The sequence below is a fragment of the Paenibacillus sp. 01T47 genome (assembly GCF_056398245.1).
The window spans coordinates 57,672-173,014 of record NZ_JBFTPA010000006.1 but is presented as its reverse complement, the minus strand read 5'-3'; the positions used below and the strand labels follow the sequence as shown (position 1 = coordinate 173,014).

The window sequence follows — 115,343 nt, the reverse complement described above, 5'->3', positions numbered from 1 at the left end:
TTGCCTCAAACTTCTCGAACAAAGTAATGGCATCTGCAACTGATCCTGCAAAACCTGCGACGACTTGACCGCGATAAAGCCTTCTTACTTTTTTAGCAGAGTTTTTCATGACCATGCTATTCCCAAAAGTGACCTGACCATCCCCGGCAATTGCACCTTTTCCCTCATGACGAACTGCGCAAATCGTTGTAGCGTGAAATTGCATTTCCATTGCTTTGCCTCCTCAAGGTTCCAAATAATTAAATTGCCATGCCTTCATTACGCAATATTATTGCAAATGTTCCTTTTTAAATTGCTCAATACCTTCCAAAGCGCGATTCGCAATCATTTCGTTCTTTTCTTTTTTGCTGCGGATCTTCTTCTCAAGCGGTGGAAATAAACCGAAATTAGCATTCATCGGTTGGAAATGCTTGAAATCGGCTGTTGTAATATAATGAGCCATACTGCCAAGCGTAGTTTGCTCCGGCAATACGAGTGGTTCAAGATCTCGAGCTAATCTTGCAGCGTTGATTCCAGCAATCAAGCCGGAAGCAGCAGATTCCACATAACCTTCAACACCGGTCATCTGGCCTGCAAAAAATAAGGTCTCGCGGTTGTTAAGCTGATAGGTAGGCTTAAGCAAACGAGGTGAATTGATAAACGTATTACGATGCATAACGCCGAAACGAACAAACTCAGCATTTTCCAGACCTGGTATTAATGAGAAGACGCGTTTTTGCTCTCCCCATTTGAGATGAGTCTGGAATCCAACTAGGTTGTATAATGTTCCAGCAGCGTTATCCTGACGAAGCTGAATTACAGCATGTGGCAGCTCACCCGTGTGCGGATTTACAAGTCCAACTGGCTTCATAGGTCCAAACAATACGGTTTGTTTGCCTCTGCTTGCCATAATCTCGATCGGCATACAGCCTTCAAAGTAGACTTCCTTCTCAAAATCTTTTACTTCTGCTTTCTCAGCTGTTGTCAGTGCTTCGTGGAAAATTTCAAATTCTTCTTCTGTCATTGGACAGTTCAAATAAGCAGCCTCACCTTTATCGTAACGGGAAGCTAAATAAACCTTGCTCATATCGATCGAATCTTTTTCAACGATTGGCGCTGCAGCATCATAGAAATAAAAATACTCTTCGCCCAGCAGCTCTTGAATTTGTGAAGACAAGCCCGGTGCTGTCAGTGGGCCTGTAGCAATAACAACAATTCCATCCTTCGGAATTTCTGTTACCTCTTCATTCCGTACTTCAACAAGTGGATGCTCATGCAGTCTGCGAGTAACTTCACCAGAGAAACCGTCGCGGTCAACCGCCAGCGCTCCTCCCGCAGGTACAGCGTGCTGATCAGCACAGCTCAAAATAAGCGAGTCTAGTCGGCGCATCTCTTCCTTTAAAACTCCAACAGCATTTGCAAGACCATTAGAACGTAAGCTATTGCTGCATACAAGCTCTGCAAATTGATTCGTATGATGAGCAGGTGTTTTTGTGACTGGACGCATTTCATACAAAACGACAGGTACTCCTTGTGATGCAATTTGCCATGCTGCCTCGCTGCCTGCTAGTCCTGCTCCGATGACGGTTACTTTTTGTGGTTGTGACAAAATATATTCAATCCTTTCAGATATAGTTCACGTAGGTTGACCTTTGGCGCTACTACCTTGCCTTCAAAGGTTTTTTTATTGTAAATTAATAATTTCGAACCTTCCAATAATTTCAAACATTTTGAATGTTGTGAAGTTTTTCAACTTTAAAACTTTATAAGCTTTTTGAAGGATGAAAGAGCTTTTAGAGCCTTTCATGCTTTACAAAACTTTTAAAACACTTTTTGTATTTTAAAACATTTTTACAACAATTTTATAACAGTTTTACAAGCATTTTAAAACATTCAATTCCTTTTTAAACATCAAACCTTTTAAAACTTCAAATCCTTTTAAAACTTAAAACTCCCACAAGCTTTTCGAACCCACCCAAACCCTCCCTTCCAAGGGAGGGCCCCAAGGACTGCGTCCTCTGGACACCTGCAATTGGACTAACCTCTGTGTTAAACAGTCGGTTATCCATCCCAATGCCGTAAGATCGCTTCCGTCACTTCGTGACACGCTTCCAGCTTGCGCTAACATAGATCTCATCCATCAGTTCGTGATACGAGTTCAGCTTGCGCAAACTTTTTTATCACATGACTAAAAAATAGTAGAAGCTTAGGCGCGATTTGAGCGATTTAAGCCATTTGAATCATCAGAATGATTGAAACCATTATAAATCGATTACAGCAGCTTAATAGCCCGTTTAACAACGGTGTCCCCCCTTTGTGAAGGGAGGACGGGTATGGCGGTTGTCATTCGATTCTGTAGTATGGTTGCTAATGCTAGCTCATGCTTAATTAATCCGTATCAGTACCTTGCTCGTCTTCATCCAATACCTCTTCGGAATAATCACATGTTGGGCAAAGCAGCTTTGCTCCGCTGCGATTGCGCTTTTCAACAAGCTTGGACTCGCCGCATTGCGGGCAAGGTTTGTTCGTCGGTTTATCCCATGACACATAATCACAGCCGGGATATTGATCACAGCCATAAAATATACGTCCCTTTTTGCTCCGACGCTCAATGATTTTGCCTTCTGCGCATTTCGGACATGTCACACCGATATCCTTGACGATCGGTTTCGTGTTACGGCAATCCGGGAAGCCCGAGCACGCAAGAAACTTGCCAAATCGGCCCATCTTATAGACAAGGTGGCGTCCGCACTTCTCACAAAGCTCATCAGACACTTCGTCTTGAATTTCAATTTCCTTCATTTCATCTTCGGCAACTTCTAATCTTTTCTCAAAGGATTCGTAAAATGTAGCGAGCACCTTTACCCAATCCTCTGTACCTTCTTCCACATGGTCGAGGTTGCCTTCCATGTTCGCTGTAAACTCCGCATCCAAAATTTCAGGGAAAAACTCTTCCATGAGCTGAATGACAAGATCTCCAAGCTCAGTTGGCATGAATTTTTTCTCTTCCATTGCAATGTATCCGCGCTTCTGAATCGTTTCCAGTGTCGGCGCATACGTACTTGGACGACCTATACCGAGCTCCTCAAGCGTCTTTACTAGTCGTGCCTCCGAAAAACGTGGCGGCGGCTGCGTAAAATGCTGTTTTGGATCTATCGATTCTGATTGAATGACATCTCCAGCGGCTAGCGGCGGCAAGAACTTATGCTCTTCAACCGTGCCGTCATCGTTGCCTTCCACATATACCTTCATAAAGCCGGCAAATTTCACTTTAGAACCAGTAGCTCTAAACGTTGTATCGCCTGCCTGCAAATCCACAGTCATCGTGTCGAGCACTGCCGACTGCATCTGACTCGATACGAAACGTTCCCATACGAGCTTATACAGTCGCAGCTGATCACGACTCAAGAACGGTTTCATTGATTCGGGATCTCTTAATATGGACGTTGGCCGAATCGCTTCATGCGCGTCTTGAGCGTTGCTGTTTTTCTTTGTGTAAATGCGTGGTTGTTCAGGCACAAAAGCTTCGCCATACTTCTCAGATATGAATTCTTTCGCTTCTTCTTGAGCGATAGGCGAGATGCGCGTAGAATCGGTTCTCATATAAGTAATTAAACCGACTGTTCCTTCTTTACCCAGCTCAACGCCTTCATACAGCTGCTGTGCTACTGACATCGTCTTAGAAGCCCGGAAGCCAAGTTTCCTTGCCGCTTCCTGTTGAAGGGAGCTCGTTATAAATGGAGGCGCTGGATTGCGTAGACGCTCCTTCTCTCTCACGTCAGAGACTGTGAGCTTGCTGCCCTTCATCGCTTGGAGAACTTCCTCAACGTCAGCTTCCTTGCCTAACTCACGTTTTTCTCCAAGAATGGAATGATATTTCGCATCAAAAGGAATTCCTGCATGAGTCAGCTTCGCAGTGATGGACCAGTATTCCTCAGGGATGAATGCATCGATTTCGTTCTCACGATCGATGATGAGCTTAACGGCAACCGATTGAACCCTGCCGGCAGACAAGCCCTTCTTCACTTTTTTCCAAAGGAGCGGACTAATCTTGTAACCAACCAATCGGTCCAAAATCCGTCTCGCCTGCTGCGCGTTAACTAAATCCATATTAATCTTTCGCGGTGTCTTAAAAGCATCCTTCACGGCCTGTTTCGTAATTTCATTAAATACAACGCGGCAAGTATCAGTCTCATCCAGCTCCAAATAATGCGCCAAATGCCAAGCAATCGCTTCACCTTCGCGATCCGGATCGGCTGCTAGAAAGACATGTTTTACTTTTTTGCTGGCATCCTTCAATTCCTTGAGAATGCTGCCTTTGCCGCGTATGGTTATGTATTTAGGATTAAAATCATTTTCAACCTCGACGCCGATCTGGCTTTTGGGCAAATCGCGAATATGTCCCATAGAAGCTTTAACGATATATTTACTACCAAGATATTTACCAATCGTTTTGGCTTTCGCGGGTGATTCGACGATAACTAAAGAATCTGCCATGTAAGGCGCCTCCTCTCTCCATTGCAAGCTATAAAGCAATATATATTGATCCGGGCTGCAATTCAATTTTGCGTTTTATACATAAATTTAGCAGAAGTGCGTTCAAATGTCCAAACGGGAAGGCGGAGAGCTCGTGCAACTCATTAATAGATAAGGGCTGATCTCGCAAAAAAGCAATCAATTTACTCTCCTCAGGCGTGAGCTCTGGCTTATTTAATTCCTGTTCGGACTTGCTCGCTGCATCTGCTTCCTTGTAAGCTTTAAGCGCTTCCGGCAGCCAATTCAGCTCATCGATAATATCTTCAACGCAGCTAATAAGCTTTGCTTCTCCGCGTTTGATGAGCGCATTTGGCCCCTCACTCTTTGGCGATGAGTTTGGACCGGGTACAGCAAACAACTCCCGAGACATGTCCATCGCATGCTGTGCTGTTATCAGAGAGCCGCTCTTCGTTGCGCCTTCCACAATAACCGTTCCTACAGATAATGCCGCAATAATACGATTGCGCTGTGGAAATTGTCCAGGATGCAGCGGAGTACCGATCGGCGTTTCTGAGACGAGCAAGCCATGCTCGGCAATTTTGTGAAACAATGATAGATTCTCAGTTGGATAACACTTATCAATAGGCGTAGGAAGAACAGCAATCGTTCCTCCCGCTCCGTACAACGCTGCTTCATGAGCTTTGCTATCGACACCTTTGGCTAGGCCGCTAACCACCGTCAAGCCTGCAGAGGAAAGCTCCTGTGCCAGCGTAGTCGCTGATTGCCTGCCATATGCGGTCGGCACTCTTGTACCTACTACTGCAATTGCTGGACGCTGCAGCAGCTCAAGACGTCCTCTAGCATACAAGACCCAAGGCGGCTGTGCAATCTCTCTTAAAATTTTCGGATATTCGGTATCATAAGGCGTTAATGCGATTGCATTTACTGCAGCAACTGCTTCTGACGGATCTTCTGTCAAAATCCATGGCCGCTCTGCATAACGTTCAGCCGCTGCTTTCGCTTGACCACGATGCAGGCCTATAGCAAGTAAATCTTCTATGCTCCATGATCGTTTATTCCAAAATTCATGGTGAACAGCCTTCTGAATTGCATGCCATCCTATGCCAGGAATTTCGTGAAAGGCAATAACCATTTGTCTACGAATATCTTGTTTTTTAGTCATCAGTACCAAGCCCCTTCTCTACTCGGGCTGGCCTACATACTTATCTATTGTGCGGTAGATAGCATAAGAATGCAAGTCAGCCGATAAAATAATGGCAATCCGCAAAAAAAAAAGCAACCTTCCAACTCCCGTTATCGGGTCGTTGAAAGGTTGCTTACCTTAGATCAAACTATATAATTATTTGCGAGTGATACATTTTTCAAGAAGGCCTTGCTCTTCAAGAACACTCACAAGCGTTGAACCCATCTCAGATGGTGTTGGAGCTACTTTAATGCCGCAAGCTTCAAGCGTTGCGATTTTTTCAGCAGCTGTTCCTTTACCACCGGAAATGATTGCGCCAGCATGTCCCATCCGTTTGCCCGGAGGCGCTGTTGCGCCGCCAATGAAGCCGACAACTGGTTTTTTCATGTTTGCTTTAATCCACTCAGCAGCTTCTTCCTCTGCTGTACCGCCGATTTCACCAATCATGATTACCGCGTAGGTATCTGGATCTTCATTGAAAAGATTCAAGATATCGATAAACTCAGAGCCCTTAACCGGGTCGCCGCCGATTCCTACTGCAGAAGATTGTCCAATTCCACGAGTCGTCAATTGATGAACCGCTTCATAAGTCAATGTTCCTGAGCGAGAAATTACGCCAACATGTCCAGCTGTATGAATGTAACCAGGCATAATGCCGATTTTGCATTCATCCGGCGTAATTACGCCTGGGCAGTTAGGTCCGATAAGAACGGTTTTGCTGCCGTCCATGTAACGTTTAACTTTTACCATATCAAGCACGGGAATGCCTTCTGTAATACAGATAACAAGATCAAGCTCAGCGTCAACCGCTTCCATGATTGCATCTGCAGCAAATGCAGGTGGTACATAGATAACTGAAGCATTAGCGCCAGTAGCAGCTTTTGCTTGAGCAACCGTGTTGAAAACAGGCAATGATACGAGCGTGCCGTTATCAAGTGTAATATCAACGTTTGTGCCACCTTTACCAGGTGTTACGCCGCCGACCATTTGCGTACCGTATTCCAATCCGCCTTTGGTATGGAACAAGCCAGTTGCTCCTGTAATACCTTGGGTAATGACTTTTGTATCTTTATTAACCAAAATGCTCACTCTTAACTCACATCCCCTGAATGAATTCGTATGCGGCCTATGCCACACAGCAAGTTATCTTATTTCACGAGAGCGACAATCTTCTGCGCGCCGTCCGCCATGGAATCCGCAGCCACGATGTTCAATCCCGATTCTTTCAAAATAGTTTTGCCGAGGTCTACGTTAGTACCTTCTAGACGAACAACGAGCGGACGGTCAAGACCGACTTGCTTCGCTGCTTCGACAACGCCATTTGCAATTACGTCACAACGCATAATGCCGCCGAAAATGTTAACGAAAATACCTTTAACTTTTTCATCAGACAAAATGATTTTGAACGCTTCTGTTACCTTCTCAGCTGTAGCACCGCCCCCTACGTCTAGGAAGTTGGCAGGGTCGCCGCCGTAATATTTGATAATATCCATTGTTGCCATCGCTAGGCCTGCACCGTTGACCAAGCAACCGATGTTGCCGTCAAGAGCGATGTAGCTAAGGTCGTATTTGGACGCTTCAATTTCTTTTGCGTCTTCTTCTTCCAAATCGCGAAGCTCAACGATATCTTTGTGACGATAAAGAGCGTTTGAGTCGAAGTTCAATTTAGCATCAAGAGCAATAACTTGTCCGTCGCCAGTTACAACAAGCGGATTGATTTCTGCAATGGATGCATCTTTCTCAACAAAAGCGGTGTAAAGAGAAATCATGAACTTAACTGCTTTGTTAACAAGCTCATTAGGAATGTTGATTGCATAAGCTAGTTTGCGCGCTTGGAACGCTTGCAAGCCAACAGCAGGATCAACGATCTCCTTAATGATTTTCTCCGGGGAGTGTTCAGCAACTTCTTCAATCTCAGTGCCGCCCTCTTCCGAAGCCATCATAACGACACGACCTGTACCACGGTCTAATACTACGCCGATATAATATTCTTTCTTAATGTCGCAGCCTTCTTCGATCAGAAGACGTTTGACTTCCTTGCCTTCTGGACCTGTTTGATGCGTAACAAGCACTTTACCTAGAATCTCACTAGCATAAGCGCGCACTTCATCAAGATTTTTTGCTACTTTAACTCCGCCCGCTTTACCACGGCCGCCAGCGTGAATTTGTGCTTTCACGACAACAACCTTTGTTCCGAGCGATTTAGCCGCTTCAACAGCTTCGTCTACAGTGAAGGCTACTTTACCTTCAGGTACGACGACACCATACTGTTTAAGGACCGCTTTCCCTTGATATTCATGGATATTCATTGTTGAAATCCTCCATTTCACAGACTGAAATCAGTCATATGTACACAAACCTCTATTATTGTAGCACCTTTCCCCGCCAGTTACCTTACTTTCACACATAATTAATACGGCTTTTTTGATATGGGTTTCATCTCAAAATGAGATTAAAGCGATAAAACCAGCTGAAATGCTCGTTTTATAAGGGAAAATACCACGCCATTTAGTATGACCCAATCCTAAAAATCATACCCGAAACATTTTAAATATTGACAATGCGAAGATAACTAAATTATGATATTGGCAAATTCATAACGATGGAACGGAATCGTAAGGAAGCACCTTCATTCACACATATGGGGGTGCTTTTTGTCGTGTTTAGTTTAATTCAGAGCGCAAGCGTTTATGGAGTAGATGGTAAAAGCATTTCAGTTGAGGTTGATATTTCCAGCGGCCTGCCTCAAATCAACGTAGTGGGTTTGCCTGATCCTGCTGTTCGCGAATCTGTTGAACGTGTTCGAGCCGCTCTAAAAAATAGTGGTTTTACTTTTCCTATGGACAGAATTACGGTTAATCTAGCTCCTGCCGACTTGCGCAAGGAAGGCACATCCTTTGATTTAGCCATTGCGGCGGGCATCTTAACTGCAAGCGGACAAATTAGCGTTGCCCCTTTTGAGAATACGCTTCTTCTTGGAGAGCTCTCACTTAACGGCAATGTCCGTCCGGTAGCCGGTGTACTTGCCATGATTGAACAAGCGAAACGACTTGGCTTTACGCGTGTCTTACTGCCTGTAGCGAACGTCAAGGAAGCCATCTGGATTTCTGATATGGAATTGTTTGCGTTAAGCCACCTGAAAGAGCTTGATTTAATCAAAAAGAAACAATCCGACTGGAACGATATTCGTGTCGATCATAGAAACGATTCCAGCTTTAGTCAAAGTGAAAACAAAGCATATCTAGATAAGCAAGATGAAATTGGTGATTATGGAGATGTTATCGGTCAGCATCAAGCCAAACGAGCTATGCTTATAGCCGCGGCTGGCAAACACAATATTTTGCTCAGCGGACCTCCTGGCACGGGTAAAACGATGATGATTCGGCGTCTTCCGGGGATATTGCCCTTATTGACTGAACAAGAAGCGCTGGAGGTTACGAAAATATATAGTGTAGCTGGCAAGCTGCTGGATAGCTCCCACGGCCTTATTACTCATCCACCATTTCGCGCTCCGCATCATACCATATCGTCCGGCGGACTGATCGGCGGCGGCTCTATCCCGAAGCCGGGAGAAGTTACACTCGCTCATCGCGGCGTGTTGTTTCTTGATGAATTGCCAGAATTTCCGAGACAGGTGCTTGAGGTTTTGAGACAGCCGCTGGAGGATCGTATAGTAACCATTTCCCGCTCCAAAGCTGTATTCCAGTTTCCAGCCAGCATTATGCTGGCTGCCTCCTTTAATCCATGTCCATGCGGCTATTATGGGCATGAGTATGGCGACAAACGCTGCACTTGCAGCGCTACACTCATTAGCCGTTATCGATCTAAAATATCAGGGCCATTGCTTGATCGAATAGATTTACAGCTAGAAGTGCCAAGACCTATTTCTCTAGAGCATGCTTCAACTGGCCCATCACTTAATACTGCCCAAATGAAGCAGCTAGTGCTGGGTGCATATGCCTTTAAACAAGATCGCACAGCAGGCATCAGTCTCAATCCTATTGGATCATTAAACGGCGCTGCCCTTCGAAGGTCTGTAAATATAAAGCCAGAAGCCGCAAGCCTGCTGGAAAGTGCTTTTGAAGCGCTTGGAATCAGTATGCGGGCATACGATAGAATGCTGAAGCTGGCACGCACCATAGCCGATCTTGAAGCAAGCGACGCAGTCGATACAATGCATATCGCGGAAGCTATTCAATATCGCGGGCTTGATAAGCCGCTTTCATAATAAAAAAACTTTCTCTGTAGGTTAGCTCCCGTCAGAGAAAGTCCAATTTGTTACCCTTTTAGAACGCTGCCTCAAAATGCTTAAAAGAAGTGACGATCTCATCTGCACGGCTCAACGTTATCGCAACTACATCAAAGCGAATGGATGCATCTGAGCGCCCGACACTGCGTAAATAAACTTGAGCCGCTTCCCTAACCTTCTGTTGCTTGCGATAATCCACCGACTCCGCGGCTGTGCCGTATTTGCCGCCTTCTTTTCTCGTACGCACCTCTACAAATACAAATCTATCAGAATGTTCAGCAATAATATCAATTTCTCCTATTCTACATCGCCAATTCCGCGTGAGAATATTATAATTAGCTTCTATTAAATACAAACAAGCTGCTTCCTCGCCAAGCTGACCCGTAGCTTTCCTATTATCTAGTTTCCGCGTCCCATTCGCTCTTCCCTCATCATCACCCATCTATCATTTCCCTCGCTTTTCGGTCAGAACGATAAACAAAGCTTAAAATTTCTGCGACGAGCGTATACAGCTCACCCGGGATTTCTTGATCGATATCAAGCTTAGAGAGCACTTCTACTAATGAGGAATCCTCTTGAACAGGAATGCCATTTTCCTTCGCTTTCTCAAGGATGAGATCCGCTAAATGCCCTTTCCCTTTAGCAACCATAACCGGAGCAGTGCGCTCGCCTGGCTCGTATTTTAAAGCGACTGCTTTCCTGACTTTCGTTTGTGGCTGATTTTCACTCTGATCGCTGCTCATATACGATAATCGACTCCTTTGTAACGATTGGCTGCAAAGGCGCTCATATCCGTCATTTGCTGGTTCTTAACTGCTGCTGATGCTGCTTCCACCTTCGATTCCCCCGCTTTGGGAAGCGGAGTTGTTCGCAGTGAAAGCAGCTGATAACCTGCTTGCTGAAGGCTGGCAGCAATTTCATTTCGAGATCCTTCTGCAAGCGATGAGATTGCAGGATGATCATTCCACAAGTTTAAACTTACAATTTTGTCCATCACATTTACATCAACCATCGTATCGCCCAGCGTATTCATCGACAAATTAAAGAGCAATCTGCAATTCGAAGCGTCAAGCTCTCCTTTTCGTCCTCTTCTTGTCTGAATGTGAACCGAAGCGGTTTGTTTGCCGTCTGCGTTATTGATTGGAATAAACATCGTCACATGCGTGAGAACGGAGCTGTTCCGCTCAGGAGTAAGCAAAAGCTGCTGGCCTGTTATTTGCTGTACAAGCTGCTGCGCTGTCTCTTTGAGAGCAGGAGGTGTATGATCCGATGAAACAAGAGCTAGCAAGGCACTTTTCAATGATTCCTGCTGAGCAGGCGGAGAAGAATCTGTCATTGGAATGCTGTCTGCAACGGTCGAAAGAACCGCTAAGGCTGCTCGTTCAACCATATGCTTTTGATCCGGCAGCCTTGCTTGCTGAGAATCAGCGGTTTCAAACTCTGCTGCTTTTGCCAGCATTACGGTTGGAGCAGCTTCTTTGTTGTTAGCCTCGACGATAGGAGTCTGCAGCGGTGGTGCTGAAGCATACGTTACAGTCGCCGGCTTCGCAGCAGTTTCCGTTGTTGCTGGCTGAGAAGCCGGCGCTTGCTGACTCAATTGAGTATCCGCTGTAAAAACTTTGGCAAGCTGAAGCTCATGATCGACGCCCATCCATTTCATCATCTGTCCCAGCCAGTTGGGCTGACTTGACTGACTGGCTAATGCTCTAGCCGCATGAGGATTAGCTTGTTGATCCGGAGCTTCGTCCTCAGACATAGCGACAGGTGCTGCTGTTGCCTGCGGCAAGTCCGTTTTGACGATTTGCGCGTTTAATTGCTTTGCAGTCGGAATGTCCTTTGTAACGGCTTCTCCTGATCTTGCTGCACCAGACTCAGCCGTCACTCCACGAAGCAGCTCGAGCCCTTCCGTCAGAAGCGCTTGCACACGTGCAGCTGCTTGAGTTGCGGCTTTTGTTTCAACTGTCCCTTCATCCGAAACACTCGTGAATGAAGTAATTTGCTGCTGCAACGTCTCAAGCAGCTCATGCGTGCTGCGCCCGAACATAACCTGCTGCATCGCACCTACAGTAGCACCAGTCATAGGCAGCCCTCTTTTAAAGGTTGCGGCAGCGGACTGCATCCATTGCTCCGCATCTCCACCAGCCGGCATCGCGGATGCAGCCTGTTGAAAGGCTTGCGCAACATCGCGGTTCAGAATCACGCCTTCCTTCCGCAAATCCTTTACGATCTGCGCTGCCCATTTCTGCTCTGGCAACGCCAGCTGTTTAGCCCATTCCTTGAACGTATCATCAGGCAATCCCACTTGACCAGGTTCAACCTGTTTAAGCATTACAAGCGCTCCGCTTGATTGAGGCTGCACTTGGAGCATTGCTGATTGTCCCACTTGAAGCGGCAGCTCTAGCTTCGCACGCACTTGTACACCGTTAATTTGTACGAGCGCTTCGTTATTTTCCATCACCTGCAAGATGACGCCTCTTACCACTTGTCCAACTTTAAGCTCCACAGCTCGTGTATCCGCACTAGAAGCCTCTCCTAAGAAGCTTCGCATCATTTGACTTATATTCATTTGTTCATTCGCCTCCGTTGCTCCAGCGCCATTCTATGCGTTTGCTCTTTGCACTTAAGCGAGCTCTTTACATATGCATGTACGACTTCATTAAACCTATAAGCCTTATATCGGTCAAAATGAGCAAAGCTTGTAGCCGTTCTCCCCAAAAAACAGCACAAAAACAAAATAACGCCCGATAATTACACTAGGCATCTTTTGCCTCGCACAATCAATCGAGCGTCATATAATATGTGCTGCGAGATGCAGCTAGAAGAGAAGCAGCTGCTCCTCTGTAAATAAATTGCCGAGAAACGATCTGCGATGCAGAGGACTTGGTCCATTAGCTAGCAATCGCTCCCGATGAAGCTTCGTTGCATATCCCTTGTGTATAGCAATGCCATAAGCTGGATATTCCTGCTCCCATTCGGTCACACAAAGCCTATCGCGCGTAACCTTGGCAACGATAGAGGCTGCAGCGATCGATTGGCTTGTAGCATCCCCTTTAATGATCGAGAGCTGCGGCAGACTAACATCGACCTTCTCCGCATCAACAAGCAAATAGTCAGAAGGAACCTGTAACGATTCCACTGCAATTTTCATTGCAAGCCTAGCTGCCTGCTTAATATTGATTCGATCAACCGTTTCAGCATCAACACGAGCAGCCGACCACGCTACACATTCCTGCAAAATAATATCATACAGCTGGTCACGCTTTTTCTCGGAAAGCTTCTTGGAGTCGTTAACCCCTTCAATCACAAGCCCTGGCGGTAAAATAACGGCAGCTGCCACGACGTCTCCGAACAAGCAGCCTCGGCCAACCTCATCTACACCAGCAATCGCTTTAAATCCTTCTTCCCATAACGACTGTTCATATTGCAGCACGTTACGTTCCCCCGTTTCACATCAATAAGGTGGCGCTTCGAGCGTAATTCTTCCTAGCTTGCCTGAGCGCAAATCACGCAAAATGATTCCGGATGTTTTCTCCAAATCGACGTGTCCACCGCTAACAAGGCAGCCTCTCCGACGTCCGATATCTTCCATCACACGCACGATTTCATCTGAATCCGTAGCGTCCTTAGGTGGCGTATCAAGCTCATAACGCTCTTTCATGTTAGGCCAGTAACGATCTACCAGCTCACGCATTGCAAAAAAGGCAATATCGTCAACGTTCAAAATTTGCTCTCTAATGGCACCTGTCATAGCAAGCCTGTATCCGACGAGCTCGTCTTCAAACTTTGGCCACAATATGCCCGGTGTATCGAGCAATTCCATTTCAGTTCCAATCTTAATCCATTGTTGTCCCTTCGTAACGCCAGGACGGTCGCCGGTTAAAGCAATAGCGCGTCCAGCGAGCTTGTTGATCAACGTGGATTTCCCGACATTCGGTATACCTACAATAAGTCCGCGAATTGCACGCGGATTTATGCCTTTTGCAATTTGACGTGCAATTTTCTCATGCAAAATTTGCTTTGCCTTGAGCGGAACCTCATTTACCTTTGTGCCTGTTGAGGAATCAATTGCGATCGATTCATGGCCTTCATTACGGAAATAAGCCATCCATTGCTCTGTCGTTTTTGGATCAGCCAAGTCGGATTTGTTTAATACGATCAATCTTGGCTTGCCGTTCAAAATTTCCTCAATCATCGGATTACGGCTAGATAGTGGAACCCGTGCATCCAATAGTTCGATGGCAAGATCGATTAGTTTGAGCTTGTCTTGTATTTGCCGTTTCGCCCGCGTCATATGACCCGGAAACCATTGAATGGTCATTTACTCACCTCATTTAGTCCAGTGCTTTATAAACTCTAGTTTGTTCAGCGGCCAAAAAATAATATCGGCACGTCCAACAACCTCTTTATCCGATACAAATCCGATAACCCTGCTATCTGTACTATCGCTGCGATTGTCGCCAAGTGCAAAAATCGTGTCCTCAGGAACAGTGATTTCAGATACATCGGAATTTATTCCTTTTTCGTTGTATAACTTGCCTTCGGCATGTGCTGCCGCAATTGCTTCTTTTAAATAAGGCTCGTCTATTTTTTTATCATTAATATAAAGGTCATCGCCTTCAAGTCGAATTTTATCACCCGGTACGCCAATCACTCGTTTTATAAATTTTCGGCCTTGCTCTGGAACATCAAACACTACGACCTCACCAAATTTCGGTTCGCGTATCGTATACAAAATTTTATTTACTATTAACCGTTCGCCGGTCTCGAAATTAGGCTTCATGGAAGGTCCGTCGACGATGAATGGTGAAAACAAAAATTGACGAATGAGAAATACGAGAACGACCGCAATGACTAAAGCCTTGATCCATTCTACGACTTCTTTATAAGCTCCGCCCTGTTTTCCTGAGCCGGATGCATGGGCTGCTGCACGGTTTGGTAAATTCTGCTCAATGTCCGCATGTTCCTGCGTATTTTTCATTTCATGATCATTGCCATTGTCCAGCCCGTCATTTCGCTGCTGTGAGTCCATTCAGTCCGCCTTCTTCCCATATGCTGTAATATGTAAATGACCTTTGAGAAAAAACGAAAAGGAGCTTGTTTGCGCAAGCCCCTCTTGTCGTTTGTTCTTAACGAATTTCTTTAATACGAGCAGCTTTTCCGCGAAGACTACGTAGGTAGTACAATTTCGCGCGACGTACTTTACCACGGCGAGCCACTTCGATTTTTTCGATTTTAGGCGAGTTAAGCGGGAAAGTTCTTTCCACACCAACACCGTAGGAAATTTTACGCACTGTAAAAGTTTCGCTGATTCCACCGCCGCGACGTTTGATTACAACGCCTTCGAACAATTGGATACGCTCACGAGTTCCCTCGATAACTTTTACATGAACTTTTAGCGTGTCACCTGGACGAAAGTTCGGTAGACCTTGGCGCAGATTTTCTTGCGCGATTGTTTGCAAAAGATTCATTTGATTCACTCCTTCCACCATAGACGTTCTTATAAGCTCACCGGATTCCTCTGAATCGGTTCATCGCTGATAGCGGACCGTCCGACTTTACGAACAACATTAGAAATTTTACCATAGCTAGCCCAATAATACAACACGATTTTTTTATTCATAAATCATGTATACTAAATGATGACAAACACCGACATGAAGAGGTGACAAAATTGCACCATAATAAACAATCTTTTTGTAACAAAACAAAAGGGGGAATCGCATCTGTACTATTAATATTAACCATTTCTGCACCATTGCAAACCTCTGCTGAATCCTTGGCTTTTAAAGATACGAATGGACACTGGGCTGGCTCCTATATTTCTTGGGCTGTTGATCAGAAATTAGCTCAAGGTTATGGGGATAATTCCTTCAAGCCAAACAAGGTTGTTAATGAAGCTGAGTTTCTTGCTATGTTATTGAGAGCCTATGGATTAGTCACAACATCATCTTCCAGCGCCAGCAATTGGACCAAGCCTTATTACGATTATGCGAATAATTTGGGCTGGCCTATCAATAACGCTTCACAAAATGTCGAATTCCGACGTGGACAAGCTGCGTTGCTTCTAGCTTCCGCGGCAAATGGAAAGGAATTTACAGAGCAAAGCGCAATTCAGTGGCTGCTTGATGAGAAAATATCGAACGGACGCACCTCTGCCACCGTTAGCGGCTTCATACCAGATGGAAAACTTACACGCGCTGAGGCGCTTACCTTCTTCTATAACCTCAAACTTCACTCAAAAGCGTTGTCCGATGCTAAAATTATTAACACCGTTGATCGCCTTCATGAAATAACGTTAAACGATTCGCTGCAAAAGCTTCAACAAACGCTCGGAAAACCGTCAAGAATTGATCCAAGCGAATATGGTTTCTCCTGGTACGTTTATAATAGCAGCTATACCAACTACATGATGTTCGGCATCCAAAATGATCGGGTAATCGCACTTTTCTCCAATGGCAAAGATAGCTGGGCGATGAAGTCGGGCATCCAGATCGGTCAAACGATTGGTAATGCCAAAAAGCTGGTTGGCGAAGCAACCAATGTCGAGACAAATAACGATTATTATGCTTACACTACAAAAAAAGTACATACCGTTCTCTTCATTGACCGACGTGATGGAAACAAAATAGCTGGTGTCATGCAAATGGATCAAGCCGTTTCCAAATCCACAGCGTTAAAATCAGCCAATACATCCAAGCTGGCAGACGCATATGAACAACAGCTCTTTGATCTTACTAACGCTGAGCGCGCTGTTCGCAAAATACCTCTGCTGCAATGGGACAAGCTCGCTGCTGCCTCTGCGCATGGTCACAGCAACGATATGAGTGCACGTAAATTTTTTGACCATACGAATCCAGACGGCTCGTCTCCCTTTGACCGAATGAAAGCAAATGGCGTTAAGTATCACTCCGCTGCTGAAAACATAGCTGCCGGATACAAAAATAGCATTTTTGCTCACTATGGCTGGGTCAATTCAACAGAAGGCCATCGTGAAGCACTATTAAACAGCAAGCTTGAGCGACTAGGTACAGGTGTTGCATTAGGCGGAACCTATAACGTCTACTATACCCAAAATTTTTACACGCCATAATCATCAAATACTTCTAAATAAACAAAGCCGCAACGAAATTCGTTGCGGCTTTGTTTATTAGCTAGGGTCGTACTATTTGCCTGTCTTATTAGGCTCCTGCTTTAACTGTGAAGCCACCCATTTGCGTTCCTTGTCCGTAAGCGGGGCGCTCTTCAGAAGGTCAGGACGGCGCTGCAGCGTCCGCAGCAGCGACTGCTCACGACGCCACACCTCAATATTCGCATGATGACCAGATATAAGAACATCCGGGACATCCCAGCCGCGGAACGACGCAGGCCGAGTGTAATGGGGATGCTCAAGCAAACCTGTGCTATATGAATCTGTAACGGCAGAAGTTTCATTGCCAAGCACTCCTGGCAGTAATCTAACAACGCTATCGATGAGCACCATTGCAGGTATTTCTCCACCCGTAAGCACGTAATCACCAATCGACAGCTCGTCTGTTACAAGATGCTCGCGTATACGCTCATCATAACCTTCATAGTGACCGCAAATAAGAACCAAATGCTGTTCCTTTGCAAGCTCTTCAGCCTTCTTCTGCGTAAACTGTGCTCCTTGTGGGCATAGAAGAATAACACGCGGCTTTATATTGTCATCCAGCTTTAGATCCTCTACTGCAGCAAAGACCGGATCTGGCTTCAAGACCATGCCGCCACCGCCGCCGTATGGATAATCATCAACCGTGTTATGCTTATTGCCTGAATAAGCACGGAAGTTGATTGCTTGAGGGGATACGATCCCCTTCTCTTTCGCTTTTCCTAAAATGCTCGAATTGAACACGCCGTCGAACATTTCGGGAAACAGCGTCAGCACATCTATTTTCATCGGTTAAATCAATCCTTCCATCAAATGGACCGTCACGATTTTCTCTTTTGTGTCGACATTGACTAAGACATCATCAATAACAGGCAAAAGCAATTGCTTCCCCGAGCCTTTCGGACGATCCACTACCCATACGTCATTTGCTCCTGGGCTTAGAATTTCCGAAATCGTGCCCAGCTCCTCGCCTTCCTCGGTAACGACGCGGCAGCCTATAATTTCGTGATAATAATATTCGCCTTCTTCAAGCTCAAGCTGCTGGTCGGCTGAAATTTTCAGTACCCAGCCTTTATATTTCTCAACCGCATTAATATCAGTGAAGCCTTCCAGCTTCAATATGTATACGTTTTTGTTCGCGCGTGAGCTGATTACTTTAACTTCCAGTGAAGCTCCGCTTTCCTCGTTCACCATAAGCAGCTTGTTTCCAGAAGCAAATCTATCCTCTGCAAAATCCGTTTGCGAAAGAATTTTCAGCTCTCCGCGGATACCGTGCGTATTAACGACTTTCCCGACTGTAAACCATTTTTCGTTCATTAGAACCAGCCCTTCATATGTGTATAGCCTTATTATACATGCAAAAACGGCTTCGTTCCATGTTGAAGAACGAAGCCGTAATGATTAGCGACATCCATGGATAAGTGTACATATTGAAAAGAAGGTTAGGACATTCATCCCAACCTTCTCTTTATACGTACATCATGACATAATGTCGACGATGACACGCTTTTGCGATTTCACGGAAGCAGAAGTCACTACCGTGCGAATCGCTTTCGCTATGCGTCCCTGTTTACCGATGATTTTACCGATATCCTCGGGGTGAACCGAAAGCTCGTATATCGTGCCACGGTCATCATCCTTCACATTGATTTGCACCTGTTCAGGATGATCAACCAATGCCTTCGCTATGACAAGAATCAATTCTTTCATCTCAAGGCCCTCCGCTATTCAACAGTTATTTCTGTTGCTTAAGCTCATGGAACTTTTTAAGAACACCAGCTTTGGAAAGCAAGTCACGAACGGTATCAGAAGCTTGCGCTCCAGTTTGCAACCATTTTAGCGCTTTCTCTTCATCAATCTTAACTTGAGCCGGTTGTGCAACCGGGTTATAAGTACCGATTTCTTCGATAAAACGACCATCACGCGGCGAACGGGAATCCGAAACTACTACGCGGTAGAAAGGAGCTTTGTGAGCACCAATTCTTTTCAAACGAATACGTACTGCCATTAAAAATTCACCTCCTTCAAAGAGTAAACAACCATTAAAACGGGAACTTCATATTTTTGCCGAGCATACCTTTCAGGCCCTTCTTGCCGCCCTTAGGTCCTTTCGGTCCCATCATCGATGAGAATTGCTTCATCATTTTTTTCATATCGTCAAACTGCTTAATGAGGCGGTTTACCTCAACGATCGTTGTTCCGCTGCCTGCAGCAACACGCTTGCGGCGACTGTGATTAAGCAGCTCTGGCTTTTGCTTCTCCTCTTTCGTCATGGAGCGGACAATCGCCTCGACGCGGCCGATTTGTTTCTCATCGACCTTCATATCCTTCATGCCCTTCATCTTGTTCATGCCGGGCAGCATATCCATAATTTGATCAAGCGGCCCCAAATTGCGAACCTGCTCCATCTGCTCAAGAAAATCGTCGAACGTAAACTCTGCTGTACGCATTTTACGTTCCATTTCCTTCGCTTTATCTGCATCAATATTCGACTGCGCCTTCTCAATAAGCGATAGCATATCGCCCATGCCGAGAATACGAGAAGCCATACGCTCTGGATGGAACGGCTCCAAGGAGTCGATCTTCTCACCCATTGCTGCGAATTTAATCGGACAGCCTGTAACTGCTTTTACCGACAGCGCCGCGCCACCGCGAGTATCGCCATCGAGCTTTGTTAGTACAACACCTGTTAATGCGAGCTGTTCATGAAAGCTCTGTGCAACGTTTACAGCATCTTGTCCTGTCATTGCATCAACAACGAGGAGAACCTCATCCGGCTTTGTAACCTGATGAATTTGCTTAAGCTCTTCCATCAGCTCTTCGTCGATATGTAAACGACCGGCGGTATCAATGATGACATAGTCATTGCCGTTCTCTTTGGCATGCTGTAGTCCAGCACGCGCAATCTCTACAGGTGATGTCTGATCACCCAAGGAGAAGACCGGCGCATTGATTTGTTCACCAAGCACTTGAAGTTGCTTAATGGCTGCAGGACGATAAATATCACAAGCGATAAGAAGCGGCTTATTGTTGCTCTTCTGAAGCAATTTTGCCAGCTTGCCTGAAGTTGTTGTCTTACCCGCACCTTGCAAACCCGCCATCATAATGACTGTCGGAGGCTTATTAGCCTTAACCAGCTTGCTCTGCGTGCCGCCCATCAGCTCGGTCAGCTCTTTATTTACGATATCGATGACGACCATGCCGGGCGTGAAGCTCTTGGATACATCGAGGCCAATAGCCCGTTCCTTCACCTTCGCAATAAAGTCCTTTACGACTTTAAAGTTAACGTCTGCCTCTAGAAGCGCCAAACGTACTTCACGCATTGCTTCGCTAACATCATCCTCGGAAACCTTGCCCTTGCCCCTCAGCTTGCTGAACACATTTTGAAGCCGACTCGATAAGCTCTCAAATGCTGCCATGTACCGTCACCTCCATTCTTCATGTTTTATTCGGCTAATTTAAATTGTGCAATAACACTCATAAGCGCCTGCTTGTCCTGCTCTGCAATGGAAAGCTCGTTAACGCTGTTTACAAGCTGCACAGTTAATTGTTGAAAGGATTCATGTCTTATAAGCAAGCCTAGCTTGCCTTCATAACTTTCTAGCACTTGTTCTGCACGCTTGATGTGCTCATATACCGCTTGTCTGCTAATTCCAAACTCGCCAGCAATTTCCCCAAGTGTGAAGTCGTCGTGAAAATAATATTTGAGAAACGTCCGCTGCTTTTCTGTCAAGAGCGGCTCGTAAAAGTCGAACAACAAGTTTATTCGGGTTGTCTTGGACAAGGCATCTGGTTCATTTGCTTTCATCCCCTCAGCCCCTCCTGTTATTTGCTTGTTCTGCCGACAAGGTAAATACCTTTACACCAGCAACGTCTTTTATAATACATGACACTATAGGCTGCTGTCAAGTATTTTCCCTTGTCACCTTTACGAGCTGTTTTAACTGCTCCAAACCATCGTTAATCGCCGCTTACTCCAACGTTTTTTCAGCTTCAGAATCATCTTCACGCTGGATTAATCCAGCAAACAAAGCATGAATAAATTGCTCTGAATCGAATTGCTGCAAATCGCCCATTTTTTCGCCAAGACCTACAAGCTTAACCGGGAGGCTTAACTCATTACGAATAGCAATTACGATTCCGCCTTTAGCTGTGCCATCAAGCTTTGTCAGCACGAGACCGGTTACGCCGCTTTTCTCACCAAACAATTTTGCTTGGCTAAGTGCGTTTTGGCCAGTCGTTGCATCAAGCACAAGAAGAACCTCATGAGGAGCGTCAGGAAGCTCGCGCTGAATCACGCGGAAAATCTTGTTCAGCTCTTCCATCAAATTCGTTTTGTTTTGCAGCCTGCCAGCCGTATCGCATAACAGAACGTCTACGCCGCGCTGCTTTGCAGCTTGCACCGCATCGAACATCACTGCTGCAGGGTCAGCTCCTGATTGCTGCTTAATGACATCGACACCAACACGCTGTCCCCATACCTCCAGCTGCTCAATAGCTCCTGCGCGGAACGTATCGCCGGCTGCCATAAGCACACTCTTGCCTTCGCTCTTAAATTTATGAGCAAGCTTGCCAATGGTCGTCGTCTTGCCAACGCCATTTACGCCAACGAACAAAATAACAGTGATGCCGCTCGGTGCCATCCGCAAGCCGGAATGATCGTCACCCTTCATGAGCTGAATCAACTTCTCAGATAGGATCGGCTGCAAATCCGAAGCATCCTCGATCTTCCGTTTTTTCACTTCGACCCGCAGATCGTCAATAAGCTGCATAACGGTATTCACACCAACATCGGCGCCAATTAATATTTCCTCTAGTTCTTCATAAAACTGCTCATCGATTTTTTTGCGGCGTGTGATAAGCTCTTCTACCTTCTCAACAAAAGCCGTACGCGTCTTCGATAAGCCTTCTTTGAAAATATTTGTCACCGCTTCTGTCTTTGTAGCGATGCTTTCCTTCAGCTTCTTAAAAAAACTCATCGTTCCAACTCCCCATCCTCACGTTGCCGTTTTTTCTATAAGTTATGCGGATACCGGCTCTTCATCCTCTAAGCGTACAGAAACGAGCTTCGATACGCCGCCTTCCTCCATCGTAACACCATATAGCACATCCGCTTCCTCCATCGTGCCTTTACGATGAGTAACGACGATAAACTGCGTAAGCTCTGAAAACTCACGCAAATATTGAGCAAAGCGTGATACGTTTGCCTCATCAAGCGCAGCTTCAACCTCATCAAGCACGCAGAACGGAACGGGTTTCACCTGTAAAATCGCAAATAACAAAGCGATTGCGGTCAAAGCTCTTTCTCCACCAGAGAGCAGCTGTAGATTTTGAAGTTTTTTGCCTGGCGGCTGAGCGACAATGTCGATTCCTGTATCAAGAACACGATCTGGCTCAACGAGCACAAGATCAGCCCGGCCACCACCGAACAGCTTCGCGAATACGATAACAAAATGACTGCGAATCGCTTCAAACGTCGCTTTGAATCGTTTGGACATCTCATCGTCCATCTCGCGAATGACCTGGTACAACGTCGTTTTTGCGTCGATCAAATCATCCTTCTGCTCGGACAAAAACTCAAAACGTTCGCTGACTCGCTCATACTCCTCGATTGCACCTAAGTTCACTTCACCAAGAGCGGTTATCTGACGTTTAACGTCTCTAACCTCATTTTGTGTACCGAGAACATCCTCAGGTATAGGGTATTGCTCCTTAGCGAGCTCATAGCTAAGCTCATATTCCTCACTGAGCTTCCGAAGCAAATTATCAAGCTCCACGTCTAGACGGTTAGCAGCAATTTCGGTCTGCCTCATCTGCTCTTCAACCGTCCGAAGTTGTCCGCGCTGCTCCTTCGTTTCACTCTCGCCCAAATCGAGCTCGGCAATACGCTTAGCGCGTGCTGATCGTTTGAAATCCGTTTGCTCTGCACATTCCTGCTTCTTCAAACGCAGGTGATTGAGCTGTTCAATCTGCTGTACCGTTTCATCGGCATGCCTTGCGATTTCTTCCTCTTGCTGAACGGACAAGGAGCGCAAGCTTCCAAGCTCTTGCTTTGCTCGGCCAATTTCCGCACGCACTCTCGCCGATTGATCTTCGAACGATAATTTCTCTTGATCAGTCTTCGCGGCAGCGATCTTAATATCGGTAAGCTGGCCTTGCAGCTCTTCCTTCGCAAATTCGCTAGCTTTACGCCGCTCTTCTGCCATACGAATCGCTTCCTGCAGCCTCGCTTCATCTACAACCAATTGTTCTAAACGGAGCTCTGCAGCTTTGGCTGCTGCCTGAACATCTTTCTGCTCGGACAAATGAGTGTTCCGATCCGCTGAATACAGCTGACGCTGTTCGTCGAGATGCTTCGCCTCATTGTGAAGCTGCTGAAGCTCAGCTCTAATTTGCTGCTCTTCAATACGGCTTTTCTCGCCTTCTGCACGCAGCTCCTCAATATTATGCGTGCGAATAGAATGTTCTTTGCGCAAATCGCTTAGCTTATTACGAAGCTGCTCTACCATCTTGCGAGCATCTGCAATCTCTTGATCAAGCGAGTCGATTTGTCGTTGACGACCAAGCAGGCTAGCACCTTTCTTCTGCAAGCTGCCCCCCGTCATTGAACCGCCAGCATTGACAATATCACCTTCAAGCGTGACGACGCGGTATCGATATTGACATTTCGATGCAATCCGGTTAGCTTGCTCCAGCGTTTCTGCTAGCAATACATTGCCAAGCAAACTGTTCACAATCGCTGAATAGCGGTCATCCGAGCTTACCAAATCAGCAGCAACGCCTACGAAGCCCTCAATGGATTCGGCTATACGCTTGTCATGCTCAGGAACTTGTCTGCCACGTATGACATCGAGCGGCAGGAAGGTAGCTCGTCCTAGCTGACGCTGCTTCAAGAATGCGATAGCTGCGCGAGCCGTTTTCTCATCCTCCATGACCACATGCTGCAAGGCCCCGCCCAGTGCAGTCTCAACGGCAGTCTCAATGCGTTCAGGAACACGAACAAGCTCCGCAACCGCGCCATGAACACCGCTGATTCCGCTATTGCCGCGTCTGGAAGCTTTGAGAACTTCCTTTACGCCCTGCATAAAGCCATCAAGCGCGTCCTGCATTTCTTTCATGGTATCGCGCCTAGAAACATGGCTGTCTAACTTCTGCTCCCACTTTCGCATAGCTAAAGTGACCTCTTCCAAACTTTGAGAAATCTTTCTCGTTTGTTCAGATTCCGAAAGCGTTTTGTTTCTTGCCTGCTCTAGTCGCGCCAGCGTAGATTCAAGCGCAGCCGCAAGTGCAGAGCGTCGCTCGTCCAATTTTTCCTGCTGCTCCAGCCATTTGGTCTCATCCTCGCTAATTCGCTCCATCCGTCGCTGCAATGCTTCTTGCTGCTGCGAAGCATAACGAATTTCGTTGCGGTGCTGCGCCATCGAGCTGAGCACTTCCAATAGCTCGCTTTTGAGTGTTTCTTCCGCATCAACGACTGCTCCGCCTGCAACGCCTACCAGACGCGCTTCTTCATCGGCTATTTTCGAGCGCAAATCTGCTAGCTGCAGCTGCAACGCAGCTGCGCGGCTGCGAAATTCCGCTTCTTCCTGCGTCATGCTGACAATGCGAGCGTCCTGTGCAGCGATTGACTCTTCAAGCTGACGTTTATTTTGCTCCAAGTTGCGCTTGCGTTCCTTCAATACCTCGCCGTATCCTTCACATTTCTCGAAATCCTCACTAATTTGCAGCATCGCTTCATGAAGCTGATCAAGCTCGAGCTCAAGCTCCCGCAGCTGCTGACGATCCTTCTCCAAATGTGCATCATGCTTGCTGACAACCGTAGATAGCTGAAGCTGCTCCTGCTGCAAACGCTCAAGCTTGCCGTTTGCCTCCGTCCATGAACCGTGAATCTGTTCGATGTTATGTACGTACATAGAGATTTCCTTCGTTTTCAGCTGTTCCTTGAGCGCTTTGAAGTGAATGGCTTTCTCCGATTGCTTGCGAAGCGGGCCAACCTGATCTTCGAGCTCCGTCACCAAATCATGAATGCGAAGCAGATTCTGCTCAGTTTCATCAAGCTTTCTCTGCGCTTCGCGCTTACGCGACTTGTATTTGACGATGCCGGAGGCTTCTTCAAATATTCCGCGACGATCCTCCGAGCGCGTGCTTAAAATTTCTTCAATTCGGCCTTGTCCAATGATGGAATAAGCTTCTTTACCGATACCGGTATCCATAAATAGCTCGGTAATATCTTTTAGCCTGCATGGCTGCTTGTTTATTAAATATTCGCTATCTCCGCTGCGATGTACACGCCGTGTCACTGTTACCTCGTTATACTCGAGCGGCAATGCCCCATCCGAGTTATCAAGAGTAAGGGATACCTCGCTGTAATTGACAGCTTTCCTAGCATCGCTTCCGGCAAAAATAATATCTTCCATCTTGCCGCCGCGGAGGCACTTTGCGCTTTGCTCGCCGAGCACCCAGCGTATGCCGTCCGAGATGTTGCTTTTTCCGCTGCCGTTCGGCCCTACAACCGCAGTAATACCGGTTACAAACTCCATTTCGGTCCGATCAGCGAAAGACTTAAAGCCTGATAATTCAATCCGTTTCAGAAACATGTCTTGGTTTTCACCTCACCCCTCATTGTACCACATCTTATGGGCCTTGATAACCATTTAAGCTACTAAAAGCAACCAAATGCTGCGTTTATCACCTTATTTCAGCTGGTTAATCCGCTCTTCCTTTTTATCAGGGCCACATAATAAACGTTCATAAAAAAAGAGAGCGCCCGGCAGGTCAGAAGACCTTCCGGAAACTCTCTATGCTGATTAGCCTTGTTCCTGCGATAGCGTGCGCCATGCTTCAGCTGCAGCACGCTGCTCCGCTTCCTTCTTCGTCCTCCCGCTGCCGACGCCAAAACGCTCTTCACCGAGATATACTTCAACGACAAATTCACGGTCATGCGCAGGTCCACGTTCTTCAATGATTCGGTATTCCACCGCACCAAGCCCATGATGCTGCGATCGTTCCTGCAGCTTCGACTTGGAGTCTTTAACAAGAAGACCATAGTCGTTTGACTCAACAAAAGGAAACATATGCTCATTAAGAAAAGCTCTCGTTTCCTCAATTCCTGCGTCAAGGAAAATGGCACCGACAAACGACTCGAACAAATCAGCTAGCAATGCTTGCCTTTGCCGACCGCCTAGCTGCTCTTCACCGCGTCCGAGAAGCACATGCGAACCGAGCTCCAAGCGTTCAGCAAATTGGGCTAAAGATGGCTCGCAGACGATTGACGCACGCATTCTCGTGAGCTCGCCCTCAGGCCGCTGCGGATACGTTGCAAACAAGTACTCAGAAACGAGTAATTGAAGCACCGCATCTCCCAAAAATTCCAAACGCTCATTATCCTGAGCTGACCCGCGCTTGTGTTCATTTACATAAGAAGTATGAGTGAAAGCTTGCCTCAGCAGCTTTGTCCGCTTAAAACTGAGCTGTAGCCGCTGCTGCAGCTCATAGAAGGAATCACGCTTCATAAACTTTCATCACGATCGATGCATTGTGACCGCCGAATCCGAATGAGTTGGACAATGCTATCCTTACATTCGCTTCACGCGGTTTATTAGGTACATAATCAAGATCGCACTCCGGATCTTGATTGTCTAAATTAATAGTCGGAGCGATGATTCCGCTTTTGATAGTCAAGCCGAGAATTACGGCTTCTACGCCGCCAGCAGCACCTAGCAAATGACCTGTCATCGATTTCGTTGAGCTGACCGCTACTTTATAAGCATGGTCGCCGAGCGCTTTTTTGATCGCTTTTGTCTCTGAGCGATCACCGACAGGTGTCGAAGTGCCGTGCGCATTGATGTAGTCGATCTCAGAAGGATCAATTCCAGCATCCTTAAATGCTTTCACCATGCAGCGAGCTGCACCATCTGGATCTGGCTCAGTCATGTGATGAGCGTCACCGCTCATACCATAACCGATAACTTCAGCATAAATTTTTGCACCGCGTGCCTGCGCATGCTCAAGTGATTCAAGCACGAGTACACCAGCGCCTTCGCCCATTACGAAACCATCACGGTCAACGTCGAACGGACGACTTGCTTTTTCAGGCTCTTCATTGCGAACGGACATCGCACGCATTGAGCAGAAGCCTGCCATGCCAGTCGGTCTGATCGTCGCTTCTGCTCCGCCAGCAATCATCACGTCAGCGTCGCCGCGTTGAATCAATTTGAAAGAATCGCCGATGGAATGAGTGCCCGTAGCACAAGCGGTTACCGCCGTACTATTTGGACCTTTCGCACCAGTAAGCATGGATACTTGTCCAGAAGCCATGTTCGCGATCATCATCGGAATAAAGAATGGGCTGACGCGCTTAGGGCCTTTCTCCAGCAAAATATTGTGCTGGTCTTCCCAAGTGCCAAGTCCGCCGATACCGGAACCGACCATAACGCCAACACGCTCAGGGTCAGCATTTGTACCAATTTGCAAATCAGCATCTTTAACTGCCAATTGACTAGCTACTGCAGCGAATTGTACGAAACGATCCATTCTGCGTGCTTCTTTTTTATCTAAACCGTAATCTTCGGGATTGAAATTTTTAACTTCTGCGGCAATGCGCGTAGGATACTCAGAGAAATCGAAAGCTTCAACAACCGATACACCTGATTTTCCGTCCAGCAAGTTACCCCAGAACTCTTCCAAATCGGAACCGAGTGAGGTAATAACCCCCATACCCGTAACAACAACTCTTTGTTTCATTCGATTCACCTCTATGTCCAGCAAATTTGATGCGCAAGCTGCGTCACCTTTGTTAATCGGTCAATGTTGCTATATTGCGTATACCCTGCTTATATTTCTCCGTAAATACAAGCCTAGCCGTACCAAACGGCGAAACCTTTACGCTTGAAATATAAGGAGGTATAAATGAGATGCACATAAAGCCATTCACGCTTCTTTATATAAAAGCTGCCTTGCTTGCTTAAGTGTAATGCATGAAACTGCCTAGATGGAGAGAAGTCCCGTTTATTAAAAACGGGACTTGTCCTTCTTACGTATGAGATTGTATGTATTTAACTACTTCTCCCACAGTGGTGATAGTCTCAGCATCTTCATCAGAAATTTCCATATCAAACTCGTCTTCTAGCTCCATGACCAATTCAACGACATCAAGAGAGTCAGCGCCGAGGTCATCTTTAAATGAAGCTTCAAGTGTAACTTCCGCTTCGTCTACGCCTAGTCGGTCGATGACGATACGTTTTACGCGATCTACTACTTCGGACATCCGGTTCACCTCCTCCATGGTATTATACGAGAATTAAAGATAAAATGCCATACGTAACCGTTTTAATTCATTATTGCTGAATTATCTGGTGTTACATATACATGCCGCCGTCCACATGAATCGTCTGTCCAGTCATATAGGCTGAAGCATCCGAAGCAAGAAAACGGACTGCGTTTGCGATGTCGCTCGGATCTCCGAGACGGGCAAGCGGAATTTGGCCAGATAAAGATTGGCGCATTTCTTCCGGCAGCTTGTCCGTCATTTCGGTTTGAATAAATCCTGGGGCTACACAGTTAACTGTAATGCCGCGTGACGCAAGCTCGCGGGCACTAGCCTTAGTAAGACCAATGACACCAGCTTTGGCTGCGACATAGTTAGCCTGCCCAGGGTTTCCGAGCACACCAACAACAGAAGAAATGTTGATGATTCGGCCGGAGCGTTGTTTCATCATAGAGCGAGTGACCGCTTTAATGCCATTGAAAACCCCTTTTAAGTTGGTTTCAATGACTTGGTCAAACTCGTCTTCCTTCATACGCATGATTAAATTATCTCTTGTAATGCCCGCATTATTCACTAATATGTCAACCGCGCCGAATTGCTCGATGACTTCCTTGACCATCGCTTCAAATTCATCTACTTTGCCAACATTAGCTTTTATTACAATAGCGCGTCTACCGAGTGCTTCTACAGCTTGCGCCGTTTCAGCTGCTGCCGCTTCGCTGCCTGAGTAGTTAATGGCAACATCCGCGCCTGCCTCGGCGAGGGCAATAGCAATCGATCTGCCAATGCCCCGCGATGCGCCTGTTACGAGTGCTTTTTTTCCTTCCAAGCTAGCAAACATCGAATCCCCTCCATCCTATTGTTCATTCACCTGCAGCGCTTCAAGCGCACTGATGCTGTTAATCGAGATGACGCGTAGATTTTTGTCGACTTTTTTGATGAGGCCGGCAAGCACCGTTCCCGACCCGATTTCCACAAATGTATCAACGCCTTGCTCGACTAAATAACGTACGCTATCTTCCCAAAGGACAGGTGAGCACACCTGTTCTACGAGCAGACCACGTATCTCATCCGCCGATGTTACCGCATTGGCAGTGACATTCGCCACAACAGGAACTTTAGCATCCTTCATCGCTATATCAGCTAATGTCGCTTGAAGATTTACAGCTGCAGGCTTCATTAGGGATGAATGGAATGGACCGCTTACTTCAAGAGGAATAACCCGTTTTGCTCCAGCCTCTTCTTTGCCGCGCTGGACAACAGCATCAACACCTGCTGCAGTACCAGACACCACAATTTGACCTGGACAATTCACATTTGCAATCTCAACAGCCGAGCCTTCAGCTGTAATTGCCGCACAAAGCGCTGCGAGCGTATCGCGTTCAGCGCCGAGCACTGCTGCCATTGCGCCTTGGCCGCTAGGAACAGCTTGCTCCATAAATTGACCGCGAGCACGGACAGTACGAACTGCATCTTCAAAGGATAGGACTCCAGCAGCGACAAGCGCGCTATACTCCCCAAGGCTGTGTCCAGCAACATAATCCGGCTTCAGCCCCCGGCCTTCCAGCGCTTCCAATAGCGCAACGCTAACGGTAAGCAGTGCTGGCTGTGTATTCGCAGTTTGTTTAAGGATATCTTCTGGTCCCTCAAAAATAATCTGGCTTAATGAGAAGCCCAATGCCTCATCCGCTTGTTCAAAAATCGCACGGGAACGATCAAACGCATCATAGGCGTCCTTGCCCATTCCGACAGCTTGTGCGCCTTGCCCCGGAAAAACAAATGCTATTTTACTCATAACGTTTCCCCCTTACACACGTATACGGCTCGAACTGCATCAGACAGTATAGCTCGTTTCGCGGTGATATGTAAGCTCGTCATAAGAGGAAAACTTATAACGTCTTATTTTTTCAAAAAGCTGCAACGCTCATACTACCATACCAGAACGGAAGCTCCCCATGTCAAGCCGCCGCCGAAACCTACAAGCACAAGGCGGTCTCCTTCACTGACACGACCCTGCTCAACGGCTTCAGCCAGTGCAACTGGAATGGATGCCGATGACATATTACCGTATTTGTCCAAATTGACCATCGCTTTATCTTCCGACAAGCTTAGTCTGTTTAAAGCGGACTGGATAATCCGAATATTCGCTTGATGAGGAATAAGAAGATCAATATCTTCTTTGTTTAGGCCAGCTTTCTGCAAAGCCTCTTCAGCCACGCTGCCCATAATTCTAACTGCAAACTTGAATACATCATTGCCAGCCATATGAATGAAATGCTGCTTCGACTGGATACTTTCTTCCGATGCTGGAACGCGTGATCCGCCTCCATGAACCTTCAGCAAGTCTCCACCGCTTCCGTCTGCGCCAAGCACAAACGATTGGAAGCCGCGGCCTTCTTCAACCGGTCCAAGTACAACTGCTCCTGCACCGTCACCGAACAAAATGCATGTGTTGCGATCCGTGTAATCAGTAATTCGCGATAGCGTCTCAGCGCCTACAACAAGCACATGCTTGTACATGCCGCTGGCGATCATACTCGTTCCTGTCGCTAGTCCATATATAAACCCGGAGCAAGCAGCCGACAAGTCGAACGCAGCCGCTTGCTTTGCTCCCAGCTTATCTTGAAGCAAGCAGGCAGTCGAAGGAAAAAACATATCAGGCGTAATTGTAGCAACTATAATGAGATCGATATCTTCTGCCGTAAGGCCAGCAGCAGCAATCGCTTCACGCGATGCATGCAGTGCAAGATCGGATGTTGCTTCTTCTGCTGACGCTAGGCGGCGTTCTTTAATGCCTGTGCGAGTAACTATCCATTCATCATTTGTTTCAACCATTGCTTCTAGCTCTTTGTTCGATAAAATACGTTCTGGCACGTATTTACCAGTACCAATTATTCCGACAGGATGTAAACCCATTTCGCACACTCACTTCCCGTTGATTTCTGATGCGATTGTTTCAATCAATTGTCCTTGAATGGCGCTGCGAGCCTGTCTTACGGCATTTTTCACAGCGAGGGCATCCGAGGAGCCGTGGCATTTTACTACAAGGCCATTCAGTCCAAGCAAAGGTGCACCGCCATGCTCCTTATAGTCCATTCTCTTCTTAAGCACACGCAGCTTAGGAAGCATGATAGCCGCAGCAAGCTTAGTTAACAGCGTTTGACCGAAAGCGTCCTTAAGCGAATCAAAAATCGTACCCGCGGCGCCTTCCATGGCTTTCAACATAATATTGCCGGCAAAACCGTCGCAAACAAGGACATCGCAATTTCGATTTAGAACATCCCTTGCTTCAACATTGCCGATAAAATTCACTGGAGCTTGCTCAAGCAAAGCGTAAGCCGCTTTAGCCATCTCATTGCCCTTCATCGCTTCAGTTCCCACGTTCAGAAGCCCAACTCTCGGCTTCTCCAGTCCGTGAACCTTTGCACGATAAATGCTTCCCATAATTGCATATTGCAGCAGATGCTCCGGCTTTGCATCCATATTCGCTCCCAAATCAAGCGTAAGAATGCCGACATCATCCATCGTAGGCATCATAGGAGCGAGCGCGGGCCGTTCGATTCCATCCATTCGACCGACGACAAGAAGTCCAGTCGCCATCAAAGCGCCAGTATTGCCTGCTGACAGCATAGCATCTGCCTGCTTTTCACGAACGAGCTGTCCAGCAACGACCATAGATGCTCCTTTTTTGCGGCGTACCGCTTTAACAGGCTCATCATCTGGACCAATGACCTCATCAGCATGGCAAATGGTTATATTAGCGGGCTTCTGCCCTTTCATGAGCGGTTCAATAACAGACGTTTCACCAACGAGCAGCAGCTCTGTATCGGGCCACTGCGCCGCCGCGTCAAGCGCTCCTTGCACAATTAAGCCAGGGGCATTGTCTCCCCCCATAGCATCAATAGCGATCCGCACGTACGTCTCCTCCTTCAGCATCTGTGTCTCCCGCGGACCGATAAATAACAAAGTTACCCTGGAACACCATTTCGTCTCCGACATATGTGAACAGCTCTACCTTCGCCTTGCTTCGCTCGCCCGAAATGGAACGAACATAAGCCTTGGCAATACATTTCTCCCCAAGCTTAACAGGTCGAATGAATCTAATGTCCGCTGTTACGGTAAGTGCAATTTCATCATCTATAATAGCAACGGCAAGTGAATTTGCTTGTGCAAATACGTGATGACCGCGTGCAATGCCCGTTCTGGAAAATACATGTTCTTCACGAATCTCGAATACCGAGATGCCGCTCTTGTCTAATTCCAAATCGACAATATCACCAATCACCTCGTGCAATGCGAGCGATCGAACGGAGTCGTATGAACGTTCTGCCATCAGCTTCAGACGTTCTCTAAGTTCTGGTATACCAAGCTCCATCCGGTCAAGGCGTATCGTCTGGATGCTTACTTTGAGCAACCTAGTCAGTTCCCGATCCGTTATAAAAGGATTTTCATCAATGTGTCGGGCAAGCTGCTGATGCCGCTGCCGTTTGGGCATTCGTTCGATGTTCGGCACCACCTTTTACCAAATAGTGAATGATAGACAATCTTATATCTGTTCCGCGGCCTTGTGAGGCATCAGTACGATTAGTATATGTATGTTGCTTGATATTATCACCTGGTACTAATTAAGTATATAAAAAAATACGCTCGAGCGCAATGTTGCATAAAAATATAACTACTTTTTCATCCATACCCAAGCGTCATACGAATCGATATGAGCAAAAAAATAGCACTTCATCACTTGGATGAAGTGCTATCCCAGACATCATTTCTTATTGGGAAATGATCTCTTTTGTTTTGTAATATCCACAAACTTTGCATACGTGGTGAGCCAATTTCAGCTCGCCGCATTGCTCACACTTCACCATGCCCGGTACTGCAAGTTTGAAATGCGTACGACGTTTATCACGGCGAGTCTTGGATGTTCTACGCTGAGGTACTGCCATATTTAACACCTCCTTCAAAAATTCAATCAGCACTACTCTTATTCCTTAAATAGATCCTTTAGCGCTGCAAAACGGATATCAACCTTCTCCGTGGAGCAGCTGCATTTGTGCTCATTTAAGTTCTGTCCGCAAGTCTGACAGAGACCTTTACAATCATTGCTGCAAAGCGGTGCAAAAGGCATGAACAGTTGAAGTGCTTCTTCCACATAAGGCTTCAAGTCCAGTCTGTCCGCATTTACTTCAATGAAATCACTCTCTTCCTCTTCCATATCCTCATCACGGTCTTCGTCAGACGTAGCCCGCTTAAATACTTCAGAGAATCGAATAACCGTATGATCCTTTACCGGTTCAAGGCAGCGTGAGCAGGCAAGCTCGAGATCGATGGCAAGCTTGCCATCCACTTCGATAAACTCTTCGTGCCCAGTTACCTGAAGCGATACATGGAGAGGTCCCGTACGATAAACATCTTGGCGTCCTTTAAAAAGGTCACTAACATCGAGCTGTTCGTCGATTGTAGTTTTCAACCCTTTGGACATTGTTTCTTGAATATGAAACTGCATCAGATCACCCCAAACAAACAAAGATTATTATATCTATCAGACTACTGTTTTGTCAACATTTTCACACGGTTTTTCAATAACACTTGATGCAGACCGTGATTGTGCTCCCTCTCTATGCTATAGTGAAACGACCAACATTTAACAGAGAGAGGATCAAGCGAATGCGCACCGTCGGGCTCATTGTCGAGTATAATCCATTTCACAACGGACATTTGTATCATTTGCAACAATCGCGCAAAATAACGCAATCTGACGCCGTCGTTGCCGTTATGAGCGGCCATTTCCTGCAACGCGGCGAGCCCGCCCTGCTGGATAAATGGGCTAGAACACGTATGGCGCTTGAAGGCGGCTGCGATCTTGTCATTGAATTGCCGGTTGCTTACGCAACACAGGCCGCAGAGTGGTTCGCCTATGGCGCTGTGTCCTTATTAGAGGCGACAGGCGTCGTTGAAAGCTTCTGCTTCGGAACGGAAAACGGTGAGCTTGAGCCGCTGCTACAGGCTGCAGAGCTCATTACAAACGAGCCGCCAGCCTTTAAAGCTTTATTGAAGCAGCTGCTTCAAACGGGAATTAGTTATCCGAACGCGTACAGCAGCGCCATTACCACCTACTTATCGGATCATGGCTATTCCTCTGCCGCTAATTTTCCATTCGCGCTTCCTAATCATACATTAGCGCTCCATTATTTGCTTGCGCTGAAACGGCTAGGCGGCAAAATGGAGCCGCACACTATCACTCGTGAGAAAGCGCAGTACAATCAAGAAACCGCAACCGACAGCCAAATCGCAAGCGCGACCGCAATCCGCAAGCTGCTGCTCGAGAAACGATCTCTTGAGGAAGCGCGCGCTTATGTACCGGAATCCACAACGCGAATCTTGCAGCAGGAATGGGCTAGCGGACGTTGCCCGATCAGCTGGGAGCCTTTTACGAATGCGCTGCTTCACGCGATTGTAACTCACTCGTCATATGAACTTTCGAACCTGCATGAGATGACAGAAGGATTGGAGCATCGCATTTTGAATACCCTTCCCAAGCTGCCCTCGCGCCAGTTCGATGACCTTCTAGAAGCTTTAAAAACGAAGCGCTATACGAGAACGAAGCTGCAGCGTTCACTTCTTGCCATTCTGCTTGGACATCAGAAATCTGATTTCACACCGGATAAGCTTGCTTCGGGTGTTGAATATATAAGAGTGCTTGGTTTTACGGAAAAAGGCAAGCTTTTATTGCGACGCATGCGAAATTGTGCCAAATTGCCTGTGCTGCAAAGCGCAGCAAGAGCACCAAAGCCCTTCCGTTATTTGGAGCTTGATACACAAGCGAGCAGTGTCTATTCACTAGGCGTACCGGGCATTCATGCCCCTCAATCGTTATTCCGTGATTTTACGGAAAGACCCGTAACCATCGATCCCTAATCGAATTAATTAAATGAAAGTTACCTTTCGTTCCCAGTGAGATAAACTTTTACTTGCTCCACAGCTTCCTTCAGCGTACTTACGCTGACCACCTTCATCGAGGCGTTAAGCGCTTTTGCTTTCGCCTCGGCATCCTTATAGTTATCAGAAGGAACAAGAAACAGCTTCGCGCCTTCCTCGCTTGCAATGACAACTTTTTGCTTTATTCCGCCGATAGCTCCGACTTCTCCGAGTGGAGTAATCGTGCCTGTCGCCGCAATGCGATGACCTCCCGACAAATCACCATTCGTTAGCAGATCCAGGGATTGCAAAGCAAAAACGAGACCGGCCGATGGCCCCCCTATATCGCCTACTTTTATACTGATGCGGTTATTGTGATCCGATGGGTCCAAGCCGCGTTGTTCCGTCAAGTTTACGATGCCCAGAACACTCAAGAGCTGCTCGTTAGTCGAGACAGATTTTAATGTATCCGATGAGTAAGAGACCTGTAGTTGATGCCCTTTGCGCTCCACATCAAATAAAACATTTTGCTGCTTATCATACCCTCTCAGCGTCTCAAACAAATCCGCCAAGCTGCTCGGCGGTTTTTCGCCATGAATGCCTAAAAGCTTATCTCCTGCTTTGAATGAACTTTTCATAGGGTGATCGATAGGATTTACTTCCGTAATAACAACGCTGTTCAGCTTGCTTGCATAGGGTAATTCTGCATAATGATATGCAGCTTCAATCGCATTGTTTTGCGAGCCCTGCATGATGATGCTTAGCCTTTGTGCATACTCTTCTTTTGTGTATCCTTGCAGCACATCTCGTTTGAGATGAACATCCATATTCGAATTCCACATCGATTGAATAGTCCGCAAGAAATTAGGCTCCGTCATTTTCACTGCTGTCAGCAAAAAGTCGCCTTTTCCTAAAGCATCTCCCTTTTCAATCGTTACCATCGGTTTAACAGGTACAGCTATCCCCGGCTCATAAACAACATAGGGCGTTGGAGCATATAACAATACCCACATCAAAGCCGCTGTCGATACAGCGATCGTTGCTATTCTGCGAAAATCTGATCGTTGTTTTTGCAATCGCACACCCCGTTCAAACTTCCAATTTGCCAGTCAAATATAGCATTAACTATTCTGAGGCAGACAAGCTGCTCCAAATGGTCTATCCATGACTTTATACGCGTACTATTTAACGTATATGATTGTCCATCTCATGATGCCCTAGCCCTGCCTTTAGGCGTGTCGCATCATTTCTATGTTTGCAGCAGATTAAAGGAGTGGAGTAGCATTGGCTAAAACAGTTATGTTAGCGTTCCTGTCCATATTGCTCGTTGTTGCCATCATCATTCAGCCAGATGCTGCGTTTCAAGCCTCGCTTCAAGGACTCACCGTCTGGTGGAATATTGTATTCCCCGGTTTATTGCCGTTTCTCGTATTGTTTGAGCTTATTGCAGCCTTTGGGCTCACACATGCGCTAGGCTCTCTGCTCCAGCCGCTGATGAGCAGACTGTTTAAACTGCCAGGTGAAGCCGCGCTTACGATAGTGCTTGGTTGGATGGGAGGTTATCCCGCGGGAGCAGAAGCGACAGCTTCCTTACGCAAAAGAAACATCGTGACAAAACAACAGGGCCAGCGTCTGCTTGCCCTCGCTCATATGCCAAACCCATTATTTATGCTTGTCGTTATCGGCGCAGGCTTTCTGCACAAGCCCATTGTAGGGGCCATTATTGCTGCAGCCGTATGGATATCCGCGCTATGGGTCATGTTTATAATGACGCTGTTCAGCCGTAAAGAGAAGCCTGGTCAGGAGCGGTCAGATCAGGAACAGCCAGGTCAGAAACTAGGTCAAAAACAATCAGCAACAGCCAATGACGCGGAGCATCGCAGCACCATCCTTCATCGTGCAGCAGAGGCATTTCGCCTCGGAAGAGAGCAGGATGGCCGCAGCTTCGGCAAAGCGCTTGGAGACTCTGTTGCAGCAAGCGTTCAGAGGCTTATGATGATCGGCGGATTTATGATTTTTGCAGCTGTGCTTGCAAAATTATCAGAGCCGCTGCTCTCTCCTTGGCTGGATAAGGCTGGGCTAAACTTTATTAGCCAGGCTTTTTTTGAAGGTCATATGGGTGCTTATGCGGCTGCGATCTGGGATGCTCCCGGAGCCGGTATGCTCGGAAATGCTGCTGCTATCGCAACTGTGCTTGCATGGAGCGGACTAAGCGGCATTTTACAAGCTGGATACTCCATTACAGGGACGGACCTTAAGCTGCTCCCATTCGCATTATGGAGAATCGTTCACGCTCTCCATGCCTGGGTATTTATGATCATCCTGTGGAAGCCGCTCACTTCTATACTTCGTCCGATACTCGCACCTGGGGCAACGCCAACGTTGGCGTCATCTGATCCTTACCCTATGCAACACACTGTCGCTGCTATTATAAATGCAAATGATTTTCCATTTTTATGGCAGTTCTCCCTGTCAGCCTGCATCCTACTTACTCTTTTGGGACTGCTTGTATCCCTCATTCTTCTGCCATTCCGGAGAACAGGTAAATCGATATAATCCAAAATAAGATAAACGATGGCTTTTTCAAACATTTATTTAAATTTTCGAATTATATTTCTCTCTTAGCTGCTTCTCCACAATCGGCGGTACCAGCTCATGCACTGCGCCGTGAAATTGTGCGATCTCTTTGACGATGCTTGAGCTTAAGTAGGAATACTTCGGATTCGTCATCATAAACATCGTATCTATTTCATCATCAAGCAAATGATTAGTTGAAGCGAGCTGCAGCTCGTATTCAAAATCAGTTACCGAACGAATGCCTCTAATAATAACATTAGCTTGCCGTGTTTTCATAAATCGAACGAGCAAATCCCGGAAGCTGTCAATTTCCACATTTGGAATATCGCGCGTCACTTCTGTAAGCAGCGCTTTGCGCTCCTCCACGCTGAACAAAGGATTTTTACTCGAATTGTTCAATACGGCAACGATTAGCCGATCAAATTGTTTGGCAGACCTTCGAATAATATCCAAATGGCCATAAGTTACAGGGTCAAACGTGCCTGGATATACAGCAACGCGCTCTTGTTTATTCGTTAACATCGGATTCACTCCCGTCTTGATGTCTGTCATCGCTGTAATATTGATATATAGAAACGGCAATATCCCCGTATTTCGCATGCTTCAGTTGGTCAAAATATTCCAGCTTCTCAGGGTAACGGTGAGCTGCATCATGCTCGACTACGATAATCGCATCAGGCTCAAGCATCTGATTATGGGCAAGCTGCGTCATAAGACTATCCATCGTAATCATTTTGTATGGCGGATCAAGAAAAACAAGCCGGAACTTTTGCTCCCGCTTCGCTAGCGCTTTCAATGCGCGCTCCGCATCATTTTTATAAATTTCAGCAGCGCTTCCCATCTTCGCCGTTTCAACATTTTGACGAATCGTATCAATGCTTATTCTTTCCCGATCAACAAAAACAGTATGTTCTATGCCTCTGCTCCAAGCCTCGATACCTAATCCACCTGTACCTGCGAACAGATCCAGCGCTATTCCTCCGTCAAAGTAAGGTCCGATCATGCTAAAAATAGCTTCCTTAACCTTATCCGTTGTCGGTCTCGTATTCATACCAGGCACAGCCTTAAGCGTGCGGCCCTTGGCCTCGCCCGCAATGACTCTCACTTGCAATTGCCCCCTTCTATCTCATTCCCGCCTATCGTACCATAGAATCCCGTTCATAATAAAGCAGTTGCATCTCGAAAATTGTGGACGCCGCTGACCTATATCTGTACGCCGATATTTTTTTCATTTTGAACAAGTATATTTACAAGTAATAAGGACAAAATAAATTTATCGGCGTCGCAAGATGTCGTAGACAACCGCGGAGAAGACTTACGTTTCCCCATAAGCTCTTCGTCCGGTTTCTCCTCTCCCATGAAAAGGGCGCTCCGAAAGGGGCGCCCGATTTTTTTGTTTAAATCCTTGTTATATCAAGGTTTATTTGAGTTAAATTGAATGCAATCTATATTCCTGTCCACCAATTGTCCACCAAAATTATTGTTGAGATACATTTCACTACTATCTAACAAAATAAGTCGCTTTCTGTCTGGAATACTCCATTTTTTATAACCTTACTTACTATACGTTTTCGAATCCCTTCCGGGACACCATTAAGAACTACCTCGATCATTTTAATGATTTACATAAACCCGTTAAAGTCTTGAATAACAAGGATACACTTTTTTACACCCTTGTTTATTGTACATAAAGATAAGAAAAAGCCCTTATTATTTATAAGGGCTTTTCGGCTTCTTCTATATAATTAACTGCCTGCCGACTATAACTTCATTATATCCATCTACGGAACTTTAATCACATTCCCATGATTTACTACATAAGCCGACTTTGTTCGCGAGTCCATCTTTGTTATTTTTCCAATCACAGGTCGATCCCAGTTCCAAACGATTAGCTTTATCTGCAATTCTTCTTGTTAAGCTTCGATCACAAGCTCACCCTCACTCCAATGAGAACACCTCTCCACCCCATTTTATTTATTGATGTTGCTTCAAATTTCTTACAATGTATCACGAAAATAGGACTTTCGATGTAAAATTTCGAACTCTTCTAATCAGTTTTTCTGCTTCCAACGCCATAAGTATTTACATTAATTTGCTGTAGATACAGTTTCGATTCCAGTAAGATAAACTGTAACAGCTTCTAACTCATCTATGCACTCAACCTTACCAGAAAGAAGTATAATGTTGTTAATGGTTTACCCATGTCGTTCATCTTTGTTCATCTCTCATGATTTTCAATATTCAAATCGGAACTAATAATAAATCATTTCGTATTTGTCATTAAGGGAGTTGGTATAATGTTCATATTAATTCTTGGTATTGCTATTTTAACACTCGGGATATATTCGATAAAAAAACCTAATTCTTGGTTATTTAGGCGGATTGGTGACGATTCTGAAACGAGTGACAGCCAACAGACTTTTAACCGAGACCGCGGTTTAGTAATTTTGATTATGGGAGTTATATTTCTCGTAGGTGGCCTTCTTAACGTAATTAATTATCCCGTATAACCTCAACAAGTTATTCTGTTTTCATGCGGTACTATTTAAAGTTGGTACTCACTCCTTACTAAAAATTTCTGTATCATGGGATCAAAAGGAGTGATCCATGATGCAGAAAGTAATGAAAGTAATAATAATCATATTAGGAGTATTTATCGTTCTTTTTTACGCATACTTATTTGGATTATGGTATATCATTCGTAACGTTTCATTTGCTCCTTAAAAGTTTTTATGTGAAACCTCTTCATGATCCTCGATATTCAAACGGTTAATTGAAACCAAATTAAAATCCGTGTTACACTAAACGTAATATAATCCATGAAATGAAGGGATAACGCCATGTTATTTTACAAATTACAGCCAGCATTTAAATTAATCGCTTTAGGACTTACTGCCTTCGGATGTTACATTATTTATAATTTGTTATTCTAATGGTTTTCAATGTTCATTCTTGATTATTAAAATCTTCCTCGTCATCTTTAATCATGATAGGATTCTACTCCGATCCGTAAGCCGCACAAACCAAATCATCACCTACTCGTTAAAACGATATCCCAAATCGTAATATCTTTTTGCTGGATGCATGCAATACCTCCTCATGACCCTCGCCTTTTTAAACACTTCATACACATAGCCTACCTTTATCATTCACATTAAAGCGTTATTCACCATTTTATTAAGATCCATTGTCATTTAAATACACTCTCCTCATTTTTGGTTTAAAACAGATCATTATTGTGCCACCCACCTATGGCATGCGCCGAGGTGAGATAGCTGGCTTAGGATGGTCTAAAATCAACCTTGAGCTAGCCCATATTTATATTACGCTAACCATACCACAAATAAAAAACAGCTCACCAGTCTGAACTGTGACCCATAAGAGGGCACTTTTTTCAAAGTGTCCTTCTTATGGGTCACAGTTCAACTTGGTTGCTGGGCTATTTTCTATTTAGATGCTCTTAGCGCTACGGCCAGCTTGCGCCAGCCTTCTGCTTTGAAATTAAGAAAATTTTTTATACTACCATGGCATTACGAATAAATAGAACAAATGAGAAAAACCTTGCCTTATTTCGTACCATTTCGGACATGTGAAAGGTCTGAATAATCTTATTTTATATTCTTTATAGGCTACTCGCTATCTAACCGAAAGGGGAAGATCTCCTCTTCCATGAAAAGGGGGCCCTATTTTTTGTATAAAGCCCCATGATCCCAATTCCAAATAATTAATATCAGTTCTAACTCATCCTGTTGAGATTCAACTTTCCTCTTTCATTTTTAACCCATCTCTCGTTGGCCGTTGTGATCCTTTTGCCAACCTCTTCTCTTCCAGTTAAATGGTAACTAGTCAATATTAATGATATAACCATGCCTAGCAATGCTTTGATTTTAAAATAATAAAGAAGAATCTTAAATAAGAGAGAGAAATAAATAAATTAGGTGTACAATACTAATAGACTCCTGTTAAGGAGTAAAATTAGATATGAGGTGTTCCCTTGATTCCAGAAGGTATTAATTGTTCCGTGTTTTTTGATGAAATTAAACAAAAACCAAAAAGTAACTCCACATTATTAATAAAAGGGATTGTCAGTTCGGGGTTTAAAATTAAAATGAACTTGGAGTACTCAGGGGTAGAGCTTATCGATAACAGTAACGCCATGATGCCGGATGAAATTTTGAATTTATTGAATGAAGATTTAAATGAAATTTTCGGAAATGGACCATTTGATAAGAAAGTATTAAAACAAGAAATTAAAAACCTGAATATGCTGTATTATGTAAGATATAATGGTAAAGCATATCGAAGCGATGAATGGGATGCTATGCAGCCAGAAGACTTTGCACAAATGTAATAAACGCCATCATTTATAACGATATTGAAAATCCAAATCACATGTAAAAACAGGAAAAAAGCCTCCCTACTATTATGGAGACTTCTCCCTGTTTGTGAGACAAGAATCGCAACTAGTTGTCGAAATCCTATCGATTTTAGCTCACAGCCTAGGGCTTTAATTGACTTCAAATTAGGGTCTCGACCAACCGTGTATTATCAATTCCGTTTAGTTACACTATCCGCAGTTCCTTCAGCCCCATCCCCCTTGTCATATCGATACGCCTCTCAATATAAGACAACCCAATTTATAAAAAGATACAAGGATTTTTAAAATAATGAAATATCCAGGAAATGCTTTTTTCTTATTTAGGGTAAGGCTCACCCTAATGGGTCTAACGGCAAATAATTCGCGCGATTCCCCTTAAGCAGTACTCAAATTGTTCGATGCACTTTTAACATCTTATAATTTTTAAAGTATTCAAGAAAGACCAGTAGAATATAAGCAAGAAACTTTTATAAAGACTGCTGAGTCCTTTAGTTAATTAGATCCAAGCAATGAAAAAAACCTCCTCTGAATGGCTTTCGAGGAGGATTTTCTAAATCTCATGCATCATTTTAAAGATGTAAAAAGAGGAACCAATTGTTAGGCACGCCAAATGTGTTTGAAATCAATCCAGCCGAGCGAATTGATCCGAACTCCTTTTAAAGAAGGATGGTAGTCGGTATAAAATTTACTATGAAGCAAGAATAAGACCTGGTACTCCTCCCGAATTCTCTCTTCAATTTCTGTGTAAATAGCCATTCGGTCTGGCGAATTCCTGCAAGCAAGCGCTTCATCAAATCGATCAAGTGTCCAAACCGACAGTTCCGGCGTCATCAGTCTCTTCAAGAAGCTGTCTTCCTGTTCACAGCTCTCGATCAAACTAACCTCATCCTCAGGAAATACGAGCGAATACAGCGTCATATCAACCTCGTCCAGCACATTCTCCGGTGACTCAACACGAACTTGCATCTTAATGCCATAGTCGGTACACTGCTTCTGAATCCATCGGGCATCAGCCTCATTACTCGTATGCGAACATAACGTAATCGGCGATTGATCGAATCCGTATCGGATAATCTGCTTGCGCAGCTCCTCATCACAACCTGTTTCCCTTATTCCTTCAAAAGGTTCTGATTTAGGGAAAAAACCTTTGGCCGGCATATACCGGTAGCCTCCAAGTTCGCGAATCATTCGATTCCGGTCAAGCAGCTGATCTAAAATAGTGCGGAACATCTCCGACTGCTGAAGCCCTGCTCTCTGCATGTTAAAGCTCAGCATACTCGTACAGACATTCTTGGATTCAAGCTTGATCCAGCCGTCCTCTTCCATCACAGCCTGCTGCTTCGGATCACAGATCAGCTGCTTCCAACTTGCCACATTGGCCTTAAGAGCTTCATGCTGCGGTACATGTACGATTTCGACCTGGTCCAAATGAGGACGTGATTGAAAATATTGTACATTTGCTTCAAGCAGCAGCCTTCCACTGTTCCACTCTTCAATCTGGAAAGGGCCTGTGCCAATGGGACGCTTCCAGAACATCTCTTCGCTTTGCCCCAGCAGCCCTGAAGGCAATATTGACATTACAACGGAGCAGGCATATTTGAGAAATAACCAGTTGGGTTTATGCAATTGAATGCGTACAATCCGTTCTGATATGGCTTCGACTCTGTCCAGCGACCGCATAATCCAGCTATTCAGTTTTCCGCTTCTCAGACGTTCTATCGTAAAAACAACATCAGCTGCAGTAAGTTCAGTTCCGTCATGGAATAATACGCTTTTCCTCAGATGAAAAGTCCATACTGTAGCATCCTCATTGCATTCCCACTCATGGGCGATACCGGGCAATATCCGGCCCGTATTCTCCTCCAGCACAACAAGTCTGTCACAAATCTGCTGAATGATATGCGCATCAAATGAAAAGATACATTCTGCCGGATCAAAAGTCATGATCGTCCTTGTAATAGGAAGGCGCAGCACATCGGCCAGTTTCCCCTGCTGTTTGTGGAAGCCAAAGCTGCCTCTCATCCACTCCATAAATTTCTCATTGGCCGCCGTTCCTTCCCCAAAGTTCTGGAGAAGATGAAAAGCCTTATTATAATCACCGTCTTCGGCATATTGTCGTGACAGATCCAGAAGCAGCTTCTCCCGGTCTTTCCGGAAAGTAATCTGTGATCGGTTGCCCCTGCCTCTTCCTGCCTTCCACTCGATGAAGCCTTCCTCTGACAGTTTGCGGAGGACAAGCTTGGCATTTCGTTCCGTACAATACAGCGCCTCAGCTATTTTCTCAAGTGATGCCTCCGCCGCTGCCCCAGCTCCAAGCTCACTCGCAAACCGCCCGTACAGCGTTAAATAACGTTCAATCGTTAACATCGTAATTCCTCACCTCACTTAAAAGAGGAAATCTATTGAGCATATTCTACACTCTTTACACCTTTCTTTCACCTGTATAATGAAATTAATAAGTGGGGTACCCTAAACAAATTCCAAATTTTACGTTTTGCTATGTCGAACAAATAAAAGGCAATATTTAATTAATGATATAGTACTATCTCCCTTGAATGAAATATATTATGTAATCGTTTTAAAAGTTTACGATAACCAGCTAAACTTAATTTACTTAGGAATTTGACGTTTTTAATACCTGTTTACAGTGACTTATGCGCAAAGTCGCAAGGAAACATCCTGATGGCTCTTTTCTGATTTACTTTATTATTAAAATTCTACTAATCAAACTATCATTTCATGTATCTCAAAAAAAGGCATCATTTAAGTCACAATCTATCATCCTCCAGCATTTGATATAGAGTCTAGTGAAAGCGAGGTGATAGATATGTCTTCTGTAGGTATTCCTTTAGAACCTGATTTAGTATTAGTATCCTGGACAAGAAACCCGCTTATCCCCGGTTCTGCTCGCAAAATTACTGCTTCCCGTGTCATCGGCAGTGCTAAACCTTGTGAAAGCAAACTAACTTCAGGCTCGCTCCTTATCCCTGCAATAAAATGCTTGAAGAAGAACGGCTTTATTGTAGTTGTTAGCAAGAGAACAACAGCTGTATCCGGCTATTTACTGTTACAACGCGGATAGCATGATTTTTATTTATGATTTGATTTATGAATTGGCTCTTCATCAGGGCCCTTTTTTTAGTTTTTGCTCATTCCGGTTCTAACGATGTAACACTTTAGATGAAGTCTCAATTTCTGACTCTACATCAATCCAATAATATCAGCTTATTTTTTGCTCAAATTGTGTATTCATACTTTGTTTGGTATGTTAAAATTTAGTGGAATTATCAAAGAATTTGTCGAGAGAAGGCATTGTTATGAGTAGAAATAGAAATAGAAGTAGAAATTCCTACATATGTCCCCTACCACACGAATCACACGAATCTTGATCAGGAACACATGAAAGAGCCTACAGATTTATCCGAAGGCTTTTCATCTTCACTTATTTCATTGCCATTGCGTTTCAACACTTTAGCTCTTAGGAGTCTTGAAGTGGATTGTTTTGAGAAGCGATAGCAGCAGCTTGTGCTTGTTGTAGTAATTGTTGTGCTGCTTGAATATCTTGTTGTTCTTGTTTCACTTGTTGTTGAGCCTGCAAAACATGTTGAATCTCCGTTTGCAGGAGCTGTTCCGCTTCTAGTAATTCTTGACTCTCTACTTGCATCAATTGATGCGCCACCTGAACCTCTTGCTGTGCTTGCTGCAATTGTTGATTTTCTAGAAAATCATCAGCATCCTTTTTCACGCTCATTGAATAAACCTCCAATAATTATTGTTATAGTCCTTTATTGCCCAATAATTATAGTGCTCATATTTACATTTTTTATGCTGAAAATGATTTCGGTTTAGGTATTACCTGTCTTTAATAAGGAGCAGTACATTGATTTATAAAATTAATCTAAGGATGTGATCACTCATGGACTCAGGTCTCTTGATCATATTCAGAGTTACTGTTGTTACTCTTAATTGGAACTGTAATTACTAAAATGATATTAAACAAACAATTACCTAGCAATAACTACACGCCTTTTAATTACATAATGGCTCAATCACCTGTGGAGTTTTAATAAGAAAAGCAAGAAAAAATAGTGAACGATACTTATGGTGATGATTAAGGTTAGTTCTTCAATACCCGATAATGTAGTAATCGTCAGCAAAAAATCTTCGTTACGCAACCTAAACAAAGAGGGCTTGCTCAGAAGTAGATCTATCTACGTTTGGAACAGCCCTTACTTTGTTTGGTTGATAAGGCTTTTCTTTGATTTCACTGCTTCCAACAATGCTCTCTCCTACTAGACCTATAGCTAACGAACCTAGCAGCTCTTATTTAACCCATTTATAAGGGATTAAAATTTTAACGAACTCCCGAGACGTTATTTCGAGAAAAATAACGCTTAACACCCTCTTCAGCAAGCTATAACGTCTATACAGTTCGTTAAAACTTCAGAAAGGCAGTTTTATGCTTAATAAGCAGGATACAGTTCGTTAGAGATAGATGTGAGCTTAGGAAGTTATGCGATTTCGGTGAGATCAGTGAGACGAATGAGTGAATCCTAACGTGATTGCCGTCAGGTTTGGATAAAAGGGTTAGATAAAGAATAACCAGCGGTGCAGGCAGAGTTCAGTTCCTGCTTCGCAGTTTGCAAAAGTAAATCTAAGACTGATGCGGCCTTCGATTGCACATATTCCACTTATACAAGCAGCTATATACCACAATAGGAAATAGCGGTGCAGGCATAACCGCCAGCAACGCTATTTTTTAATGTTATCCAGCTTTTTTGTTCAAATCAAGCTATGGCAACAGCGAACATAACTACTTATGAAACGTCCTCTTTTCATTTATTGTTGAACATTAAACAACTGTTCAACTTTTTTGATTGCTTTATTCAGCAAAATAGAAATTAAATTGGAGGAGTAACCAAATAAAAATAACATCACGTTTGTACTGCTCAAATCCAAGTTTTGAGTTTCGCCTGGCGTAAATAGTACTCCTAAAAACAGCACGGGTATAAACATCGCTACGAGTATTCTAGTCATGCTTTTACTGTAAACGACCATGGAATCCGTTATGAAGTATAATAGCGCCCCCATAACGCTAACGAGAAAATATTTCAAATAATTTGTTACATAAACATTTATATTTTGCATAGGATCAGCACTATTATAGGAATCGATAAATACAAAAAGACCCGAGTATATTAGTATACAGAAAACTAATAATATGTAGGTTACATTTAAGTTTAAACGTGTAGATAAGCTGCCATATGCTAGGTTTTTCCCGCTTTTATGGTCTGCTAAAATAATGTCCATTTTATCAAGATTGAATTTAAACAATGTTAATTTTCTTTCTAGCTATGCAGAATCCGTTTCTTTAATCTTATCTAACTCCTCGTACAGCGATTGGCATTTACTTATGATCAAGACGCCAATATTATCGTACTCTTTTGCTCTCTCCGATATTAAATTAATTCTTTCAGCCAGTGATTCCTTTGTAATTCTCAATCTTTTTCCCCCTGTATCTACTGTAGTTCTCATATTTTAGTATTATCGGTTTTTTAAAAATAGTATGTTATACCCAATTTATTACTTATATGCATGTCAAACGAATCGAATAATGATACAGGGCTTTAGCCCACTCCATGCACTAAGCATCTGCATATGATGGGTTAGAACCTATATTTAAGGAGTGGATAATTTGTATCAACCAAGCAACGTCAGTCCAGTTCAGAGTAATCCTGTTCAAATCCAAACCGTATCGGCCATTGATCCTTATGTAGTAGAAGCCCTCATGCGCTTAACTGGTCGCTGCGTATTACTCGAAACAACGAGGGGAGCAATCGAAGGATCTATCATTGACGTAAAACCAGACCATGTGCTCCTGCAATTACACAGCCGTCAGGCTTGCGTTCGAATCGCTGAAATTGTATGGACAATGCCATTATAAATCGAACAAAAGGGGTGCTCCCCTAGTAGGCAAACCTACTTGGCGAGCACCCCTTTTTCTTATGAATGCTGTTACTTTATTTTGTTAGACTGTGCATCGAGCATTCTCAAAAAAACCTATAATCATCCACTATTCAAATGGTATAATCCCAATAATTAGGTAAAGAAGGTGATGCTCCTGTTTTTCTCCAGCGAATTCAATCCATGGACGGCTTTGCTTCATTTATTCATTTCGTTGTTTGATACTACGCTAGCAAAATATCTTTTCTTCGGGCTCATGCTCCTTGTATTTGTATTACTCTCCTTAAAGAAACGATCCTATGGAGAAGAATCTCCCAAGATGAAAGAAGCAGAACAGGTCGCAGAGAAAATTACAAAATATACAGGTCGACTATTAATGTTTGGCGCAGCAGCATTTGTTGTATTTCAATTAACAAGGATATACATTATTGATTAGCTCGTGCAACAGCTTTAGCTGCTCCAAACTGCAGGCGATATATAACGATTGCAACAACAATTACAATACTTAGTACAACAAAAATATTACTGTACACATACGCTGTTGGATTCGTCACAACCGGATTTAAGTGAAAGGAAGATGAACCTTTATCAAGCAATTTGCCAATTAAGCTCATCGCAATGGCACCAGAGATAAAGTTGATCATCGACAACAATCCCATGCCTACACCCGTCTCTTCTTTCGGTAACGTCCGAGATATCGTATTCGACATCGCAATTTGCATGAAGGTTTGTCCAACATTGCCCGCTATGAGAATGAGCGCTATCACGTACGGAGACACTCCAATAAATGTAGATAAAAGCACGAAGCATGAGAAAATTAACAAAGCTGCGATAGAAACGAGTGTAAAGTTGCCGCGTTCGTCAGCCAATTTGCCGCCCCTGCGTCCCATGATTGCGGAAGCAATCGCTGCTGGAAACAGGACAAAACCAATGCTGCTAGGCGATAAATGATTTAATGCTGTTAAAAATTGCGGTGACATAAATGTTAAACTAAAGCTCATCGCTGTCGTTATGAAAGCTATAAACAACCCTATAGAGTAATTTTTGTTGCGGAATAGCCTTGGCTGAATAAAGGGATTATCCGTAGTTCTTATTCGGATAATAAAGAAAACGAGCAGTACAATCCCTGCTGCGAAGAGTAAGCCGCTGCTCTGCGTAATCGCAAGCAAGAAGAGCGCAACCGCCGCAGCAAGCAAGCCACCGCCAATAAAATCTATTTTCCCCGCAGTGCCTTTCGAATGATCCAAATATTTACGAAAGAAAGGAAGTGTGAGTAACGGAAGCAGCGATATGACAAACAAGAGCCTCCAGTTTCCTACACTTGTAATTAATCCTGCTACTACTGGCCCCATAGCACTTCCTAATGCAAGCCCAATTGCTGAGGTTCCTAGTGCCCTCCCCCTGTTTTCAGGCGAGAAATATCGAATGGGTATAATCATAGCCGTAGCTGGAAGCACCGAGGCGCCAGCTGCTTGCAGAATGCGACCGGCAATAATCATCCAATACTCGGTAGCAAGCAAGCCGATGAGCGAGCCGAGAGCAAACACGATTAGTCCATACGTCAGCAAATCCTTTAAACGATATTTGTCCGCTAGTTTTCCAAACACGATTGATCCAATCGCATATAACACCATATACGACGTCATAATCCAGCTCACTTGTGAAGGAATCAGATTAAACTCCTCACCGATTGCCGGAAGAGCCACATTAAACATCGTGCCGTTCATTACTGAGAATATTAAAGTAACAACGAGTACTCGCAGCAGCTTGTCCCCATTTTTAAATTCCGAACCAACCATACCATTCCCTCCAATAATTATCATTTTGATCCTATTAAAAATTGCCCTTCATTTTAGTGAGTATCCTCACTATAATATATTACTGAGGATACACACTAATATGAGAGGTGTCAAGATATGAAATACTGATATAGCTGGTATTAGCTAATAACGTATGCGAAGTTTTGCAACTTGAAAACAATCAGCTAAAATAGAAAATAAACAGCTCGGCGATACCGATTATACGTCGAACAAGGAGGCACTTATGTTTACGCACTCGGACAATCCCGTACCTATAGACATCATTCATGTATTAATGAGGACAACACACTATATTCAAAGAGAATTTGAAACACAATTATCCGCGCTTAACATGCCTTATCAAATTACCGGCCCAAGGCTGCGCCTTCTATCTGTCGTCTACAAAGCCGGGAAAATTCGCATGAATGAACTAGCCTCTGAACTAGGCATTAAAGCGCGTACCGTTACTGATTTTGTTGATGCTCTGGAACGGGATAAACTTCTTATCCGAATCCCCGATCCGACTGATCGTCGAGCTACGCTGTTGGAGCTCACAGAACTCGCGCAAGCCAATATAAGTCAAGTTCTAGCATTTCAATCGGAAATTGCAGAGCAATTATTAAGCAACTTCTCCACTGAGCAGCGTCAACAATTTTTTGACCTTTTATTGCAGCTCATTGAAAATAAGGATATCTCTAATCCTTCTGCACACGTTTTAAAATAAAGCGTATCCCATATGCTGAATTCCTAATAAATCACCAAATTCTCCATCACAAAAGGCTCTCATAGGCTAGTGACATATATATATAATGTCTCTATGACAAACACCCAATCAAAAAGAAAAAGTGGAGCATAACCTATAGAATCTTCAATTCAAAGGAGGTGCTATGAAAAATGTCCGGTCACGTTGGCGGTGCTTTCACTAACACTGGTACGATTCTGGTCCTTTTCATCTTGTTGGTTATTATCGCTTGCACTTGTGGTGCATTCGGCGGTTACGGCAGATAACCCTCTAAACACTGAGCTTCTATATTATCCTCATACACTTCCTCCGAAGACCTACTCGATAGGTCTTCTTTTTTTCTCCGTTACATTCATTTTATATTCGAAATTATCCGTTTTTGCACAGTATTGTAAACCTCATCCTATCCGCGACTGCAAGCTGTATTGTATGATGGTTTCAAATGACTAGAAATGGAGACACATCATGAGATCATTGTTAGCCGCATTACTCACCCTTACGCTTATCCTCACAGGATGCGGACAATTCATTATCAGTTCTGATTCAAACCCGGCTTCCACTGCTTCAGAGTATGGAATGACGATCCATTTGCCTACTGATCGTTATCCAGAGACGATGGCGCATATTGCAGCAGCCATTCGTGCAGGTGCTTCAGCGGTTTGTACGATCGATCGAGATGGCGCTAACGCTAATCGTGAAGCCTCGTTACGGGGGATTCCAACCAAAAAGGGCTATGATCGAGATGAATGGCCGATGGCCATGTGCAAAGAAGGCGGTGCTGGTGCGGATATCGCTTATGTTTCTCCTAAGGATAATCGCGGCGCTGGTTCGTGGATTGGAAATCTTTTGACTGATTTAGAGGACGGAACGCGTGTATTATTCGTTATGGATGAAGCGATGGAGCAGCCGAAGCCAACAGAAGAAACCGTTTATTATGCCAATTGTGCAGCTGCTAAAGCAGCTGGGGCCGCGCCTTTACATAAAGGAGACCCCGGATACTCCTTGAAATTGGATCGTGATAAAGATGGGATAGCATGCAGCTAACCCATCCTCGAAATGCTTCGTGCAGCTGATCATATATAATCCTTCTCACGAAGCCGATTTCTGCTTGCTTGGCTTAATCGTCAGCAAGGCTAGTATGGAGCAAAGCAATGCAAATCCCGCAAACAAATAAAATAGCAATGCTTCGTTTTTCAGCAATACTGATGCAATCAATGGACCTACGGCTACGCCTATAAAACGCGTGCTGCTATACAGCGAGGTAATGGTGCCTCGCTGTTTTTTCTCTATCCCTTCCGTTATTAAAGCGTCCAAGCTCGGCAAGGCTAATCCAATACCAGCTCCGCTTATAAACATAAAGGTAATTAGAAAAAATATCCCTTTTGTATTGATGATTCCACAAACCAGCATCATCCCCGCAAGTACAGCAGTGCCGATGACAATAAACCACTTCATTTTCGCTTTGTTTTCCCCTACAATTTTTCCAGTGATGAACGAAGCAAGGCATATGGCGCTTAAAGGAATGGCTAGCAGCAATCCTTTCCAAATGCCTTCGATTTTGTAATGGTCCTCTAAGACCGATGACAAGTAATATAGAAATCCGAACATAATGAACATTGCAAGACCACCGATGGCAAAGGTTGCATAAAGCCAGTGCCCCTTCTCAGCGAGTATCGATTTAATGGATTGAAAAAACTTTTTTAAACTGCTCTCTTCTTTTTTCTTTTGCTTTGATTTAGGCTCCTTTACGAGGAAAATAACCCCAATGATTGAAATTAATGATATGAACGGAATAACAGCAAGAGGCAAGTACCATATAACTAGGGCAAGCGCCGAACCTAATACCGGACTGAGCACTTTTCCAAATGTATTGGAGGTCTCAATCATCCCAAGCCCACTGCTAACTTCCTCCTCACTCTCGAACATGTCACCTACTAACGGAAGGACAATTGGAAAAGCACCTGCAGCCCCAATCCCTTGTATAAATCTTCCTGCCAAAATGACCGCATAAACGTGGGAATGCATCAACCAAGCAGCTAAGCCTGATATCAGTCCTCCAATCGCTGCAATGGACAAGCCTATAATAATGACTATTTTCCGTCCGTAACGATCTGACAGATACCCAGCGATTGGAATACAAATAATCGAGACTGCAGCATAAACCGTTATGATTAAGCTCGACTGCACAGATGAGATATTCAGTTTTTTCTTCATTAAGGGCAATACGGGAATCAACATTGAGTTAGCGAGCGTCATAATTAATGGAATGGATGCTAAAGCTGCTAAGTCCCACTTTTTTTTCACAGATGTACTCCTTTCTTATTTGGAATGGTTTGACGTATCAGGGTTCATTTTTAATGCCGAAGATGCAAGGTTTTTAAAGGCTCTTCTGCAGGCCCCTCCATCACATCGCCATTAATCGCAAATCTAGAGCCATGACAAGGACAATCCCATGTGCGATCCCCATTATTCCATTCCACTTCACAGCCCATATGTGTGCAGGTTGTGTCTACGAGAAATAATTTTCCATCCTCTGATTTGTAAGCTCCTGCTCTTTTTCCATGCAAAAGCACGACACTGCCTTCATCCAGTGCCAAATCCTCCGGACGCTTATGAGCCATTTCGAGCTTGCCCGCGATAAGATGCTTCGCCACATCGGCGTTATCTACAATAAGATTCGCGATCGTTCCGAGCGACATCGAGCGTGAAGGCGCATAAAGCTCCTCATATGCATTATCCTTCTTCATAATTAAATCTCTAATAAGCAAAGCGGCGGCTGTGCCATTCGTCATGCCCCATTTACGATAGCCTGTCGCAACAAAAACATTAGTGGAAGATTCCGTTATTCGGCCAATATACGGGATCTTATCACCAGTAACAAGATCCTGGGCCGACCAACGATACGCAATTTCCTTTACCCGAAAATGCTGCTCCGCGTATCTTTTCAGCTCCTCATAATAATTAATTGTACAAATCCCTTGACCTGTTTTATGGCTTTGACCTCCAATGAGAAGCAGCCTTGTGTTTTTCGACGTTTCCACATAGCGAATCGAGCGCTTCGGGTCCTCAGCGCTTATGTACATGCCGCCTTTAATGTCATCCTCGACATGAATGCCGAGTACATAGGAACGATCTGCATGCATTCTTGAGAAATAAAACCCATGCCCATCAAAGAATGGAAAATGAGTACAAGAAACGACATGCTTACATTTAATTCGGTATCCTTTGCTTGTAATCACTTCCGGCAATGGGCCTGTTTCTACATCAATAGCTGTCGTATTCTCATAAATAAATCCACCTGCTTCTACGAACTTCCGTACAAGCTCATACAAATATTGCAATGGATGAAACTGCGCTTGATCCTGCATGATGACAGCCGCTTTGACTGGGATCTGCAAAGGGATTTGATTCGTGAAAGAGCCAGGAATGCCGATCGACGAATAAGCAGACATCTCGTTCTCAAGCTTAGTTATGTATGCCTCTGAATCGGTATAAACATACGCATCCTGTACGGAATATCCGCATTCCATTTTATGCAGCTTGATCGTTTCCTTAATGAATTGAAGGGCATCATTGTTCGCTTTGTAATATAATGCTGCCTTTTCCGCTCCAGCTTTCTGCATAAGTTCATCATAAATAAGATCATGCTGCGCTGTTATCTTCGCAGTGGTATGCGCCGTTGTTCCATTAAGAAGCTGACCCGCTTCTATAAGGGCAACTTTAAACCCTTCCTGAGCTAATAAATAAGCAGCTGTTACACCCGAAATCCCGCCTCCAACGACGGCAATATCAACTTCTATATTCTCTTCAAGTATGGCGTATGAAGATTGCCGGCTCGACGTTTCTGACCAGTAAGACTCCGGAAATTTGGGTAAATCATACGTTTTCTCCATGACCATCACCTCCTAGAAATAATGCACCTTAATTTGTACCAATTGCTATTATTTCATTCTAAAAATAATGATCTGCTTAAGCCAAAAGCATAACCAATAGTCATTTGGACAGTTTATACAAGAGAATGATGAAAAAGGAGGCGTTTTACGTTGGAGAGCTCATTCGAGCATTCTTTTGTGCCGATAACGACTTCTGCTAGTGGAAATGGACTTGCTTATTTCATTCTTAGAATAATGATCTGCTTAAGCCAAAAGCATAACCAATAGTCATTTGGACAGTTTATATAAGAGAATGATGAAAAAGGAGGCGTTTTACGTTGGAGAGCTCATTCGAGCATTCTTTTGTGCCGATAACGACTTCTGCTAGTGGAAATGGACTTGCTTATCGGCCTGATGTTTATTGTTACTCAATCCAATTCGTCAATATTTGTTTTGTAGGTGATCCAAAGAAACCAGAAGCGGGCTGGGCTCTTATTGATGCAGGCATGCCAGGATCCGCCCATAAAATTATTAAAGAAGCAGAGGAACGCTTTGATTCCGCTCCTCAAGCGATTCTGCTTACTCATGGCCATTTCGATCATGTTGGTGCCATTATTGAATTAATTGAACACTGGAATGTGCCCGTGTACGCGCACAAGCTGGAGCTGCCCTATTTGAATGGAGAATCCGATTATCCGCCCGCGGACTCCTCTGTACATGGCGGTCTCTTGTCTGAGCTTTCTACCTTCTTCCCCCATAAAGGAATTCACCTCGACGACAAAGTTCATCCCTTTCCAACAGACGGCAGTTTGCCGGGAATGCCAGGCTGGAAGTATATTCATACGCCGGGGCATACACCAGGACATACTTCATTTTTCCGTCCTGAGGATGGCACTTTGATTGCAGGTGACGCATTTGCAACAGTTAAGCAGGAATCGCTATATAAGGTCATCACACAGGAGCAGGAAATTAGCGGTCCCCCTAAATACTTTACGACTAATTGGAAAGCCGCCGAGCAATCCGTTAGAAATCTCAAAGATCTGAATCCGAATTTGGCGATTACCGGTCACGGGGAACCGATGTTTGGCGCAACCTTGTCTGATAATCTCAAGCTTCTTACGAAAAAATTTAAAGAAATTGCGGTTCCGGAGCATGGACGTTTTGTGCCAGACCATAACCAGATACATTAGTCAGTTTACTTAAAAATAGGACGGAGCAGCTGCTTAATCTGCTCCGTCCTATTTCTGTTTCTACCTATAGTGCATCTTACAATCTTGTCACCTTTAATGTCACTCTAATCGATGGCTGCCTATCGTTTTTTTCTTTATGATAGGAAATAGATTATTGAACATCAGAGGAGGCAACCACTTATGAATCAATGGTTAAAAACGATAAGAACTGTCGCTGCTGTAATTATTGTTGTAATCTTCACAGGGAAAGATTCCTTTTAAAATAAAGTCCAAACCATTTTATATTCAAAGTAAAGATTAGGAGTGTATGCTGCTTGAACCCTATTTCTGAAAACAAACGAATTGAAACGCTTGATTATTTGCGAGGTTTTGCTTTAATTGGCATTCTGCTTGTCAATATTTTGCCCCTTCTTAACGTAGCGCCAGCTGAAGCGGGGACTGCTAATTGGTATATGTCTCGTATCCTAGATTTGACGGTAGAATCGCGTTTCTATGTCATATTCACCTTTTTATTCGGCGTAGGCTTTTATTTATTTCTATCTAGAGCGATCGAGAAAGGCAATAACGGCTACCCTTTATTTATTCGCCGGCTTATTTTTTTGCTAGCCATAGGATTTGTTCATCAGAAATTCCATCCTGGAGAAGCCTTGTTTCTTTACGCAATTGCCGGCTTTATCCTTCTTCCTTTCTACAAGCTTAAACCAAAAATCAATTTGATTATCGCTTTAGCGCTTATTCTTCCTGCCGCCTTTCTAGGAGGCAAACTATTGCTTATTCTACCCTTGTTTCTGCTTGGGCTTGCAGCTGGACAATATAAGGTGTTTCAACGTCTTGCAGAGTCAAAATCTGCGATCCGCAAGCTGCATTGGATCTCTTTTGCAATGGCCGCTATTGGTATCTTTATCCAGTACCGTATACTACCCGAGCAAAATGTTATGGTCATTGAAGAAGGCAGCTCTTCATCTGAAATGATAGCCATGCAAATTTACCAAGGAGCAGCCGCATTTATAGGTCTTCTTGTCGCTTTATTTTATGTCACTACTCTTGTACGGGCTGTTCAGCATCCCTTTATTCGCACGCTGCTCAAACCTTTAAGCGCCTATGGCCAAATGGCTTTAACCAACTATTTAGGGCAAACGATTATCGTGCTTATGGCGGCAGCATTTTTTAATTTAAACGGTATGCTTAGCCCTATTCAAACGACACTGCTTTGCATCGGCATTTATATTATCCAAATGATATTCAGTATGATCTGGCTCTCCTTTTTCAAAATGGGACCGATGGAATGGATCTGGAGAATAGCCACCTATTGGACGATTCCAGCCATTCGTAACGAACGCTATTGTAAACAAACCGACAAACATTTTTAATGCTGCGTTAAGGTTCGTTTTTTATACTTAGAGACATCAACCCCACTGTTGATATATAGATCTAGGACACCGGCCCGCAGCGATGCGGGTCATTTTTTTGTTTGTTTTGGGCCGTTTGATTTCATGCAGCAGCCTCTTTGTCCCTTCAATTTTTGGAACCATATCAACCATAAAAACGTTATTACCGAATATACTCTCAAGAAGTGACTGCTTGCGAAGGAGGTTTTGCCTCGGCAAAACCTAAGCTTTAGGAGGCGATTAATGATGGAAACGTTCGGCAGAGGCTGTCTTTACATTATTCTCGGTGTCTTGATCGTGATGGTGCTCGCTGTTATTGTTGGCGGTACAATTACCATTCCGTGGTACATTTTTATCCCCCTTGTCGTACTCGCTTTTTGGGCTGCATCCAAGAAAGGCAAATAAACTGCTCATTCCATAGCATGATTTCTAAACGGCACCACAAAAAGAGAAGCCAACGGATGATCCGCTGGCTTCTTACTTATTTTGTAGAGGATGGCAGAAGCTTAAATCACTTAACTAACTGCCTGCTTTCACCTGCGATAGCAAAATGACTCGCGCAGCCGGTTCCCAACTAGCGGTTAACCCAAGCTCTGCGGACAGATCTCTTATTTGTACATAACCTGTTGCTTCGGACAAAATCGAGTCGAGCTCTTTGCTGTTTACAGTAACCTTTTTCCCCGTCCAATCAATCTTCGCTCCGAGCGCTTCACCAAGCAGCCTTGCCGGTACCCAAGTTGTACCCTTGAGCAAGTAACCATCTGAAATAACCTCTCCCTTGTACAAAACGACAACAAGCTCTGCATCCTTCAGCTTCTCTGGCTTAGGCAGCGGCGTGCTTCCTAAAGCATCATATTTTTTCAACCCATACTGCGAAATAATGGCTTTTAATTTGGCTGGATAAGCTGGATCTGTCGCATAGCCGCATGCGTACAGCATGTCAGCTTGCTGTTCTGGCGTCACTGCCTTGCGAACACGCTCATAACGCGAAGTAGCCAGCAGCAAATCCAGATCCTTATAAAAATGATAGACGCTCTCATAGGCTCGGAAAGCAGCGCGCGTACTCTCGCTTCGGCCATCGACGACCTCCCATGTTCCTTTAACGACCGCTTCTCCGTGCCAATATGCATTCGTCTGTCCACTGCCCACCTTGATACCGCCTAAGTTGTACCACGGGTGAATAACACCGCCGGTTTCAAGTACATTTTGCGCTAAACGTACGGATGGAAACATCGTTGATCCTTCTCGCCTTATTCTTATAACCGTCGGAGCTAATTGTTCAATAAATTGTTGTTTCGTCAGCTGTGCCATCGTCTGCCTCCTTTCTGCTGTCCACTTTGGCTTGCCATCTATTACCCTGTCCTTATCTTTGTATGCTGTGAAAGCGCAAGTGGCAATGGACAAAGTGGTATGAAAGGTCGTCTCTACCACTATGTTTTTTTGTATTTTAAATATAAAAGGGCCGCATCCTCAGATTATTCATTCTGATGGAGCGGCCTTTTCTGTATGAATGGAATACTATAGGAGTCCATAAAAGCGGCGAGTATTGACTAGCATTATTTCCGCAATCTGCTCAGCTGGCAGCTGCTTTATTTTCGCAATACGCTTTGCTGCATCTGCAGCCATTGCAGGCCGCGTCGGCTGACCCGCATAGACTTCCTCAAACGGCCATGGCCCATCCGTCTCCACCATCAGCAGCTCAATGGGATACTCTCTTACAAGCTGCTGTATTTCTGCCTCGTAAGCGACGTCTGGCGTTATCGACACCATGTAGCCGCTTGCCACCATTCGCCGGATAACCTCAGCATCGCCCTTGAACCAATGAAAATGCGCTCTGCGAACACCATGCCGCTCCAAAATGTCGCAAGCTTTGCCGGCGTCCTCATATACTGCATGCAATACAATCGGACGATCAAGTTCGGTGGCCAGCGCAGCAAACCGATCCAGCAGTTGCAGGTATGGATTCTCATCAAAAACGATATTTCCCCCAGCTTGCTGCGCTTCTGTTCGCGTATAATACGGCAGCCCTACTTCGCCAATTGCAAACCGTTCCCCTGCTTCATGACGCAAACGAATCCAATTGAATAGCTCATCAAGCTCCTTATCGGCAGGTATGGGCTGCTCTGGGTGGAAACCATAAGCAGGATGCACACGCCCTGCGTAACGCAGGGCAATGTCACGGTTCACAATAGACGATTCCAAATGCATAGATACGGCAATCACAGCTGCTACACCTTCTGCGAACGCACGCTCTAGAAGCTCATCACGCTGCTCTGCTTCATACAAATCAATATGAATATGCGCGTCTATGCATGTGCCTTCCTGCTGAGGAGATTCCGAGTACAATTGCCCTTCGCGCGGATCATTGCTTGTTTGTATCGCCATCTATACGTTTCCTTCCTTCGCACCTGTCTTAAGCAGATCATAAATACGCTGCTTCATCGCATAAAACCGTGGGTCTGTCCATAAAGACTCATGACGCGGACGCTCGAATGGCACTTGAAATTCCTCCAGCACCACCGCCGGCGATGATGACAGCACAATAATCCGATCCGATAGAAACAAAGCCTCTTCAATACTATGGGTAACGAGCAGTACCGATCTTCGGTTCAGCTCCCAGATCGACATAAGCCACTGCTGCATTTGCTGCCGCGTTAAGGCGTCCAGTGCGCCAAACGGTTCATCCAGCAGCATGAGATTCTGCGGAGCAAGCAGTACCCGGAGGAAAGAAACCCGCTGCTGCATTCCTCCAGAGAGCACATGCGGATAAGAATCCGCATATTCCTGCAGCCCGATTCGCTCGAGCCATTCCTTTGTCCTCGCCTTCGCGAGTTTTTTATCAACGCCAGAGATCGTAAGAGACAACTCTATATTGCCGGCAACGGTTTGCCATGGAAGCAGCGACGATTGCTGCGGCATATAGGAAATATGTCCGCGTTCGCCCGTCGTTTGCTTGCCATCGATCCAAATTTCGCCTTCCGTAGGACGTTCCAAACCGCCGATAATTTGAAACAAGGTTGTTTTACCGCTGCCGGACGGCCCTACAATCGATACGAACTCCCCATCTGCTATTGAAATGGATAACCCGCCAAGCACTTCTTTGCTCATCTGTCCTTTGCCAAACTTCATTCGAATATTTTGCGTTTGAAGCGTCACTGAATGATGCTCAGCACGATTGACCACTGTCAGCTCACCTCTTTCTCAGGGCGCCAACGTATGACAAGACGCTCCGCTAACGTTACTAAACCAAATAAAGTCAAGCTCAGCGCAACGATGATGGCAACTGCCGCAAATACACGATCTGGCATAAAACCTTTGGACGAAATAAGCATAAATGAGCCAAGACCCTTGTTTGTACCAAGCCATTCGGCAACAACCGCACTTAACACACTATATGAAGCCGCAATCTTCAAGCCTGAAAATAAATGTACAATCGCATGCGGAAGCTCTAGTTTCCAAAACAGCTGCCATTTGCGAATACCGATCATTTGCAAATAGTTGCGAAGCTGTGCATCGGTATTCATAAGCCCGCTCAGCATGGCAACCGTGATGGGGAAAAAACATACCATGATGACCAGCAGCGCCTTTGGCAGCATGCCATAGCCTAGCAGCATCGTCAAAATAGGAGCGATCGCAATGATGGGAACGTTTTGCGACAGCACGAGCAGTGGATATACCGCCGATCGAACACCAGGAATTAAATGCAGCAAAGCGGCGAGCATTAAGCCCACCGCCGATCCTCCTAAAAAGCCGATAAGTGTCAGCTGCACTGTTGCTCCCGTATGCATCATTAACCTCGGCCAAATCGCGATAGCTCCCTTCACGATCGATATCGGAGAAGGAATGAGCCATTGTTGAAATAATCCAAGTGATGCAGCTGCCTGCCAACAGGCAATCAGCACGATCAGCAGCGCTGCCGGCTGCCATATTTTCGACCAAATCGATTTCTTATTGCCCATCTGGATATTTCTCCAGCAGCCTTCCCATGGAAGCGCCGTTTGCCGGATTGTAGTAAATTTTAATTTGTGAAATAACGGACGGGCAGCCCATCTCCGCCATCGCCTCGCTCATCGACTGCACGACGCTGAGCAGATGGCTCAGCTCACCCTCCATCGTCGTTTCAAGCGGTGCTACACGGTAAGGAACACCTGCCGCTTTAATAATTTCTATGGCACGATCTACGTAGGGAATAACACTCTCGCCGCCTGGTGTTGTCGGTAAAATTTGAATGCTTACTAATGCATTAGCCATCGGATTTCCTTCTCTCTTTGTTGTATGTGAGAGCGGGCTTTCCCGCCCTCCGTATGTTCGAATTGCTTATTGTGGTAAAAATTCATTCGTAAATGCCTTCTCCGCTTCAAGCTCCTTCTCCAGCAGCTTGTGCTCAAACATCCATGCCGCATAGTTTTCCCATACGCTTAGCTTCTGTTCGCCCCAGCGCGGCGCGTCATCTTGATATTTGGAGCTTAACCATTTTTGGCTGGCGCGCACAAGCTCTGCGTTCAAATCCGGCTCTGCTTTTATTAAAATTTCTGCTGCATCCTCCGCATTGCTGATCGCGTATTGGTAGCCTTTGGATACGGCAGCAGTAAACGCTTTGACTGTTTCCGGCTTATTCTTAATCAAATCTTCATTCGTCACGATTACCGGCGTATAATAATCCAGTTTGTCGCTGTAGTCTGTTAAATAAACCATATTGATCTTCTCGCCGCGCAGCTCTGCTTCCACGCCAGTCCATGCATAGTAAATCCATGCAAAGTCAATATCGCGTTTCACCGCCGTAAAGAAGTCGCTGTCGCCGATGCTCATGATGTTTACTTTGCTCACATCTGCGCCCTTCTCCTGCATAATCGATTGAATGACCGCCTCCTCAACAGGAGCGCCCCAGCCGCCATACGTTTTGCCTTCAAATTTCTCAGGTGAATCGATTCCCTTTGCAAGCGGTGAAGCAAAACCTGAGGTATTGTGCTGAATGACAGCGGCGATCGATACGAGCGGCACGCCGGCAATTCTCGCCATCGTGACAGACTCCTGATAACTTACGCCAAACTGCACATTGCCCGAAGCGACCATTTGATCGGCACCGCTTTGTCCTGGTTGAATAATTTCAACGTCCAGTCCTTGCTCCTTAAAAAAACCTTTATCTCTAGCTACATAAAGTCCGGTATGATTCGTATTTGGTGTCCAGTCGAGTACAACCTGCACCTTCTCTAGCGGCTTGTCCGCTGTTCCCTCTTGCTCTTTCGGCTGTTCGCCCTTGTTCCCAGCGCCACCGCCGCAGCCTGCCAGCGCCAATACGAACACAAGCATCGCGGCCACGATTTTCCACGACAAATACCCTGTTTTTTTCTGATTCATGATGTTGTTCCCCTCTCCATGCTTCGATTCTTATAGGCGACGACTCCTCGTAGTATCCGGTTCCATGGCTGCATCATTCTAATCGCAACAAAAAAAAGCGTCCCCCTAATCCGGAGGACGCCATATCATTGGCTGTGCAGCTGTTTATACAGCAAATGCTTGATCAATTTGATCTCGCCTGCTTGCTAAACAGAGCTTCTGTCCCTACGCTGGCATTATCCAGATCAGGTTTAACGGGTCGGAATTGTATAGAAAATCCCCTCTCAGCCGGCCTAACCAGCTCCCCGGAACATATTCGGTTTCGTCAATACCATTCATTGTATAGCAAAACCCGCATTTAATGCTAGTTTTTTTTGAAAATGATTATCATCAAGCCACGATACTCATCCTCTTACTATATACGGCAGCCAGAACGTGCAGCTCCTGCACCAGCTTTCATTGCCCTAGATCGATATGCTCATCCAGCCATTCTACCTTTGTTTCTTCAGCAGCCTTCGAATTTTCTAAGTCTGCCGTATCTTTGGTCTCTGCTGCAGGAGCAAGGCGTCCATATACGAGCAAATATGCGGCTGTCAGCTCTTTTGACATCTCTTCAGACGTTAGCCGCTCTAGCAGATGGATGTATTCTAGCTGCTCCTGCGGTTTATTATCCGCACGTGTAATCTTCACATAGGTAAAACCGGCCTGCAAATAAAGCTGGCTAACTTGTTCTGCTGAGTACTGTGATGCCGCTTGATGCTGTGCTTGTGCATTAGCAGGATCTAAATATTGCCGAATATTGTTGAAATAATAGCGATTGGCAAAGCACCCGACTAGCCAGCCGCCAGGCTTTAGAAGACGAACTAGATTTTTCATGGCTTGCGGTGTCCCGTATGCATGAGCATCTCCGATTACGATGCCGTCAAGACCTTCAGCAGGCAGCCTCCAATCCTTCGGATCATTCGAGCGGAATACAGTAATTCCCGAAGCTTCTGCTACTCTAGCCGCCAGCTCGTTACGCTCAACTCCGTACCATATTGCGGATGGGAATTGCTTTTTCATATGAAAAATCGTAGCTCCGCACCCGCAGCCTATTTCCATAATCGAGCAATTCTCGCGTCTGTACTCATGCGATTCCCGCTCAATTACGGTGCTAAAATCCATTCTAATATACGTTGCATCACCAGGGTCAAAGCCCCATTTGGACATAAAAACAATGGCATTTTTTCTGAAGTTTTGTACATATTGTTCTGGCTCTGAGCTAAAGGAGATGCTCCCGTAATGATGAATAAACGTATCGCCGCACAGCATCAGCTTATATCCCGCCAGCCGGAGCCGCAGGCTATAATCATCATCTTCAAAGTTGCCGATACCGAAGATCTCGTCGAGCGATCCCGTTTTCTCCCATGCTTCTCTCCGCAGCAAAAGGCAGTAGCCGACCAGCTTCACGCGCTCCTCCCATTTTGTTCTATCAGGGTTGGCATGCAGTGCCGAAGCAAACAGCTCCATTTCATCTATCGTCGTATAGGTGACCGGGATCGTCGTCCAGTAGGAAGCCGAATTCGTAACGGGGCTGACCGCCCCTATTCGTTCATCACTAAATAAGCAGCGCTTGAGACCGTCAAGCCAGCTTGGCGTTACGATTGTATCGTTATTTAGCAGCATCAGAAGATCGCCCGAGGCCGCGGCCAATCCTTGGTTGCAGCCCTTAGGAAAACCAGCATTGCTGCCATTGTCGATTACGATAATATCGCTCTCGCTTTTAGCCCATTTTACCGTATCATCCGTCGAACCATTATCTACAATAATCAGCTCATAGCTGCCTCTCTGCGTATGTCTCCGAATACTTTCCACACATTGCTTCGTGTATTCAAGCTTATTGTAGGTAACGAGAATAATGCTTGTCATGCAGCTATTGGCATCGCTCACGCGTATCCTCCTCAAGCAAGCATAAACGGCTCACTTACCCATAAAATATGTCAGCCTATCCGCTTGGGTGAGCACTGTGCGCAACTTTCAATCATGCAGCCTTTTTGTATTTCTTGCGTATTCCGACGAAAAGCATAAGCAGCGGCAGCACAATTTGGAACAACGGCGCAATCTTCAGCGTAACATCGAGTCCAATCCAAATATGGGAAGTATTATTGGCTTCGATAAACGACGCCCCATAAATAATGAGACCAATGGGCAGCACACAATATCGGTAGGCAATACCAGTGATCATATTAAACATGAATACCGATGCCATGTATAGCGCAGTCATTTTGACATATAGACCGATGAACAGAAGCAAGGTTACAAGCACATCAAGCCTCTCCAATATATTAGCAAGCCTAATTAACTGAACAACCTCAAGCAGCGGCAGTGCTGTAAGCGAGGACAGCTCCGGCCCTAATACGCATAGCGTAATGATATTCATTAGAATTAGAAATAAGGATACGCCAATATAGGCCTTGTAAGTGACTGGCCCAATCCCTTTCTTCTCACTCACGTGCTTCCAAAAAACGAAAAAAATAACCATTTGCCCAAATGGAAAAGATACTAAATCTGGAAAGGCCGCCTTCACGACAGGCCCAATCCCGTGTTCAAAAACGGGAAGCAAATGTGCTATTTTGGGCAACCTGGCAACAAACAGGAGCAAAATAATAAAAGCATAGCTGAGCGCTGCAATCGGAAATAGAAGCTGTACGACACGGACAAATACTTCCACTCCCTTGCTGACGGTATAAGCGGCGGCGCTCATAATCAGCAGCATAACAATCCATTTCGGCGTAAAGGTCAGCAGCGCCGTCATCGTAAGCTCCCCGACGTCCCGTACGTTGCGCATCGATTCATAAGCAAACCATAACGCGTGAAGTATGCCTACAAAGCCGCCGATCCATTTTCCGAAGTGTATAACATAAAGCTCAGCAAGCTCCGAATTCGGGGAACGCTTCTGCACCTGGACGTACATAACGATAAGCAGCAGACCAGCAATCGCAGCAAGCGTCATCGCCAGCCAAGCATCCTGCTTCGCCTGTATGCCGAGCTCGAACAAAGGGGTGCTGCCTATCAAAAAAACGATGATCAAAATCGAAAGCTGGTTTTTGCCAATCTGCTGCATAGGGTCTCCTTTCTGCTTATGTTATTGGTGGTTCTTTTCCTGCGCCTTCTTAAATCCACTTCCGCTAAGACCAGTTGAATTCAAATTCACCTTAACTTTCATCTTTACTTCGATGTTCGAAAACTGCTCCGACCAGCTGCCCGACGTTTTTAACCATTGCTTTGGATATTTATTGTGAATGATCGTTCCGAAGCCGATTACATCTGCTTTATGCTTACTGACAGCGCTCCAGCCTTTTTGCATAATTGCGGCAATCTCGTCCTCAATCCGTTTTTGTATCTTCTCTATTTCTTTCGGATTCATGAGATCACCCTCGCAATTGTACTCCATCAGCGTTCCAGTCGCCTTTACGTTCAAATCCATCAGCCAATTGCCATCTGAAGATTTAGGAGTCTGCGTTGTATCCGAATGTGTGATGCGAATAGATGAGTTTTTCGGCTCGTTCTTGTCCGCTGAGCATGCGAATGAAACCGTCGTTTTTTTTACTTGATTTGCAAGCCACATCACGCCTTGACTTTCTTCGTTGTTGATCCAGCCTACCAGCTTGTCACCTTCAATAAGGCCCAGTTCAAACAATCTGACCTTTGAAGGTGTACTGGTGTACGCAAGCTGCCCGGCATTGTCCACACTTTCTTTCGTACCGGACACAATTAATCCGGGTATGCCAGTAGCCCTTGTCGTTCCCAGCAAATCCAGCAGTACTTTATGAATGGTCATTTGACGGAAGGCTGAGCTGTTCATCTCTTCATTATTGATCATGCGCTGTATGGCTGCGCCTGGAATTTTCTCAAGCGGAATCAATTGTTCGAGCATCCGGCGCGCGCTTCCCTTTGACAAGAAAACGCTCACCGTCTCGCGGGAATCATGATTGCGCAAATAGGTGTCTAGAAGTGGTCCCAGTCCTTTGCGCGCAGCAGCCTGACCGATAATGACAATTTGATTATGTGCGAAATAGAGGCGCCGCGACGTCTCCTGGCTTGCTTTGCTGACCGCGCTTCTGAAGCTTTCCCCTTGCGTGGAAAAAACATGGACCGCCGCTGTGCTGTTGCTCGCGCTTTGACTGGAAATGGCTTCCGGTATGACCACTTGATACGACAACACCCATTTCCCATCCTTCCAATCAACGCCGGTAGCAGAAACAATCGCAATATCATTCAGCTCTATGCGATTCCAGCAGCCCGTTGCCAGCAAACAAATGAGCATCGGCAGCAGCAGCCTCCATTTTTTCATGGCAGGTTCCCCCTTTCATTACGCCTTATCGGAATGACGCTGTGCCTGCGGTTTTTTTCCGTTCGGCCGCCGCCTTGGATTACGCAGATTCAAATCTAGAGGTCGAAGCACGACCGCCCACCATGGCAGCCTGACGAACACGTCTCGCCATGGTCCTTGCTTTGTAGGACCTGGTGCCAGCGGAGACATATACGGCACTCCGAACGAGCGCAGCGATACCAAATGGATCAGCATAAACAATACAGAAATGAAAATGCCGAAAAACCCAAAAATACCGGCCATAATCATAAAGATAAAACGAATAATGCGAGATGTGGCCGCCATGTTGAATTCCGGCATTACAAAATTGGAAATCGCCGTAAAGGATACGATGATCACCATACCCGCTGACACGATGCCCGCCTGAACAGCCGACTGGCCGAGTACGAGAGCGCCCACGATAGATATGGCGGGCCCAATCGCCCGCGGCATTCGTAATCCTGCTTCTCGCAGCACCTCGAAAGTAACCTCCATCAACAGCGCCTCAACCAATCCAGGGAACGGAATCCCTTCTCGCTGCGCCGCTAGACTAATGAGCAGCGTTGTCGGAAGCATCTCCTGATGAAAGGTTGTAACTGCGATATACAAGGCAGGCAGCAGAATGGACACGATATATGAACCGTAACGGATGAGACGAACGAAGGATGCAATATCATATCGTTGATAATAATCCTCTGGCGATTGAAAAAACGAAAAAAATGTAGTCGGGGCCATTAAGACCATAGGCGAGCCGTCTATCATTACCGCTACTCTTCCCTCCAGCAGCGCTGCTGCCACGGAGTCCGGCCTCTCTGTATTTGAAAGCGTTGGAAACAGCGTGAACGTATCATCTTGAATAAACTCTTCCACGTATCCGCTCTCCAGCACACCGTCAATGTCAATGGCCGCCAGTCTGCGGTAAACCTCCTTAACGATCCCTTCATCTGCTATTCCATGCAAATACATAACAGCTACGTTCGTATGCGTTTGCTGACCGATCTTGTGCACCTGCACATGAAGGTCAGAGGAACGTATTATGCGCCTGACCAAGCTGATGTTCGTTTGAATATTTTCTACAAAAGCATGCTGCGGACCACGAATCACGGTCTGTGTCTGAGGAATCGTAACACTGCGCTGTTCGCCGCCGTTCACATCCGCCGTCAGCGCTTCCGCGCTGCCATCCGCCATAATGACACATAATCCGTCCGTCATATATTGGAGTGCATACTCCAATGTGTCCACACTCTGTACCGAGCCGATTGAAACGACGCAGCTGCGAAGCGCTTCCAGCAGCTTGCTTCCCTTCACATGAGCATGCTGCGGCAGCCTCATTGACATTAACGGCTCCATGACACTCTCATTAATGATTTGCGAGTTCACGATTCCATCCACATAAATAATGGCAATCTCACGTTCTGGAGCCGCATCGCTGCGAAACATTCGGATTACGATATCCGTGCTGTTGCCGAAGCAATCGCGAATGGTTTTGACATTCGCATGCAGCGACGGACTAAACGGCGTTAGCCTACCTGTGTTTTGTTTGTTCATAACGGCACCCTTCGTTTCCATGTTGCTTCTATTTTGGCGCATTATGGATGTAAATATGTACTGTCCTATTTGTGATTGGTTTTCGTGCTGCTCCGCGTATAGCATTCGTACGCCTAATTGGACTGCGAAGCTGTTCCCAACCAAACCTTGTCAATAATAACCACAAATAACCTCTAGTATAAGAACGTGCGTTCTGTATATAATAAGAACAAACGTTCTTGTTATGGAGGAGATGCATCATGACAATGGAAAAATGGTTCAGCCTAGTCGGTTGTGTCGTAGATGTGATTTATATGAGCAAAAAAGGCAAGTTTACGAAACGAAGGATTCGTGTCCTATCTGTAAGAGACGGTTATGTCAGAGCCTTTTGTATAGACTCCGGCGCACAGCGCGTCTTTCTTGCGGCAAATGTATTAGCAGCAGAGCTGGTGAGCCGAAATGTCTCTTAACAAAGTCATTATGCTTGCGGATTGCCAATCGTTTTATGCATCGGTGGAGAAGGCGGAACATCCCGAGTATCGCCATCTGCCGGTTGCTGTTGCGGGCGACCCCGAACGCCGCTCCGGCATCATTCTGGCTGCTTGCCCGATCGCCAAGTCATTTGGAGTAACGACTGCTGAGCGGCTGGGCGACTCGCTGGCGAAATGCCCGGATTTAATTATCATCAAACCGCGCATGCAGCTGTATATCGATGTTTCCATGATGATTACGAGCATTTATCAATCCTACACAGACCTCGTCGAACCTTATTCAATCGATGAGCAATTTCTCGATGTGACGGGCTCGCTGCATTTGTACGGCTCACCGGATGAGCTGGCTCATCATATCCAAACCCGCATCCAAGAAGAGCTAGGAGTGTACACCCGCTTCGGTATTGCGGAGAATAAAATTTTGGCTAAGACGGCCTGTGACAACTATGCGAAAAAAAACGATGCAGGCATTTACACCCTCTCCAGAGACAATCTTGAGGATACGCTCTGGACCTTGCCCGTCTCCAAGATGTTCATGGTCGGCAGCCGGATGACGAGGCACTTCCAATCGATGGGACTGGAGACGATCGGCCAATTAGCGGCAACGCCGCTTGAGAAGCTGAAGCTGATGATGCGCCGTAAATTCGGCAAAAACTCCGATATCAACGCGGAGCTGTATTGGAACATCGCAAACGGAATTGACAAAAGTCCCGTAACGCCGGGCACGCATCAGGTTGCGCCCAAGGCCATCGGGCATATGATGACGCTCCCGCGTGACTATGGGAAGCTGGAGGAGATCAAAGTTGTACTGCTTGAGCTGACCGAGCTCGTTTGCCAGCGCTGCCGAGGCAAAGGATATATGGGGCATGTCGTTTCCGTCGGATTAATGGGTGCCGATTATGATCGGCCTACGGGCTTTAGCCGTCAGATGAAGATGGACGATCCGACAAACGTCACGAATCAGGTTTATCGGGCCGCGGTAGAGCTGATGCTGCGGCATTGGGACGGTTATCCCGTAAGGAAGGTTGGCGTCAGCCTATCGCAATTTTCGCAGGATGACGAATACCAGCTTTCCCTGTTTGATCCGAACCGCGAGAAGACGATGGCGCTTGAGCGGGCGACGGACGCCTTGAAGAGGAAATATGGGGATGCCACTATTTTGAGAGCGGTGTCCATTACGGATGCGGGGCAAGCACAGCACCGCTCTGAGAAGATCGGAGGACATTACAAATGAGAAAAAAACTTGAAGGAAACGGACTTTGGGAGTCGAGCCGGATGATGCTGCCCGAGCATAAAGTCGCAATCAATGAGCAGGAGAAGACATTGCGGCTGCGTGAACGGGTGGAGCTAGATGAGCAGGAATGGGAACATGTAGCCCGCTCCGTGACAGAATCGCTGCAGCAGCGGCAGCCCATCACGCTCCGTTTATTTCATCCGCAAGAGGAACTGACCGTCAGCGGAATCGTTGACCGCGTAGATCAACTGAAAGGCCGCTTCATGGTCGATGGCGAATGGTTCTCTATTTACGATATTGAAGGCGCTGCTGCTTGGGAATAAGGAGTGCCCTGTTCCATTAGCTTCGCTCAAAGCAGCCTAAAGTAGAACTCATCCTTGAACAGGAACTGCTCAACTGGCAGAAGGGCCAACGAAGCAGTTCCTGTTTTCTTGTGATATTATTTTGTATCGCTTCTGGCTTTTTCTCTCGATCTCGTCCGACTCCGCCAACAAGTGTCGAAGTCCGGGGGCTTCACTTATTGCCACGCTGCACCGCAAGAACAGCCAGTTCGATCTTATTAAGCATGAGCCCATATTCATTCGTAATTTCAAAAGAATGCGGCATTGGCAGCTTTTGAAAATAAGGCGAAATGTCGGCAACGGACGTAAACCAATCCCCAGGCTCCGGCATTTCTATGGGCTGATCGTTCCACGCTGTACTAAGCTCTGGGCTGTAAAGCGGCTCAGCACCAGGCTTTAACCGTGCACCCAGCAGACGCTCCTTATAAATTGGCTGTGGAGGCTGCTGACGTACACGCGTAAACATATGCGGCGCGTAGTCGGCACGCGAGCCTGTATGCTTAACCGCAGCAGCGAAGGATCTAGCTCCTTCATAGACGCGCGGTACACCGAATAACATCGCATATAGACGCTTGCCGAATTCAATTCTCTCTTCTATATTTTCAAACCGCTCCAAAATAAGACCAGAGAGCCGCAGCGCAAACGCTCCTTCCCCTTTTCCCGGGCCATTGCCATAGGGGAAAATAACCCCGTTCAGCTGAAGCAGCGATTGCAGACCAAAAAATAACGTATGCAGCACCTTCTCTCGAAAAAAGGGATGCTGTACAACACGCTGCTCGATATAATGCTGCTCATTAACGATTAATGCGATCGTGAGCGGCACCGCGTCGCGATCTCGCCAGTACTGCTTCCAGACCGGCGCCATAAACGAGGTTACGCCAAAAGCAGGCAGCAGATGGAACAAGCTCCTCCCCTCGCGCCTGCTCCGTTCATACAAGAGCAGCTGTGGATAAGCATCTTGAAATATCAATGCATTCGCCTGCTCCAAAAAACGAAACACGGCCAACCGCTGTTCCGAGTTCAGCAGCCATGGAAGCCACTCGCCTTGCAAGTCAGTCATATTCCAGCCGCCATTACGGGACACCATATGCGCAAGCAGCGCCCAGTGCAGCTCCGGAGTGCGGAAATACAAAATACGATAAGCTTCCGTTCTCGTCACGTTATTCCGATTGGCAGCAGCAGTCTCAGCGCGAATTCGTTCGATTAGCGCAAGTTCCTCTTCATTCCAGCTTGTCACTGCTGAAGCATCAGCAGATTCAAAATGCTTCGACCATGCATACTTCAATTTTGCAACGGAAGAAGCTGAAAGCTGCAGCGGTGTTGCTTCCGCAATCATTGCATCCGATGCGCTCATTGCCCCCCACTTGCCTACTGCATAGTCAAACGCAGCGCTGGGGAGCGCGAGCAGCTGCCCTAGCCAGTAACCGAATGTACGGCGATAAGACCGTCCCTCATGCTTTTTGTCCATTGTCAGTGCTCCTCCTATCGCGTCGTTGACTATACAAGCTTGCTGCCTGGCTTAAACCCTATAGTATCCAGTATCAGCCACGGAGCAGTTCGTCATACTGTGTATGCAACATATGCGATTCGAGCGCACACGATGTATAATAAAAGCATTAGAAAGGAGATGACAGCCATGTGCGGAAGGTATACACTCACAGTTACGTTGGAAGAGCTGATGGTTAGGTATATGATCGAAGAAACGATGGTACCTTTTCACCGTCCGAAATATAATATAGCTCCGAGCCAGCAGGTGCTGACCATTATAAATGATGGCCAAAATAATCGGCTAGGCGAGCTGAAGTGGGGACTTGTACCGCCATGGGCGGATGATCCGAAAATTGGTTTCCAGATGCTGAATGCTCGATCAGAGACAGCAGCGAGCAAACCTGCCTTTCAGGCCCCGCTGCAGCGCAAGCGCTGCCTCATCCCTGCCGATGGTTTCTATGAATGGAAAACAACAGCACAAGGCAAGCAGCCGATGCGCTTTGTGCTTAAGAACCGCTCCTTATTCAGCATGGCCGGTCTGTACGAGACCTGGATTTCTCCTGAAGGGACCAAAATAAATAGCTGTACGATTCTAACAACTACGCCAAACGAGCTCGTTTCCGAGGTTCATGATCGCATGCCGGTCATTTTGCGGCCCGAGGCAGAGCAGCTGTGGCTGAATCGCGCAGTAACGGACGTTAAGATGATCACTCCACTCCTTAAGCCATACTCATCACATGAGCTTGAAGCTTACCCTGTCTCCCTTGCAGTCGGAAGCGTCCGAAACGACGACTCTTCTTTAATCGAGCGCATTGAAGTGGACGAGCAGCTCGAGCTATGGTAGCAGCAAACCAAGCGGAACGATGTTCCCGTTGCCAAATAAAAAAAAATCGCTGACCAAAGCGGTCAGCGAAACATCCCCCACAGTTTCAGCAAATGAAACGTGTTGTTCGGGTCAATCTTTTGCGCCATAATGAAAGCAACAATCTGATCTTCCTGTGTATCCGTAAGCTGCTCCTGCAAAATAACGGACGCCGCTTTCACAAGCCGTCTAACCTTTGGCCGATCTTGCAAATCGTATTTGGTCACATTTCCTAGCAGGTCCCTAATCCGTTCCTTCACAGCAGGGTTTTTCATTTTGTATTTAACACGCTCGACCAGCTGAGGCTTAATCCCATAGTTTTGGTAACTCACTTCGTTGACACCTCCATCAGGCAATCCAGTCACATCGTTAAACTATATGCCGAAAGGAGGTGAATATTGCCTAGTCCAGCTGTTCCCCTTGAAAAAATTGATCCTGCTCCAGCAAGCTGCGCAATCTAACGAATGACTCATTCGTCCAAAAATCATCTCGTCCTGTTAATTCAGCGGCATCATCCCTAGCAAGCTCCAGCAGCTCATAGTCAGCAACCATGTCGGCCAAACGAAACTCTGGCAATCCGCTTTGCTTCGTGCCAAAAAAATCGCCCGGACCACGAATCTCAAGATCCCGCTTAGACACTTCAAATCCGTCATCCGTGTCCGTCATGACCTTCATTCGCTCGCGTCCCGTTTCTGATTTCGGATCAGCTACTAATATACAATGTGATTGATGCTCTCCCCGCCCTACACGTCCTCGCAGCTGATGCAGCTGGGATAATCCGAATCGCTCCGAATCCATAATGATCATAAGTGTCGCATTAGGAACGTCGACACCTACCTCAACGACCGTCGTCGCCACAAGCACATGCGTTTCATTTGCGCCAAAAGCACCCATCACGCTTTCTTTCTCCGCAGCTGAAAGGCGTCCATGCAGCAGGCCTACCCGCAAATCTGGAAACGACTGCTGCGTTTGCACATACAGATCAATCGCATTTTGCACATCGAGCTTCTCCGACTCCTCGATCAGCGGGCAGATGATGTAAGCTTGACGCCCCTTATTTACTTCTTTCCTTATAAAAGCGAGCACACGCTCCATCATGCTGTGCTTAACCCAATACGTCTTAATCGGCTTGCGCCCATGCGGCCGCTCGCGAATCGTCGACACGTCCATATCGCCGAATGCGGTAATCGCCATTGTTCTCGGAATCGGCGTTGCTGTCATCGTAAGCACATCGGGGTTCATCCCTTTGCGCCGCAGCACGCTCCGCTGATTGACACCGAAACGATGCTGTTCATCCACAACGACGAGCCCAAGGCTCCGAAAAAAAACATCGTCCTGAATTAGAGCATGCGTTCCAACGACAATATCAATCATGCCCATTTGAAGCCCCGCAAGCACATCCCTGCGTTTGCGCTCTGTTACACTTCCCGTTAGAAGAGCAACCTCAATTCCGAGCTCTGCGAACATTTTTGTAAGCGAGCGCATGTGCTGATCAGCCAGTATTTCTGTTGGCACCATCAAAGCCCCTTGATGACCTGATTTCACCGCAACATACAGTGCAATAGCTGCCACAACCGTTTTGCCGGAGCCAACGTCACCTTGAAGCAGCCGATTCATGCAGGACGGCCTTCTCATATCGACACAAATTTCATTAACGACCTTCTTCTGAGCATCTGTCAGCTCAAACGGAAGGGTTGCGGCAAATTGACGAATCGTTTCACTCTCAATTCGATGTGCGATGCCATCATTCCGCTTGCGATTAAGAGCCCGATACGCTTGGAGCTTCAACTGAAACAGAAACAGCTCCTCGTATACCAATCGTTTGCGCGCCTGCAGTCCTTCCTTCGTATCATCCGGCAAATGAATGCGATGCACCGCGTCGCGTCTGGGCATCAAATGATGCTGCTCCACAAGCTCAAACGGCAAAATCTCTTCAATCATCGACCCATATTGCGTCAACGCTTGACGCACGGTCTTCCGCATCCAAGGCTGTGTGATGCTTCCGCCTACCGAATAAACCGGCTGCAGCGTTCCTGATTTAGCCGGTCCGCCGCTGCCAGGAAACTCCGAATCCGATATCGTCATTTGCAGGCGCTGTTGTTCCCACTTGCCCGTAAGCATAATCTCACGGCCAATGACAAGCTGGTCCTGCAGAAAATGCCGATTAAACCAGACTGCCGTCACGAGCCACTGCCCAACCTCAACCTTGCATGTTAATCTTGATTTGCTTTTTCCATATCGCTGCAGCATTGGAATGCCTCGGACATGTCCTAGAACCGTCACCTTCTCGCCTTCCTTTACATCGGTCAGCTCACGAATGCGATAATCCTCATAGCGAAATGGAAAATAATCAAGTATATCCGCCACTGTTCTCACGCCAAAGGCGTGAAGCTCCAATTCCTTGGGAGCACTCACGCCTTTGATTTGCCGAACAGAAATTTGATCAAGAGTCATTTTACGATCACATCCTGTACATAAACACGGCCGATGTGCCAGGTCCCGTATGCGTGCCGATAACAGCACCTACCGTCGTCCAGTTCATTTCTTGTACATTGAACTGGGCTTTCAATAGATCACACAAATCCTCAGCTGTGTCTTTACTGAAAGAGTAAGCCATAGTCATACCGACCGGCTCATCGCCATACGATTGTTTCAATAGTTCAATAATACGAGCCATCGCCTTCTTAGAGCCGCGCACTTTATCTACAGCTAGCACAACCCCATCTTTGTCCAAAGATAAGATAGGCTTTATGTTAAGAATCGAACCGATCAGCGCGGATGCTTTGCCAATTCTTCCGCCCTTTTGCAAATATTCCAACGTGTCGACTAGAAAGTATAAATTAGTACTGCGCTCAAGACGCTCAATCTCTTCGATAATCCGTTCTTTCGATTCGCCTGCTTGTGCCATTTCGGCAGCTCTCACAACACGTAGTCCGAACCCGTATGAAGCAGATTTAGAATCGATTATCGTAATATCCGCTTCTTGCTCGAGCATGGAATGAGCAATGACAGCCGATTGATACGTACCGCTGAGCGCGGCCGACAAATGAATAGAAATAATAGGTGAATCAGCGTCCTCCGCAAGCAAGCGCTCATATACTTCTGAGAACTCGTTTGGTGATGGCTGAGATGTTGTAGGAAGAACAGATGACTGCGCAAGCTTCTCGTAGAATTGTTCGGACGTAATCGTCACGGCATCTAGAAACGTCTCCTCGCCAAACAGCACCTTAAGGGGAACTACCGATATCCCCAAGCGCTTCTTGACCTCTTCCGGAATATCAGATGTGCTATCCGTTACTATTCGGACCTTTCCCATGGCCATTTCCTCCCATTGTTAGAACGATTACATTTACTCCAAAGCAAAAACATACGGATACAGCGGTTGTCCGCCTTTTTGCAATTCAAGCTCCAGATCAGGATACTGCTCTCCGATCCATTCGCATAACGACGCCGTTTCTGTCGCTTCCGCATCCTCACCTGACAAAATCGTCAGCAAATCTCCACCTGCATCGAGCATGTTAGCAATGAGCGATTGGCAGGCTTCGAGCAAGCTTGCTTTGGATACAACTATCGTCTTTTCTTTAATGCCGATGTAATCGCCCTCGCGAATATCCACACCTTCAATGGTCGTATCTCGCACAGCCTTTGTTACTTGTCCCGACATAACCTGCTCAGCAGCGTTTTTCATCCATGCGCTATTTCGTTCAGCCGTCTCGTCTTCCTTAAAAGCAAGTACAGCGGCTAAACCCTGAGGTATCGTGCGAGTTGGGATAATCGTAACATTCCGCTCGCTAAGCTCAGCAGCTTGTTCAGCTGCCAAAATAATATTTCCGTTATTCGGTAATATATAGATATGCTCTGCTGACAGAGCCTCGATCGCCTTCACAAAATCTTCTGTGCTCGGATTCATCGTCTGACCACCAGACAATACCGTATCCACTTCATTTTCGAGGAAAATGTTCGTAATCCCCTCGCCTAGAGCAACAGCAATAATTCCAAACGGCGCCCATTCAAATACTTGACCAGGCGGAACTCCCTGTACGGCCTGCCCTGCAAGCAGTTCTGCTGCAGAATAGTCAACAACGGCTGAATCCTCTGCCTCATGCTCAAGTAAATCACGATGCTGCTCGCGCATATTAAGAATATGAATATCGGTTAATTCTCCGTAAGGAAGCGATAGGTTCAGTACGTCTCCCGGTTTGCGAGAGTGTACATGAACTTTAATAATATCGTCTTCTGTTATGACCAATATAGAGTCTCCATCTTTCCCAAGAGCACGTTTGTAAGCGGATTCATCAAAAAACGCTCCCGCTTGTCCGCTTAGCTTGCGATTGATAAAAAATTCCATATCGTATAAAAATTCAATAGCTTCCGTCGCTAAGCGTGCTTGTGCCGAGATCGGCTCTTGCTTGCGAATTGGTGGCACGATAATAGGAACAGCCACTTCTTCAGGTGGAGCTGCTTCTGACGGCATCGAATAAGTATCAAGCTGGCCATCGATTTCTGCTAGGCTGCGTACGAAACCCTCATAAATAAACACGAGACCTTGTCCGCCAGAATCGACTACGCCAACCTGCTTTAGTACAGGCAATAAATCAGGCGTACGCTGCAAAGCTTCATATGCCTTCTGATGCACCTCGTGCATCAACTCAGCCACGTCACTCGTTCTACGGGCGTACTGAACGGCATGCTTCGCAGCTTCCTTGGCAACGGTAAGAATCGTTCCTTCTACAGGCTTTACGACAGCTTTATAAGCGAGGTCAACACCGTATTGCAAAGCAGCGGCTATTTGCACCGTTCCCGCTTCTTCAAGACCGGCAAGCGACCTGGAGAAACCTCTGAACAGCTGTGACAAGATAACGCCGGAATTGCCCCGAGCCCCCATCAGCAGCCCCTTAGATAAGGCTTCTGTCGTTTTTCCAATGCTGCTTGACGGCTTGCTGCGCAGCTCGCGAACGCCTGAGGACATCGTTAAGTTCATGTTTGTTCCCGTGTCGCCATCCGGCACTGGGAATACATTTAATGCATTAACGTGCTCTGCGTTTCGCTGTAAATAATCCGCGCCGAGCAGTGCCATTGCGGTAAAATCAGATCCGTTTATAAAGCGCTTACTCAACGAAATTTCCCTCCCTGTTACTTAAGTACCCTGACATCCTGCACAATTATATGGACTTCTTCCACTTGTAGACCGATTACGTCGTTCAGCACATATTTTACCTTGGATTGAATGTTATGCGCTACCTCGGAAATTTTTGTTCCATAGCTTACGATGATGTAGAGATCAATATGCAATTCTTCATTTACTCGTCTAACTTCAACGCCGCGAGTCAAATTGTCTCGTCCGAGCAACTCGGCAATTCCGTCCTTTAGCTGTTTGCGTGAAGCCATCCCGACAAGTCCATAACAATCCATGGCCGCAGAGCCCGCAATAATGGCTATGCAATGGTCTGAGACATGTATGGAACCTAATTCTGTGCTTAGCTGCATTGGCATGGAAATACACTCCCTTACTGTATGTATTATGGACTAAGTATTATTGTACTATAAACGGCTCCTTTATAGAAGTCTGTTCAATAAATCCAGTTATTCTGCATGGTTGCTCGCTTTAAAAGCGATAAAGAACATCCTTGTCCTTATATTTAGGTTGAACAGAACCAATGTTTGTGATACGATATTCAAGTGTGTTTAAATGTTATTTCGCTTACGAATGAAATTTTCCTCACGCATAACGAAGCCATATTAATGGAATCCGTTTTGTTCAAGCAAGATTTAAAGGAGGTGTAGTCATGTCCCGCAAATGTTTTCTTACAGGTAAAGCACCTGGTAAAGGTAACAACGTTTCCCACGCAAACAACAAAACTCGTCGTTCTTGGGGCGTAAACGTGCAAAAGGTTCGCATTTTGGTTGATGGTAAACCGAAACGTGTTTATGTTAGCACACGCGCACTTAAAGCTGGTAAAGTTACACGCGTATAATGATGGCAATGGCCATAGACAAAAGCACCTGAGCGCTCAGGTGCTTTTTTTTTTGCTTTTCTACGATCACGGCCGAAGGGTGTCCTGCAGCATCTAGACCTAATTTTTTTGGAAGGTATTCAAAATCGCCTTTACGAACCCGCCCAAAAATTTAGGCAGTTTGATTGTATAAAATTTCATGCCTCATCCCTCCTCAGACACGCTCATCGAATTTATCCGTGACAACATTACTACGCTCATGTAAACATCCTATGCGTCGTCAGTTTGTCCTATTCCATAGTGCGTCTGAGGGGAAAGCCTATTATGCGCCCGTTATTGGCATTGGATTATCTCTTATATATATAATAGCCGCTCCAACGACAGCAATTAGTAAATAAAATACTATCGATAGCGCGAAAAAAGCGATTCGCATGCCTAGCTTTTCAAATCTCCGGAAAAAGCGAATGCCCACGTACAATGCGAGCAGTGAGAAGAGATACCGATAAAAATCCGATATCATCGAGAATAGCGCTAGCAGCAGTCCGGCAAGAAATGTATACATCAACAGCCAGAGTGTTGTTTTCAACCGTTCATTCATCGCAGTACCTCCTAGCGCAATACCGCGATTGCCGCGGCTCGGTCTACCTCTGAGAACACGGCACTTCCTGCCACAAGCACATTAGCGCCAGCTTCACGAATGACTGCTGCCGTTGTTTGATTAACACCACCGTCAACCTGGACATGAACATCATCTAGTCCCTGCTCCTCCAGCATCGCACGAAGCTGGCGCAGCTTCACAAGCGAATAAGGAATGAACTTCTGACCCCCAAATCCAGGGTTAACCGTCATAATAAGCACGAGATCAAGATCATGCAAAATAGGCTCCAGAACAGATACAGGTGTTGCCGGATTAATTGCTACGCCCACAGGCAGTCCTTTTTCTCTTATGTAATGGACGGTTCTATGCAAATGCACGCAAGCTTCAGCATGAATAGTAATGCGGTCCGCGCCTGCTGCAATATAGTCCTCAATTGAAAGTTCCGGACGTTCAATCATCAAATGCACATCAAAAGGAAGCTTCGTCACAGGCCTGATAGCTGAAATGACCGGCGGTCCAAAAGTTAGATTGGGGACAAAATGACCGTCCATCACATCGATGTGAATCCAATCTGCTCCTGCCGCTTCGACAGCTTGAACTTCCTCTCCTAGCCTTGCAAAGTTGGCCGATAATATGGAAGGGGCAATAATCGTCATAGTTGTTAGTACCTCCGTTTTTTCTCTCTCATCTCCGTCAAAAACAGCAAGTAGTGGTCATGCCTGCTTTTTTCTATTTTCCCGCTCTCAACCGCAGCAAGCACGGCGCAGCCTGGTTCACTTACATGCGTGCACCCACGGAATTTACAATCGGGAGACAGCTCGCGCATTTCTACAAAACAATAACCTAAATCTTCGATACCCAGCTCCTGAAAGTCCAGCTGGCTGAAACCTGGTGTATCAGCGACTAAGCCGCCTCCAATTTCAATAAGCTCCACATGCCTCGTTGTATGCTTGCCTCGTCCAAGACGATTGCTGATTTCATTTGTCTCCAGCTTAAGACCAGGAACGATCGCATTAAGCAGTGATGACTTGCCTACGCCTGATTGTCCGGCAAATACGGCCATATGGCCTTTCAACTTTTCTTGAAATGGAGCAATGCCTTCTCCCAAACGAGAGCTTGTCCCGAACACCTCATATCCAAGTGCTCTGTATATACGATTAACGGAGGCAGCCGCAGCTTGCGCCTCCTCCGTTTCCAAACCGTCTTTCTCTAAGTCCTGCTTGCTTAAGCATAATACTGCTGGTATGCCTGCATGCTCGATATGCACAAGGAACTTATCCAGCAATTGCAAATTGAGAGCAGGCTCTGTAACCGAAAACACAAGAATCGCAAGATCGATATTCGCAACTGGCGGTCGAATAAGCTCTGATGTACGAGGCAGCAGCTCCTCGACGGTTCCTTCACCGTTCTCCGTCAAGCTATACATCACTGCATCGCCTACAAGCGGCGTTAAGCCCTTATTCTTAAAGACGCCTCTAGCGCGGCATTGGACTGTTGCCGAGTCCGACGCCGCATTCTCCGCTCTTACGTAGTAATAGCCACTGAGCGCTTTTACTATCGTGCCTTTGAGATGACCCTCTTTGCTATTATGGCTGTTGCTGCTCTTGCTGCTGCTCTTCTTCGATTGGCTCATCATTGTTTTGGGTAACCTCCGTTTGTGTCGGCGCTTCTGTTTCCTTCACTTCATTACCCGGAATAGTCAAATTGGATGAATTCGTGCCATTGACTATTTCTTTGTACGTAATTGTTTTGATATCAATAAACTGATTGTCTCGGAATACCGTTACTCTGGCTTCCGTATCCGGTGAGACAAGAACGGTAACTACGAAGGTTTCCATTCCTGTAATTTTACGTTTCTCTGATACGATATTTTCACCGCGTGCATCGGAGTATTCAATTCGAACTTCACTTGCTTTGCCTGCTTCCGCCGGTGAAATCATAATATTAAACTTATGCTCTTTCGCATCGGCTGGTGGCCCTGAGCTGACAGTGATTGTAATTTTTTCCCCTTTGGTTACTTTCTCATTAGGTTGGAATGGACTTTGGCTAATGACATGATCCTTCTCATGCAAATAACTCGAAGCATACAAAATATCAGCTTTGTCTAATGTAAGCTCGTATGCTTTGATTAAATCCTTGGCTACATCAAGCGGCTTGTTAATTAAGTTAGGCATCTCAACGGTCTCGCGGCCTTTGCTGACCACGAATTTAAATTCAACCGATTCAGGATTGTAGGCTTCACCCGGTTTTGGCGACTGCTGAATGATCGTATCTGGAGCTTCTTCACTGAAAATAGGATCTTCAATTACGATTTGATCCTCTGTTATCCCAAGTGTAATAAGCTCATCAATAGCGGTCTGCAACGCTTTCCCAACATAATTATCAATTTCTTCCAGCTCAGGTCCGTCACTCACCGTTAATTGAATAAGGGAGCCTTCCTTGACTCGCATATTCATCTTTGACTGACTTATAACCTGATCCTTCGGAATTTCCTTGTTATGCTCGCGAATGGTTGGATCTTCTATCTTAAGCCCCGCGCCCTCAATCGCTTGACGCGCTTCAATTTCGGTTTTGCCTACGACAGTAGGCACGTCTACTTCTGCAACATCAAGCACCCCAAGAAGTTTGATGAAGCCAAATATAATAATCGCCAGTATGAGCAGTGTAACACCTACGACAGTAAGCGGTTTTTTCCAGCTCTTGGACTTTGGCTGCAATTCAACTTCTTTTTGCTGCTCATCATTTGCCGAGCTGACAGGCCGCGCGATCTCTTGTGTGTTTTCTGTTGGCCGAATATCGCCGCGAATAGCAGGCATCACTCGCGTCTCTTCCAAATCATTAACATGTGCGAATGTGATTTTGGGTTCCTTCAACCGATCGGGACGAAGGCAGGTATCCAAATCTAGCAGCATTTCATGTGCTGAATTATAACGTTCACTTGGATTTTTACGCATCGCTTTGAGAATAACATTTTCAACGCTTTGCGGAATATGCGGATTAACGATTCGTGGCTCCTCGAAATTTTCTTGCAAATGCTTCAAAGCTACGCTGATTGGGCTCTCGCCAAGAAACGGCAGCTTAGCTGTCAGCATTTGATAGAGCACGATGCCAAGCGAATATAAGTCAGACTTTTCTCCGGTATTGATTCCTTTGGCATGCTCAGGGGAAAAATAGTGAACCGATCCGATAACCGAGCCTGTCTGTGTAATCGTGGATGAAGTAACCGCCCTTGCGATACCAAAATCCGTAACCTTTACACGTCCATTTTTGCCAATTAATATATTATGCGGCTTAATATCACGATGAATAATGTGATTTTGATGCGCGTGATCAAGCGCATCTGCAATTTGCATAGCAATGCGCACCGCTTCATCTGGCTGCAACGGCGCTCGTTCTTGTATAATTTCATTCAAATTATGGCCTTCTATATATTCCATAACGATATAATGCGTATCTTCTTCTTGTCCTACATCATAAATGCTGACGACATTCGGATGAGATAGCGCAGCTGCTGACTGTGCTTCACGACGGAATCGGCGAATAAATTCTTCATCATGCACAAATTGCTGCCGCAGCACCTTCACTGCGACTTTTCTATTAAGCAGCACATCATGCGCTTTATACACAAGCGCCATCCCGCCGCCGCCTATGCGAGTCAATATTTCATAACGTCCGCCTAAATCCTGTCCAATCATCCTTGTCACCCCTCTCGATTCGTGCCAGCTGCTTCTTGGAGAAGTACGACAGTTATATTGTCGTCCCCGCCTGCTTGCAGCGCAAGCGAAATGAGATGATCAGCTTTTGCATCCAGCTCAAGTTGATCCGTCGTGACCGTTTGCAGCATTTCCTGATCGCTCACCATATTTGATAATCCATCGCTGCACAGCAGCAGCACGTCCTGTGCGGACCACTCTACCGCTTGAACATCGATTTCAACTTGAGAATCCGTACCAACTGCACGAGTCAATACGTTGCGCCTTGGGTGGTGAGCAGCCTCCTCTGCGCTAAGCTGGCCAGACTTGACCAATTCATTCACAAGTGTATGATCATTCGTTAATTGTGTAATGACGCCCTCGGTAATCTTGTAAGCGCGACTGTCTCCCACATGGCCTATAATAGCATTGTCCTGTTTCACTAAAGCGGCCACGATCGTAGTACCCATATTCCGATACTGCTCGTTCTGGGAAGCAAGCTCAAAGACAGCGTCATTCGCCTGCGAAATCGCTTGTCTTATGAGCATTTTTCCTTCTTGCAGAGACAAGTCCTCTTTAGCGGCGCTTTTCTCCAGCATGCTTCGGAAAGCGTCAACTGCCCTCTGGCTTGCAACGTCTCCAGCCTGATGGCCGCCCATGCCATCAGCTACGATGGCAAGCGTTACTCCATTATTCAGTTGACTTACCCATGATTGGTCTTCATTGACATGACGAACCCGTCCAATATCACTGCGGTTTGCCGTTAACAATCAATCATCACCTCGCCTGAGACTCCATATGTTTTGCTCTTAATTGGCCGCATGCAGCTGCAATGTCATGCCCTTGTTCCCTGCGGATCGTTACACTCACTTTATTTTTCTCAAGTACACGCTGGAATTCAAAGATGTCCTCGCGCGGAGTCCGAACATAATTGCGTTCAGGGACATGGTTTACAGGAATCAAGTTAACATGGCACAACATTCCTTGCAGCACGTCTGCCAGCTCCTGCGCATGCTCAGCTTGATCATTAACACCGCCGATCAAGGCGTATTCAAATGTTATTCTCCGGCCAGTCTTCGCAATATAGTTATGGCAAGCTGCCATTACATCAGCAAAAGGAAAACGACGGTTAACCGGCATTAGCTTTGAGCGAAGCGCATCATTTGGTGCATGGATCGATAGTGCCAAGTTGATTTGTGTATTCTCCTCGGCAAACTTGTACATGCTCGGCACGATGCCGCTAGTCGAAACCGTAATGTGACGCTGACCGATGTTTAGGCCTTTCTCGTGGATCATAATACGCAAGAAAGCCATCGTTGCATCATAGTTCTCGAACGGCTCCCCAGAACCCATAATAACGATGCTGGATACACGTTCTCCGGTAGCATCAAGCATCATCTGCGCTGTAACAACCTGCGCTACGATCTCGCCCGCAGTCAAGTTGCGTTTCAAGCCGCCAAGCGTCGAAGCACAAAACGTACAGCCGATTCGGCAGCCGACCTGTGTCGTTACACAAATACTGTTGCCGTAGTTATGGCGCATAATAACAGTCTCAATCGCGTGGGCATCATGAAGTCCGAATAGAAACTTCACCGTTCCGTCCTTCGATTCAAACTTTGTAATCTCATTAAGTGTAATAATTTGGAAGTTCTCCTCCAGCTTATCGCGAAGGGCTTTCGATAGGTTGGACATATCTTCAAAGCTCTTTACCCGCTTCACATATAACCAATCAAACAGCTGTCCGCCGCGAAATGCTGGCTCACCATTATCTGTCATCCATTGTTGAAGCTGTTCGAGCGTGTAGTCATATATGCATGGTTTCATTTCATCACACCTGTACCTTTATAGTAGGGCGGCTCATAGAAGCTGAACACCGCCATCGATTTATTTTACCACAAACGCCCATGTTCAGCCATAAGCAGCGATTATGGACGCTTTACCATCCTTGCTATGAAAAATCCGTCACTGTCAAAATGCTGTGGAAGCAGCTGCGCTTGTCCATTAAAATGCTCATCGATGGCTCCAGCTTTCATCAACTGATCAACGATAGCCTCTGGCCAATTGCGATCCAATTCAAATTCAGGATGCTCCTGCAGAAACCGAGCTACTTGCTGCTCATTTTCTTCCTTCTCTATCGTACATGTGCTATAAACAAGCACACCGCCAGGGCGCACTAAATCACATACTGAATGCAATAAACGCTGTTGAATGGCAGCGATATCCGATACATCGCCTGCGGTTTTAGTCCATTTGATTTCCGGCTTGCGTCTAATAACGCCGAATCCAGAGCATGGTGCGTCAAGCAGCACGGCATCCATCGATTGCGGTTTGAAGCGCTCGCCTAATTTGAGAGCATCTTCGGTAATCGCTTCAACATTGCGCAGCTTCAAGCGTTCGGTTTGCGTCACGATTAAATCACGTTTATGCGCATGCAAATCATTCGCCCACACCTTGCCTTTGCCGCCCATCAATTCTGCCAAATGCGCGCTCTTTCCACCTGGTGCCGCGCAGCAATCCAGCACTTGCATGCCGGCTTTTGGCGCTACAACTTCAGCTACCAGCATGGAGCTTTCATCCTGTACCGACCAAACACCCTCGCGGAATCCGTCCGTATCGGCCAGATTGCCTCCGCGATTAATCGTAATACCTGCAGGAGCAATGACAGAAGGCTCAGCCTCATATCCTGCTGCTTTTAGAAGCTCGATCGCTTCATCACGATTCCCTCTTAGTGTATTAGCGCGAACGCTTGTATGCGGATGCTCATTGCCCGCAGCGCAGATAGCTTCTGCCTGCTCATAACCGTATGCCGTAGCCCAGCGGCTTACAAGCCATTCTGGATAGGAATGCCGCAGCGCAATTTGCATAATTGGATCTTTATGTTTAATTTCAGCTGGCTGCAGCTCAGCTCGTCCGCGATCAATACTGCGGAGCACGCCGTTAACCATACCTGAAATACCGGAATGTCCGCGTTTCTTTGCAATCGTAACGGCTTCATTCACAGCAGCATGTGCCGGAATGCGATCTAAGTACAATAGCTGATAAGCACTCATTCGAAGCAGCTGATGTACCCAAGGCTCAAGCTTATTCAGCCCTTTGGATACAAAGCGGCTAAGCCAGTAATCAAGCGTCACTTGTCGCTGAATCGTGCCGTAAACAAGCTCGGTAACAAGCCCGGCGTCCGCTCTCTGCAAACCTGCATCCTGCAATGTGCGATTAAGCTGCAAATTGCTGTATGCACCGGTTTGTGCAACCTTTACTAATGTATCCATTGCCAGCTCACGCGGAGATTTCACCTTGCGCGGTCCCGGTTGCTGGTTATTTTGAGCAGACTGCCCGCCGGCAGCAGGTCGTTTATGACCTGCTTTCGCTCCGGATTTTCCTTTTGCTCGGTTGCTGCTATTGCGATTTGGACTTGGTTTTTGTGTACTTTCCGTCATGCTGCTCCACCATCTCCTAATCGTGTGCCCGCTTCTAAGCGAGCACCCTTAAGCCAATCTGCTGCGGTCATCGTTCTTTTTCCAGCGGGCTGAATTTCTTTCAGCACTAGTACGCCTTCACCCGTTTGAACATGAATGCCGCTGCTGTCTGCGGCAACTACGGTTCCTGGCTCAGCAGCAGCTTTAGCTGCTGTGGCTGCCGAAGGAACTCCGCAATTCCACACTTTGAATACTTCTCCGTTTAAGTACGTAAAGGCGCCGGCCATTGGCGACAATCCTCGCACCTGATTAAAGATGGCACGCGCAGGTCTTGTCCAATCAATTCGTTCATCATCGCGGGTCAAATTCGGCGCATAGGTTGCTCGCTCATGCTGCTGCGGCTCGGCTTTTACTTCTCCAGCAACGATTGCAAGAAGCGTCTTGCCAAGCAGTTCAGCACCTGCGATGCTCAGCTTCTCAAACATCGTGCCCGATGTATCCTCATCGGTAATTGGAAGTTCCACGACGCTAATCATATCGCCGGTGTCCAGTCCTTCTGCCATATACATAATCGTCACGCCAGTTGAACTCTCGCCATTAATGATCGAACGCTGTATAGGTGCGCCGCCGCGATATTTCGGCAGCAGCGAGCCATGCACGTTGATGCATCCAAGTCGAGGAATTTCCAGCAGCGCCTTCGGCAATATTTGGCCGTAAGCTGCCGTTACAATCAGATCCGGCTGCATCTCAGCAACCATTGCAACCGCCTCCGCACTGCGCATGCGCTCAGGCTGGAGAACTGGCAGTCCAAGCGACAACGCCGCTTCCTTTACAGGCGGCGGCGTCAGCGTTTTTTTCCGGCCTTTCGGCCGATCAGGCTGTGTTACAACAGCGACAACATTATATTGCTGCTCAAGGAGCAGCTTCAAAGAGGGAACGGCAAATTCTGGCGTCCCCATAAATACGATACGCATGAAGCTATTCGCCGCCTTTTCTAGCTCTTTCCGAAATGTCGTAGATGCTCTCCGCCAAATCGGTAAACAATATGCCGTTCAAATGATCAACTTCATGCTGGAACGCGCGCGCGAAGTAACCAGATGCTTGAACGGTAAACGTCTGTCCGCTGCTGTCTTGTCCGGTTACCACAATGCGATCAGCACGCAGCACGTCGCCATTAAGATTCGGAATGCTAAGGCAGCCCTCAGGACCAAGCTGCTCTCCTTCTTGCTCTACGATGACGGGATTAACCATCTCGACCAAACCATTCTCATCGCCTACATCTACTACAATAACACGCTTCGAAATGCCGATTTGAGGCGCAGCAAGACCTACTCCCTCTGCATCGTACATCGTTTCAGCCATATCTTTTAACAGCTTTTGCAAGTTTGCATTAAATTTCGTTACTTCCTTCGCCACTTCCCGCAATACCGGATCTGGCTCTTTTACAATTATACGGATACTCATAGTATTCCCTTCCTTTACGTTCATTAAAATAGTAATAGCTATTTATAATATAACTTGTGGATCTACGTCAATACTGAATTGCACCTGGCGCTGCGGCGGACCATCCGTAAACGGGATGAGTGCCTTGCGAACAAGGGCCGAAGCATCGATACTCCCACGATATTTTATCACACATTGAAAACGGTAGCGATCTTTCATTCTTGAAATCGGCGATGCTACTGGCCCAAGCACCTCCAGTGCTCGACCAAAACCGCTGCTTAGCGAAATAAGGACGCCTTCATTTTCCGCTAATTCTCGCAGATCAGAAGCAAATCGTTCACTAATGGAAGATAGCAGCGGCAGCTGCTCATGAGACATCGTAACGAGAATCAGTCTGCAATAAGGCGGATAGCCCATTGCACTGCGATGACGCAGCTCTTCACTCACAAAAGCAGTGTAGTCATGCTGCTGAGCGGTCACTACAGCATAATGCTCGGGAGCATAGGTTTGAATGACGACTTCACCTGGCAAATGATGCCTGCCTGCACGTCCCGCAACCTGTGTAAGCAATTGAAACGTTCGTTCTGCAGCGCGAAAATCAGGCAAATTAAGCGATGTATCGGCAGCAATTACGCCAACTAGAGTAACAAAAGGAAAATCAAGACCTTTCGCTACCATTTGCGTACCGAGCAGTACATCCGCTTTACGCTCGCCAAACTGCTTCAGAAGCTTTTCATGCGAATTCTTTTCTGTAGTTGTATCCACATCCATGCGAATAACACGAATGCCCGGGAACAGCTTCGAGAGCTCTTCCTCAACCCGCTGCGTTCCAGTTCCAAAATAACGAATATGCTCGCTTTGACAAGAAGGACATGTGGTTGGGGCCTGCTCGGCATGCCCGCAATAGTGGCAGCGCAGCGCCCGTGATTTCTGATGATAGGTCAATGAAATATCGCAGTGGGGACAAGCTGCAGTATAGCCGCAAGACCTACACATCACAAATGTTGAGTAACCGCGTCTATTTAGAAGCAGCACCGATTGCTCTCCGCGCTCGAGACGTTCAGCAAGCGAGCTGTGCAGCAAGCGGCTGAACATCGAGCGGTTGCCTTCCTTCAGCTCCTCGCGCATGTCGATAACGGCAACCGGCGGAAGCGGTCTTTCGCCTACACGGCTAGGCATTGGCAGCAATGCCGGCTCGCGGCCTTCGTCCCGGGCAGACAGCGGCCGGCTAGCCGCTGCAAAGGATTCCAGCGATGGCGTTGCCGAACCGAGAACGACTGCCGCTCCATGCTGCTTCGCTCTTCTGACCGCCACATCACGAGCGTGATACTTCGGACTTTCCTCCTGTTTATAGGAGGATTCATGTTCTTCATCAATTATAATAAGCCCAATTCGTTCAAATGGTGCAAAAATAGCGGAGCGTGCGCCAATGGCTACCTGAACTTGGCGGCTGCGAATTTTTCGCCACTCATCGTATCGCTCGCCATTCGAAAGCCGGCTATGCAGCACAGCAACTGCGTCGCCAAACCGTCCTTTAAAACGCTCAACCATTTGGGGCGTCAGCGAAATTTCAGGAACGAGTACAATGGCCTGCTTCTCCTGCTCCAAGCAAAATTGAATAGACTGCAAATAAACTTCCGTTTTCCCGCTTCCCGTTACACCATGCAGCAGCATCGTCTGAGGCTCGCCTGCATCAACTGCTCTAACGATACGGTCATAAACATCTTTCTGGCCTTCTGTCAGCTCTAGTGGAGTCGTTCGTTCAAATTCTCTACCCGCATAAGGATCGCGCTGCTGCTCTACCTCTCTAAGCTCAAGCAGCCCTTTCTCTGCGAGTGAACGAACACTTGCCGCAGAGCCCCCTGCCAAAGTGAGCAGCTGCTGCAGCGCCAGTGGTCCGCCATGCTCCAGCATAAAGGCAAGCACTTCACGCTGCTTAGCCGCACGAGAAGGCAAGGCTTCCATCTGTACGCGTACAGCCTCCACATTATCTGGCACATATACGGTCAGCACCTTGCGTACAGCAAGTCGATCGCGAATTGAAGTTTGTTCGACCAGCACACCTTCGCGAAGAGCAGCCTTGACGGCCTTTGCATGCTCAGGAAAACGCTCCAGCAGCACTTCAAGTTTAACAAGCTGTCCACTGCTGCCTAGCCACTCCAGCATAGCTGGCGGCAGATCCACCATTGCTGCTTCTTCGTCTTGAATGCCAACCAGCCGTTCAGCCTTTCCCTTCAAGGCTGCCGGAATCATAGCCTGAAGCGCTGTCGTCCATGAGCAACAATATTTATCGCTCATCCATTTCGCAAGTTCAATAAGATCCGGCAATAAAGGTGGAACATGATCGAGCAGCTCTGAAATCGATTTTAATCGATTTATAGCAACATCGGTCGTCTCCGACAGTTCCGTGACAAACCCTTGCAAGACGCGGCCGCCAAAAGGAACGCCAACGCGGCTGCCGACCTCAATCCAATCTTCAAAGGCTGCAGGCACTTCATAGTCAAACGGCCGATCCGTCTGGCGGCTCGGCACGTCAACAATTACTTTAGCAATCATTAGCCGTTCCCTCCAGGAGACACTAGCCGCCCTGCAATCAACTCCAGCAAGCGATTCGCAACCTCACGCTTAGACAATAGCGGCATCTTCTCCACGAGTCCTTCTGCGCCATATACCTGCACAATATTGGTATCTCCGTTAAAGCCCGCTCCGTCCTTGCTTACATCATTAGCAACGATGAGGTCGCAATGCTTGCGGCGCAGCTTGTCCATCGCATAATGCTCGATCTGCTCCGTTTCTGCCGCAAAACCAACAAGAAACTGCTTCTGCTTGTGCTGTCCCAATGTCTCCAAAATATCCGTTGTACGCTCTAGCTCGAGTACGAGCTTCTCGCCTTTTTTCTTCATCTTCTGATCGCTTACATGTACCGCTCGATAATCGGCTACCGCTGCCGACTTCACGACAATATCCATGTCGTCATAGATGCTCGTTACAGCTTCAAGCATTTGCTGCGCGGACTCCACACGAATGACCTTCACACCTGCAGGAGGCTCTGCTGATGTACGGCCCGCAACTAAAGTTACATCAGCGCCCATCATCAGCCCCGCCTCAGCAATTGCAAAGCCCATCTTGCCTGACGAGTCATTGGTCAAATATCTTACCGGGTCCAGTCGCTCAATCGTTCCACCTGCAGTAACAAGCAATTTTTTCCCTTTTAGCTTACCGTTTTTGCTAAACCACGAGTCGATTGCAGCTACGATATCTTCCGGTTCGGCAAGGCGTCCTTTGGCAACATAGCCGCATGCGAGCTGCCCGGTGCCAGGCTCAACAAACATCACGCCGCGCGACGCCAGCAGCTCCAAATTATGGACAACGGCTGGATGCTCATACATATGTACATTCATCGCTGGCGCTATGAGTACCGGACAAGTAGCAGCAAGCAGCGTTGTGCTAAGCATATCATCAGCGTGACCTCCGGCTAGCTTTGCTATTGCATTAGCAGTAGCCGGAGCAATGACGACTAAATCCGCATGATCAGCCAAATGAATATGAGAAACTACCGCAGGATCTCTCTCATCAAACGTATCGATATATACGGGATTGCGAGATAACGTTTGCAGCGTGAGCGGCGTTATAAATTTTGTTGCCGATTCAGTCATGATGACGTTCACATTAACGCCCGCCTGCACCAGCTTGCTGCAAAGCGCTGCGCCTTTATAGGCTGCAATTCCGCCTGTGATGCCGAGTATAATTGTTTTTCCTTTTAGCATGGTGTATCTCCCGTCAAGCGCAAACAGCAAAACCCATCCTTTGGCGGCAATAGTCCGTTTCATGATGAAATATAAACTGCTTTCACAATATGTTAACATCAAATTTTATATTTCAAATGCAAACGGCAGAAGCCGCCCAATGGCAGATAAGCTCGTTACGCGATAAAATGATAAGCCGCATAATAAGTATCTAGCTTATCATGTTATATTATTTGAAATGTGTAACTTTATTTGTCATTGATAATTACGAATTGTACTACCAATCCTTGCGTTCCCTTAAGCTTGTAATTTGGGCAACATGATGTTTGCCATGCCAAGCTACAAATCCAAGAAAATAAGCTAATCCAATTTGACTGCCCTTCTCTGGATGATAGAACATTTTTTCGAAATCTGAAGCATTCATTGAACGAAGCAGCAATACCCATCGTGCATAAATACCCTCTACAATCGCTAAGCTGATATCTGTCGATGCTTGCAGGCTGTCAGCGGTTTCTGCCCAGCGTTCCCCGTTAAAAGGCTTAATCGTCGGATTGGACTCCGTCAGGGCAAGCTTGAATCGTGTGAAACTATTCATCGATGCATCTGCCAAATGATGAACTACTTGGCGCAAGCTCCATCCGCCGCTTCGATAAGACGTATTCAACATGTCTTCATCCAAATCTGCCAAAGCTGCTCTTAGCTGTCCTGGGAGCTTCTCAATCTCTACAATCCATTGTTCACGCTGCTTAACCGTCATTCCCTCGAACGAGTACCTGCCAATTGGATAACGTAATTTGTCCATTCCGTTCCCTCCTGTTCATTCGTCCTGCACCTGCAAACACTGCTTCTATCATATCATATGCGGCAGAAAATTCTAAGTAATCCATTCACATTTCAAGCTGTAATTTATGTTTTATTTCCCTTGATTAAGCGCTGCTTTTCTTAACTGATGAGCAAGCTTGTACAGCTCGGCAATATCATATCTGCCTATTTGCTCGAACCTACCTACTGCCTCGCCAATATCCACGACATCAACGGCAATGACTTGCTCGCCGTCTGGCGGATTAAGCGGTGCCTCCACCAGATTAACCTCGCCATAGCCGACTAGCCGCACAAAATGTGGGTGCGGAATATGCGGCCTATATGGCTCATCAGCAAACGAGCGGCATTGAAAGCAGCCAAACAACGTATAAGAAACCAATTCTGCACCAAGTTCTTCTTTCACTTCACGAACAAGGGCATCCATATGGTGCTCGTTAGGCTCTAAAGTCCCTCCGGCAAGTTCCCATCTTCCGTCATCTAGCTTCATGACTACATATTGATCGCCAACCATAGGTATGATGCTAATATTGCTAACAGATTCTTCCGCCACTTCGTAATCAAGAGAGAAACAATTTTCAACCAAACCCCATACTATACCTTTAGATAATGTTGGAAAAGATTGCAGGCTTATGTTCATTTTGATGTTCGTCCTTATCGACTATTATTGGTTATTCATCATTTTCAGAAATTCAAAGATTCCAACTGACATGCCAATCCCTACAAGCACAATAAGAAAGCCAATAACAAAGTTCATCCATCCTGAGCGTTTGTGTCTTGGCTTAGCAACGATCCGCTTGACCTGTTCATCGAGCTTGTCTAATGACTCTTTTATTTCGCGGAGTTCCTGTTCATCTGCCATCATTCTCGCACTCACAGCCTCTCTTTGAAACGTTATGACCTGCTCAAACTCGCTTATCAACAATATGTTTGTTCTCTTTGATTTCTTTCCTCAGCATTTGGATCTCTGTATTAAGCATTTCCACTTGCTTTGTCAATTTAGACGAGTTTATCGAATCTCGGATAATAAATGACAATAGAAACAAGAAAACAACCATAATTATAATCGTAAAAAAGATGGGATCCACAGGATTGCTCCTTTCAAAAATTGTGCGCATTAAAAAAGAAAAAGGAGTGTAATACTGTCTCCAGTATACACTCCGCTGTTCTGTTTACTATAATAAAACAGATCTTAATCCTCTTTTGTTGCTAGGTTTTCCACTTGGAGAATGTCACCGTAAATTTCTTCTAGTGCCACACCAACATACTTGCGAGAGCGCGGGTTTTTAAGCTCCGACTTGTCTCCGTTGCGAAGCATGCGTGCGCGTCTTGAAGCTGCTACGACAAGCGTGTATTTACTGTCAACTTTTTTCACCATTTCATCAATGGACGGATATAACATCGTTCATTCTCCTCACTCATGCTTTCTCAATTGCGGCAACCATTCCCGAAACGTAAGGTAAATATCTTTCTCTGCGGCAATGCTCTGCAATCATGATGCTGCGAATACGATCGCATGCAGCATCTATCTCATCATTCAATACCGCATAGTCGTAGTGACCGAGCAAATTCATTTCTTCAACGGCCACAGACATGCGATTATTGATCGTATCCAATGTTTCAGTACCACGTCCGGTAATTCGCTGCTTCAGCTCATCCAAAGACGGCGGCAACAGAAATACGAAAATACCTTCGGGAAACTTTTGTTTCACCTTAAGCGCTCCCTGTACCTCGATCTCCAAAATAACATCCTTGCCGCTCTCTAAAGTTCGTTCAACGAAATCACGCGGTGTACCGTAGTAATTACCAACATATTCAGCATGCTCCAAAAGTGCGTCACGCGCAATCATATCTTGGAACTGCTCTCTGCTTTTGAAAAAATAATTCACGCCATCTACTTCACCCTGACGCGGTAGCCTGGTCGTTGCCGACACAGAATAAACCAGCTCAGGAACCTTGTTGCGAAGAACCGAACAAACCGTTCCTTTGCCAACCCCTGAAGGGCCGGACAATACAATTAACAATCCCTTATCCATATTACTCCCCGTACTATTCGTCGTTATCGTCGTCCTTAGTGGATAATCGGTGCGCAACTGTTTCTGGCTGAACCGCCGATAAAATCACATGATCACTATCCGTAATAATTACAGCCCGTGTGCGACGACCATATGTAGCATCGATCAGCATATGTCGGTCACGCGCTTCTTGAATGATTCTTTTAATCGGAGCCGATTCAGGACTTACGATTGATATAATGCGATTTGCAGATACAATATTACCAAATCCGATATTAATAAGTTTAATAGCCAAGCCTCGTTCCTCCTCCGCCTACGGTCTTCCCTTGTGCATCTGTCTACAAATGTTCAAATACCTTTTATATTTTATAAATGTGAATACGACAAGTTCGCGTTCTTGCCAAATACCGACAGAACTACTGCACTATTGTTGACGAAAAAAGTGTCGGACATACTTCCGTTACAGGCTTTAGAAGCCATTATAAACGATTTTAGGCAGCCTGTCCTTACCACGCTGAACATGTGCGGCATCTGTATCCATGATTCATTTTAATTGATTTTTCACGAACGAACAAGCGAAAATGCGAAAACAAGCAAAAAAAGGCTGTTTTCGCATCTATTTTATCGATTTAGTTGTGTACGCTCAGTCTTCTCCCAAACGTATTTGGTAAGCTGAACACCCATATCATAGAACATAAACGGTGTGATTAAATATATGCCATTAAAATGCGGCAAAGCAACGTCGAGCAGCTCCTTTGCAATTTGCACGCCTTCCGCTCGGCCCGCTTCCCCTTCAAGACCCGCCATGCGCTGGCGAACCTCATCAGATAGCTGGATACCAGGCACCTCGTTATGCAAATATTCGGCATTCCGTCCGCTGGCCAGCGGCATAATTCCGATAAATACAGGTACTGACAAATGCTTCGTTGATTCTGCGATTCGCTCAATTAAGCTTGGGTCATAGACAGGCTGCGTCATAATGTAATCTGCACCCGAAGTAATTTTACGTTCAAGCCGTTGGACCGCTTTGTCTAAATGCTTCACATTAGGATTAAATGCGGCGCCTACAACAAACTTCGCTTTTTGCTTGAGCGGCTTGCCTGAGAAGGCTGTTCCATCATTCAACTGCTTAATCATACGAATCATCTCGAAGGAAGTAAGGTCATAAACCGAGCTCGAATCCGGCAAGTCGCCAAATCGGGCAGGATCTCCAGTCACAGCGAGCACGTGATCGATATCGAGAGCATCGAGACCCATCATATGTGACTGCGTACCAATCAAGTTGCGATCTCGGCAAGCAATATGCACGAGCGGACGAATGCCTACTTTCTCCTGGACAAGCGCTGCGAGTGCAATGTTGCTCATTCGCGTAACAGCCAGTGAGTTGTCAGCCATCGTAACCGCATCCGCCTTTGCTTCCTTCAAAGCAGCAGCACCAGCCATAAATTTGCGAATATCCAAATCACGCGGCGGGTCAAGCTCAACAATAACGGTGTGGCGCTTCTGGACCAAATCTACAATGTTAGGCTCCTGCACCGTTTGTTTCAGTGACGCAGCGTCTACTGTATCAGCTGATTTCTCAACTGGCTTTACAACAATTCTCTCTGCTGCAGCCGTATGAACAGCTGCTTGTCCGAGCTGTGGAACGTAACCATCTAGCGCCTCGGCAATTGCCTTAATGTGCTCAGGAGTCGTACCGCAGCAGCCGCCAATCAAGCGAGCGCCGCGATCTGCAAAGCGCAAGGCTGTCTCTGCAAAATATTCAGGTCCTGCGGGATACGTATATTTGCCATCAATATAGTCGGGTATACCTGCGTTCGGATATACCGATAATGGTAAGCCAACTGGCCCCGTTATCGAGTCGATCGCTCTCATAATCCCATTCGGGCCGCTGCGGCAATTAAATCCAACCATATCAGCGCCCTCATCTTGCAGTAAATCGAAGGCTCCCTTCATGCCATTCCCATCCTGCGTGCGGCCAACATCCTCGACTGCAAACTGGCAAATAACAGGAACATTCGACGCTGCTCTAGCAATCTTAAGGGCAAGCAGCATTTCATCAAGATCATAGAAGGTTTCCAGCAAAAGACCATCCACGCCCTCATCAAGCAGCGCATGCATTTGCCGCTGATAGGCTTCAATTACTTTAGCTGTTCGTAAATTTTTCAGCTTGCCGTCTCGAATGGAGCCAACAGCGCCTACAACATAAGCATCATTGCCGATCGCTGCACGAGCTGCGCGTACACCAGCACGGTTAATTGCATCCATTTCGTCTTCTAAGCCATATTTCGAGAGCTTCTCAAGATTGGCTGAGAACGTGTTTGTCTCAATTACGCGTGCGCCAGCTTCATAGTAGCGACGGTGAATATTTTCAATTACATCGGGACGGTTCGTATTGATTTCCTCATAAGAAACGCCGACAGGGAACCCCATCTGATATAGATAGGTTCCCATCGCGCCGTCCCCGGTCAAGATACGCTGCTGGAGCGCTTCCCTCAAATCCGGTTTCATTATATTCATACCACCCATCTTACTTTGCTCTTAAAACTCGCCGCAGAATGATACTGCAGCCGGTCCAGACATATATACATGATTATCGGATTCATTCCACTCAATCAATAGGTCGCCGCCTTTGAGTGAAACCGTTGCTGTCCGATCTGTTGCGCCAGTGAGTACAGAAGCAACTACCGTTGCGCAAGCGCCTGTACCGCAAGCTAGCGTTGGTCCTGCACCGCGCTCCCAGACGCGCATATCGGTATGCGTACGGGATTTCACCGTAACGAACTCAACATTTATTTTACGTGGAAATAACGGATGTGTCTCAAGTTTGGGACCCCAAGTGCCTAGATCAAAATTTACAGCATCATCAACATAGATGACACAGTGAGGGTTGCCCATCGATACAGCGGTAAAACGGAATTCACGACCGTCCACCTTTATCGGATGTTCAACGACTTGCTCCGCATCGATCGTTGTTGGTACACGAAGGCCATTTAGAATCGGCTCTCCCATATCTACACGAACAGATGACACTTTGCCATCTTGAACGGTAAGCTGCACTTTTTGAGCGCCTGCGCCAAGTGTTTCGATTGTAATCTCTTCTTTATCGGTTAAGCCATTATCATACACATATTTAGCGACGCAGCGAATGGCGTTGCCGCATTGCTCAGCTTCTGAACCATCAGAATTAATAATGCGCATACGGAAATCCGCGATTTCTGAAGGCAAAATATAAACGAGACCATCTGCCCCGATTCCAAAAAACCGGTTGCAAAGCTGTATAGCTAATTCCGCAACATTTTCTGGAAGCTGCTGCTCGCCTGCAATCACCACAAAGTCATTTCCCAAACCGTTCATTTTTGTAAAATTCATCTGAATGCCCTCTCCTTGCTACATCTCTAGGTATGATAAAACTATGATTAATTGCTAATAGCATACCGCAAAGCAAGGAGAAAGGCTATTCATAATTTGTATCAAGATTTGTATTTTTTCGTTATCTTGCCGCGGTTTGAGGGCCTAACGGCCATTTCGTTTTACCTTTATTTTTCTTGGAAGTGCCGAATACACTGCCAATTCCCATTAAGAAAGTAGGAATTCCCGCAGCTACAAAGACGAGACACCATTCACGGAAGTTAAGTGGAACGGTTTTGAAGATAGGCTGCAATGCATCGATATAAAGCACTCCGATCATCAACACTAGCGATGACAATACGGCAAGCACCAAATATTTATTTTGGAACGGATTACGGTGAAAAATGGAACGCGAGCTTCGGCAGTCAAATACATGGATGAGCTGTGCCATAACGAGAGTAGCGAAAGCTACCGTTTGCGCCTTCATTAGGTGCGCAGCATTGTTTGGACCGTCTTGAAGCGTAATCCAGAAAGCGCCAAGCGTACATACACCTATCAGAATGCCTCGGCTTATAATTTTCCAGCCCAGCCTGCGGGAGAAGATGCTCTCCTTTGCCGAACGAGGCTTTTGCTGCATTAAATCCTTTTCTGCCTGATCTACGCCAAGCGCCATTGCCGGCAATCCGTCCGTGACCAGATTGACCCACAAAATTTGAATCGGAACGAGCGGAAGCGGCAATCCTGCCATCATCGCAAGAAACATGACGAGTATCTCGCCAACGTTTGATGCTAATAAATAACGGATAAATTTTCGGATATTTTCATATATGCCTCTTCCTTCTTCTATAGCAGCTACAATTGTCGAGAAGTTGTCATCACTCAGAACGAGCGCGGACGCTTCCTTCGATACATCCGTTCCGGTAATGCCCATCGAAATTCCGATATCCGCTGCTTTGATCGCTGGAGCATCGTTTACGCCGTCGCCTGTCATCGCAACGACATGTCCTTGGCGCTGAAGCGCTTTGACGATACGCAGTTTATGCTCTGGCGATACACGCGCGTATACATAAATATTGTCTACGAGCCGGTCGAGCTGTTCATCGGACATCGCCTCCAGCTGCTTGCCGCTCATTGCGATGCCTCCGCGCGGCATAATGCCTAGTTGACCTGCAATTGCTTCTGCTGTCAGCTGATGATCGCCGGTAATCATAACGGTCTTAATTCCCGCACGCCTGCAGTTCGCAATCGCTTCTTTCACCTCGCGGCGAGGCGGATCGATCATCCCAGTCAAGCCTACGAATACAAGCTGACTCTCTACGTCTTCTTCGGTCTCACAAGCGTCGGATGCGCGCAAATCCCGGTATGCAAGTCCCAATACACGAAGCGCGGACTGCGCCATAACCTCGCCTGCTTCAGCGCATTTGCGCTTCAGCGTTGCAGTAAACGGAACGACCTTCCCTTCCCAAAGAACATAGGAGCAATGATCCATCAGTAAATCAGGGGCGCCCTTGGTGCAAATAAGCCGCCCGCCTTGGTGCGATACAACAACTGACATCCGTTTGCGCTCCGAGTCAAATGGAAATTCCTTCTCCCGTTTATATAGCGGCTCCAATGATTTGGAAGAGGAGCCCAGCTTTGCTGAAAGCACAGCAAGCGCACCTTCAGTTGGATCTCCCTTAAGTATCCACTCTTCATGCTGCTCCTTGTTTCTGCGCTTGCCCGTATCTACAGCTTCTACCTTCGACAGCTGTGCGTTATTGCACAAGGCACTGACTTGAAGGAGACGTTTAATTGATAAATCATGCTTAATGTCAAGCGCATTGCCAGCTTCATAAATTGCACCATTTGGGACGTAGCCCTCTCCGCTCACTTCAAGCTGTCTGCCGCCAATCCAGACATGGGTAACCGTCATTTTGTTTTGTGTCAGCGTCCCTGTTTTGTCCGAGCATATAACGGATGCGCAGCCTAATGTTTCAACCGAAGGCAGCTTGCGAACGATTGCCTTCCGTTTAATCATCCGCTGTACGCCAAGAGCTAAAGCGATGGTCACAATTGCTGGCAGCCCCTCTGGAATAGCTGCTACCGCCAAGCTAACACCTGCAAGGAACATGCCATACGCTGGCTGGCCGTGCAAAATACCCGCAATAACTACCATAATCGTCAAGCCGATCGCCACAACGATTAATATTTTGCCTAACTGCTCTAAACGATGCTGCAGCGGCGTTTCCATCGATTCAGTCTGTTGAATAAGTCCTGCTATTTTGCCCATTTCCGTATCCATGCCTGTACGAATGACGACTGCTCGAGCAGTTCCCCTTGTGAGCATCGTGCCCATGAAGCCCATGTTGCGCTGATCACCCAAAGGCAAGTCTTCCTCTGCAATCGCTGCAGCATGCTTACCAACGGGGACAGACTCCCCCGTCAAAGCGGACTCTTCCACATAGCAGCTATTGGCTTCAAGCAGCCGCACATCAGCCGGAATGCGGTCTCCGCTTTCCAAATAAATAAGATCGCCTGCCACAAGCTCCTTCGCTGGAACGGTCAGTAGCTCGCCTCCGCGTATAACCTTGGCTGTCGGGGCGGATAATTCCTTAAGCGCCCGCAATGAGCGCTCGGCTCGAAATTCCTGCACGAATCCAAGTACGGCGTTGAGAGCAATGATCGCAACAATCGTAATTGCATCTAAATATTCGCCCAGCAAGCCAGAAATCAACGTTGCACCCATTAAAACGAGTACCATAAAATCCTTAAATTGATTAAGGAACAACAAAATCGGTGAGACACGCTTGCCCTCAGACAATTCGTTTTTTCCATTTTCTTCTAGACGTTGCGCCGCTGCCGACGTAGTCAGTCCTTGATCTGGGGAGCTGACTAATGCGTCAATCAGCTCAATTGTCCCCATTTGATGCCATTTCATTTGTTCCATGGTTTAACTCCCTCCTGTAATATGCCGAGCCAAGCAGCTAAGTTGTCGGCCCTTCGGACAGCCTTTATAGGGTAAATGTATTCGGACAGCCCTTAAAATATCCCATAAAAGACTTAAGTTTTTGGCTCAACTATGGCATGATAGAGAAAGACTTACAAAGGAAGCGAGGAACAACACCATGGCATTAGACGGCATCGTCACCCATGCAATTACGCAAGACCTACAGCGCTGTGTCGGAGCGCGTATACATAAGATTCACCAGCCTACCAATCATGAGCTTGTTTTCAGCATTCGCGGAGCCGGCACGCAGGGCAAATTGCTCTTGTCCGCCAACCCGACCTACCCAAGGGTGCACTGGACAACCGGTACGCACGTCAACCCTATGGAAGCGCCTATGTTTTGCATGCTGCTTCGGAAGCATTGCGAAGGCGGACTGATTGAATCCGTTCGTCAAGTTGGTCGGGAGCGTATCATTCATATTGAGGTTAAACATCGGGACGAGCTCGGCGATTTATCGAATAAAACGATTGTTGTGGAAATTATGGGGCGTCATAGCAACATTATTTTGATGGACCCTTCAACCGGCCTCATTCACGATGGCATCCACCATGTAACGCCAGCCATAAGCAGTCACCGCATCGTATTGCCCGGCAGCACCTATACCTCTCCGCCTGAGCAAGGCAAACTAGATCCGCTTTCGATTGTGAACGAGCAGCAGTTTTTGGACGCTTTAAGCGATACGGATGAAGCCGCTCCTCTTTACAAAAGACTAGTCGACAAGCTAAGCGGCTTTAGCCCTTTGCTCGCCAAAGAGCTGGTTCATCGGGCGGGTGTTGATGTGCTTCCAGAGGCTGAACAAGGTTCTGAGGAAAGCGTAGTGGCGGTTTGGAAGTGCTTCTCAACCTTTATGGAACAAGTAAAGCAAGACATTTATAAACCTACAATTAAAACCAACGCAGATACCGGCAAGTCCTTTTTCTCTGTCACTGAGCTTACGCATATCGATGGAGAAGAAACGGTATTCCCAGACATTAGTGCCTGCCTTGAAGGTTTCTACGGCAATAAGGCTGAACGCGATACCGTTAAGCAGCGCGCTGCTGACCTTATCCGATTCGTTCAAAATGAAAAAGCCAAAAACGTTACAAAAATCAAAAAGCTTGAGGATACGCTCGTTGAAGCGAAGGATGCTGAAAAATATCGGGTGCTGGGCGAGCTCCTTACTGCCTATATGCATCAGATGAAGCGCGGCGACACAACAATTGAGCTCGTCAACTTCTATGATGAGGAGCAAGCTGTAATAAAGATTGATCTTGATCCGCATCTCACTCCTTCTGACAACGCTCAGCGTTATTTCCGGCGTTACACGAAGCACAAAAACAGTCTATCCATCGTGGCCGAGCAAATGGAGCTCGCTCGTACAGAAATTCAATATTTTGAAACCTTGCTTCAGCAGGTCGATAACGCCTCGCTTGGCGATATAAGCGAAATTCGTGACGAGCTCGTGGAACAAGGCTATATGAAGGAACGTGGACGCCGCGGTCCAAAGAAGAAAAAAACGCTTAAACCAACCTTGCTTTGTTATACCTCTTCCGAGGGGGTAACGATGTATGTCGGCAAAAACAATACACAAAACGAATACTTGACGAACCGCCTTGCTTCACCTTCTGACACATGGCTGCACACAAAGGATATTCCTGGTTCTCATGTCGTTATAAAAGGCGGAGACTTTGGCAATGCAACACTTGAAGAAGCCGCTATGCTCTCTGCACATTATAGCCAGGCTCGCGACTCCAGCTCGATTCCAGTAGACTACACAACGATACGTCATGTACGTAAGCCTAGCGGTGCTAAGCCGGGGTTTGTTATCTATGACAATCAGAAAACATTGTTTATTACACCGGACGAGCGACGTATCAAATCGCTGGCATGCCAGCTGAAATAGACAGCTTTAGCGGTACTGCAACATACTCCGTTGCTGCCTGCATTTTCTTGATTTGCAGCATTTGGAAATTATGATCAAACAAAAGGGAACTTCTATGGATAAGAAGTTCCCTTTTGTTATATTCGTTTAAAGCTTCCTGCCTCGCTTATTCTTCTATTTAATCCTCTGTGCCTAGCTCCTTGTTCAAGTTATCCGACAAATATTGAATGATTCCATTCTCTGCATCCTGTGCATATTCCCATACCATCGCACCTGCTAGATCTTTTTGCTTGATGTATTTGACCTTTTCTCGCAAAGCTTCCTTGTCTTCATAACTAATGAAGGTACTGCCGTTAAAGAGGTAAGCTGCTTTTGCTTGATCGTCAAAATAACGCTTAAATCCATTTTTGTCCAAATAGTTATCCTCAACATTTCGATAATGAATATTTACTTTCTCGATATCGATTGGCTTACCCTTGGCAAAAAAACCATCTTCATCACTGTCCACATCTGTCCAGCCATATGAATAAGCTGGGATGCCAAGCAGCAGCTTCTTGCCATCAACTCCGTGATCTAGAAAAGCTCGCACGATCTGATCCACGCTTTGAGTCGCTTTATTCCCTTTATCTTTGTAAAGATTAGCATTAAATCCTGTCGTTTCGGACCATCTGCCAGTCAGATCGTAGCTCATGACATTGATGAAGTCGACATACTTTTCTACGGCCTTCACTTCTACATTTTTAAAATACCAATCTTGTGTACCTGCTGCAAAAGTAAGAATATACTTTTTGTTTCCTTTATGCGGCAGCAGGTTTAACTGCTCTCTTAGCTCTCGCATTAAGCTTGTGAAGTTTTTTGTATCCTTTGGACTCGCCTTTACGGTTCCCCATGCGTCAAAGGCCGGAAACTCCCAGTCAATATCGACACCATCGAGATCGAGCTCCTTGACCAAATCAATAATATTTTTCGTAAATACATATCGATTGCCGTCGAGTGAAGCGTCTGAGAAGCCATCTACGCCGTAACCCCCAACGGCAAGAACAAATTTTGTCTTCGGATTATTGGCTTTGAGCTGCATAATGTTTTGTTTGATCTGCTTGTTCCCTTCTTCTTTTTCATGAAAGAACAAGCCAGTACCGGAAATTTTGGCGAAGGCAACAAAGGCGATATCTACGCCCTGCTCCGATAATCTTACATCCTTCGGGTCGCGCCAGGCTTCGATATATACCGTTGACAACTTCCGATCCTCTGCGTTTACGCTTTGGTAGAAGTAAATGCCCATACCAACAAGAAGCACAGCCACAAGCGCTTTGGTCAAAAAATTTACTTTTAGCGCTTTTGTTCCTTTTCGCGCAGTTATCGTTTTTTTCCCTTTTACCGTCTTCTTCACATTCACCCCGCTACCCCCTTCCACCAAATAAAATATGCGTTACCCACCGATTCAAATTAAACACTTTGACAACGATATAACTAATCGAGAAAATCGCAACGATATTAAACAGAAGACTTAATGTCGTCTCAAGGAATGTTGCATCGATAGCCACATCCCTTGAAACCATCGTATCCACCAAGAGATGGATTAAATAAATGCTGAAGCTTGCCGTAGAGACGGAGCCTATTACTTTTTTAACCTTATAATTTGTTTTCCGGCTAATCATCGTATCTTTTTCCTTGAAAAACAGAAACACGCCGATCGCCATTAAGAAGCTTGTAATGGAATAGTTACCGTAAAACATCTCGTCCAGCACCCCGCCGTATGAGGACACCACATAAGTCAATATTGGAGTTAGGAAAAAGGACAAAATGCCAAGATTAAACAATGTGTGCTTAATAATGGGACGAAGCTCGACATTAAAGAGATAGTAGCCAAGCACAAAATAACCTAAATTGCCCATAAAAAACGGAATATTCATACTAGGTACATAAAGGTGCTGATCAGTTAGGCGTAAGAAGATGTCGGATACTAACCGGTATAAGATACTGACGATAAACCATAAGATCAGAAAATATCTCAGATCCTTCTCACTGCATGAGCGTACGAGCTTGCCAATTAGCGGAACGGTCATATAAATGGCAATAATAGCGTACAAAAACCACAAATGAACGTAGTTTCCGTCTGTTACTAATTTCTTGCCAAAATCGAGTATGAACTCGTACGCGCTCATTTGGCTTTTGAGTATGTAATACTCCTTGTAATAGCCATAAATTAATGACCATGTAAGCAAAGGAATGATCAGAGGCAGTATTCTTTTCTTATAAAATCCTTTATAGGACTTCACTTCGATTCTCAAAATCATGGCACCGCTGATCATAAAAAATACCGGAACAGCAAAGCGGCAAATTGAGTTGAACACATTGCTGACCCACCATGAGGTTGTCGTAAAGTCATTCGTTCGGGTCAGCAAGGATGCAGTAATATGAAGCACGATGACGGCTACTATGGAGAGAATCCTTAATAAATCAATATACATAATTCGATTATTTTGAACATGGGCTGTGCTGCTCATAATGTCCCTCCAATATTATCTCGAACTTGCCACTGTATTTGGGCTAATGGATGCGACGCCCTTGCGTTCGACAAAACCCCATCCTTCATCATTGTCGAAATATTTGAATGTTCCAATGATGTTAATGTAGAGGAGCACAAATCGGTAAGTGAACAATTCCAACTGACTAAATCCGAACATCTTAATATAATCTAGCAACGAATAATTACTGCCATATTTTTTGCACAAATAGAGTGATATCACGATTTGAATTGCATTCACTAACATCGTGACAAGGAATAGTACAATCGCTGCCCATATGCCGCTGCCCGATGTAATGGCGTGCGCCATGTGGAAAATCGTCGTAAATGCGGTTAACGTACCAAGTACGAAGCCGTCTATTGCAAAAAACAAGCTGACGCCGATGCTGAAGCTCCGAGATAATTTCGACCAATAAATGAGGATACAATCCACAAACGCTTTCTGCCAACGAATACGCTGCTTGTAGAAGTTTTTCATATTTTCCGGACATTCGGTGTAGCATACCGCCTCCGGCGCATAGACCAGTCTTTTTTTGAGTTTATTTGCTTTCATGTACTCGTGGATTTTTAAAGTGATGTCGATATCCTCGCCAACCGTGCTTCTGAACCCGTTCACATCAAACATGAGTTCTTTGTAGAAGGCTCCGAATGCCCCTGAGATAACGACGATGGAGTTAAATAGCGATTGTGTTAATTTGCGGACGTAGAAGCTGTGGATATAACTAATGACTTGGCTCTTTATAATGCCTTTTCCTATAAATTTCTCCATAATGACGCCGTCTTGTCGTTCTGCGCCTTGTACGATTTTGACGGTTCCCCCTAGGGCAATAATGTCGCTTTCGTGAAAATATTGGTTTACGTATTTTAAGGAGTTTACTTCCAGCATACTGTCAGCATCAAGCGTAATAACAATTTCTCCATTCGCATAATCGATGCCAGCATTGAGTGAATCGGCTTTGCCGCCATTCATTTTGTCCATGACGTAGATGTTGGGAAATTTGCTTGAACGGTAAAAACCTCTAATTCTTTTATATTTCAGTTTTTGACTAGCCTTTCTGTAATCATTCCGAAGGTCCAATAGCTCTTGCAGCTTGTTAAAGGTTCGATCTTTAGAGCCGTCATTTACGATAATGATCTCATGATTCTGATAATGCAGACCCTGCATCGCATCGATGCAATTTTTGATCGTAAGCTCCTCGTTATACGCAGGAACCAGGACCGATAACGACTTCTCATCAAGCTCGTTATTGAGCTTTCGCACCTTGCTGAAGAACAACGGAATAACCGTATACAGCAGTTGAAAGATGAGAAAAACAACGGTTGTCGCATACAGCATGTACTGAATAACTATCCACTCCTTCATTTAGCAATGGCGATTACGAACCATTGCTACGTTTCTTTTTCTACTTTCAACCTATCTCATCATTATCAGAATTGTAAAATCTCACCAGTTTTCAATAAAACGAATACATCTGCTATTATCTATCGTTTTCTATCATTTGCTTCGATTTTCTTGCTAAAAGCCAAATATTTAACTTCCAATCATTTGCAGATTTTGTCGAATCGAGGGTGTTGATGGAGGAATGAGCTAATAGTCATTTTTTTTGAAAGCGTATAACCAACCTCCCTAGTGGGTTTTTTCTTGGCAGCTTCTATTAAATAAAAATCGACAAAATCTATAATTTTCACTTTGTAAATGATTTATGAAATTTACGTTTGCTCATTTTCGTCACCATTTTGTCATATTTATATTGAATTATGGTGTTTAAAACCATATTTATGATTTATTAATTCAAAATTTGCATAATAACTACAAATATCTATTCCGCCCTTTTCCAAATGCAAAAAATTCGCCCGAAACCACAAAAAAGAGGCAGTCCAAAGGTTATAAGCCCTTAAGATTGCCTCTTTCAATAACAATTCGTTTCATTGCATAGTAAAGCGTTCACTTCAAGTCCTCAGATTGCTAAGGTCATCATCCTGAAGGCTGAAGCTGCTTTAGCACATTTGCATTTACGGTACGGCTGCCCACCTCGCCATGAAATACAACGCCTTGACGCGATCCATGGAAATCCGATCCACCTGTAACGATCAGGTTGAAGTCCGCTGCAAGCTGCCCGTATCTTTGCTCTTCTTCCGGTCCATGATCCGAATGGAACACCTCGATGCCCTGCACGCCATAACGTACCAGTTCTTCGACTAAAGAATCATTGTTGTATAAACCAGGATGCGCAATAACACTTGTGCCTCCCGCTTCTCTAATCCAGTCAATCGCCTCAAATGGAGTCAATCTCGGTGGATTGACATACGCCGCGGCTCCGGCAGCCAAATAACGATCGAAAGCTTCCTTCATATTTTGAACGAAACCTTTTTGGATAAGTGCAGCAGCAATATGCGGGCGACCAATACTTACTTCGGCTGCTCGGAGCTCTTCCTTCGAGCTTTCACCATGAGCCGCAGCGATAACATCATCCATAGACAGCACAACGCCAAGCTCATTTAATTTAGTTATAATCATTTCATTCCGTTGATCTCTTAGCCCGCGCAAACTCGAAAGACGCGATAACCACTTCTCGTCGTCATTATTCGTGTAATAACCGAGAATATGAATATCCGTTCCTTCTGCCACCGTGCTCACCTCAACACCGGGAACAACCGTAATGTTTAATCGTTCGCCTTCAAGCAATGCTTCAGCTACACCAGCCACCGTATCGTGATCTGTAATAGCAATCGCAGCAAGCCCTGCCTCTTTGGCTAGCCGAACATTATCCGCGGGGCTTTGCATGCCATCAGAAGCCGTCGTGTGCGTATGCAAATCAGCAAGTCCGTTCATTAGAGCCATTGCTGCAAATCCCTCTCTCTCAAAAAACTTAGAAAAGTAACAGCTGATATTGGCAATATAGCCGATTTTAAGTATATCGAATAAAACTGTCGTTGGAACTTGGAATCCGACACTTTAATCATCCGAATTAAATCAAGCGCAACTTCATGTTTTACAGAGGAAGATGAAATAAAAGATATGCCAAGGCCTGCTTCAACAGCAGATTTGACAGCTCCTGTGCTGCCCAGCTCCATTACGATCTTCATCGATGCAGGATCTATATTTTTTTTCCTCAGCTGCTCCTCCATGACAAGTCTTGTCCCCGAGCCTTGCTCACGCAGAACAAACGGATATTCCATCGCTTCTTCCAATGTAACCGAATCTCGATCGGCTAATGGATGCGATTGCGATACGATCAATCTAAGCTCATCGCTCATTACCGCCTCCATATGCATATCGGGATGATTAACAGGAGCTTCAATTAATCCGAAATTAAGCTGATGATTCAAAATATCCTCCATAATTTGCGAGGTATTCATAACTTTCATACTAATCGAAATATGCGGATATTCCTGTCCAAAAGGACCAAGCAAGCGCGGCAGAATATATTCACCTATCGTTAAGCTCGAACCGAGCTGCAATCTTCCCTTAAGCTGCTTCGTGAATGCTGACATCGCCTGATCTGTATCACGTATAAGATCGATGCTCCTCTGCGCGTAAGGCATAAGAGCCCGTCCAGCTTCTGTAAGCTCGATTCGCTTCGTTGATCGCTGAAGCAGCTTCGTGCCAAAATAATCTTCCAGTGACTGCACTTGCATCGTAACAGCTGGCTGAGTCATATGTAATGATTGCGCTGCAGCTGAAAAACTGCCGCGTTCCGCAACCGTGCAAAATATGTGCAGTTGATGAAAATTAAGCGCCATCGTCCAATCATCCTTTCTTCTGGTGCTTATTATACTATAAACCTTGTACAGAATCTTACAACACGCACAAAAAAAGCGTGCAATCTGTTTTAGGATTGGACGCTCCACTCTTTGATATATAGGTACAAAGTCTCATTTTCTTTTTCTGCTGCTTTTGACGAGAGTCATGCGCCGTGAATGGCGAAGCCACGAATAGTAGGACTTTAGATCCCTTAGCTCGATTGTTTCTGACATGCGCCCAAGGAAAGTTACTATGATCATTTTATGTAGCGGAGTTCCGGTTATATCCGTTTCTGTCATCGAATCCGCAAATTCAGCAACAAATACGAGATCGTCGTCAATTAAATAAACGTCCTGCTCATTGCGGTAGTAAGGCTCGATGCGGCCTTGTTTCAAGCATTCCCATAAATATTCAGCTATATCTTCATAACCGGTTTTCTCACTTTCTATCCGGTCAAGCCAACGACTTTTGGCATGGTTTGTAATAACGATATCCGCTACTTTTTTGTCACCTAGATCAATATAAAACGACTCATATGTGTTCCATCTTCTCGTCATTCTATCTTTCACTTCGCAACCCACTCCTTCCAAAGAACCAGGGCTTTTATACTATGAATTTAATTCCATTCTATCACGATTGTCCGAGATTACAACAAAAAATTAAAGTCCGACCATTTTTGTAAGTTTCTGGCTATTATAATAAAAAAAAGACGTTTCTCAGTGATATTGCACACCGTGAAACGTCTTTTAGTGCATTTTTTGAAGTTTTTACCAATATTTCCTTCGTTATGCGATTGATTAGCTTTACGAACAACGTCATCAGACGAGTGTTTTCGACTAAACCTTTACAAACTATAAAATCTAGTTTTATCTTCGCTGTCTTTGCTGTACTCTGTCTTAATCTCGTTTCGATACGATCGTTCAATCTTCCGTACGTACGAGAGCTTCCCCATCTGCCGCACAGCCTCTTCAGAGCGTTCCGCATTCATATACATCACAACGTAATGCATCTTCCGCGACATATAATGAACCGTCCCGAACCTCTCCAGTGATCTTGCCGCTTTCAAATCACTTACCCAAACGATATAACCTGTTCGATCCGGTAGCATCTTTTCCCTCCTAAAAGGTTTGCGTAGCAAACCTCACTTCGTAAGCATTTACCTGGGTTTGCGGAGCAAACCTCACTTCGTAAGCATCTACTTAGGTTTGCGGAGCAAACCTCACTTCGTAAGCATTTACCTAGGTTTGCGGAGCAAACCTCACTTCGTAAGCCTATGCTTCTTCCTTGTTCGCTCTTATGGCTTCTAACTTAACCGCAACCGCCGCTTCCACAGCTGCATGAGCCGCCGCTTCCACAGCTACCGCCGCCGGCAGCTTTTTCATTGCCAGGCACTTTAATATTGTCCGAAACGGACTCCGCTATCATGCGGGATACATCATAAAGCATTTCATCGACGATCTGCTCGGCTAGCTTGAAGCGGCGAACGCTTTCAATTTCGCTTAGCTCTCGTTCGATTTGCTTCACTTTGTCTTTCGCTTCGTTGTAGTCAGGATGAAAGCGCCCGAATCGTTGGCATTCCTCAAACAGTATCTTCGCTTTATCGAACCGTTTGGTAATTTGCTTCACTTCTTCATCTTCATTCACAGCTGACTTCCAATATAAATATTCGGCAACTTCCGCCGATTGATTAATCGAATCACCTAAATCATAGGCGCAAAGCAGCAGCGACGCCATATCGAGAGAAGAAACGCCGCCTTGCGGTTGCTCCAACTGAATAGCCGTTAAACCTTCAGCAGTTGGCATTTATCCACCTCTTTCCCATTCGCTAAATTCTACACTATCATATCATATTTAATTAGCCAATAGATAGAGATTATATTGGGCTGCCTTGGCCTGGTATCACTAAGCACATCTCTTCCCACATATCAGGAGTCAGCCTGATCTGCTCTCGCTGCGGGTCATCACGCAGCAGCCCAACAACGGCCCATCCGTCGCCTTGCTGCTCAAGCTTCTCAGGCACAAACGAACGAAGCTCTCTTTCCATGCGAAGCTGGACGGGCGTTTGCCATTGCAAGGCCTTCTCGATTAATTCTTTTCTTGTCGAATGATGGTATGCACGCAGCTGCTTTGTCCACATGGATGGCACAAGCTCCATTTCTGAAAACAATAGCAGTTTTTTCCTAGCGGCTAAATCACTGAGTTCATAATGATGAAGCGGAAAAGATTCATAAATATAAGAAGGAGCGGGTATTTTTGATTCCTCCTTCGGAAGAAGCTCAAGTAAGCGCGATCCCTCTATATCGATACTAACGAATGGGTATTTATATTCGTCATTCGCAAATTCTGTCTGAACCATTTTTCGTGCGGGATATCCTGCTTTTTGCAAACATGCTCGAATCTCACTTATATGAGACTTTTCAACAATGAAATCCAAGTGACCAAGCTTCTCCATCAATAAAGGGGCTACACCAGAATCATTTTCCACTATTGCCGCCATCTCTTCACTATCGCAGCGCAGCAGCGCAACTTCTGCGAAAAAAGTACGGCTAGCACGGCTCGTCCATACTTCCAACAAAGCGATTACCGTAGAAGGCAAATGATCTCCGCCTGATGCCTGCTCAAGAAAGCTTTGAATGGAGGCTCTTGATCTTCCTTGCTCCAGCGCCCTTGTAATTGATGCTGCTTCAAGACGGTAAACAGAAACCTGCTCATCTGATTTGCGTTCAGCTATCAGCTCCAGCTCCCACCTTATCCAGAAGGGACATTCTGGCTGTACAATTAATTCCCCATTCGGTTGAACAGTAACAACTGCATCAAGCGCCTGCACCTGCATCGGAGGCTCTTTACGTAATGGAGCAGCTGCTTTCCATCTGAAAAAAAACTCATTGTCCGCTGCTTGCTGACAATCTACTAGCTCCATCCAGCCTAGATTATGCCATAAACCAAACCAGCTTGGCCTTGGTTGAGTTCGATTTATGTTTTGCTCCGGGCCTATATCGGCAACAATCCGATTCTCATGAAGCCACGTATCCACACGCTGATTAGAATACCATTCACCTGCTTGAAGACTCGTCAACGAGGCAGCCAAATGGGCGTTTCCACCTGCGGCTGGAAGCAGCAGCGCCAAGCACCAATTCATTAATTGATATTCTCTGACAGTCTCATCAAGCATTAGCCACTTTTTAAGCTGGTCATCATTCCATTTCAATGCCCCATTCACTGCTGTTAACAGCCCAATCGCAAAACCTGCTTCCAAAATGAAGGCAACCTGTACAGGATAAATATCTGAGTAGGACCATTTCAGATCAAATGATTTAAGCCAGCACTCCTCCAAATCTGCAGCCTGCAGCAGCTTAGCAACCGTCTTCTTGGGAAGCGTGCCGTTTGTCGTAAGAGATAAGCCGCTTCTCCCCAATAACGAAAAGGCACTGAGCAGCTGTCTGCCAAGCGGCCTGCAATAAGGTCGCATGACACCATTCATTAGTCTTTCCCTCTGAAGCTCAGTCAGCGCCTCAGCTTTGTATGGGAATAACATCCTCTGCCACACTGCGAAACATTCTACAGGCATAAAATACAGACTCTCTCCCCATACTTTATGTACCGTGAATAATACGCCCCATTCCTCAAGCTCTGCCAATGCGAGCTGACATTCCGCCCCTGAGAGGCTTGTGTTGTTCCGAAGAACTTTAAGGAGCCGTTCTCCGTCTGCGGGAGCAGCTGCAAAATAACGCAGCATTTCCGTCAATACTTCCGCTGCATACGGCGAGAGCATAGAAACAGCTTCTCGGATTGTCTCATCGTCTACCGCTGCTTCTCCCCATGACAGGCCTCTTTGACCAGCTTTCTGCCAAAGCGGTCCCTCCATCATATGATCCAAGCGCTCAGCGGATAACTTGCCTAGCAGCTGTTTCATTTTCATAGAGCAGCAGCCTCCTCAAGCTTGTCCTCATCATCCGGCAAGCTAAGTCTCTCGTAGTGATACCCTTGCTCCAGCATAAAAAGCTGTCTTTTCATCGCAAATTCCGTTTCCTTCGTCTGATCCGTTACAATGGTATAAAACCATGCGCAATTGTTAATCGCTTTTGGCCGCAGCAATCTCCCAATCCGCTGAGCTTCCTCTTGCCGTGAGCCAAAGCTGCCGGATAATTGAATGGCTACGGATGCATCAGGCAAATCCACTGCAAAATTAGCTACCTTGGATACGATTAACACTGATATGTCGCCTGCTTTAAAGCTGTCATAAAGCATTTGTCTCTCGAGCTGCGGCACCTCTCCCGTCAGCAAGGGAGCGCCAATAACTGCGGACAGCTCATGCAGCTGGTGCAAATACTGGCCAATAATTAAAGTCGGTTTACCTGCATGCTCCTGCAATAGCTGCTCTACAACTTTGATTTTTGCAGGATTTTCCGCAGCCAATCTGAGCTTGGAACGCGCAGAGGCCTGTGCATACAAAGCCGCTTTACTTATATGTAGTGGAACCCTAATCTCTGTGCAAGCTACTGCCGCTATATACTCGCCAGCCTCGGCTGTCTTCCATTGCATGTCGAACTGCTTCGGACCTATTAATGAATATACATCCTCAGCACAGCCATCCTCACGTACGAGTGTCGCGGTTAAGCCAAGCCGTCTTGTCGCTTGTATATCTGCAGTCATCCGGAAGACTGGAGCTGGCAGCAAATGCACCTCATCGTAAATAATTAGTCCCCAATCCCGTTCGGAGAACAGCTTCATATGGGTAAAAGGAGACTCCTTGGATTTGCGATGCGTCAAAATATTGTAAGTTGCTATCGTAACAGGGCGTACCTGCTTCAATGTGCCGCAATATTGACCTACATCCGCATCCAACAGCGACGTTTTATCCAGCAGCTCGTCTTTCCATTGTTTTACGGAGGTAGAATTAGAAGTAAGTATAAGTGTTGCTCTGCCCAAACGAGCCAATGCGGCTATGCCCACAATGGTTTTACCCGCTCCGCAAGGCAATACGATTACGCCGCTTCCGCCTTCCACTTTGCCTTCCTTATAAAAAAGCTCGACAGCAGCCTGCTGATAGTCCCTTAAATCAAACAAACGATTTCGCAGCGTATGCTTCCTCAGCTCTACCGGTAGCTCCTCGCCCACATGATAGCCTGCTAGATCAATGACAGGATATCCAAGTCGTGTCAGCTCCTGCTTCAAGGCGCCTCTACAGCCTTCATCAAGCTCCCAAGCGGCATGAAGCCGTGCTTTTACCCAGCTTGTTATTGACGGTTGTTCCGAAAGCTCATCCAAAATAGCTTGTTCTCCGTGCAGCATCAGTTTGTTCGATTCCGTAGACAACCAAAGCTTGCCATATCTGCTAATCAGTTTGCGAATCATTACCTCCGCTTGAAATGGCAGCTCGTATCTGCTGTATTCTGTTAGCCAACCTATGATTTCTTCGCCAGTAATCCCAGCTGCTGCTGCATTCCAGAGAGTCAAAGGTGTCATTCGATAAGTATGGATCGCTCCAGCTCTTCTAATTGCATCCATGAAGAGAACGAGCTTATCTCTAGCTTGCTGTGCATGTGGCTTGCGTTCATCAAGCAGAACCATTAAGTCTGATTGCACAATTAATGGCCGATCGTTTGGATGCTGCATCATTCTCCTCCTTCAAAAATTCATCAAAACGGCCTCTCAAAAAAATAGCCTAGATCTTGCTCTTCCTCACAGTATGAAGAAATTAACACCATTTTATGCTTTAAGTATCTGGACAACTGCGCGATTTTTATGTTCAAGATGTGTTATAGTAATAAGAAGATTGTATATAAACTGCAAATTGGGGTGGAGGTACCGCATCTATGAAAAGAATTATAATCATTCTCCTCATGCTCATTTGCATGCCGCTTGCCGGCTGTACGGCCATTTCCGAGCTTTCTTCGAACGTTATACAAACCAACCAATGGTATCAGGTAGCTGGCTTTATAGATGGTGATACTTTCAAAATCAAAACAGGTTCTAGTGAAACGACGATTCGACTACTTTACGTAGATACGCCGGAGACCAAGAAACAAGATAGTCCAGCCGATCCATTCGGACCCGAAGCTGCTGCCTTCACTGAGACGCTTCTGACAGAGTCGCAAGAGGTTAGGCTTACCTTCGATAAGGAGCTTAAAGATCGCTACGATCGTACGCTGGCAATCGTGGAGCTGAAGGATGGACGAATATTAAACGAGGCACTCATTGAGGAAGGTCTTGCGAAGGTACTCATCATAGAGCCTAACGTCAAGATGGAAAACGCATACAAGCAGCTGGAGCAGCAAGCTGAACAAGCGAAGCAAGGTTTATGGAGTAATGATGCCGAAATTAATCACACAAGCTTCCCTGTAAAAAAAGCGGCGCGAAGCGGCATTACGATTGAGGTGGACAAACAAGCCGAGCTTGTCACCATAACGAATACGACGGATGATGCCATT

General features: G+C 45.9%; 109 protein-coding genes, 1 pseudogene and 1 riboswitch (2 of these 111 cut by a window edge). Of the genes and pseudogenes, 22 read left to right on the top strand and 88 right to left on the bottom strand.

What is annotated here, in order from left to right; translation table 11 throughout:
• The 6 genes from hslV to sucC form a co-directional block, all read right to left on the bottom strand.
• Positions 1 to 211 carry the beginning of an ATP-dependent protease subunit HslV gene (hslV, locus tag AC1DOV_RS14555; RefSeq protein WP_076269142.1) on the bottom strand. It extends 335 nt beyond the left edge of the window, so only the first 211 of its 546 coding nucleotides appear in the window; it begins with the start codon at positions 209 to 211; its stop codon lies off the left edge, out of view.
• A 57-nt stretch (positions 212 to 268) separates the two neighbouring features.
• A complete protein-coding gene (trmFO, locus tag AC1DOV_RS14550) occupies positions 269 to 1,588 on the bottom strand; it encodes an FADH(2)-oxidizing methylenetetrahydrofolate--tRNA-(uracil(54)-C(5))-methyltransferase TrmFO (RefSeq protein WP_076269141.1) in 1,320 nt (439 codons plus the stop codon).
• A 779-nt stretch (positions 1,589 to 2,367) separates the two neighbouring features.
• On the bottom strand, positions 2,368 to 4,476 hold the full coding sequence (topA, locus tag AC1DOV_RS14545) for a type I DNA topoisomerase (RefSeq protein ID WP_441881301.1): 2,109 nt from the start codon (positions 4,474 to 4,476) through the stop codon (positions 2,368 to 2,370).
• 28 nt (positions 4,477 to 4,504) lie between these two features.
• Positions 4,505 to 5,638 (bottom strand): DNA-processing protein DprA, encoded by a 1,134-nt coding sequence (gene dprA, locus AC1DOV_RS14540; protein WP_339208909.1) that lies wholly within the window; start codon positions 5,636 to 5,638, stop codon positions 4,505 to 4,507.
• Positions 5,639 to 5,815: 177 nt separating this feature from the next.
• Positions 5,816 to 6,748 (bottom strand): succinate--CoA ligase subunit alpha, encoded by a 933-nt coding sequence (gene sucD, locus AC1DOV_RS14535; RefSeq protein ID WP_053375706.1) that lies wholly within the window; start codon positions 6,746 to 6,748, stop codon positions 5,816 to 5,818.
• 59 nt (positions 6,749 to 6,807) lie between these two features.
• Positions 6,808 to 7,968: an ADP-forming succinate--CoA ligase subunit beta gene (sucC, locus tag AC1DOV_RS14530; protein WP_076268348.1), complete on the bottom strand. Its 1,161-nt coding sequence runs from the start codon at positions 7,966 to 7,968 to the stop codon at positions 6,808 to 6,810.
• Positions 7,969 to 8,318: 350 nt separating this feature from the next.
• Here sucC and AC1DOV_RS14525 point away from each other — a divergent pair, with 350 nt between their 5' ends.
• The gene (locus AC1DOV_RS14525) at positions 8,319 to 9,887 is read left to right on the top strand and encodes a YifB family Mg chelatase-like AAA ATPase (RefSeq protein ID WP_477550287.1); all 1,569 of its coding nucleotides are present in this window, start codon (positions 8,319 to 8,321) and stop codon (positions 9,885 to 9,887) included.
• A gap of 58 nt (positions 9,888 to 9,945) precedes the next feature.
• On the opposite strand, the gene AC1DOV_RS14520 is transcribed toward AC1DOV_RS14525, so the two are convergent.
• The 7 genes from AC1DOV_RS14520 to rplS all read right to left on the bottom strand — a co-directional run bounded on the left by AC1DOV_RS14520 (position 9,946) and on the right by rplS (position 15,376).
• Entirely contained in the window at positions 9,946 to 10,350 is a 405-nt protein-coding gene (locus AC1DOV_RS14520) for a YraN family protein (RefSeq protein WP_441881306.1), read from the bottom strand.
• Positions 10,343 to 10,651, bottom strand: a complete 309-nt coding sequence (locus AC1DOV_RS14515; protein WP_076268346.1) for an EscU/YscU/HrcU family type III secretion system export apparatus switch protein — start codon at positions 10,649 to 10,651, stop codon at positions 10,343 to 10,345. Before AC1DOV_RS14515 ends, AC1DOV_RS14520 begins: the two co-directional genes overlap by 8 nt.
• Positions 10,648 to 12,474 carry a hypothetical protein gene (locus tag AC1DOV_RS14510; RefSeq protein WP_477550286.1) on the bottom strand — a complete coding sequence of 609 codons (1,827 nt, stop codon included), beginning with the start codon at positions 12,472 to 12,474 and terminating at the stop codon, positions 10,648 to 10,650. Before AC1DOV_RS14510 ends, AC1DOV_RS14515 begins: the two co-directional genes overlap by 4 nt.
• Positions 12,475 to 12,723: 249 nt before the next feature.
• On the bottom strand, positions 12,724 to 13,338 hold the full coding sequence (locus AC1DOV_RS14505; RefSeq protein ID WP_076268344.1) for a ribonuclease HII: 615 nt from the start codon (positions 13,336 to 13,338) through the stop codon (positions 12,724 to 12,726).
• Between the two features lie 21 nt (positions 13,339 to 13,359).
• Positions 13,360 to 14,226, bottom strand: coding sequence for a ribosome biogenesis GTPase YlqF (gene ylqF / locus AC1DOV_RS14500; RefSeq protein WP_477550285.1), 867 nt, complete (start codon positions 14,224 to 14,226; stop codon positions 13,360 to 13,362).
• Positions 14,227 to 14,235: 9 nt separating this feature from the next.
• Positions 14,236 to 14,937 carry a signal peptidase I gene (lepB, locus tag AC1DOV_RS14495; protein WP_339208903.1) on the bottom strand — a complete coding sequence of 234 codons (702 nt, stop codon included), beginning with the start codon at positions 14,935 to 14,937 and terminating at the stop codon, positions 14,236 to 14,238.
• A 97-nt stretch (positions 14,938 to 15,034) separates the two neighbouring features.
• Positions 15,035 to 15,376 (bottom strand): 50S ribosomal protein L19, encoded by a 342-nt coding sequence (gene rplS / locus AC1DOV_RS14490; protein WP_053375699.1) that lies wholly within the window; start codon positions 15,374 to 15,376, stop codon positions 15,035 to 15,037.
• 203 nt (positions 15,377 to 15,579) lie between these two features.
• Between rplS and AC1DOV_RS14485 the strand changes: the two genes are divergently transcribed.
• Entirely contained in the window at positions 15,580 to 16,998 is a 1,419-nt protein-coding gene (locus AC1DOV_RS14485) for a CAP-associated domain-containing protein (RefSeq protein WP_441881313.1), read from the top strand.
• Positions 16,999 to 17,070: 72 nt separating this feature from the next.
• Here the strand turns inward: AC1DOV_RS14485 and trmD are convergent, their stop codons facing one another.
• The 18 genes from trmD to AC1DOV_RS14395 all read right to left on the bottom strand — a co-directional run bounded on the left by trmD (position 17,071) and on the right by AC1DOV_RS14395 (position 33,806).
• Positions 17,071 to 17,823: a tRNA (guanosine(37)-N1)-methyltransferase TrmD gene (gene trmD / locus AC1DOV_RS14480; protein WP_339208901.1), complete on the bottom strand. Its 753-nt coding sequence runs from the start codon at positions 17,821 to 17,823 to the stop codon at positions 17,071 to 17,073.
• A gap of 3 nt (positions 17,824 to 17,826) precedes the next feature.
• Positions 17,827 to 18,351, bottom strand: coding sequence for a ribosome maturation factor RimM (gene rimM / locus AC1DOV_RS14475; RefSeq protein WP_076268340.1), 525 nt, complete (start codon positions 18,349 to 18,351; stop codon positions 17,827 to 17,829).
• Between the two features lie 162 nt (positions 18,352 to 18,513).
• Entirely contained in the window at positions 18,514 to 18,744 is a 231-nt protein-coding gene (locus tag AC1DOV_RS14470) for a KH domain-containing protein (RefSeq protein WP_076268339.1), read from the bottom strand.
• Positions 18,745 to 18,769: 25 nt separating this feature from the next.
• The gene (rpsP, locus tag AC1DOV_RS14465; protein WP_053375694.1) at positions 18,770 to 19,042 is read right to left on the bottom strand and encodes a 30S ribosomal protein S16; all 273 of its coding nucleotides are present in this window, start codon (positions 19,040 to 19,042) and stop codon (positions 18,770 to 18,772) included.
• Positions 19,043 to 19,076: 34 nt separating this feature from the next.
• On the bottom strand, positions 19,077 to 20,453 hold the full coding sequence (gene ffh / locus AC1DOV_RS14460) for a signal recognition particle protein (protein ID WP_076268338.1): 1,377 nt from the start codon (positions 20,451 to 20,453) through the stop codon (positions 19,077 to 19,079).
• 26 nt (positions 20,454 to 20,479) lie between these two features.
• The gene (gene ylxM / locus AC1DOV_RS14455) at positions 20,480 to 20,842 is read right to left on the bottom strand and encodes a YlxM family DNA-binding protein (RefSeq protein ID WP_477550284.1); all 363 of its coding nucleotides are present in this window, start codon (positions 20,840 to 20,842) and stop codon (positions 20,480 to 20,482) included.
• 163 nt (positions 20,843 to 21,005) lie between these two features.
• Complete coding sequence (ftsY, locus tag AC1DOV_RS14450; protein WP_477550283.1) at positions 21,006 to 22,013, bottom strand: signal recognition particle-docking protein FtsY; 1,008 nt, start codon at positions 22,011 to 22,013, stop codon at positions 21,006 to 21,008.
• A 42-nt stretch (positions 22,014 to 22,055) separates the two neighbouring features.
• Entirely contained in the window at positions 22,056 to 25,631 is a 3,576-nt protein-coding gene (smc, locus tag AC1DOV_RS14445) for a chromosome segregation protein SMC (protein ID WP_477550282.1), read from the bottom strand.
• Between the two features lie 210 nt (positions 25,632 to 25,841).
• On the bottom strand, positions 25,842 to 26,546 hold the full coding sequence (gene rnc, locus AC1DOV_RS14440; RefSeq protein ID WP_076268334.1) for a ribonuclease III: 705 nt from the start codon (positions 26,544 to 26,546) through the stop codon (positions 25,842 to 25,844).
• Positions 26,536 to 27,777, bottom strand: a complete 1,242-nt coding sequence (gene fabF / locus AC1DOV_RS14435; RefSeq protein WP_054029014.1) for a beta-ketoacyl-ACP synthase II — start codon at positions 27,775 to 27,777, stop codon at positions 26,536 to 26,538. The genes rnc and fabF overlap by 11 nt, the downstream gene beginning before the upstream one ends.
• A 289-nt stretch (positions 27,778 to 28,066) precedes the next feature.
• Complete coding sequence (locus AC1DOV_RS14430) at positions 28,067 to 28,300, bottom strand: acyl carrier protein (protein WP_053375686.1); 234 nt, start codon at positions 28,298 to 28,300, stop codon at positions 28,067 to 28,069.
• A 91-nt stretch (positions 28,301 to 28,391) separates the two neighbouring features.
• Positions 28,392 to 29,141, bottom strand: a complete 750-nt coding sequence (gene fabG / locus AC1DOV_RS14425; RefSeq protein WP_076268333.1) for a 3-oxoacyl-[acyl-carrier-protein] reductase — start codon at positions 29,139 to 29,141, stop codon at positions 28,392 to 28,394.
• A 15-nt stretch (positions 29,142 to 29,156) separates the two neighbouring features.
• The gene (fabD, locus tag AC1DOV_RS14420) at positions 29,157 to 30,095 is read right to left on the bottom strand and encodes an ACP S-malonyltransferase (RefSeq protein ID WP_477550281.1); all 939 of its coding nucleotides are present in this window, start codon (positions 30,093 to 30,095) and stop codon (positions 29,157 to 29,159) included.
• A 134-nt stretch (positions 30,096 to 30,229) separates the two neighbouring features.
• On the bottom strand, positions 30,230 to 31,216 hold the full coding sequence (locus AC1DOV_RS14415; RefSeq protein WP_076268331.1) for a beta-ketoacyl-ACP synthase III: 987 nt from the start codon (positions 31,214 to 31,216) through the stop codon (positions 30,230 to 30,232).
• A gap of 9 nt (positions 31,217 to 31,225) precedes the next feature.
• A complete protein-coding gene (plsX, locus tag AC1DOV_RS14410; protein WP_430054995.1) occupies positions 31,226 to 32,215 on the bottom strand; it encodes a phosphate acyltransferase PlsX in 990 nt (329 codons plus the stop codon).
• On the bottom strand, positions 32,199 to 32,795 hold the full coding sequence (gene fapR, locus AC1DOV_RS14405) for a transcription factor FapR (RefSeq protein ID WP_054029019.1): 597 nt from the start codon (positions 32,793 to 32,795) through the stop codon (positions 32,199 to 32,201). The genes plsX and fapR overlap by 17 nt, the downstream gene beginning before the upstream one ends.
• 277 nt (positions 32,796 to 33,072) lie before the next feature.
• On the bottom strand, positions 33,073 to 33,246 hold the full coding sequence (gene rpmF, locus AC1DOV_RS14400) for a 50S ribosomal protein L32 (protein WP_006036546.1): 174 nt from the start codon (positions 33,244 to 33,246) through the stop codon (positions 33,073 to 33,075).
• Between the two features lie 38 nt (positions 33,247 to 33,284).
• The gene (locus tag AC1DOV_RS14395) at positions 33,285 to 33,806 is read right to left on the bottom strand and encodes a YceD family protein (protein WP_054029020.1); all 522 of its coding nucleotides are present in this window, start codon (positions 33,804 to 33,806) and stop codon (positions 33,285 to 33,287) included.
• 161 nt (positions 33,807 to 33,967) lie between these two features.
• Between AC1DOV_RS14395 and AC1DOV_RS14390 the strand changes: the two genes are divergently transcribed.
• On the top strand, positions 33,968 to 35,218 hold the full coding sequence (locus tag AC1DOV_RS14390; protein WP_477550280.1) for a nucleotidyltransferase: 1,251 nt from the start codon (positions 33,968 to 33,970) through the stop codon (positions 35,216 to 35,218).
• Between the two features lie 20 nt (positions 35,219 to 35,238).
• Here AC1DOV_RS14390 and AC1DOV_RS14385 read toward each other — a convergent pair whose 3' ends face one another.
• A complete protein-coding gene (locus AC1DOV_RS14385; RefSeq protein ID WP_477550279.1) occupies positions 35,239 to 36,294 on the bottom strand; it encodes a YlbL family protein in 1,056 nt (351 codons plus the stop codon).
• Positions 36,295 to 36,502: 208 nt separating this feature from the next.
• On the opposite strand from AC1DOV_RS14385, the gene AC1DOV_RS14380 reads away from it, so the two are divergent.
• Positions 36,503 to 37,774 (top strand): nucleoside recognition domain-containing protein, encoded by a 1,272-nt coding sequence (locus AC1DOV_RS14380; RefSeq protein WP_477550278.1) that lies wholly within the window; start codon positions 36,503 to 36,505, stop codon positions 37,772 to 37,774.
• Between the two features lie 39 nt (positions 37,775 to 37,813).
• Here AC1DOV_RS14380 and coaD read toward each other — a convergent pair whose 3' ends face one another.
• Together coaD and rsmD are read right to left on the bottom strand one after the other, a co-directional pair.
• Positions 37,814 to 38,317 carry a pantetheine-phosphate adenylyltransferase gene (gene coaD / locus AC1DOV_RS14375; RefSeq protein ID WP_076268326.1) on the bottom strand — a complete coding sequence of 168 codons (504 nt, stop codon included), beginning with the start codon at positions 38,315 to 38,317 and terminating at the stop codon, positions 37,814 to 37,816.
• Complete coding sequence (gene rsmD, locus AC1DOV_RS14370; RefSeq protein WP_477550277.1) at positions 38,304 to 38,900, bottom strand: 16S rRNA (guanine(966)-N(2))-methyltransferase RsmD; 597 nt, start codon at positions 38,898 to 38,900, stop codon at positions 38,304 to 38,306. Before rsmD ends, coaD begins: the two co-directional genes overlap by 14 nt.
• A 2,889-nt stretch (positions 38,901 to 41,789) precedes the next feature.
• Between rsmD and AC1DOV_RS14365 the strand changes: the two genes are divergently transcribed.
• Positions 41,790 to 42,146 carry a hypothetical protein gene (locus tag AC1DOV_RS14365; protein ID WP_339208874.1) on the top strand — a complete coding sequence of 119 codons (357 nt, stop codon included), beginning with the start codon at positions 41,790 to 41,792 and terminating at the stop codon, positions 42,144 to 42,146.
• Between the two features lie 624 nt (positions 42,147 to 42,770).
• On the opposite strand, the gene AC1DOV_RS14360 is transcribed toward AC1DOV_RS14365, so the two are convergent.
• Positions 42,771 to 44,540 carry an ABC transporter substrate-binding protein gene (locus tag AC1DOV_RS14360; protein WP_477550276.1) on the bottom strand — a complete coding sequence of 590 codons (1,770 nt, stop codon included), beginning with the start codon at positions 44,538 to 44,540 and terminating at the stop codon, positions 42,771 to 42,773.
• 460 nt (positions 44,541 to 45,000) lie between these two features.
• On the opposite strand from AC1DOV_RS14360, the gene AC1DOV_RS14355 reads away from it, so the two are divergent.
• Positions 45,001 to 45,255 (top strand): hypothetical protein, encoded by a 255-nt coding sequence (locus AC1DOV_RS14355; RefSeq protein ID WP_339208871.1) that lies wholly within the window; start codon positions 45,001 to 45,003, stop codon positions 45,253 to 45,255.
• A gap of 396 nt (positions 45,256 to 45,651) precedes the next feature.
• On the opposite strand, the gene AC1DOV_RS14350 is transcribed toward AC1DOV_RS14355, so the two are convergent.
• Positions 45,652 to 45,924: a hypothetical protein gene (locus tag AC1DOV_RS14350; protein WP_477550275.1), complete on the bottom strand. Its 273-nt coding sequence runs from the start codon at positions 45,922 to 45,924 to the stop codon at positions 45,652 to 45,654.
• A gap of 202 nt (positions 45,925 to 46,126) precedes the next feature.
• Here AC1DOV_RS14350 and AC1DOV_RS14345 point away from each other — a divergent pair, with 202 nt between their 5' ends.
• A complete protein-coding gene (locus tag AC1DOV_RS14345; protein WP_477511445.1) occupies positions 46,127 to 46,240 on the top strand; it encodes a hypothetical protein in 114 nt (37 codons plus the stop codon).
• Between the two features lie 772 nt (positions 46,241 to 47,012).
• On the opposite strand, the gene AC1DOV_RS14340 is transcribed toward AC1DOV_RS14345, so the two are convergent.
• A complete protein-coding gene (locus tag AC1DOV_RS14340; protein WP_475448978.1) occupies positions 47,013 to 47,321 on the bottom strand; it encodes a hypothetical protein in 309 nt (102 codons plus the stop codon).
• Positions 47,322 to 47,525: 204 nt separating this feature from the next.
• Positions 47,526 to 47,675 (bottom strand): hypothetical protein, encoded by a 150-nt coding sequence (locus AC1DOV_RS14335; RefSeq protein ID WP_477550274.1) that lies wholly within the window; start codon positions 47,673 to 47,675, stop codon positions 47,526 to 47,528.
• 193 nt (positions 47,676 to 47,868) lie between these two features.
• On the opposite strand from AC1DOV_RS14335, the gene AC1DOV_RS14330 reads away from it, so the two are divergent.
• Positions 47,869 to 48,117 (top strand): DUF2642 domain-containing protein, encoded by a 249-nt coding sequence (locus tag AC1DOV_RS14330; RefSeq protein WP_339208868.1) that lies wholly within the window; start codon positions 47,869 to 47,871, stop codon positions 48,115 to 48,117.
• A gap of 445 nt (positions 48,118 to 48,562) precedes the next feature.
• Here the strand turns inward: AC1DOV_RS14330 and AC1DOV_RS14325 are convergent, their stop codons facing one another.
• Entirely contained in the window at positions 48,563 to 49,936 is a 1,374-nt protein-coding gene (locus AC1DOV_RS14325) for an MFS transporter (protein ID WP_477511448.1), read from the bottom strand.
• Between the two features lie 244 nt (positions 49,937 to 50,180).
• Here AC1DOV_RS14325 and AC1DOV_RS14320 point away from each other — a divergent pair, with 244 nt between their 5' ends.
• The 4 genes and pseudogenes from AC1DOV_RS14320 to AC1DOV_RS14305 all read left to right on the top strand — a co-directional run bounded on the left by AC1DOV_RS14320 (position 50,181) and on the right by AC1DOV_RS14305 (position 51,722).
• On the top strand, positions 50,181 to 50,660 hold the full coding sequence (locus AC1DOV_RS14320) for a MarR family winged helix-turn-helix transcriptional regulator (RefSeq protein WP_477511449.1): 480 nt from the start codon (positions 50,181 to 50,183) through the stop codon (positions 50,658 to 50,660).
• Positions 50,661 to 50,830: 170 nt separating this feature from the next.
• Positions 50,831 to 50,944, top strand: a complete 114-nt coding sequence (locus tag AC1DOV_RS14315; protein ID WP_083681988.1) for a sporulation protein YjcZ — start codon at positions 50,831 to 50,833, stop codon at positions 50,942 to 50,944.
• Positions 50,945 to 51,143: 199 nt separating this feature from the next.
• Positions 51,144 to 51,566, top strand: a pseudogene (locus tag AC1DOV_RS14310) (NucA/NucB deoxyribonuclease domain-containing protein); the annotation flags it as partial.
• The gene (locus tag AC1DOV_RS14305) at positions 51,564 to 51,722 is read left to right on the top strand and encodes an excalibur calcium-binding domain-containing protein (protein WP_477528077.1); all 159 of its coding nucleotides are present in this window, start codon (positions 51,564 to 51,566) and stop codon (positions 51,720 to 51,722) included. The pseudogene AC1DOV_RS14310 and the gene AC1DOV_RS14305, both read left to right, overlap by 3 nt.
• A 45-nt stretch (positions 51,723 to 51,767) precedes the next feature.
• Here the strand turns inward: AC1DOV_RS14305 and AC1DOV_RS14300 are convergent, their stop codons facing one another.
• Positions 51,768 to 52,982, bottom strand: coding sequence for an MFS transporter (locus AC1DOV_RS14300; protein ID WP_076268313.1), 1,215 nt, complete (start codon positions 52,980 to 52,982; stop codon positions 51,768 to 51,770).
• 50 nt (positions 52,983 to 53,032) lie between these two features.
• Positions 53,033 to 54,571 (bottom strand): FAD-dependent oxidoreductase, encoded by a 1,539-nt coding sequence (locus AC1DOV_RS14295; RefSeq protein ID WP_477511450.1) that lies wholly within the window; start codon positions 54,569 to 54,571, stop codon positions 53,033 to 53,035.
• A 317-nt stretch (positions 54,572 to 54,888) separates the two neighbouring features.
• On the opposite strand from AC1DOV_RS14295, the gene AC1DOV_RS14290 reads away from it, so the two are divergent.
• The 3 genes from AC1DOV_RS14290 to AC1DOV_RS14280 all read left to right on the top strand — a co-directional run bounded on the left by AC1DOV_RS14290 (position 54,889) and on the right by AC1DOV_RS14280 (position 57,533).
• A complete protein-coding gene (locus tag AC1DOV_RS14290; protein ID WP_477550273.1) occupies positions 54,889 to 55,740 on the top strand; it encodes an MBL fold metallo-hydrolase in 852 nt (283 codons plus the stop codon).
• A 314-nt stretch (positions 55,741 to 56,054) separates the two neighbouring features.
• Complete coding sequence (locus tag AC1DOV_RS14285) at positions 56,055 to 57,110, top strand: DUF418 domain-containing protein (protein WP_477550272.1); 1,056 nt, start codon at positions 56,055 to 56,057, stop codon at positions 57,108 to 57,110.
• A gap of 261 nt (positions 57,111 to 57,371) precedes the next feature.
• The gene (locus AC1DOV_RS14280; RefSeq protein ID WP_179089800.1) at positions 57,372 to 57,533 is read left to right on the top strand and encodes a hypothetical protein; all 162 of its coding nucleotides are present in this window, start codon (positions 57,372 to 57,374) and stop codon (positions 57,531 to 57,533) included.
• 114 nt (positions 57,534 to 57,647) lie between these two features.
• On the opposite strand, the gene AC1DOV_RS14275 is transcribed toward AC1DOV_RS14280, so the two are convergent.
• The 10 genes from AC1DOV_RS14275 to AC1DOV_RS14230 all read right to left on the bottom strand — a co-directional run bounded on the left by AC1DOV_RS14275 (position 57,648) and on the right by AC1DOV_RS14230 (position 68,364).
• Positions 57,648 to 58,439 carry a glucosaminidase domain-containing protein gene (locus tag AC1DOV_RS14275; RefSeq protein WP_477550271.1) on the bottom strand — a complete coding sequence of 264 codons (792 nt, stop codon included), beginning with the start codon at positions 58,437 to 58,439 and terminating at the stop codon, positions 57,648 to 57,650.
• Between the two features lie 207 nt (positions 58,440 to 58,646).
• Positions 58,647 to 59,513 (bottom strand): TatD family hydrolase, encoded by an 867-nt coding sequence (locus AC1DOV_RS14270; protein WP_477550270.1) that lies wholly within the window; start codon positions 59,511 to 59,513, stop codon positions 58,647 to 58,649.
• On the bottom strand, positions 59,514 to 60,311 hold the full coding sequence (locus AC1DOV_RS14265; RefSeq protein ID WP_477550269.1) for an ABC transporter ATP-binding protein: 798 nt from the start codon (positions 60,309 to 60,311) through the stop codon (positions 59,514 to 59,516).
• Positions 60,312 to 60,313: 2 nt separating this feature from the next.
• A complete protein-coding gene (locus tag AC1DOV_RS14260; RefSeq protein WP_441881377.1) occupies positions 60,314 to 61,087 on the bottom strand; it encodes an ABC transporter permease in 774 nt (257 codons plus the stop codon).
• Positions 61,077 to 61,379: a thiamine-binding protein gene (locus AC1DOV_RS14255; RefSeq protein WP_054028091.1), complete on the bottom strand. Its 303-nt coding sequence runs from the start codon at positions 61,377 to 61,379 to the stop codon at positions 61,077 to 61,079. The genes AC1DOV_RS14260 and AC1DOV_RS14255 overlap by 11 nt, the downstream gene beginning before the upstream one ends.
• Before the next feature lie 66 nt (positions 61,380 to 61,445).
• Positions 61,446 to 62,486 (bottom strand): ABC transporter substrate-binding protein, encoded by a 1,041-nt coding sequence (locus AC1DOV_RS14250; protein WP_477550268.1) that lies wholly within the window; start codon positions 62,484 to 62,486, stop codon positions 61,446 to 61,448.
• 184 nt (positions 62,487 to 62,670) lie between these two features.
• A riboswitch (TPP riboswitch) is annotated at positions 62,671 to 62,783 on the bottom strand.
• Positions 62,784 to 62,921: 138 nt separating this feature from the next.
• Entirely contained in the window at positions 62,922 to 64,394 is a 1,473-nt protein-coding gene (locus AC1DOV_RS14245) for a glycosyltransferase (protein ID WP_477550267.1), read from the bottom strand.
• A gap of 91 nt (positions 64,395 to 64,485) precedes the next feature.
• Positions 64,486 to 65,568: a GerAB/ArcD/ProY family transporter gene (locus AC1DOV_RS14240; protein WP_441881383.1), complete on the bottom strand. Its 1,083-nt coding sequence runs from the start codon at positions 65,566 to 65,568 to the stop codon at positions 64,486 to 64,488.
• Between the two features lie 21 nt (positions 65,569 to 65,589).
• Positions 65,590 to 66,798 (bottom strand): Ger(x)C family spore germination protein, encoded by a 1,209-nt coding sequence (locus AC1DOV_RS14235; RefSeq protein WP_477511459.1) that lies wholly within the window; start codon positions 66,796 to 66,798, stop codon positions 65,590 to 65,592.
• Positions 66,799 to 66,816: 18 nt separating this feature from the next.
• Positions 66,817 to 68,364: a spore germination protein gene (locus tag AC1DOV_RS14230; protein ID WP_477550266.1), complete on the bottom strand. Its 1,548-nt coding sequence runs from the start codon at positions 68,362 to 68,364 to the stop codon at positions 66,817 to 66,819.
• Between the two features lie 239 nt (positions 68,365 to 68,603).
• On the opposite strand from AC1DOV_RS14230, the gene AC1DOV_RS14225 reads away from it, so the two are divergent.
• From AC1DOV_RS14225 to AC1DOV_RS14215, 3 genes are read left to right on the top strand one after another with little or no spacing between them, the layout of a single operon-like run.
• A complete protein-coding gene (locus AC1DOV_RS14225; protein WP_076268302.1) occupies positions 68,604 to 68,813 on the top strand; it encodes a hypothetical protein in 210 nt (69 codons plus the stop codon).
• Positions 68,803 to 70,068 carry a DNA polymerase IV gene (locus AC1DOV_RS14220; RefSeq protein WP_441881392.1) on the top strand — a complete coding sequence of 422 codons (1,266 nt, stop codon included), beginning with the start codon at positions 68,803 to 68,805 and terminating at the stop codon, positions 70,066 to 70,068. Before AC1DOV_RS14225 ends, AC1DOV_RS14220 begins: the two co-directional genes overlap by 11 nt.
• Positions 70,065 to 70,391, top strand: a complete 327-nt coding sequence (locus AC1DOV_RS14215) for a YolD-like family protein (protein ID WP_339208844.1) — start codon at positions 70,065 to 70,067, stop codon at positions 70,389 to 70,391. The genes AC1DOV_RS14220 and AC1DOV_RS14215 overlap by 4 nt, the downstream gene beginning before the upstream one ends.
• A gap of 190 nt (positions 70,392 to 70,581) precedes the next feature.
• Here AC1DOV_RS14215 and AC1DOV_RS14210 read toward each other — a convergent pair whose 3' ends face one another.
• Complete coding sequence (locus AC1DOV_RS14210) at positions 70,582 to 71,877, bottom strand: DUF2515 domain-containing protein (protein WP_477550265.1); 1,296 nt, start codon at positions 71,875 to 71,877, stop codon at positions 70,582 to 70,584.
• Positions 71,878 to 72,045: 168 nt separating this feature from the next.
• On the opposite strand from AC1DOV_RS14210, the gene AC1DOV_RS14205 reads away from it, so the two are divergent.
• Positions 72,046 to 72,741: an SOS response-associated peptidase gene (locus AC1DOV_RS14205; RefSeq protein ID WP_076268280.1), complete on the top strand. Its 696-nt coding sequence runs from the start codon at positions 72,046 to 72,048 to the stop codon at positions 72,739 to 72,741.
• 62 nt (positions 72,742 to 72,803) lie between these two features.
• Here the strand turns inward: AC1DOV_RS14205 and AC1DOV_RS14200 are convergent, their stop codons facing one another.
• The 5 genes from AC1DOV_RS14200 to AC1DOV_RS14180 form a co-directional block, all read right to left on the bottom strand.
• Entirely contained in the window at positions 72,804 to 73,091 is a 288-nt protein-coding gene (locus AC1DOV_RS14200; protein WP_076268279.1) for a stage VI sporulation protein F, read from the bottom strand.
• A 70-nt stretch (positions 73,092 to 73,161) separates the two neighbouring features.
• Entirely contained in the window at positions 73,162 to 75,213 is a 2,052-nt protein-coding gene (recG, locus tag AC1DOV_RS14195) for an ATP-dependent DNA helicase RecG (protein ID WP_076268278.1), read from the bottom strand.
• Between the two features lie 7 nt (positions 75,214 to 75,220).
• A complete protein-coding gene (locus AC1DOV_RS14190) occupies positions 75,221 to 76,075 on the bottom strand; it encodes a DegV family protein (protein ID WP_477550264.1) in 855 nt (284 codons plus the stop codon).
• Between the two features lie 33 nt (positions 76,076 to 76,108).
• Positions 76,109 to 77,836, bottom strand: coding sequence for a DAK2 domain-containing protein (locus tag AC1DOV_RS14185; protein ID WP_477511468.1), 1,728 nt, complete (start codon positions 77,834 to 77,836; stop codon positions 76,109 to 76,111).
• 56 nt (positions 77,837 to 77,892) lie between these two features.
• Entirely contained in the window at positions 77,893 to 78,252 is a 360-nt protein-coding gene (locus AC1DOV_RS14180; protein WP_076268275.1) for an Asp23/Gls24 family envelope stress response protein, read from the bottom strand.
• A 293-nt stretch (positions 78,253 to 78,545) separates the two neighbouring features.
• Here AC1DOV_RS14180 and rpmB point away from each other — a divergent pair, with 293 nt between their 5' ends.
• Positions 78,546 to 78,734 carry a 50S ribosomal protein L28 gene (gene rpmB / locus AC1DOV_RS14175; RefSeq protein ID WP_053375639.1) on the top strand — a complete coding sequence of 63 codons (189 nt, stop codon included), beginning with the start codon at positions 78,546 to 78,548 and terminating at the stop codon, positions 78,732 to 78,734.
• A gap of 99 nt (positions 78,735 to 78,833) precedes the next feature.
• On the opposite strand, the gene spoVM is transcribed toward rpmB, so the two are convergent.
• The 21 genes from spoVM to AC1DOV_RS14070 all read right to left on the bottom strand — a co-directional run bounded on the left by spoVM (position 78,834) and on the right by AC1DOV_RS14070 (position 100,719).
• A complete protein-coding gene (gene spoVM, locus AC1DOV_RS14170) occupies positions 78,834 to 78,914 on the bottom strand; it encodes a stage V sporulation protein SpoVM (protein WP_010345573.1) in 81 nt (26 codons plus the stop codon).
• A 121-nt stretch (positions 78,915 to 79,035) separates the two neighbouring features.
• Positions 79,036 to 79,311: a hypothetical protein gene (locus AC1DOV_RS14165; protein WP_076268274.1), complete on the bottom strand. Its 276-nt coding sequence runs from the start codon at positions 79,309 to 79,311 to the stop codon at positions 79,036 to 79,038.
• A gap of 11 nt (positions 79,312 to 79,322) precedes the next feature.
• A complete protein-coding gene (gene rpe / locus AC1DOV_RS14160; RefSeq protein WP_430055067.1) occupies positions 79,323 to 79,967 on the bottom strand; it encodes a ribulose-phosphate 3-epimerase in 645 nt (214 codons plus the stop codon).
• A gap of 5 nt (positions 79,968 to 79,972) precedes the next feature.
• Positions 79,973 to 80,947: a ribosome small subunit-dependent GTPase A gene (gene rsgA, locus AC1DOV_RS14155; RefSeq protein WP_339208838.1), complete on the bottom strand. Its 975-nt coding sequence runs from the start codon at positions 80,945 to 80,947 to the stop codon at positions 79,973 to 79,975.
• Positions 80,898 to 83,006, bottom strand: coding sequence for a Stk1 family PASTA domain-containing Ser/Thr kinase (pknB, locus tag AC1DOV_RS14150; protein ID WP_441881414.1), 2,109 nt, complete (start codon positions 83,004 to 83,006; stop codon positions 80,898 to 80,900). The genes rsgA and pknB overlap by 50 nt, the downstream gene beginning before the upstream one ends.
• A 5-nt stretch (positions 83,007 to 83,011) precedes the next feature.
• A complete protein-coding gene (locus tag AC1DOV_RS14145; RefSeq protein WP_076268271.1) occupies positions 83,012 to 83,773 on the bottom strand; it encodes a Stp1/IreP family PP2C-type Ser/Thr phosphatase in 762 nt (253 codons plus the stop codon).
• Between the two features lie 7 nt (positions 83,774 to 83,780).
• Entirely contained in the window at positions 83,781 to 84,827 is a 1,047-nt protein-coding gene (gene rlmN, locus AC1DOV_RS14140; protein ID WP_076268270.1) for a dual-specificity RNA methyltransferase RlmN, read from the bottom strand.
• A 101-nt stretch (positions 84,828 to 84,928) separates the two neighbouring features.
• Positions 84,929 to 86,440 (bottom strand): 16S rRNA (cytosine(967)-C(5))-methyltransferase RsmB, encoded by a 1,512-nt coding sequence (rsmB, locus tag AC1DOV_RS14135; RefSeq protein ID WP_441881419.1) that lies wholly within the window; start codon positions 86,438 to 86,440, stop codon positions 84,929 to 84,931.
• A complete protein-coding gene (gene fmt, locus AC1DOV_RS14130; RefSeq protein WP_477550263.1) occupies positions 86,437 to 87,393 on the bottom strand; it encodes a methionyl-tRNA formyltransferase in 957 nt (318 codons plus the stop codon). Before fmt ends, rsmB begins: the two co-directional genes overlap by 4 nt.
• A gap of 4 nt (positions 87,394 to 87,397) precedes the next feature.
• Positions 87,398 to 87,883: a peptide deformylase gene (gene def / locus AC1DOV_RS14125; protein WP_218639590.1), complete on the bottom strand. Its 486-nt coding sequence runs from the start codon at positions 87,881 to 87,883 to the stop codon at positions 87,398 to 87,400.
• 42 nt (positions 87,884 to 87,925) lie between these two features.
• Complete coding sequence (gene priA, locus AC1DOV_RS14120; protein ID WP_477550262.1) at positions 87,926 to 90,418, bottom strand: primosomal protein N'; 2,493 nt, start codon at positions 90,416 to 90,418, stop codon at positions 87,926 to 87,928.
• The gene (coaBC, locus tag AC1DOV_RS14115) at positions 90,418 to 91,629 is read right to left on the bottom strand and encodes a bifunctional phosphopantothenoylcysteine decarboxylase/phosphopantothenate--cysteine ligase CoaBC (RefSeq protein ID WP_477512361.1); all 1,212 of its coding nucleotides are present in this window, start codon (positions 91,627 to 91,629) and stop codon (positions 90,418 to 90,420) included. Before coaBC ends, priA begins: the two co-directional genes overlap by 1 nt.
• A gap of 256 nt (positions 91,630 to 91,885) precedes the next feature.
• Positions 91,886 to 92,410, bottom strand: a complete 525-nt coding sequence (locus AC1DOV_RS14110) for a YfiT family bacillithiol transferase (RefSeq protein WP_076268265.1) — start codon at positions 92,408 to 92,410, stop codon at positions 91,886 to 91,888.
• A 111-nt stretch (positions 92,411 to 92,521) separates the two neighbouring features.
• Positions 92,522 to 93,067: an NUDIX domain-containing protein gene (locus tag AC1DOV_RS14105; RefSeq protein WP_477550261.1), complete on the bottom strand. Its 546-nt coding sequence runs from the start codon at positions 93,065 to 93,067 to the stop codon at positions 92,522 to 92,524.
• Positions 93,068 to 93,091: 24 nt separating this feature from the next.
• Complete coding sequence (locus AC1DOV_RS14100; protein ID WP_477512345.1) at positions 93,092 to 93,352, bottom strand: hypothetical protein; 261 nt, start codon at positions 93,350 to 93,352, stop codon at positions 93,092 to 93,094.
• Positions 93,353 to 93,619: 267 nt separating this feature from the next.
• Positions 93,620 to 93,829, bottom strand: coding sequence for a DNA-directed RNA polymerase subunit omega (gene rpoZ, locus AC1DOV_RS14095; protein ID WP_053375625.1), 210 nt, complete (start codon positions 93,827 to 93,829; stop codon positions 93,620 to 93,622).
• Between the two features lie 16 nt (positions 93,830 to 93,845).
• Entirely contained in the window at positions 93,846 to 94,463 is a 618-nt protein-coding gene (gene gmk / locus AC1DOV_RS14090; RefSeq protein WP_441886903.1) for a guanylate kinase, read from the bottom strand.
• Positions 94,464 to 94,476: 13 nt separating this feature from the next.
• Complete coding sequence (gene remA / locus AC1DOV_RS14085; protein ID WP_005548256.1) at positions 94,477 to 94,737, bottom strand: extracellular matrix/biofilm regulator RemA; 261 nt, start codon at positions 94,735 to 94,737, stop codon at positions 94,477 to 94,479.
• Positions 94,738 to 95,063: 326 nt separating this feature from the next.
• On the bottom strand, positions 95,064 to 96,953 hold the full coding sequence (locus AC1DOV_RS14080; RefSeq protein ID WP_477550260.1) for a bifunctional homocysteine S-methyltransferase/methylenetetrahydrofolate reductase: 1,890 nt from the start codon (positions 96,951 to 96,953) through the stop codon (positions 95,064 to 95,066).
• Between the two features lie 30 nt (positions 96,954 to 96,983).
• Positions 96,984 to 97,814, bottom strand: coding sequence for a diaminopimelate epimerase (gene dapF / locus AC1DOV_RS14075; RefSeq protein WP_441886898.1), 831 nt, complete (start codon positions 97,812 to 97,814; stop codon positions 96,984 to 96,986).
• Positions 97,815 to 97,935: 121 nt separating this feature from the next.
• Entirely contained in the window at positions 97,936 to 100,719 is a 2,784-nt protein-coding gene (locus tag AC1DOV_RS14070) for a calcium-translocating P-type ATPase, SERCA-type (RefSeq protein ID WP_477550259.1), read from the bottom strand.
• A 178-nt stretch (positions 100,720 to 100,897) separates the two neighbouring features.
• Between AC1DOV_RS14070 and AC1DOV_RS14065 the strand changes: the two genes are divergently transcribed.
• Positions 100,898 to 102,661: an Rqc2 family fibronectin-binding protein gene (locus AC1DOV_RS14065; protein WP_477550258.1), complete on the top strand. Its 1,764-nt coding sequence runs from the start codon at positions 100,898 to 100,900 to the stop codon at positions 102,659 to 102,661.
• Positions 102,662 to 102,818: 157 nt separating this feature from the next.
• On the opposite strand, the gene AC1DOV_RS14060 is transcribed toward AC1DOV_RS14065, so the two are convergent.
• From AC1DOV_RS14060 to AC1DOV_RS14015, 10 genes are all read right to left on the bottom strand, one after another.
• Complete coding sequence (locus AC1DOV_RS14060; protein WP_477512362.1) at positions 102,819 to 103,922, bottom strand: glycoside hydrolase family 18 protein; 1,104 nt, start codon at positions 103,920 to 103,922, stop codon at positions 102,819 to 102,821.
• Between the two features lie 118 nt (positions 103,923 to 104,040).
• Positions 104,041 to 105,147, bottom strand: coding sequence for an acyltransferase (locus AC1DOV_RS14055; RefSeq protein ID WP_477550257.1), 1,107 nt, complete (start codon positions 105,145 to 105,147; stop codon positions 104,041 to 104,043).
• A gap of 15 nt (positions 105,148 to 105,162) precedes the next feature.
• Entirely contained in the window at positions 105,163 to 106,512 is a 1,350-nt protein-coding gene (locus tag AC1DOV_RS14050) for a glycosyltransferase family 2 protein (protein WP_477527598.1), read from the bottom strand.
• A gap of 630 nt (positions 106,513 to 107,142) precedes the next feature.
• Positions 107,143 to 108,009 carry a PHP domain-containing protein gene (locus AC1DOV_RS14045; protein WP_477512348.1) on the bottom strand — a complete coding sequence of 289 codons (867 nt, stop codon included), beginning with the start codon at positions 108,007 to 108,009 and terminating at the stop codon, positions 107,143 to 107,145.
• Complete coding sequence (locus AC1DOV_RS14040) at positions 108,000 to 108,911, bottom strand: selenium metabolism-associated LysR family transcriptional regulator (RefSeq protein ID WP_477550256.1); 912 nt, start codon at positions 108,909 to 108,911, stop codon at positions 108,000 to 108,002. The genes AC1DOV_RS14045 and AC1DOV_RS14040 overlap by 10 nt, the downstream gene beginning before the upstream one ends.
• Before the next feature lie 132 nt (positions 108,912 to 109,043).
• Entirely contained in the window at positions 109,044 to 109,469 is a 426-nt protein-coding gene (locus AC1DOV_RS14035) for a hypothetical protein (protein WP_372238996.1), read from the bottom strand.
• A 287-nt stretch (positions 109,470 to 109,756) separates the two neighbouring features.
• On the bottom strand, positions 109,757 to 110,020 hold the full coding sequence (locus AC1DOV_RS14030) for a YlbG family protein (RefSeq protein ID WP_053375618.1): 264 nt from the start codon (positions 110,018 to 110,020) through the stop codon (positions 109,757 to 109,759).
• A 200-nt stretch (positions 110,021 to 110,220) separates the two neighbouring features.
• Positions 110,221 to 110,715: a YlbF/YmcA family competence regulator gene (locus AC1DOV_RS14025; protein ID WP_477512350.1), complete on the bottom strand. Its 495-nt coding sequence runs from the start codon at positions 110,713 to 110,715 to the stop codon at positions 110,221 to 110,223.
• A 70-nt stretch (positions 110,716 to 110,785) separates the two neighbouring features.
• Positions 110,786 to 112,831: a helicase-associated domain-containing protein gene (locus AC1DOV_RS14020; RefSeq protein ID WP_477550255.1), complete on the bottom strand. Its 2,046-nt coding sequence runs from the start codon at positions 112,829 to 112,831 to the stop codon at positions 110,786 to 110,788.
• Positions 112,828 to 114,528, bottom strand: a complete 1,701-nt coding sequence (locus tag AC1DOV_RS14015; protein ID WP_477550254.1) for a DNA repair helicase XPB — start codon at positions 114,526 to 114,528, stop codon at positions 112,828 to 112,830. Before AC1DOV_RS14015 ends, AC1DOV_RS14020 begins: the two co-directional genes overlap by 4 nt.
• Before the next feature lie 200 nt (positions 114,529 to 114,728).
• On the opposite strand from AC1DOV_RS14015, the gene AC1DOV_RS14010 reads away from it, so the two are divergent.
• Positions 114,729 to 115,343, top strand: partial view of a thermonuclease family protein gene (locus AC1DOV_RS14010; RefSeq protein WP_339208820.1) — the 5' portion only. The gene runs 231 nt beyond the window's last position; only the first 615 of its 846 coding nucleotides appear in the window; it begins with the start codon at positions 114,729 to 114,731; the stop codon falls past the right edge of the window.

Coding starts and splice junctions, on each gene's coding strand:
- lepB (WP_339208903.1), bottom strand. CDS start 14,937: ATGGACTCACAGCAGCGAAATGACGGGCTGGACAATGGCAATGATCAT.
- topA (WP_441881301.1), bottom strand. CDS start 4,476: ATGGCAGATTCTTTAGTTATCGTCGAATCACCCGCGAAAGCCAAAACG.
- AC1DOV_RS14340 (WP_475448978.1), bottom strand. CDS start 47,321: ATGCAAAATATAAATGTTTATGTAACAAATTATTTGAAATATTTTCTC.
- fabG (WP_076268333.1), bottom strand. CDS start 29,141: ATGTTTGCTAGCTTGGAAGGAAAAAAAGCACTCGTAACAGGCGCATCG.
- AC1DOV_RS14185 (WP_477511468.1), bottom strand. CDS start 77,836: ATGGCACTGCTCGGCGCGGATTATTTACAGCGAAACGCAGAGCACGTT.
- trmD (WP_339208901.1), bottom strand. CDS start 17,823: ATGAAAATAGATGTGCTGACGCTGTTTCCCGAAATGTTCGACGGCGTG.
- AC1DOV_RS14105 (WP_477550261.1), bottom strand. CDS start 93,067: ATGAACATAAGCCTGCAATCTTTTCCAACATTATCTAAAGGTATAGTA.
- AC1DOV_RS14235 (WP_477511459.1), bottom strand. CDS start 66,798: ATGAAAAAATGGAGGCTGCTGCTGCCGATGCTCATTTGTTTGCTGGCA.
- priA (WP_477550262.1), bottom strand. CDS start 90,418: ATGATTGCTAAAGTAATTGTTGACGTGCCGAGCCGCCAGACGGATCGG.
- AC1DOV_RS14470 (WP_076268339.1), bottom strand. CDS start 18,744: ATGAAAGAATTGATTCTTGTCATAGCGAAGGCATTGGTTGATCATCCT.
- AC1DOV_RS14350 (WP_477550275.1), bottom strand. CDS start 45,924: ATGAGCGTGAAAAAGGATGCTGATGATTTTCTAGAAAATCAACAATTG.
- rplS (WP_053375699.1), bottom strand. CDS start 15,376: ATGAATCTTTTGCAAACAATCGCGCAAGAAAATCTGCGCCAAGGTCTA.
- gmk (WP_441886903.1), bottom strand. CDS start 94,463: ATGGATAAGGGATTGTTAATTGTATTGTCCGGCCCTTCAGGGGTTGGC.
- rnc (WP_076268334.1), bottom strand. CDS start 26,546: ATGAAGCGTGATTCCTTCTATGAGCTGCAGCAGCGGCTACAGCTCAGT.
- rpmF (WP_006036546.1), bottom strand. CDS start 33,246: ATGGCAGTACCTCAGCGTAGAACATCCAAGACTCGCCGTGATAAACGT.
- AC1DOV_RS14055 (WP_477550257.1), bottom strand. CDS start 105,147: ATGAGCAGCACAGCCCATGTTCAAAATAATCGAATTATGTATATTGAT.
- AC1DOV_RS14030 (WP_053375618.1), bottom strand. CDS start 110,020: ATGCTACCGGATCGAACAGGTTATATCGTTTGGGTAAGTGATTTGAAA.
- AC1DOV_RS14045 (WP_477512348.1), bottom strand. CDS start 108,009: ATGGCTCTAATGAACGGACTTGCTGATTTGCATACGCACACGACGGCT.
- rsmB (WP_441881419.1), bottom strand. CDS start 86,440: ATGACGGAAAGTACACAAAAACCAAGTCCAAATCGCAATAGCAGCAAC.
- AC1DOV_RS14205 (WP_076268280.1), top strand. CDS start 72,046: ATGTGCGGAAGGTATACACTCACAGTTACGTTGGAAGAGCTGATGGTT.
- sucC (WP_076268348.1), bottom strand. CDS start 7,968: ATGAATATCCATGAATATCAAGGGAAAGCGGTCCTTAAACAGTATGGT.
- fabD (WP_477550281.1), bottom strand. CDS start 30,095: ATGAGTAAAATAGCATTTGTTTTTCCGGGGCAAGGCGCACAAGCTGTC.
- AC1DOV_RS14360 (WP_477550276.1), bottom strand. CDS start 44,540: ATGTTAACGATTGAACGTTATTTAACGCTGTACGGGCGGTTTGCGAGT.
- rpsP (WP_053375694.1), bottom strand. CDS start 19,042: ATGGCAGTACGTATTCGTTTGAAAAGAATTGGTGCTCACAAAGCTCCT.
- coaD (WP_076268326.1), bottom strand. CDS start 38,317: ATGTTAACGAATAAACAAGAGCGCGTTGCTGTATATCCAGGCACGTTT.
- AC1DOV_RS14395 (WP_054029020.1), bottom strand. CDS start 33,806: ATGCAGTTTCATATTCAAGAAACAATGTCCAAAGGGTTGAAAACTACA.
- AC1DOV_RS14320 (WP_477511449.1), top strand. CDS start 50,181: ATGTTTACGCACTCGGACAATCCCGTACCTATAGACATCATTCATGTA.
- spoVM (WP_010345573.1), bottom strand. CDS start 78,914: ATGAAATTTTATACAATCAAACTGCCTAAATTTTTGGGCGGGTTCGTA.
- AC1DOV_RS14295 (WP_477511450.1), bottom strand. CDS start 54,571: ATGGAGAAAACGTATGATTTACCCAAATTTCCGGAGTCTTACTGGTCA.
- fmt (WP_477550263.1), bottom strand. CDS start 87,393: ATGCGTATCGTATTTATGGGGACGCCAGAATTTGCCGTTCCCTCTTTG.
- AC1DOV_RS14025 (WP_477512350.1), bottom strand. CDS start 110,715: ATGCCAACTGCTGAAGGTTTAACGGCTATTCAGTTGGAGCAACCGCAA.
- fabF (WP_054029014.1), bottom strand. CDS start 27,777: ATGAAACAAAGAGTTGTTGTTACGGGTATGGGGGTTATTACCTCACTC.
- AC1DOV_RS14060 (WP_477512362.1), bottom strand. CDS start 103,922: ATGGGCATTTACTTCTACCAAAGCGTAAACGCAGAGGATCGGAAGTTG.
- AC1DOV_RS14180 (WP_076268275.1), bottom strand. CDS start 78,252: ATGCCAATGCAGCTAAGCACAGAATTAGGTTCCATACATGTCTCAGAC.
- ffh (WP_076268338.1), bottom strand. CDS start 20,453: ATGGCAGCATTTGAGAGCTTATCGAGTCGGCTTCAAAATGTGTTCAGC.
- rpe (WP_430055067.1), bottom strand. CDS start 79,967: ATGACGATTATTGCCCCTTCCATATTATCGGCCAACTTTGCAAGGCTA.
- AC1DOV_RS14270 (WP_477550270.1), bottom strand. CDS start 59,513: ATGGCGATACAAACAAGCAATGATCCGCGCGAAGGGCAATTGTACTCG.
- rpmB (WP_053375639.1), top strand. CDS start 78,546: ATGTCCCGCAAATGTTTTCTTACAGGTAAAGCACCTGGTAAAGGTAAC.
- recG (WP_076268278.1), bottom strand. CDS start 75,213: ATGACTCTTGATCAAATTTCTGTTCGGCAAATCAAAGGCGTGAGTGCT.
- AC1DOV_RS14215 (WP_339208844.1), top strand. CDS start 70,065: ATGAGAAAAAAACTTGAAGGAAACGGACTTTGGGAGTCGAGCCGGATG.
- dprA (WP_339208909.1), bottom strand. CDS start 5,638: ATGACTAAAAAACAAGATATTCGTAGACAAATGGTTATTGCCTTTCAC.
- ylxM (WP_477550284.1), bottom strand. CDS start 20,842: ATGAAAGCAAATGAACCAGATGCCTTGTCCAAGACAACCCGAATAAAC.
- AC1DOV_RS14190 (WP_477550264.1), bottom strand. CDS start 76,075: ATGGGAAAGGTCCGAATAGTAACGGATAGCACATCTGATATTCCGGAA.
- def (WP_218639590.1), bottom strand. CDS start 87,883: ATGAGTATCCGTATAATTGTAAAAGAGCCAGATCCGGTATTGCGGGAA.
- AC1DOV_RS14110 (WP_076268265.1), bottom strand. CDS start 92,410: ATGGACAAATTACGTTATCCAATTGGCAGGTACTCGTTCGAGGGAATG.
- AC1DOV_RS14390 (WP_477550280.1), top strand. CDS start 33,968: ATGCGCACCGTCGGGCTCATTGTCGAGTATAATCCATTTCACAACGGA.
- dapF (WP_441886898.1), bottom strand. CDS start 97,814: ATGAATTTTACAAAAATGAACGGTTTGGGAAATGACTTTGTGGTGATT.
- rsgA (WP_339208838.1), bottom strand. CDS start 80,947: ATGATGAGCCAATCGAAGAAGAGCAGCAGCAAGAGCAGCAACAGCCAT.
- AC1DOV_RS14325 (WP_477511448.1), bottom strand. CDS start 49,936: ATGGTTGGTTCGGAATTTAAAAATGGGGACAAGCTGCTGCGAGTACTC.
- AC1DOV_RS14070 (WP_477550259.1), bottom strand. CDS start 100,719: ATGGAACAAATGAAATGGCATCAAATGGGGACAATTGAGCTGATTGAC.
- AC1DOV_RS14240 (WP_441881383.1), bottom strand. CDS start 65,568: ATGCAGCAGATTGGCAAAAACCAGCTTTCGATTTTGATCATCGTTTTT.
- AC1DOV_RS14035 (WP_372238996.1), bottom strand. CDS start 109,469: ATGACGAGAAGATGGAACACATATGAGTCGTTTTATATTGATCTAGGT.
- AC1DOV_RS14080 (WP_477550260.1), bottom strand. CDS start 96,953: ATGAAACCGGATTTGAGGGAAGCGCTCCAGCAGCGTATCTTGACCGGG.
- AC1DOV_RS14275 (WP_477550271.1), bottom strand. CDS start 58,439: ATGGCACAGCTGACGAAACAACAATTTATTGAACAATTAGCTCCGACG.
- AC1DOV_RS14520 (WP_441881306.1), bottom strand. CDS start 10,350: ATGGGTGATGATGAGGGAAGAGCGAATGGGACGCGGAAACTAGATAAT.
- AC1DOV_RS14230 (WP_477550266.1), bottom strand. CDS start 68,364: ATGAACAAACAAAACACAGGTAGGCTAACGCCGTTTAGTCCGTCGCTG.
- AC1DOV_RS14355 (WP_339208871.1), top strand. CDS start 45,001: ATGTCTTCTGTAGGTATTCCTTTAGAACCTGATTTAGTATTAGTATCC.
- rimM (WP_076268340.1), bottom strand. CDS start 18,351: ATGAACGAAAAATGGTTTACAGTCGGGAAAGTCGTTAATACGCACGGT.
- AC1DOV_RS14015 (WP_477550254.1), bottom strand. CDS start 114,528: ATGCAGCATCCAAACGATCGGCCATTAATTGTGCAATCAGACTTAATG.
- AC1DOV_RS14510 (WP_477550286.1), bottom strand. CDS start 12,474: ATGAATATAAGTCAAATGATGCGAAGCTTCTTAGGAGAGGCTTCTAGT.
- AC1DOV_RS14220 (WP_441881392.1), top strand. CDS start 68,803: ATGTCTCTTAACAAAGTCATTATGCTTGCGGATTGCCAATCGTTTTAT.
- smc (WP_477550282.1), bottom strand. CDS start 25,631: ATGTTTCTGAAACGGATTGAATTATCAGGCTTTAAGTCTTTCGCTGAT.
- ftsY (WP_477550283.1), bottom strand. CDS start 22,013: ATGAGTTTTTTTAAGAAGCTGAAGGAAAGCATCGCTACAAAGACAGAA.
- ylqF (WP_477550285.1), bottom strand. CDS start 14,226: ATGACCATTCAATGGTTTCCGGGTCATATGACGCGGGCGAAACGGCAA.
- AC1DOV_RS14255 (WP_054028091.1), bottom strand. CDS start 61,379: ATGGCTAATGCATTAGTAAGCATTCAAATTTTACCGACAACACCAGGC.
- AC1DOV_RS14280 (WP_179089800.1), top strand. CDS start 57,372: ATGATGGAAACGTTCGGCAGAGGCTGTCTTTACATTATTCTCGGTGTC.
- fapR (WP_054029019.1), bottom strand. CDS start 32,795: ATGCCCAAACGGCAGCGGCATCAGCAGCTTGCCCGACACATTGATGAA.
- AC1DOV_RS14260 (WP_441881377.1), bottom strand. CDS start 61,087: ATGGGCAATAAGAAATCGATTTGGTCGAAAATATGGCAGCCGGCAGCG.
- AC1DOV_RS14165 (WP_076268274.1), bottom strand. CDS start 79,311: ATGAATGAACGGTTGAAAACAACACTCTGGCTGTTGATGTATACATTT.
- rlmN (WP_076268270.1), bottom strand. CDS start 84,827: ATGAAACCATGCATATATGACTACACGCTCGAACAGCTTCAACAATGG.
- AC1DOV_RS14040 (WP_477550256.1), bottom strand. CDS start 108,911: ATGGCGCTTAATTTTCATCAACTGCACATATTTTGCACGGTTGCGGAA.
- AC1DOV_RS14210 (WP_477550265.1), bottom strand. CDS start 71,877: ATGGACAAAAAGCATGAGGGACGGTCTTATCGCCGTACATTCGGTTAC.
- pknB (WP_441881414.1), bottom strand. CDS start 83,006: ATGATTGGACAGGATTTAGGCGGACGTTATGAAATATTGACTCGCATA.
- AC1DOV_RS14225 (WP_076268302.1), top strand. CDS start 68,604: ATGACAATGGAAAAATGGTTCAGCCTAGTCGGTTGTGTCGTAGATGTG.
- AC1DOV_RS14305 (WP_477528077.1), top strand. CDS start 51,564: ATGGATGAAGCGATGGAGCAGCCGAAGCCAACAGAAGAAACCGTTTAT.
- AC1DOV_RS14415 (WP_076268331.1), bottom strand. CDS start 31,216: ATGGGTTTACATCCTGTCGGAATAATTGGTACTGGTAAATACGTGCCA.
- AC1DOV_RS14250 (WP_477550268.1), bottom strand. CDS start 62,486: ATGAATCAGAAAAAAACAGGGTATTTGTCGTGGAAAATCGTGGCCGCG.
- AC1DOV_RS14315 (WP_083681988.1), top strand. CDS start 50,831: ATGTCCGGTCACGTTGGCGGTGCTTTCACTAACACTGGTACGATTCTG.
- AC1DOV_RS14430 (WP_053375686.1), bottom strand. CDS start 28,300: ATGTCCGAAGTAGTAGATCGCGTAAAACGTATCGTCATCGACCGACTA.
- rpoZ (WP_053375625.1), bottom strand. CDS start 93,829: ATGTTATATCCGTCCATTGATGAAATGGTGAAAAAAGTTGACAGTAAA.
- AC1DOV_RS14515 (WP_076268346.1), bottom strand. CDS start 10,651: ATGAGCAGCGATCAGAGTGAAAATCAGCCACAAACGAAAGTCAGGAAA.
- AC1DOV_RS14020 (WP_477550255.1), bottom strand. CDS start 112,831: ATGAAAATGAAACAGCTGCTAGGCAAGTTATCCGCTGAGCGCTTGGAT.
- AC1DOV_RS14065 (WP_477550258.1), top strand. CDS start 100,898: ATGGCATTAGACGGCATCGTCACCCATGCAATTACGCAAGACCTACAG.
- coaBC (WP_477512361.1), bottom strand. CDS start 91,629: ATGCTAAAAGGAAAAACAATTATACTCGGCATCACAGGCGGAATTGCA.